Origin of the sequence: Enterobacter sp. 22452, assembly GCF_052045065.1 — a bacterium.
GTDB lineage: Bacteria > Pseudomonadota > Gammaproteobacteria > Enterobacterales > Enterobacteriaceae > Enterobacter > Enterobacter mori.
This window is the reverse complement of sequence record NZ_JBQEOB010000006.1, coordinates 68,547-181,505: the sequence shown is the minus strand read 5'-3', so window position 1 is coordinate 181,505 and position 112,959 is coordinate 68,547. Positions and strand designations below refer to the sequence as shown.

Here is a 112,959-nt window from a genome sequence, read left to right as displayed (position 1 = left end):
GAAGCCTTGATCTTCTTTGTTACCCTGTTTGCGTTGAGTACACCCTTTTCGCAAACCAGACAACGCTGATGATAATGCCCGCTACGCGGGCATTAATTTTTTTTGTACTGATAAAACTCCGCCAGCGTCATCCCTACGGTTTTATCTGACAACCACGTAAACAGCGCTTCCAGATCGCGATACAAGCCCTCAATCGCCGCATCATCCTTAAACGTGGGGCTCCCGCCGGGCATAAACTCAGATGAATGAAGCATAAACTCCACGTAATCATTCCCCTGCGATAAGCACTGTTGCGCGACCTGAATCATCTGCTCGGCGTTCCCACCAGACGGTCGTAGCCAGTTCACGGACGGTGAGCGATATTTACCGCGAAGACGATCGTAGCCCTGCTTAACGGTATTCAACCAGGCCGGGTGTTTATACTGAATACTCATCGGGACTTCGAGTAGCGGGCTATTACCCGCCCGGGAAATATCATCCGTGTCCATGAAGTAGGCATGGTCAGGGAAATGCTGATAATTCGTTCCGCCACTTCCCTGCGGAGCACCTTTCGCATTGCGCCAGTTCACGCGCGGCGTAACGGAACAATCAACCTGATAGCCCAGTTCAATAAGCAATTTGGCATAGCGGCTATCAAAGGCCCAGCGCCCGGCACGATGGCTCAGCATTTTGGTCTGGAAGGTCTCTTCCAGCAGGCGGGTCATGAAGAGCACTTTTTCGCGCATCATCTCGTCTGAAAACTCAATCAGATACGGCTGCCAGCGCCAGTCATCACCCGTGAGATCGTGCTCCGGCGGGCTATTCCAGGCATGCAGGTGCATACCCACTTCCCCCTGACCGCGAGCAATAACGTCCCTTGCGAATTCAATGAAAACGGGCTCGATTGCCATCTCATAGTTTGTCAGCCAGACGGGCTTAAAACCAAAACGTTCGCAAAGCGCCTGAAAGCGCGCCAGGTAGCGTGCGTTTTCCGTTTTAATCACCCGATGGTTTTGCCAGAGATTATCGCCTTCGGTATCGATCGTGATGATAAACGCTGGTTTTTTCATAATGAGTCCATGAGACAAAGTAGTTAGCGCTATGTTACGCACGCCTCAAAGCAGGAGTAAACCCTTCCAGGGAAATTCCTGACATTGTGGAGAAAGAGTGCAAGTCGCTACCAGGTCTATTAGAATTGCCAACAGTACAACGCCGATAAGATGATGATGAATAACTTACCTGACACGCCTGATTTGCGCATTTTACTGATCAAACTTCGCCATCATGGTGACATGTTACTCACCACCCCCGTCATCGATTCGTTACGCCAAAAATGGCCTGAGGCGCAAATCGACGTGCTTCTCTATGAAGAGACACGCGATATGCTCGCCGCGCATCCCGCGATCGGCACAATTTATGGTATCGATCGCAAATGGAAGCAGCTGGGCACGCTGAAGCATCTCCAGAAAGAGTGGCAGCTGCTTAGCACATTGAGAAGACAGCATTATCACCTGGTGATTAACCTTGCCGATCAGTGGCGCAGCGCCATCGTCACGCGCTTCACCGGTGCCCCAGTTCGCCTCGGGTTTGCCTTTAATAAGCGCAAGAGTGCATTCTGGCGTTTTTGTCATAGCAATTTGGTCTCTGTCGCGAATCACCCGTCCCTGCACACCGTTGAGCAAAATCTTTCCATCCTGTCAGCGCTGCCGGTTGACCCAAACCCCGCCGTCACCATGGCTTACCGCCCGGATGACTGGCAACACGCACACCACCTCTTGACGCAAAAAGGTGTCGGAGAGCGATACATCGTGATTCAACCCACGTCGCGCTGGTTCTTCAAATGCTGGGATGAAGGAAAAATGGCGCAAACCATCACCGCCCTGCAGCAGGAAGACCACACCATCGTTCTAACGGCTGGCCCGGATAAAAAAGAGATGGCAATGATCGATCGCATTCTCGCTGCCTCACCGAAAACGGGTGTCGTCTCGCTGGCAGGTCAATTGACGCTGCGTCAACTGGCATCCCTTATCGATCATGCGCGTCTGTTTATCGGCGTGGATTCCGTGCCGATGCATATGGCCGCGGCGCTTCAGACACCCTGCGTGGCGTTGTTTGGCCCCTCAAAGCTGACGTTCTGGTCTCCGTGGCAGGTCAACGGGGAGGTTATCTGGGCCGGTGACTACGGCCCGCTCCCCAATCCGGACGCCATTGATACCAACACCAAAGAACGCTATCTCGACGCCATTCCCGTGGATGCTGTCGTCTCCGCTGCAAAGAGATACCTGTAATGAAACACCATCGCCTGGCGATTGTTCGCCAAAAATATCGCCCTGATGGCGGAGCGGAACGTTTCGTCTCCCGCGCGCTGACCGCGTTAAGCAATCAAAATCTTGAGCTCAACGTTATCACCCGCGAATGGCAGGGAGAAAAGCAGGACGACTGGCATATCCACATTTGTGACCCGCGCAAGTGGGGACGCATCAGCCGCGAACGCGGTTTTGCGCATGCCGCCCGCGCACTGTGGCAGCAGCAGCAATTTGATATTGTACAAAGCCACGAGCGCATCCCGGGCTGCGACATTTACCGCGCAGGCGATGGCGTTCATCGCCGCTGGTTGCTGCAGCGTGCGCGGATTCTGCCCGCCTGGCGCGCACAAATGCTCATGCACGATCGCTACCACCGTTACGTGATGAATGCCGAACGTGAAATGTACCAGGCTCCTGAGTTAAAAGCCGTTATCTGTAATGCGGAGATGATCAAACGCGAAATCGTCGAAGACTTTGATATTGACGCAAAAAAGATACATGTGATTTATAATTCAATTGATTCCAGCCGCTTCGTTCCGGCCGAGGAAGCACAGCGTGCCGCGCTGCGTCAGCAGTTTGGTTTACCAACCCACGCCGTTGTGTTTTGCTTTGTAGGCTCAGGATTTGAACGAAAGGGGTTAGCCAGCGCCATACGCGCTATCGCGGGAACAGCGGCGTGGCTGATTGTGGTTGGGCAGGATAAAGCGGAAAATCGTTATCGTGAACTCGCCCGTTCACTCGGCTGTGAAGGGCAAATCCGTTTCCTGGGGATGCAAAAAGAGACGTTGCCGTTTTACCAGCTATCCGATGGTTTACTGCTGCCAACGCTGTATGATCCCTTTCCTAACGTTATTCTTGAAGCGATGGCCTGCGGTTTACCTGTCATTACTTCAGAGAGTTGCGGCGGAGCCGAATTTATTGAGCAAGGCAACAACGGATTTTACTGTGACGCACTTGATATCAACACATTGAAGGAGGCAGTAGCTGCCATTCCTTCTCTGGAAAAGAATAACAATATGGGGCTAGCGGCACGTGAACGTGTAAAAGAGGCCACCCCCAAAAAACTATCAAGTCAGCTTATTTCGCTTTATCAAAAATTACTGGATTAAAAATGCGCATCCTAATGATTATTGATGGTTTACCCGGTGGAGGAGCTGAAAAAACAGTTCTTACACTTTCCAGCGGATTGATCGAAATGGGACATCAGGTCTCCCTGTTCTCCCTGCGGAAAGTGTGCGACTACGCCATCCCGGAAGGCATCGATTTTCAGGTTATTCAGGATACGTGTAAAAAGCCGTGGCGGAAGCTGACGGAGATCCCGCGCCGCGCCCGGCTGCTGGATAATGCGATTAAGCAGGCTGAACGCAGTGGAAAATTTGATGTGGTGTTCTCCCACCTGCATAAAACTGACCGCATCGTGGCGCACTGCCGCGCACTGGAACGCGATAAAGTCTGGTTCTGCGTACATGGCATGTTCTCGTTCTCCTATCTGCGCCATCGCAGCGGTCTTTCGCGCTGGTTTAAACATTATAAGATTCGTCATACCTACGAAAACCGCAATGTTGTGGCCGTCTCAGCCGCCGTGTTGAAAGACCTCTCGGAAACGCTGGCAATCGATCTTCGTCGCCAGGCAGTTATCCATAACCCTTTCGATATTCCAGAAATCCAGCGTCTGGCGGACGAACCCTATGAGATGCAGGGACAGGATTACCTCATTCACGTCGGCCGCTTCCACGAGCACAAACGTCACGATCGTCTCTTACGCGCCTTTGCGCTGAGCCAGATAGAGACAACACTGGTTATGATGGGAAATGGCGCCGACGCTAAAATTCAAAAACTAAAACAGCTGGCTACCGAGCTGGGCATTGAAAACAAAATAGTTTTCCGTCCATTCCAGCCCAATCCTTATCCATGGATCAAAGGCGCACGCCTCTTAGTGTTAAGCTCTGACTGTGAAGGTTTTGGTAATGTATTGGTCGAATCCATTATCTGTCAGACACCGCCCGTCAGTACAAACTGTCCGGGTGGACCCGCTGAAATCCTCACAGGCGACTTAGCGCGCGGGCTGACAGCATTAAATGATGAGTCACTGGCAAAAACGCTGGCAGATATCTATGCCTCTCCGCCAGTCGTTGATCGCGCAACGATCGCATCGTTCGGTATCAATGCTATCTGCCAGCAATATATTGCTTTGGTCGACAATCCATAATAATCAGGTTTCTTATGCAAAATTCAGCGCCATTATTAAGCGTGGTGGTTGCCGTTTATAACGGTGAAGCGTTCCTGGATCAGTTCTTTACCTGCCTTGTCAATCAACGCATCGACAGTATGGAAGTCATCATCGTTAATGACGGCTCCACTGACCGCTCGATGGAGATCGTCGAAAACTGGCGAGAAAAGCTGCCGCAGCTGCAGGTCATTGAGCAGCAAAACCAGGGTGTGTCCATCGCGCGGAATAGCGGTCTGGCCATCGCGACGGGTCAATATCTTTCCTTCCCGGATATTGATGATGTCTTTAAACCTGGCATGTATCAGCATCTGCTGGATATGGCCGTTACGCAGGATCTGGACGTCGCCACCTGTAACGGGAACTACGTCTGGGAAAATAATAAAAAACCCTCGCGCCCGATTTTCCCTGAGGACAAACTGGCCTCGACAGGCGTGATGACTGGCGCGGCATGGTTAAAGATGGCGCTGGATTCTCGTAAGTTCCTCCACGTCACCTGGTTGAATATCTATCGCCACGACTTTATCCGTAAACACAGTTTCCATTTCGAACCCGGCCTGCGCCATCAGGATATCCCGTGGACGACTGAAGTGCTGCTCGCGGCAGAGCGGGTTCAGTACACCAGTGAACGTTATTATGACTACTACATTCACTCCGCATCGGTGTCCCATATGCCGGACAATGACGACACGCTCATTCGTTCGGCGCGCCACTACATGAAAATCCTGCAGATGCTTGATGCCATCAATCAGCGCTACCCGGATAAAGTGAAAGGTATCCCGGCCTGCCACTGGCAAATCGCCAAAGAGGGACTGGGGATTATTCACACCTTCGACAACATGAAGGATGAGAAGAAGAAATCCATGATTATTAAAGAATTCTTCGAAACGGGCATCTGGAAACTCATCTGGAAAAGTGCAAAAAGTCCGCGTTTGCGCTGGCGACTGGGGCGCCGTTACTTCCGCTTAAAGCGGTATCTGGCATAAGAGATAGCTTTACCTGGCTTAAATGCTTAGAATTTGCCCGCCGAAACTAAAAAAACGGATAATCGATTGGAATTGTTGTATACCGCCCTGCTCTATCTCATTCAGCCACTGGTGTGGCTGCGACTGTTGCTTCGTAGCCGTAAAGCACCCGCGTATCGAAAACGCTGGGCTGAACGCTATGGCTACTGCCGTAATAAAGTTGCCCCGGACGGTATTTTGCTCCATTCCGTTTCAGTTGGCGAAACGCTGGCGGCTATCCCGCTGGTTCGCGCCCTGCGTCACCGATACCCGTCACTGCCGATCACCGTCACGACCATGACGCCCACCGGCTCTGAGCGTGCGTTATCCGCTTTCGGAAAAGACGTGCATCACGTCTATCTGCCTTACGATCTGCCCTGTGCCATGAACCGTTTCCTGAATACCGTTCGCCCGAAACTGGTGATCGTGATGGAAACCGAGCTGTGGCCGAATATGATTTCTGCCCTCCATGCCCGTAAGATCCCGTTGGTTATCGCTAATGCCCGCCTGTCTGAGCGCTCGGCGAAAGGGTACGGCAAGCTGGGCAAATTTATGCGTCGCCTGCTGAGTAAAATCACCTTGATTGCGGCGCAGAATGAAGAAGATGCGGCGCGCTTCATCGCGCTAGGCCTGAAACGCAACCAGCTTGCGGTAACGGGCAGCCTTAAATTCGATATTTCCGTCACGCCTGAACTCGCCGCCCGTGCGATCACACTGCGTCGCCAGTGGGCCCCGCGACGTCAGGTCTGGATTGCGACCAGCACCCACGACGGCGAAGAAGAGATCATTCTCCAGGCGCACCGTAAGTTGCTGGAAACATTCCCTGATTTACTGCTTATCCTCGTGCCTCGCCATCCTGAGCGCTTTAAAGATGCCCGCGATATGGTGCAAAAAGGGGGTTTCAGCTACACCCTGCGCAGCAGCGGTGAGATCCCTTCCGGCAGCACTCAGGTAGTGATTGGCGATACGATGGGCGAGCTGATGCTTTTATACGGCATTGCTGACCTCGCCTTTGTCGGCGGCAGCCTGGTCGAGCGCGGCGGTCATAACCCACTGGAACCGGCAGCACACGCCATTCCGGTACTGATGGGACCGCACACGTTTAACTTCAAAGATATCTGCGCGAAATTGCAGCAGGCCGATGGTTTAATTACCGTGACCGACGCGGATTCGGTGGTCAAAGAGGTATCTACCCTTCTGACTGACGAAGATTATCGCCTGTGGTACGGGCGTCATGCCGTCGAAGTGCTGCACCAGAACCAGGGCGCACTGACCCGTCTGCTGCAGCTTCTGCAACCTTATCTGCCTCAGCGGAGCCACTAATGTCAACGCGTCTGTCGGTCGTGATGATCGCCAAAAACGCCGCCGACCTGCTTCCGGACTGCCTGGCCTCCGTCGCCTGGGCTGACGAAATCGTCATACTGGACTCCGGCAGCACGGACAACACGGTAGATGTCGCCCGCGCGGCGGGCGCGAAAATCTATACCAATACTGACTGGCAAGGTTATGGCATTCAGCGCCAGCGCGCGCAGGAATATGCCACCGGCGATTATGTGTTAATGCTCGACACTGACGAACGCATCACGCCAGAACTGCAGCAGGCTATTCAAACGGTGCTTTCCTCACCTCAGCCAGGTGCGGTATACAGCATTGCCCGCCGCAACTACTTTCTTGGCCGCTTTATGCGCCACAGCGGCTGGTATCCTGACCGCGTGATGCGCCTCTACGAGCGCGAGCGATATCAGTACAACGACAATCTGGTCCATGAATCCCTGAGCTGCGATAGCGCCCAGATCATCCCCCTGACGGGCGATTTGCTGCACCTGACCTGCCGTGATTTCGCAAGCTTCCAGCGTAAACAGCTCGACTATGCCACCGCATGGGCGCAGGAGCGTCACCAGCGCGGCAAGAAGGCCTCGCTGACGGGTATCTTCACCCACACGCTGGGCGCGTTTATGAAAACGTTGCTGCTGCGTGGTGGCGTACTGGACGGTAAACAGGGCTGGTTACTCGCGGTCGTGAATGCCCAGTATACTTTCAACAAATACACCGAGCTGTGGGCGCTCTGCCGCGGCTACTCTGAGAAAACGTGAGCCATGAGCACAAAAGCGATTTATCCGGGTACCTTCGATCCGATCACCAACGGTCATGTTGATATCATCACCCGTGCGGCGTGCATGTTCGACAAGGTGATCCTGGCGATTGCCGCCAGCCCCAGCAAGAAGCCGATGTTTGACCTGAACGAGCGCGTTACGCTCGCCACCGATGCCATTTCGCATCTGCCGAACGTCGAGGTGGTTGGATTTAGCGACCTGATGGCTAACTTCGCCCGCGCTCAGCAGGCAAACATCCTGATCCGGGGTTTACGCGCCGTAGCAGATTTTGAGTATGAGATGCAGCTGGCGCACATGAACCGCCATCTGATGCCGGAGCTGGAGAGCGTGTTCCTGATGCCCTCCAAAGAGTGGTCGTTTATCTCTTCCACGCTGGTAAAAGAGGTGGCGCGTCATCACGGCGATGTTACCCACTTCCTGCCGGTTAACGTCCACCAGGCCTTGATGGAAAAGTTAAAGTAACGCTATTTCTGGCACTGACGGCAATAGAACGTAGCGCGCTGGGCGTGCTTCGTGGCAATAATTGGCGTCCCGCAGGCTCTGCACGGTTCACCCTTACGGCCATATACCTGCAGTTCCTGGGCAAAATAGCCCGGCTTCCCGTCGCTTTGCAGGAAGTCCTTCAGCGTAGTCCCGCCCTGCTCAATAGAGCGCAGCAGCACCGCTTTAATCACTCTGACCAGCAGTTCGCACTCTTGCGCCGACAGCGAAGAGGCCAGCCGATCGGGATGGATCCCGGCCGCAAACAGCGATTCGCTGGCGTAAATATTCCCCACGCCGACCACCAGCTTGTTATCCATCAGCCAGGGCTTAATCGGGGTCTTTTTCTTTGCGCACTTCTCTTTCAGGTATTCCGCATTAAACGCATCTGACAGCGGTTCAGGCCCGAGATGCGCCAGCACGTTGTGCCCTTCCAGCTCCTTCGTCCACAGCCATGCGCCAAAACGCCGTGGGTCGGTGTAACGCAGCACTTTGCCGTTGCTCATCACCAGGTCAACGTGATCGTGCTTTTCCGCAGGCAGCTCTTCAGTAAGGATGCGCAGGCTCCCGGACATCCCAAGATGGATAATAATCCAGCCGTCAGGCAATTCCAGCAGCAGGTACTTGGCGCGACGCTGCACGCTAAGGACGGGTTTGTCACTTAACGCGTGGATCTCATCGGACACCGGCCAGCGCAGGCGCCCATTACGGACAACTGCGTGAAGAATGGTTGCGCCGACCAGATGGGGCTCAATGCCGCGACGGCTGGTCTCTACCTCAGGTAATTCAGGCATGGTTCCTCCGTTGAGATACAGAATGCAAAAAACCCCGCAGATGCGGGGTTTTTCAATACAAGGAGACTAAAATTATTTGATTTTAGCTTCTTTGTACAGTACGTGCTGGCGTACAACTGGATCGAATTTTTTCAGTTCCAGTTTTTCCGGCTTAGTACGTTTGTTCTTCGTGGTGGTGTAGAAGTGACCTGTACCAGCAGAAGAAACCAGCTTGATTTTCTCGCGAATACCTTTAGCCATGATTTATTTCCTCTTTAAGTACTTAGTACTTTTCGCCACGGGCACGCAGTTCGGACAGAACTGTATCGATGCCTTTCTTATCAATAACACGCATACCTTTAGCAGATACACGCAGGGTGACAAAACGCTTCTCGCTCTCAACCCAGAAACGGTGAGAGTGCAGGTTCGGCAGGAAACGGCGTTTAGTCGCGTTCAGTGCGTGGGAACGGTTGTTACCGGTCACCGGACGCTTGCCAGTAACTTGGCAGACTCGGGACATGTCTATTCTCCAAAAATCAAATTAGCTCGAGCTTCGTATGGGGTATCGGCGCCTCGTCAGGCTTTACAGCCCGGTCATCGCATAGTTCTAAGTGAACTCTCGATTGCCAGGCCCAAATGCCAAACCCGAGATTCTCAAAGGTGGCGTAGTATACGCTGACTCGGCGGTGTGCTCAAGTCCCGAACAGACAAAGATCCCGATGGATCGCGAGAAAGGGTCTAAATCCAACCACGTTCCGCAAAAGAAATGTACTCTCCGCGGCCAATTATCAGATGGTCCAGCACACGAATGTCCATGAATTGACAGCATTTGATAATGCGTTCGGTGATTTCTTTGTCCGCTCTGCTCGGTTCTGCACAGCCAGAGGGGTGATTATGCGCGAGGATCACGCCGGCTGCATTCACTTTTATCGCTTCCCGCACAATTTCTCGCGGATAAACCTCTACGTGGGTCAAGGTTCCAGAGAAAAGGTGAGTGTGTTTCAACACCCGGTTCTTATTGTCGAGAAAGATCACCATGAAGATCTCCCGCTCCATATCTGACAGCTGGCTTTGCAGGAATTCGCGGGTCATCGCCGGGGTAAGGATCGGATCTTCCTCCTCCATACGGACATTGTAAAAACGGCGGGCAAGTTCAGCAATCCCCCTCAGCTGGGCATATTTCGCCACGCCAATCCCCTCAACCTGCGCAAACGCTGCCAGATCGGCGGTCAGCAAACCATGCAGTGAACCGAAATGTTCTATCAGCTCTTTTGCCAGCGTAAATACCGTTTTCCCCTGCGTACCCGTACGCAAAAAGAGCGCCAGCAGCTCATCGTCTTTTAACAAGGTGACGCCATATCGCAGCAGTTTTTCGCGCGGTAACAGCAGTTCCGTCTCTTCCATGCCCAGCCTCCTTCTGTTTGCCATCATGCTGCCACAGGCCAATCCGGGGCTCGACGCTGACTTTTCGTTCTTGCGTAACGCCTCGCAAAGTGAACGAAGGACAAAATCACCCCGTTTTTGTGATTGTGATAAAATGCCCGCTCTCTGGTGAAACCCAACAGGAAAGAATCATGATGAGCCTGGCCGGTAAAAAAATCGTTCTTGGCGTGAGCGGCGGTATTGCAGCCTATAAAGCGCCGGACCTGGTGCGTCGTCTGCGCGAGCGCGGGGCGGATGTGCGGGTCGCGATAACCGAAGGTGGCAAAGCCTTTATCACGCCTATGAGCCTGCAGGCTGTCTCGGGGTACCCGGTATCCGACAGCCTGCTTGACCCTGCAGCAGAAGCGGCGATGGGCCACATTGAGCTTGGGAAATGGGCAGATCTGGTGATTCTTGCACCCGCCACAGCCGATTTGATTGCCCGCGTGGCGGCGGGCATGGCGAACGATCTGGTCTCGACCATTTGCCTCGCGACACCTGCGCCAGTCGCCGTCGTGCCCGCTATGAACCAGCAGATGTACCGTAATGCAGCCACCCAGCACAATCTGGAGACGCTGGCATCACGCGGCCTGCTTATCTGGGGCCCGGACAGCGGCAGCCAGGCGTGTGGCGATGTTGGCCCGGGTCGTATGCTGGACCCGCTGACGATTGTTGATATGGCTGCAGCCCATTTTTCGCCTGTCAACGATCTGCAACATCTCAACATCATGATTACCGCGGGCCCCACGCGCGAACCGCTGGACCCGGTGCGTTACATCACTAACCACAGCTCCGGCAAGATGGGCTTTGCCATTGCTGCTGCTGCTGCAAAACGCGGCGCGAACGTCACGCTGGTGAGCGGCCCGGTCTCATTGCCGACACCTCCGTTCGTTCAGCGCATTGACGTCACCACCGCGTTGGAAATGGAAGCCGCCGTGCAGGCCCATGCGCAAAACCAGCAGATTTTTATCGGCTGTGCGGCCGTCGCGGATTACCGTGCAGAGACCATTGCAGACGCCAAAATCAAAAAGCAAGGTGATGAATTAACGATAAAAATGGTGAAAAACCCGGATATCGTTGCTGGTGTCGCCGCACTGAAAAGCCATCGTCCTTACGTTGTTGGGTTTGCCGCAGAAACAAATAATGTGGAAGAATATGCCCGGCAAAAACGTACTCGCAAAAACCTCGATTTGATTTGCGCGAACGACGTATCGCTGGCCACGCAAGGATTTAACAGCGACAGCAATGCACTGCACCTTTTCTGGCAGGATGGAGATAAAGTCTTACCGCTTGAGCGCAAGGAACTCCTGGGCCAACAATTACTGGACGAGATCGTTACCCGTTATGATGAAAAAAATCGACGTTAAGATTCTGGACCCGCGTGTTGGCGAGCAATTTCCGCTGCCGACCTATGCCACCTCCGGCTCTGCCGGTCTTGACCTGCGCGCCTGTCTCGATGACGCCGTAGAACTGGCTCCAGGTGCAACCACCCTGATCCCGACAGGCCTGGCAATTCACATTGCTGACCCGTCTCTGGCGGCGGTGATCCTGCCGCGTTCTGGTCTGGGCCATAAGCATGGCGTCGTACTGGGTAACCTGGTCGGCCTGATCGACTCTGACTATCAGGGTCAGCTGATGGTGTCCGTCTGGAACCGTGGTCAGGACAGCTTCACCATTGAACCGGGCGAGCGTATTGCGCAGATGGTCTTTGTACCGGTTGTGCAGGCAGAATTTAACCTGGTGGCAGACTTCGATGCCACCGACCGTGGCGAAGGCGGCTTCGGCCATTCCGGGCGTAAATAACCGTCCGATAGATACGCATCTCACAGCGCCATAATGCAATAACAAACCGCAAACATCAGTTTGCGGTCGCTGTGTGGATGCCAGCCTGGCAAGTGCTTATTTTCAGGGGTATTTTGTAACATGGCAGAAAAACAAACCGCGAAAAGGAATCGTCGCGAAGAAATACTTCAGTCTCTGGCTCTGATGCTTGAATCCAGCGATGGCAGTCAACGCATCACTACCGCTAAACTGGCCGCCTCTGTAGGCGTGTCTGAGGCGGCGCTGTACCGTCATTTTCCGAGCAAGACCCGGATGTTCGACAGCCTGATCGAGTTTATCGAAGACAGCCTGATCACGCGCATCAACCTGATTCTGAAAGACGAAAAAGACACCACCGCGCGTCTGCGTCTGATTGTGCTGTTAATCCTGGGCTTTGGTGAACGCAATCCGGGCTTAACCCGTATCCTCACCGGCCACGCGCTGATGTTCGAGCAGGACAGGCTGCAGGGACGCATTAACCAGCTTTTCGAACGTATTGAAGCGCAGCTGCGTCAGGTACTGCGCGAAAAGAAAATGCGTGAAGGCGAAGGGTACACCATCGATGAGACGCTACTGGCGAGCCAGATCCTGGCGTTTTGCGAAGGGATGCTCTCCCGTTTTGTACGTAGCGAATTCAAATACCGACCAACGGACGATTTTGATGCCCGCTGGCCGTTAGTGGCTGCTCAATTGCAGTAACACCGTTGCCGGATGGCGGCTTCGCCTTATCCGGCCTACGAAATACGCAGGCCCGGTAAGCGTCGCGTCACCGGGCAATGCAATTACACGCCGAACTCTTCCCGGTACGCACGTACCGCCGCCAGATGATCCGCCATCTCCGGCTTCTCTTCCAGATAGGCAATCAGGTCTTTCAGGGTGATAATCGACGTCACTTTGCAGCTGTAATCGCGCTCCACTTCCTGAATAGCGGAAATTTCACCGCGACCACGCTCCTGACGATCCAGAGAAATCAGCACGCCAGCAAGCGTCGCACCGTTGGCCTGGATAATCTCCATCGATTCGCGGATTGCCGTGCCCGCGGTGATCACATCGTCCACCAGCATGACGCGGCCCTGCAGCACGCTGCCGACCAGATTCCCACCTTCACCGTGGGTTTTGGCCTCTTTACGGTTAAAGCAGTAAGGCACATCGCGATCATGATGTTCCGCCAGCGCCACCGCGGTGGTGGTCGCAATTGGAATACCTTTGTAGGCCGGACCAAACAGCAGGTCGAAATCAATCCCGGAATCCACCAGCGCTTCGGCATAGAAACGGCCTAACAGCGCCAGATCGCGCCCGGTATTAAACAGCCCGGCGTTGAAGAAATAGGGGCTCTTACGCCCGGATTTCAGCGTAAACTCGCCAAACTTAAGTACCTGCTTGTTAAGCGCAAACTCAATAAACTGGCGCTGATACGATTTCATGGATTCGCTCCTTTGGTTTTTCTGTCTTACAGGCAAAAAAAAGGCGACTCATTGGTCGCCTTTAAAATCAATTTTCTAACGCCGCTTTCTGCGTCGTTACAATGGATTCGATTCCCCCTCGGGCCAACGCCAGCAGAGAGAGAAGCTCTTCGTGGGTGAACGGCTCGCCTTCTGCCGTGCCCTGTACTTCAATGATGCGACCGTCTTCGGTCATCACCACGTTCATGTCGGTTTCGGCAGCGGAATCTTCAATGTATTCCAGATCGCAAAGCGCTTCACCGTTAACGATACCCACGGAAACCGCCGCGACCATGCCTTTCATTGGATTGGTTTTCAGCTTACCGGCCGCAACCAGCTTGTTCAGGGCATCCGCCAGCGCCACGCAGGCACCGGTAATGGACGCCGTACGCGTACCGCCGTCTGCCTGAATGACATCGCAGTCCAGCGTGATGGTAAATTCACCGAGGATTTTCAGGTCAACGGCGGCGCGCAGCGCACGCGCGATAAGACGTTGAATCTCCATGGTACGACCGCCCTGCTTGCCCTTCGCCGCTTCGCGGGCGTTACGGGTATGAGTCGCACGCGGCAGCATGCCGTACTCAGCGGTGATCCAGCCCTGGCCCTGACCTTTCAGGAAGCGCGGAACGCCTTCTTCGATAGAGGCGGTGCACAAAACTTTAGTGTCACCAAACTCAACCAGCACGGAGCCTTCAGCGTGTTTTGTATAGTTACGGGTCAGGGTGACGGGACGCACCTGGTTGGCGCTACGACCTGATGGACGCATGATGGATTCTCCGGCTTGAAACGAATGTGGCTGCGCATTATACGGATTAAACGCGCTTATTCCTATCCTGACAAAGCCCTGAAAGCTATAATCCCCCCATCTCTCCTTTAAAAACGGGAATGTCTATGATCCGCAGTATGACCGCCTACGCCCGGCGTGAAATCAAGGGTAGCTGGGGCAGCGCCACATGGGAAATGCGCTCGGTAAACCAGCGTTACCTGGAAACGTATTTCCGTATGCCGGAGCAGTTCCGCAGCCTTGAGCCTGTCGTACGCGAGCGTATCCGTACGCGTCTGACACGCGGCAAAGTGGAATGCAACCTGCGCTTTGAGCCTGATGCCAGCGCGCAAGGCGAGTTGATTCTTAACGAAAAACTGGCGAAACAGCTCGTGAATGCGGCGAACTGGGTCAAAATGCAGAGCGATGAAGGCGAAATCAACCCGGTTGATATTCTGCGCTGGCCTGGCGTCATGGCTGCCGGTGAGCAGGATCTGGATGCCATCGCCGCTGAAATCCTGGCAGCCCTCGACGGCACGCTGGACGACTTTATCGTTGCCCGTGAAACCGAAGGTCAGGCGCTGAAAGCGATGATTGAGCAGCGCCTTGAAGGCGTGAGCACCGAAGTAGCCAAAGTCCGCACCCATATGCCGGAAGTGCTGCAGTGGCAGCGCGAGCGCCTGGTCTCCAAACTGGAAGAAGCGGAAGTTCAGCTGGAAAACACCCGTCTGGAACAAGAGCTGGTGCTGATGGCGCAGCGTGTTGACGTCGCTGAAGAGCTGGACCGTCTGGAAGCGCACGTTAAAGAAACCTACAACATTTTGAAGAAAAAAGAAGCTGTAGGTCGCCGTCTGGACTTTATGATGCAGGAGTTCAACCGCGAGTCGAACACCCTGGCGTCTAAATCTATCAATGCAGACGTGACGAATTCAGCGATTGAGCTGAAAGTGCTGATTGAGCAGATGCGCGAGCAGATCCAGAATATCGAGTAATGCTTTTCGGGTGGTGTCGACTGCACCACCCATTACTATTTCTAATCCGTGCTGATGCTCAATTATCCCACCTTCCGCCCGTCATCAAGCCTATCCAGACAAATGTGATAAAAATTTATAGGGCAAACTAACTCACCTTAGAAAATCTCAATCGTGATCTTGCGCACAAATCGCTAACCTCCCCGCGTTCACACCGGAGGGTATATGCTGCTTCACGTTCTTTATCTGATTGGTATCACCGCAGAAGCTATGACCGGCGCGCTTGCTGCCGGGCGTCGCCGTATGGACACTTTCGGCGTGATTATTATTGCCACAGCGACCGCGCTGGGCGGCGGTTCCGTGCGCGATATCCTGCTTGGCCATTACCCGCTCGGCTGGGTTAAACACCCTGAGTACGTGATTATCGTGGCGACGGCTGCCGTGCTCACCACCATTGTGGCACCCGTTATGCCCCACCTGCGCCGTCTGTTCCTGGTGCTTGATGCGCTGGGGCTGATCGTCTTTTCAATCATCGGTGCGCAAATCGCGCTCGATATGGGTGAAGGGCCGGTTATCGCCACTATTGCCGCCGTGGTCACGGGCGTATTTGGCGGAGTATTGCGTGACATGTTCTGCAAACGTATTCCCCTGGTCTTTCAAAAGGAGCTCTATGCCGGGATCTCCTTTGCCGCAGCGGTGCTCTATATCGCCTTGCAGCATTACGTTTCGAACCATGATGTAGTGGTCATCTCGACGCTGCTGTTTGGCTTTACGGCCCGCATGCTGGCGCTGCGTCTGAAGCTCGGGCTGCCCGTTTTTCACTACAAGCACAGCGCGCACTGATGTCAAAATCCGTTGATGTGCTGTTCAGCGAGCCACTTCGCCAGCACGTCAACCTGAGGCGCGTGCATCCAGTTCATGATTTGCCGCGCTTTCTCCTCTCCAGTTCCCGGCAAGGTTTGCCAGTCAGCAGAGCTTCGCTGGCTCATTGCCTGCCACGCTCGCCCATCGATAGCGTTCAGTGTCGATTTGGATAGCGGAGCTCCCATCGCGCTAATCCAACGGATAAAAGGTTGTTCCCGCATCTGATTAAAACGATGCCAGAGCGCTAGCCCGCGCGCCGCAGAAAACCCCGGCGTGGCCTGAAGCTGCACCTGTGTTAACAACAGCCATGAAAAAATATGTTCGAAATGATGAGCCTGCCAGAGCGTGCGCCAGCCGGACTCCCCTAAACCTTCAATATCCAGCCCCTGTTTAGAGCTGAGCCATGTTAGCCGGGCAAAAAACTGCTCCATGCAGTCCGGCGAGGCATAAAAACAACTTAATGAATGGTACTGCGAGTCAGGAGGCTGCGGTTTTTGTCTGTCCGTCCCTCGCCATACCACCTTATCCAGGCGCGGAATACCCTGTCCGGCGAGACTGATCAGCACCTGATCGCCTTTGGCGAGATCCAGTCTCTGCCAACGCCCAACCGACCCCAGACTGACTCGTCGCACCTGTTTATCATCCAGTCGCACAGGCTCAAGCCCTGCAACGACGGACACTTTGCCCGTTCGTCCTACAGAAAACTGGATATTCTTTACCTCAGCAAGCTGCGAAACAGGAGAATATTTCCACGCGACGACCCAGTTTCCTTCACCAGGCAACCAGCTTTCGCCCGCAGGTTCATCCTCCGAACGCACCACAATGCCATCCGTGGCAAAGGGTAATCCGGTCTCGTGCCAGCCCGCGCGCTGTTTTTCGACGGCATCAACAGATTCGGCGGGAAGCGTATACCGCGTTGACAGCGAAAAACCGGCTTTAGACAGCTCAACCAGCAAAATCTTCATATCTTTCGGCCCATCCGGCCAGGCCCAGATGAATACGCCGATCTTGCTCAGGAGCGCGTTATCCTTTTGCCGCATCATTGCACCCGCCACCTTTGCGCGAGCGTTCATTCCGCCCATCTGGCTCTGAATGTGGTTGTCGCGTAACCAGAAAAGTTCGCCCTGCAATACGCTATTCGCCAGCGTTCCGGTAAGCTTTTGCGGCACAGACGGGATTAAACGCACCTTCTCGGTCCAGTCTTCCCCTTTTAGCCCATTTCCGCGACTGATAGCCTGGATTAACTTTCCGTCACGATAGACCAGCGTTACCGCCACACCGTCTACTTTAGGCTGCATCCAGAGGTTACGTCGGGCACGCATCCACTGTCTTAGTTCCTCTTTGCTGGTCACTTTATGCACGCCCGTATGGGCAACAGGATGTTTTACGCTCCCCGTCAGCGCGGGGAGTTTCTCTTCTGAAGGCTCGCGGCCAAAACACCGCTGCCACTGGGTTAACCGTGCGTTAAGCTGGTCGTACACGTCGTCATTAACATCGCTTACCCCCTGCTTCCAGTAGGCATCATCCCAGCGTTTGATCTGCGTGCTTAACGACACAATCTCTTTCTCTGCTTTTGCCTGCGACCACACCGGACACACCGCCGCGCCATAGCCACACCACAACACCAGTAATCCGCTTATCCATCGCCACATTGCTACTCCTCCTTTGCATTGCAGGAGGTATAACCTGACGATCGAAACAACGCTAACGGCAACCTTTCGCTTTGCGAGGCGCTATCCAGGGTTTCTTTTTATTTCTGCAAACCGCAGGTAAAACCGGAAAACGACACGCAAAAATCAATAATCCAGGGGAAAAAGTGTGACAAAGGCTACGTCACGGTGCGCCGACGTGTATAATAAGCCCGTATGTAGGACTTCTTCGTTAACACATACAAAAGACTCTCATGGCTCAAGGCACGCTTTATATTGTTTCTGCCCCTAGTGGCGCGGGTAAATCCAGCCTTATTCAGGCACTGTTAAAAACCCAACCGTTGTACGATACACAGGTTTCTGTTTCTCACACCACGCGAGCGCCGCGTCCGGGTGAAGTGCACGGTGAACACTATTTCTTTGTAGATCACGACGAATTCAGAGCGATGATCGGCAGAGACGCGTTTCTTGAACATGCTGAAGTGTTCGGTAACTACTACGGCACCTCGCGTGAAACCATTGAGCAGGTTCTGGCAACCGGCGTAAACGTGTTCCTGGACATCGACTGGCAGGGCGCGCAGCAAATTCGCAAGAAAATGCCTGACTCGCGCAGTATCTTTATTTTACCGCCATCGAAAGATGAGCTAGATCGCCGCCTGCGTGGCCGCGGTCAGGACAGCGAAGAAGTCATCGCAAAGCGTATGGAGCAGGCTGTTGCAGAAATGAGCCATTACGCGGAATATGATTACCTTATTGTGAATGATGATTTTGATGCCGCACTGAGCGATCTCAAAACCATTCTTCGTGCAGAACGTCTGCGTATGAGCCGCCAGAAGCAGCGACATGACGCATTAATCACCAAACTGTTGGCAGACTGAACCCACTTTCAGTATCATGCCCAGTCATTTCTTCACCTGTGGAGCATTTTAAGTATGGCACGCGTAACTGTTCAGGACGCTGTAGAGAAAATTGGTAACCGTTTTGACCTGGTGCTGGTCGCCGCGCGTCGCGCTCGTCAGATGCAGGTAGGCGGTAAAGATCCGCTGGTACCGGAAGAAAACGATAAAACCACCGTTATTGCACTTCGCGAAATCGAAGAAGGTCTGATCAACAACCAGATCCTCGACGTGCGTGAGCGCCAGGAGCAGCAAGAGCAGGAAGCCGCAGAACTGCAGGCCGTAACCGCTATTGCTGAAGGTCGTCGTTAATTAAACCTGCGGGTCGCCCTTGTATCTGTTTGAAAGCCTGAATCAACTGATTCAAACCTACCTGCCTGAAGACCAGATTAAGCGTCTTCAGCAGGCGTATCTCGTTGCACGTGACGCTCACGAGGGCCAGACACGTTCAAGCGGTGAACCCTATATCACGCACCCGGTAGCGGTGGCCTGTATTCTGGCCGAGATGAAACTCGACTACGAAACGCTGATGGCCGCTCTGCTGCACGACGTGATCGAAGATACCCCTGCCACTTATCAGGACATGGAACAGCTGTTTGGCAAAAGCGTTGCCGAACTGGTGGAAGGGGTCTCTAAGCTTGATAAGCTGAATTTCCGCGACAAGAAAGAGGCGCAAGCCGAAAACTTCCGCAAGATGATTATGGCGATGGTGCAGGATATCCGCGTCATTCTCATCAAACTCGCTGACCGTACCCACAACATGCGCACGCTGGGCTCACTTCGCCCGGATAAACGTCGCCGCATTGCCCGTGAAACCCTCGAAATCTACAGCCCGCTGGCGCACCGTTTAGGTATTCATCACATTAAAACCGAGCTGGAAGAGCTGGGTTTTGAAGCGTTGTACCCGAACCGCTATCGCGTGATTAAAGAGGTGGTGAAAGCCGCACGCGGTAACCGTAAAGAGATGATTCAAAAGATCCTCTCTGAAATCGAAGGGCGCTTACAGGAAGCGGGGATCCCGTGCCGCGTCAGCGGTCGCGAGAAACACCTGTACTCCATCTACTGCAAAATGGTGCTCAAAGAGCAGCGTTTTCACTCGATCATGGATATCTACGCCTTTCGCGTGATCGTCCACGACTCCGACACCTGTTATCGCGTGCTGGGGCAGATGCACAGCCTCTACAAACCGCGTCCGGGTCGCATGAAAGATTACATCGCCATTCCAAAAGCGAACGGCTATCAATCTTTGCACACCTCGATGATCGGGCCACACGGCGTGCCTGTTGAGGTGCAAATTCGCACCGAAGACATGGACCAGATGGCAGAGATGGGTGTTGCCGCACACTGGGCGTATAAAGAGCACGGTGGCGAAAGCAGCACAACCGCACAAATCCGCGCCCAGCGCTGGATGCAGAGCCTGCTGGAGCTTCAGCAGAGTGCGGGTAGCTCGTTTGAATTTATTGAGAGCGTTAAATCCGATCTCTTCCCGGATGAGATTTACGTTTTCACCCCAGAAGGTCGCATTGTCGAACTGCCTGCGGGCGCAACGCCGGTCGACTTCGCTTACGCCGTGCACACCGACATCGGGCATGCCTGCGTCGGCGCGCGTGTCGACAGACAACCTTATCCGCTGTCTCAGCCGCTCTCCAGCGGTCAGACGGTAGAAATTATTACCGCGCCGGGCGCACGTCCGAACGCAGCCTGGCTGAACTTTGTCGTGAGCTCCAAAGCGCGCGCTAAAATTCGCCAGTTGCTGAAAAACCTCAAGCGTGATGATTCCGTCAGCCTGGGGCGTCGTCTGCTCAACCACGCGTTGGGCGGCAGCCGTAAGCTGGCTGAAATTCCGCAGGAGAACGTCCAGCGTGAGCTGGAGCGCATGAAGCTCGCATCGCTTGACGATCTGCTGGCAGAGATTGGCCTCGGCAACGCCATGAGCGTGGTGGTGGCGAAGAACCTGCAGCAAGGCGACACAACAGCGGTGCCTGCAACGACGCAAAGCCACGGACACCTGCCGATTAAAGGCGCGGACGGGGTGCTGATCACCTTCGCAAAATGTTGCCGCCCAATTCCTGGCGACCCGATTATTGCGCACGTCAGCCCGGGTAAAGGGCTGGTTATCCACCACGAGTCCTGTCGAAACATTCGCGGCTACCAGAAAGAAGCCGAGAAGTTTATGGCGGTCGAGTGGGATAAAGAGACCGCGCAGGAATTTATCACCGAAATTAAGGTGGATATGTTCAACCACCAGGGTGCCCTGGCGAACCTGACGGCAGCGATAAACACGGCCTCTTCCAATATTCAGAGCCTGAATACGGAAGAAAAAGATGGTCGCGTGTACAGCGCCTTTATTCGTCTGACCGCCCGCGACCGCGTGCATCTGGCGAATATTATGCGCAAGATCCGCGTCATGCCGGACGTGATTAAAGTCACCCGAAACCGAAACTAGGTTTATGAATTCACAACGTTATGCACGTATCTGCGAAATGCTCGCCAGGCGTCAGCCTGACCTGACGGTCTGCATGGAGCAGGTGCATAAACCTCATAACGTCTCTGCTATCGTTCGTACCGCAGATGCCGTCGGTGTGCATGAAGTGCACGCCGTCTGGCCGGACGGCCGTATGCGAAATACGGTCTCGGCGGCGGCAGGTAGCAATAGCTGGGTGTCTGTCAAAAATCATCAAACCATTGGCGAAGCCGTATCGCACCTGAAAGGGCGCGGGATGCAGATCCTTGCCACTAACCTGTCCGCTAAAGCCGTAGATTTCCGCGAGATCGACTACACCCGCCCGACCTGCATTTTGATGGGTCAGGAGAAAACCGGGATCTCCCAGGAAGCGCTGGATCTGGCGGATCGGGACATCATCATTCCGATGATCGGCATGGTGCAGTCTTTGAACGTCTCCGTGGCGTCTGCGCTCATTCTGTATGAAGCGCAGCGCCAGCGTCAGAACGCCGGAATGTATGAGCGCAGCAACAGCATGCTGCCGGAAGAGGAACAGCAGCGCCTGCTGTTTGAAGGTGGTTATCCGGTTCTGGCTCGCGTTGCGAAGCAGAAAAAATTGCCTTACCCCCACGTCAACGCGCAGGGCGAAATTGAAGCCGATGCCGAGTGGTGGGCCACCATGCAGTACGCCGGGTAAGCGATGAAAGGCCGCCTGCTGGATGCCATCCCGCTAAACAGCCTGACGGGCGTGGGCGCGGCGCAAAGCAATAAGCTGGCAAAAATTGGCCTGCATACCGTGCAGGATCTCCTGCTTCACCTCCCCCTGCGTTACGAAGACCGCACTCAGCTTTATAAGATTGGCGATCTTCTTCCCGCCATTTACGCCACCGTTGAAGGCGAAGTCCTGAACTGCAACATCACCTTCGGCGGACGCCGGATGATGACCTGCCAGATAAGCGACGGCACCGGCATTCTCACCATGCGTTTTTTCAACTTCAACGCGGCGATGAAAAACAGCCTGGCGACGGGCCGCAGGGTGCTGGCCTATGGCGAGGCCAAACGCGGGAAGTACGGCGCAGAGATGATCCACCCGGAGTACCGCGTACAGGGCGATCTCAGCACGACGGAGCTGCAGGAGACGCTCACCCCGGTTTACCCGACGACGGAAGGCATCAAGCAGGCGACGCTGCGTAAACTCACCGATCAGGCGCTGGAGCTGCTGGATACCTGCGCTATCACCGAGCTGCTGCCGCCCGAGCTGGCGCAGGGCATGATGAGCCTGCCCGAGGCGCTGCGCACCCTGCACCGCCCGCCACCAACGCTACAGCTCAGCGATTTAGAAAGCGGCAAACACCCCGCCCAACGGCGTCTTATCCTTGAGGAATTACTGGCGCATAACCTGAGCATGCTGGCGCTTCGCGCTGGCGCACAGCGTTTCCATGCCCAAGCCTTAAGCCCACGCGATGAACTCAAAGATAAGCTGCTGGCCTCGCTGCCGTTTAAACCCACCGGCGCACAGGCGCGCGTCACCGCCGAGATTGAACGCGATATGGCGCTCGACGTGCCGATGATGCGCCTGGTGCAAGGCGACGTGGGATCCGGTAAAACGCTGGTTGCCGCCCTGGCGGCCCTGCGCGCGATTGCCCACGGCAAGCAGGTGGCGCTGATGGCGCCGACCGAACTGCTGGCTGAACAGCACGCCAACAATTTCCGCGCCTGGTTCGCACCGTTGGGAATTGAAGTGGGCTGGCTTGCCGGGAAGCAAAAAGGCAAAGCGCGCCTTGCGCAACAGGATGCCATTGCCAGCGGGCAGGTGCAGATGATTGTCGGCACGCACGCCATCTTCCAGGAGCAGGTGCAGTTTAACGGTCTTGCGCTGGTGATTATCGACGAGCAGCACCGCTTCGGCGTGCATCAGCGTCTGGCACTGTGGGAGAAAGGCCTGCAGCAGGGCTTCCACCCGCATCAGCTGATCATGACCGCTACGCCGATTCCGCGCACCCTGGCGATGACCGCCTACGCCGATCTGGATACCTCCACCATTGACGAACTGCCGCCGGGCCGTACCCCGGTCACAACGGTCGCCATTCCTGACACGCGCCGCAGCGATATCATCGACCGCGTGCGCAACGCCTGCACCCACGAAGGCCGTCAAGCCTACTGGGTCTGTACGCTGATTGAAGAGTCTGAACTGCTGGAAGCGCAGGCTGCCGAAGCCACGTGGGAAGAGCTAAAGCTGGCGCTGCCGGAGCTGAACGTCGGTCTGGTGCACGGACGCATGAAGCCCGCCGAAAAACAGGCGGTGATGCAGTCGTTCAAACAAGGTGATTTGCATCTGCTGATCGCCACCACGGTGATCGAAGTCGGCGTGGACGTCCCGAATTCCAGCCTGATGATCATCGAAAACCCGGAGCGTCTCGGCCTTGCCCAGCTCCACCAGCTGCGCGGACGCGTTGGCCGCGGCGCGGTAGCGTCCCACTGCGTACTGCTCTACAAAGCCCCGCTCTCAAAAACCGCCCAAATGCGTCTGCAGGTGCTGCGCGACAGCAACGACGGTTTTGTGATTGCGCAAAAAGACCTGGAGATCCGCGGCCCGGGCGAACTGCTGGGCACGCGTCAGACGGGGAACGCGGAATTCAAAGTCGCAGATTTGCTACGCGATCAGGCGATGATCCCCGAAGTTCAGCGCCTCGCCCGCCATATTCATGAACGCTACCCCGAACAGGCGGCAGCGTTAATTGAGCGCTGGATGCCGGAAACCGAACGCTACTCCAACGCCTGATTTCAGGCAAACATCGGCAGCATCAGGTACAGCTTAATCACCAGCGCGTTGACGATATCAATGAAAAATGCACCAACCATCGGGACCACCAGAAACGCCATGTGCGATGGCCCGAACCGTTCGGTGATCGCCTGCATGTTGGCGATAGCCGTTGGGGTAGCCCCCAGACCAAACCCGCAGTGACCCGCCGCCAGCACCGCCGCATCGTAGTTTTTACCCATCATGCGCCAGGTCACGAACATGGCGTACAGCGCCATAAACAGCGCCTGCACCGCCAGTATCGCCACCATCGGCAGCGCCAGCGAGGCCAGCTCCCACAGTTTGAGGCTCATCAGCGCCATCGCCAGGAACAGCGACAGGCAGACGTTGCCGAGCACCGATACCGCCCGTTCAAACACGCGGTAGAAGCCCATCAGCGCCAGACCGTTGCTCAGGATCACCCCGATAAACAGCACGCAAACAAACGTCGGCAGTTCAAACGCAGAGCCCGCCAGCCATTGCGCAACCACTTTGCCCACGGTCAGGCAGATGGCGATCATGGCGATAGTTTCAATCAGCACCAACGAGGTAATGCTGCGCCCGACGTCCGGTTTTTCGAACGCGGTCGGCACCAGCTCATCGTCAGGTCTGCCGTTCGGCGTGGTGGAGTGTTTAACCAGATAACGCGCCACCGGGCCGCCAATCAGGCCACCCAGCACCAGACCAAAGGTCGCACAGGCCATCGCCACCTCCGTCGCGTTTTCAAACCCGTAGCGCTCGATGAACAGCTTGCTCCACGCGGCACCGGTACCGTGGCCGCCAGAAAGGGTAATCGACCCCGCCAGCAGTCCCATCAGCGGATCCAGCCCCAGCAGCGTCGCCATCCCGATGCCGATGGCGTTTTGCATCAGCAGCAGCCCCACCACCACAATCAGAAATACGCCGAGCACTTTACCGCCCGCCCGCAGGCTCGCCAGGTTGGCGTTCAGGCCGATGGTGGCAAAGAAGGCCAGCATCAGCGGGTCTTTCAGGGACATATCAAAATCGATTTCCCAGCCCATGCTTTTTTTCAGTATCAGCAGGGCCAGCGCCACCAGCAGGCCACCGGCGACAGGTTCAGGAATGGTGTATTTCTTCAGAAGGGAAACGCTATGTACCAGCTTACGACCAAGCAGTAAGACCAGCGTTGCGGCAACAAGTGTCGACAACGTATCGAGATGAATCATAGAAGGCTCCTGTTTTGCGCGTGTTCCATACACACGCGGCGTTATCCTGGGCCGGTTTGCGCTCGTCATGAGCTCCCGGCGCAAAAAGTGTAATTTTTTTTCCCGATGGGGAGTAGAAAACCTGCGCGCAGCGGCAGATTTTCTTCCCTTTTTTTGCTGGCAATCGTTTGCTTTTACCAGGTGGTCAGATAAAATGCCCGCTTTTCCACCGTGGGATTGCCGCCGATGTCCGTTAACACCATAGAGTCGCCTGATGCGCAACCGATTGCGCAGAAGCAAAATAGCGAACTGATTTACCGCCTTGAAGACCGCCCGCCGCTGCCGCAAACGCTTTTCGCCGCCTGCCAGCATCTTCTGGCGATGTTTGTTGCGGTGATAACCCCGGCGCTGCTGATTTGCCAGGCGCTCGGTTTACCGGCGCAGGACACGCAGCACATTATCAGCATGTCTCTTTTTGCCTCCGGCGTCGCCTCTATTATTCAAATTAAAGCCTGGGGTCCGGTAGGGTCGGGATTATTGTCGATTCAGGGCACCAGTTTTAACTTCGTGGCACCGCTAATCATGGGCGGTACAGCGCTGAAAACCGGTGGGGCGGATGTTCCAACCATGATGGCGGCGCTGTTCGGCACGCTGATGCTGGCAAGCTGCACGGAGATGGTGATCTCCCGCGTTCTGCACCTGGCGCGTCGCGTCATCACCCCACTGGTTTCCGGCGTGGTCGTAATGATTATCGGCCTGTCGCTGATTCAGGTGGGCCTGACATCCATCGGCGGCGGTTATGCGGCAATGAGCGATAACACCTTCGGCGCACCGAAAAACCTGCTGCTGGCAGGCGTGGTGTTAGCAATCATCATTCTACTTAACCGTCAGCGTAACCCTTACCTGCGCGTGGCCTCGCTGGTTATCGCGATGGCGGCCGGTTACCTGATGGCCTGGGCGCTGGATATGCTGCCGCAAAATACCGCACCGACGAATGCCGCGCTGATCACTATCCCAACGCCGCTGTACTACGGACTGGGCATTGACTGGGGCCTGCTGCTGCCGCTGATGCTGGTCTTTATGATCACCTCTCTGGAGACCATCGGCGACATCACCGCTACCTCGGACGTCTCTGAGCAGCCGGTGTCCGGTCCGCTGTACATGAAGCGCCTGAAAGGCGGCGTGCTGGCGAACGGCCTGAACTCATTTGTCTCTGCCGTATTCAACACCTTCCCGAACTCCTGCTTCGGTCAGAACAACGGCGTGATCCAGTTGACCGGCGTGGCCAGCCGCTACGTCGGGTTTGTGGTGGCGCTAATGTTGATCGTCCTCGGCCTGTTCCCGGCGGTAAGCGGCTTTGTGCAGCACATCCCTGAGCCGGTACTGGGCGGCGCGACGCTGGTGATGTTCGGCACTATCGCGGCCTCCGGCGTGCGTATCGTCTCCCGCGAGCCGCTGAACCGCCGCGCGATCATGATTATCGCCCTGTCTCTGGCAGTCGGTCTGGGTGTTTCTCAGCAGCCTCTGATCCTGCAGTTTGCGCCTGACTGGGTGAAAAACCTGCTCTCTTCCGGCATTGCCGCGGGCGGTATCACTGCTATCGTTCTGAACCTCGTTTTCCCGCCTGAGAAAAATTGATTTCTCTCACGGCAGGCTGTCAAGGCCTGCCGTGACATCTCTTTACACCATTCCCGCCTTGAGCATTGCGCATAAATCGTGCATAACTCCTTTATGTGCGTTTTGCGGGATGGAAGACCATGAAATTTATTGGAAAGCTGATCATCTATCTTCTGTTAGCTCTGCTTGTGGTAGTGCTGGCATTCTATATTTTGCTCCAGACCCGCTGGGGCGCGTCGCAGGCCAGCAATTGGGTTACGGTAAATACCGATTACGAACTCAACTTTGACCTGATGGATCACCGCTTTTCATCCCCTTCTCACCTCATTCTGGAAAATGTCACCTTTGGTCGTGACGGCAAACCCGCCACCCTGGTGGCCAAAAAGGTCGATATCGGTTTAAGCAGCCGTCAGGTAACCGATCCGCTGCATATGGACACCATTACCCTGTTCGATGGCACGCTGAACCTCTCTCCGCAAACTGCGCCGCTGCCTTTCCAGGCGGACCGCTTGCAGCTAAACAACATGGCCTTTAACAGCCCGAATACCGAATGGGACCTGAGCGCGCAGAAAGTCACAGGCGGCGTCAGTCCGTGGCAGCCAGAGGCGGGCAACGTGCTAGGCAAAAATGCGCAGATCCAGATGAGCGCAGGCTCGCTCACCCTGAACGGCGTCCCGGCCAGCAACGTCCTGATTCAGGGACAGCTCAACGGTAAAGAGGTGGTGCTGAGCACCATTGGCGCGGATATGGCGCGCGGCTCGCTCACCGGCTCCGCCCTGCGTAACGCTGACGGCAGCTGGATTATCGACAGCATGCGTCTGAATGAGATCCGCCTGCAAAGCGATAAATCGCTGATGGATTTCTTTGCTCCCATCACCACGCTCCCTTCCCTGCAGATTGGTCGGCTGGAAGTGACCGACGCGCGCCTGCAGGGGCCGGACTGGGCGGTGACGGACCTTGATTTGAGCCTGCGCAACCTGACTCTCAGCAAAGGCGACTGGCAGAGCCAGGAAGGGCGTTTGTCTATGAACGCGAGCGAGTTTATCTACGGCTCGCTGCATCTGTTCGACCCGATCCTGAACGCTGAATTCTCCCCGCAGGGTATCGCGCTGCGCCAGTTCACCTCTCGCTGGGAAGGCGGGATGGTACGCACCTCCGGCAACTGGCTGCGCGACGGCAAAGCGCTGGTGCTGGATGATGCCGCCATCGCCGGGCTGGAATACACCCTGCCTGAAAACTGGAAAACGCTGTGGATGGATCCCCTGCCGGAATGGCTGAACAGCGTGACGCTAAAAAAATTCGGCCTGAGCCGCAATCTGGTGATCGACATCGATCCTGCTTTCCCGTGGCAGATCACCTCTCTGGACGGCTATGGTGCAAACCTGCAGCTGGCGAAAGACCGCCAGTGGGGCGTCTGGGGCGGCAGCGCAACATTGAACGGTGCGGCCGCGACCTTTAACCGCGTGGACGTGCGCCGTCCGTCACTCGCGCTGAATGCGAACGCCGCCACGGTGAACATTACCGACCTGAGCGCGTTTACCGAGAAAGGTATTCTGGAAGCTACGGCAACGGTTTCGCAGCTTCCGCAGCGGCAGACCACTGTGAGCCTGAACGGGCGCGGCGTGCCGCTCAACGTGCTGCAGCAGTGGGGGTGGCCTGCTTTGCCGATCACGGGCGACGGCAATATTCAGCTCACCGCCAGCGGCAGCGTGCAGGCGAATGCCCCGTTGAAGCCAACAGTGAACGGCAAGCTGAACGCGGTGAATATGGATAAACAGCAGGTGCAGCAGGCGATGACGGGCGGTGTGGTTTCAACGCCAGTGCAATAAACAAGCCGGGTGGCGCAAGGTAAATGCAAAACGGCAACCCTGTTGCCGTTTTTGATGTTTGTTCCCTCTCCCTGTGGGAGAGGGTCAGGGTGAGGGCATCAGACCGCATAATTATCGTAGGCCCGGTAAGCGAAGCGCCACCGGGCATTTTTGCGGCTCAGAAGTGAACCACTACCTCATTCCCCTCCGCTTTCACCACCACACCCCACTCGCTGCCTGCGTGTGAACCGCCTTTCACGCCGCTCACCTTCTGCACGTTGCGCAAGCACACCGACCACTTTTTCGCGTCTCCCGCGCCGGTAAAGGTCACGACGTCGCCCTGACGTGACGCCTTCAGCGTAAACGCCACAGAGCCGTCCGCCGCAGGCACTTCGCTCACCGCCGTTGCGCCGTCGTCCAGGTTAAACAGCTGGAAGGCCGTCCCCTCATTCCACGTGTAGTCCGGCTTCTGGTTATTGTTACCCAGCGCCAGCAGCGTGTTATCGCGCACGTAGACCGGCAGGCTCATGAAATCGTGCTGCTGCTTATGCCAGCGGCTGCCCTGAATTTCGTCGTTGTGCCACAGGTGCGTCCAGCGGCCTTCCGGCAGGTAGAACTGCACGTCCCCCACCTCGGAGAACACCGGCGCAACCATCACCGCATCCCCCAGCATGTACTGGCGGTCGAGGTAATCACACGCCGGATCGTCCGGGAACTCCAGCATCATCGCCCGCAGCATCGGCGTGCCGAACTCGCGCGCCAGCGCCGCCTGACGATACAGATACGGCATCAGCTGACATTTCAGCTGCGTAAAGTGGCGCACCACGTCGCAGGACTCGTCATCGTACGCCCACGGCACCCGGTAGGATTTGCTGCCGTGCAGGCGGCTGTGGCTGGAGAAGAGACCAAACGCGCACCAGCGCTTGTAGACGTGCGCCGGGGCGGTGTTTTCAAACCCGCCAATATCGTGGCTCCAGAACCCGAAGCCGGACAGGCCAATCGACAGCCCCCCGCGCAGGCTTTCGGCCATCGATTCGTAGTTGGCGTAGCAGTCGCCGCCCCAGTGTACCGGGAACTGCTGCGCCCCGACGGAGGCAGAACGGGCAAACAGCACCGCCTCTTCTTCTCCCACCGTCTCTTTCAGCACGTTCCACACCAGCTCGTTATAGATGTAGGCGTAGTGGTTGTGCATTTTCTGCGGATCGGACCCGTCGAACCACTGCACGTCGGTCGGGATACGCTCGCCGAAGTCGGTCTTAAAGCAGTCGACGCCGATCTCCACCAGGCCTTTCAGCTTGTCGGCATACCACTGACACGCTTCCGGGTTGGTGAAGTCGTAAATCGCCAGCCCCGGCTGCCATTTGTCCCACTGCCACAGGGAGCCGTCCGGGCGCTTGAGCAGGTAACCCTTCTCTTTCAGCTCCCGGAAGATCGGGGATTTCTGTCCGATGTACGGGTTGATCCACACGCAGACCTTCAGCCCTTTCTCTTTCAGGCGGCGGATCATCCCTTCCGGGTCCGGGAAGGTCACCGGGTCCCACTCGAAGTCGCACCACTGGAAGGCCTTCATCCAGAAGCAGTCGAAGTGGAACACGTGCAGCGGCAGGTCGCGCTCGGCCATGCCGTCGATAAAGCTGTTGACCGTCGCTTCGTCGTAGTTGGTAGTGAACGAGGTGGTCAGCCACAGGCCGAACGACCACGCAGGCGGCAGCGCCGGACGCCCTGTAAACTGCGTATAGCGGTTCAGCACCTCTTTCGGCGTCGGGCCGTCGATCACGAAGTACTCCAGATACTCGCCTTCGACGCTGAACTGCACTTTGGAGACTTTCTCCGAGCCAATTTCGAAGGAGACGTTTTCCGGATGATTGACCAGCACGCCGTAGCCGCGGTTGGTCAGGTAGAACGGAATATTTTTGTAGGACTGTTCGGTGCTGGTACCGCCGTCGCAGTTCCAGGTATCGACCCGCTGACCGTTGCGCACCAGGGCGGTAAAGCGCTCGCCGAGACCGTAGACCGTTTCCCCCACGCCCAGATCCAGGCGTTCAAACAGGTAATTGCGGTCGGTAGTGGCATCCTGCACGTAGCCGTTGTTTTTCAGCTGGCTGCCTGTAATGCGCTGGCCGTTACGCAGGAAATCCAGCGCCCAAAACTCGCCTTTGGTGACGCGCACGCTGACGCTTCCGCTTTTCAGCTCGGCAAAATCGGCGTTGTTTTCAATCTCTACCTTCACGTCTTTCAATACGTTGAGCGGATAGTGCGGGCCGTTATTCAGCGCGCCCTGGAAGTGCTCGATGCGCACCCCGACAATCCCTTCCTGCGGGGCAAACAGGCGCACCGTGAACATCAACGTGTCGAGCTGCCAGGTGCGCTCGCGCACGTCGCGCGGCGCCACGTACACCACCAGGTCATTGCCCTGCTGCTCCACGTCGAACACCTGCACCGGATATGTCACGTTCAGGCCCGGTTGAATAAGCCAGTTTCCATCACTGATTTTCATACTCTCGTCCTCTTAGTTCTGTAATTCTTTGCTGACCGGCAGGTTTTCAAACTCCTGCTGATTGCGGCGCGCGCCCTGCGCCAGCTCGCCCATGATTTTTGTCAGGAAAGGAGTTTTCAGCGTGTAGTAGCGTTTGGCGATGATGGCGCTCAGCACGTAGCAGACCGCCGGGGCCAGGGTAAACAGGCCGATAATGATGCTGATGGTCGCGCTGTTCTGGGTCTTGGCTGCCGCGTCGTAGCCGCCGCCGGCCAACATCCAGCCGATCATCGCCCCGCCCAGCGCCAGGCCGAGCTTCAGCACGAATAGCGTGCCCGCAAAGCTGATGCCGGTCAGGCGCTTGCCGTTGGTCCATTCGCCGTAGTCGACGGTATCGGACATCATCACCCACTGGATCGGCGTCACCAGCTGGTGCAGCACGCCGATGACGAAGATAAAGGCGAACATCAGCACGGTGGCGTGCATCGGCACGAAGAACATCGCCACGCTGACCACCGCTAGCGCGGCGTTGGTCCACCAGAAGATGCTGACCTTGCACTTCCAGTCGGTGAGGGGTTTCGCCAGCGCGGAGCCGATCAGGTTGCCGACGCAGTAGGTGGTGAGGAAGGCGACGAACACCTCCGGCGAGCCCATGATCCAGGTGCAGTAGTACATCATCGCGCCGCCGCGCACGCAGACGGCGAGGATGTTGAGGATGGTGAGCACGCCGACGATGCGCCACTGGTCGTTGTGCCAGATGTCGCGCAGGTCTTCCCGCATGGAGGTGGTGCTCGGCGGCACCTGGATGCGCTCTTTGGTGGTGAAGAAGCAGAACGCCAGCATCAGGAACGCGACCACCGACAGCACGGCGATCCCGCCCTGGAAGCCGAACGCCTTATCGTCGCCGCCAATCAGGTTCACCAGCGGCATCATCAGCACCGTGGAGAGCATGCCGCCCGCCGTCGCCAGCACAAAGCGCCAGGACTGAAGGGAGATACGCTGCGTCGGGTCGTTGGTGATCACGCCACCCAGCGCGCAGTACGGGATGTTGACCACGGTATAGAGCAGGGTCAGCAGCGTGTACGTAATGGCGGCGTAAACCATTTTACCGTTGAGGCTGAGGTCCGGCGTGGTGTAGGCCAGCACGCAGACGATGCCGAACGGGATGGCACCAAACAAAATCCACGGACGGAACTTGCCCCAGCGGCTGCGGGTGCGGTCGGCAATCAGCCCCATGCACGGGTCGGAGATGGCATCCAGCGCGCGCGCCAGCAGGAACATGGTGCCGACAAACCCGGCGGGAATGCCGAAAATATCGGTGTAGAAAAACATCATGTACAACATGACGTTATCAAAAATAATGTGGCTGGCGGCATCTCCCATGCCGTAGCCAATCTTCTCTTTTACTGACAATACTTCGCTCATCTTTTTGTATCCTTCACGCTGTAGGGGCGCTGAGACCGGTTACAGAGTTTTAAACCATTGTTTCAGGAGCGGGTATTGCGTTTTCTGGTTAGCAGATTACGTTTCTTGTTTTTTGTGATCGCGGTAAATGTTGAGAGCACGAGGGGCTAACATGAGGATTTTCTTAGGAATTAACTTAAACAGGGGTGTAAAGGTCAAAAGAGAGGTGAAAAAAGTGGTGTGGGGTATGTGGTAAATGTCTGAAAGTAGCTATAATGCGCCCCGCCTCCATGTAGCAATCGAGGCGCGGAAGATCGTCATCTCCGGTGAGGTGGCTGGACTTCAAATCCAGTTGGGGACGCCAGCGTTCCCGGGCAGGTTCGACTCCTGTGATCTTCCGCCAAAATTTTTATTGTGATGAACTAGTAATTAGCTGTTCGAAATACAATCTGGCGTCTCGCTCAAATTTATTAGACTTTATGTATTTTTCGAATTTAAAAATGGAAACCATTTCTCCTGTAAGTCTATCTTTGTATGTATAATTGAACTTATTATTATTATTTACCTTCATAACCTCTAAGAATTTACCCCACTCTCTTTCTAAATATAGGATATTTTCTGATATATTCTCAGGCTTCCCTTTAAACAAATAAACATATAAATAAATCTTAAGGGATAATAGTTTATCATATTTATTAAGATGTACTAATCTTTTGTTTTTAGAGGTTTGTACCACTAAATAATTGAAAGCTATGAAACCATAATAGAAGTTATCTAAACTATCATCATCCAATTTAATTTTCGATGTGTCATTTTTTTGAAATAATTTCTTTTGTGCCCCAACTTCTATCATTCCGTTTGCTGAATAATATATTCTTAAAAATAAATTTCGTTCAATCAATTGCTCTGAAGTTATGTAGTTATTGTTTAAGCCATCAGCAAACTCCCCTCGTTTCCTTTCATAAAGTAAACCGAATCTTTGGAAAACTCTCTCTTGTAATTTTTGGTGAAACGTTTCATTTGCAAACTTATCAGCATTTATAACAGGGGTTTGCTTATTAGTTGCATTAGATATCTCATCAATTAATTTTAATTTATTGTCAACACTATCATTATCAATAAGAGTTATAATTTTTAATAAAACTTCTTTTTCATGAAACACTTTACCTACCAAATCTTCCTTTGTCTCTTCATATATACGACTTAATATATAAGAGGTCTGCCCCCCATTAATTATCTGTGGGTTTTTTATACTAAGTTGAGCTTTATTTTTCTGTCCGATTCTTTCATTAATGTACGTTTCATCAGACAATATTGTTATCCCATTATTATATAATGCAAACTCATTTGTTTCATTATCACATATTGTCTTTCTGATTGCAGAATTAACTGCCTGACCTTCAAATTCAAGATAGCTTCGTGGATTATATTTTAAAATTGAGTTTTTATATTTACTCATCACCTTTGCAATTTCTAGCGTAGGAACAAAAAGCACTGTTATTTCACAATCACTCGCTTTCGTTTTCACGGTATAACTTATTTTACTCCCAGCGCTCTTATTTGAAAGATCAATAGGGATGCAGATATCATTCGCGGTAAAATATGTTCCAGATATAACAGGAAATACTAAATCGGAGTATGTTTTTTTATAATCGAACACCAAAGGTGAAATACCACATGTCAATCTCCTGAGTTGACTTACCGTAACATTATTTAAGTTTGCAAGAATGATAACTTTGTATGCATATCTTGCTATATCACTAATTTCCTTTACTTCTCTTTGAAGTTGTTTTATTTTCCCATTATATAAATTACCTTTTTCGTCTGTTTCCGCTCCATCAGTGAGAATATTATCAATATCCATAACTAAAATTTCTTCAAGCTCAATATTTTTACTTTCGAAATTTCTCTCTGTAGTTCTAAATTTTGACTGTATTAAATAAATAATTTTTAAATCATGATCAATATAATACCCATCAATACCACCATCGTAAGAACCATCGGTTATATACCATTCCCGCTCTTCAAATCTTATTAAACCAAAACTTACCTTCAAGAACAGATGAATAAAAGCCCTAGATCTTGCTGCATTTATTTTATCCTCATCTTCTTCCTGTAGAGCATACTTCTTTTTAAAATTATCGGAAGCTTCGCTTCTTAACTTATCTAAAATACTTATTAATATATTGTATTTCATAGATTTCCCTACAATTAATGACCGTTTTCGAGTTTTTTTATACAAGCATCTTTAACCCACTTACTAAAGTTCCCTTTCCCCGCAGCTTTCTCAATCTTTTCTAAAAGCTCATCCTCAAAACGAATGTTCTTCATCGTACTCTTGGTCCGGTCAAAATTTGGTTTCTTTTTCTCTTGCATGGTAGGTACCACTTCGGTTAGTTTATCTGCACGTGGTACCTACCACATGCATTCTGAATTCTGACAACGCCCAGCAGTGTTGGAGCACTAAAGGGCGTCTAACCTCACCAACTATCAAGGAGTTGATTATGGCTGATTCGCATTCTACCCCAGACACCGACCAATCCGGAACCGAGCGTTCGTTAATTGTGGGATACCGCCCGAATGTTTTCGACAAATCCACGCCGAAAATCATCCTTTCCGGCAAGTGGCTGCGCGCGGCGGGTTTTGATACTGGGCAGCAGGTCACGGTAAAGGTCATGAAAGGATGCATCGTTTTGGTGGCGTATAACGAGCAGGAGCAGAGGTTGCAGGATGATTATAAACGGACGAAGGCGAAGCTTATTGAGATAGAGAACGCGCTTGCAGCGATCCAAATTCCGCATGCTGGAAAGCGCCTCGCAAAATCAAATACAAACCACCTGGCTTAGCGGCTGTTTCTGGCTTACTACGAACTTAAAGGCATCACCTTATGACGCGGAGGCAGCATGACATATGAAAAATTAATAAATTCACCAGTCGGTGAGTTCGTCATGTTTGCCAGCAAAGATGGAAAAGTTCGCATTGAATGCCGCTTCGAAAGCGATACGTTGTGGCTCTCACAGGCTACGATTTGTGAGTTATACGGCAAAGCCAAAGCAACGATCAGTGGGCATATCAAGAATATTTTCGATGAGGGTGAACTGGTCGAAAATTCAGTTGTTCGGTTTTACCGAACAACTGCCAGCGATGGTAAAGTATATAACGTTCAATATTTTAGCCTGCCCGTCATTCTCGCCATCGGCTATCTCGTCCGCTCCGCGCGAGGTACCCAGTTCCGCCAGTGGGCCACCCAAACGCTACAAGAATACCTGGTTAAAGGCTTCGTTATGGACGACGAGCGGCTGAAGAATCCGCCTGTCGGATCATCCGCCGTACCTGACTATTTCGATGAAATGCTGGAACGCATTCGCGATATACGGGCCAGCAAACGCCGGTTTATCTCCGCGTGAAGGAGATTTTAGCGTTAGCCGCTGATTATCAACCTTCGCTCAAAGAAACCACGCAATTCTTCCAGACCATCCAGAATAAAGTGCATTTTGCCTGCACTGGACACACCGCTGCTGAGTTGATTCACCAGCGCGCGGACGTCACTCAATCCCATATGGGGCTGACCAGCTATAAAGGCGAAGAAGTCCGTAAAAGCGATGTCACCACAGCAAAAATTATCTGTCTCAGGATGAAGTCAGCGAACTAAATCGTGTCGTTAATATGTGGCTCGACTTTGCTGAAGATCAGGCCAAACGCCGCAAGCAGGTATTTTTACGAGACTGGCAAACCAAACTCGATCAGTTCCTGCAATTTAACGACCGGGACGTATTAGAAGGGGCAGGCAGTATCAGCAAGAAAGCGACTGATGAAAAGGCGTGCTCAGAATACATGGAGTTTGAAAAAAAGCAGCGCCTGCTGAAAAAAGCCGAGGGTGAGAAAGATATCGTCGGCTTATTAAAATGGGATAAGCAGGCTAAGCGCTAATCCCGATTCAACCGCATATGCAACAGCGGAAACGGATTCCCCTGCCCGTCCAGTTCCGAGCGCCCGACCTGCTCAAACCCCATATGGCGATAAAACGCGACGCCCTGCGGATTTTGCTCATTCACGTCCACCTCGTTCGCGCCGAACGCTGTGATGGCGTGGTTCAGCAGCAATTTCCCGACGCCCTTCCCGCGACTCGCATCGTCAACAAACAGCATTTCAATGCGGTTTTCATCCACGCCTAAAAAGCCGTGAATAACGCCTGCATCATCGCGGGCCATCACGACCTTAAGGTTAGGCAGATAGGCGTTGAGCAATAACGGGCGCAGCGCCGCAATATCGCTTTCCTGTAGAAAGTGATGGGTGGCGCGAACGGAGGATTCCCAGATCGCGGCCAGACGTTCGAAGTGTGAGGGGAGTGCGGTTTCTATTTTCATGAGGGGATCATGATTGGAAAACCGAACTATTTCAAGCCACGCTTTGCGGTCTGCCCCCCTCACCCTCTCCCTCAAGGGAGAGGGAACCGACCGAGCTACGCTTTAATCTCCATCACCGCGTACACCCCGTCCTTCGGCACCACCACGGTAACGTTTTCCACCGGCACGCCCGCCGCGAGGTGGATATCCTGCAGCTGCTGTAACGACCTCGGGTAAATATCCTCCCAGCCGATCCCCCGCAGCACAAAGTCAATTTGCGGGCTGCTGGTTAGCATGTTCGACACAATCACCGCGCCGCCGGGCTTTACCAGCCGCAGCGCGCGCTGGAGAAAAATCACCGCATCGGCATCGTTGAAGTATTCGAAGATCCCCAGCGCGTCGACCAGTTCGGCCTGATGCTCGCCCAGCTCCAGCAGTAAGTCCTTGTTACGCACCAGGGTATGAAACAGGTTGCGCCTGAGGAGGGTTAGCTGTTCGCCCACCACAATCCCTTCCTGCGCCGCCATGGTTTCGGCCCAGCTGAGCGCCACGGGGTCTTTGTCCACCAGCGTGAGATACACCTGCTGGCCGTCGAGCTTTGCCTCGCGCAGCGCCTCCAGTACAGGAATGGCGGCCCCGCTCGCCAGGCTTACCCAGTTGTTCTCGCTCTCATTATGAATGTACTTATCCACCAGCGCGGCCAGCACCCGGGCGCGGGAGCGCACGCCTACCGCATCGTTAGCGTGGATAAACCACTGGCGACTGTCGCTGTCCATTTTCGTCCCTTCGGGAAGACGCTCTTCCAGCGGGTTTTGCACCACAAACAGCGCCAGCGCGGAGGGCACCAGCCGGGTTCGCCACGCGGTAAGCGCCGGACGGTTGCGAAAGGCCTGCTCGGAATAGCGGTTCTGCGGGACAAGCACGGCCTGTCCCCCCTCGTCGTATTCAACGCGCGGAGGCCGGAGCGCAGGCTCGGCCTTCAGCGCCCGGTCGAGGGCGGCGATCTCACGGGCAGCATCGTCTTTCATCGGCCATTGGTCGCTGACGTCGGGAAATGACGCACTGAAAATCGTCATATTTGCCGGTGCATCGCCGCGAAAAGGCTGCCAGTTCATGTCGTCTTCCCTCCGTTGGGCTTTTAACGGAAGTCTATCCAGGCGAGCCAGTAATACCCTACGAAGAAAGCACGAAATCGGGGCATTAGCTCTGCGACGTGCGCCATACCCCGGGCGTGCAGCCGTACTCGGTCTGGAAGTGACGGATAAAGTGCGCACAGTCGCTAAAGCCCATCCGCCGCGCAATGTCCGTGACGCTTTGCTGCGAGTTCTTCAGCAGCCAGCAGGCGTAGCGCAGCCTGGCGCTGCGAATGAATTCCCGCGCCGTTTTGCCAAACTCGGCGTGAAACAGGCGGTTAAGCTGACGCTCGCTGAGCGCCACTTCGCTGGCCAGCCCGGCGGTGCTGAGCGGGCGTGTCAGATACTGCTCAATCATCATGACCGCACGGCGCAGGCGTGAGTCCGGGATCAAGGCAATGTTGGCAGGCCGGGGCGTGGCCGTCTCATGCGGCGTCAGGGAAAGGCGCTGGCAGGCGCTATGGGCGATCTCACTGCCGGCGTGGGCGCGAATAAGCTCTGTCGCAAGGGTAATGGTTGAGATCCCACCGGGGCAGGTCAGAACATCCCCCTCGTCAATAAAATCATAGCCTTGTTCGGCGTATACCTGCGGGAATGCGTGGCGGAATCGCTCAAGGTGGAAAGGGTGAACCGATGCGCGTCGTTCGTTCAACAACCCCTCCTGCGCCAGCACAAAGCTGCCGGTGCCGATGCCAATCAGCGGGACCTTCATATGGTGGGCATGGGCGAGGTAGTCTCTGTCCCCCGGATAACCCTGCGAGAGGTACTCCAGCTCGCCGCCGATGATCGCAATATAGTTAAACGTCTCCGGCGGCGCGTGCGGGGCATCGGGCCTGATGCTCACCCCAGAGCTGCTGGTAACAGGGTTATCAGGCTGCTCGCTGAGTAAACTGATTTTGAATGCTTTTTTCTTCTGGGCTTTGGTTGCGTATCGCAACGCTTCCAGCAGGCCGGACAAGGCTAGCAGTGAATACCGGGGCCACAGCAGTAACCCAATATGCAGCTGCGTTTCCGACGCAGATATACCTCCACCGGAAGAGTCAAAGAGAGTTTTCATTTTCTTGCCAAATTTGAATAAGAACAACATTATTGCAACACGTGGCTGCTATTTATATTCCTAAGATAATCCTTAAGCTCTAAATCAAGCATAAATGAAAACGGCGGCTTTGATAACTTTTTACTAAATACGCTCATCCATTTTTTGAACTGCGGCATACATATGTCGGTAATGTTCCTAACGTGAAAATATAGTTATCATTTTGTTGTTCATTGATCCGAATATAAATACTTTTTCCGGGGTATACGAAGAACTGCGGCTCATATTTTTCAAGCCAGCTATCGGTAACATTATCGTCCGGGAATTTCATATGCCGTAAGGAAGTCAGTAAAAAGACATTATCCTTGCGCTCAACCTGAAAAAATATTTTCCGGTCAATATTTTTTGTCGGATCGCTATCAACGCTGCCATTCATACTGAGCGTCCCGCTGTTGCCGTCAAAGATGTAATTCAGCCACAGGGTGAGTTTCTCTTCGGGATGATGCTGTACCAGGTTCGCCTGACACGAAAAAGGCTGCACGTAATACCGGTGCCACAGGTAATAACCCGACAGCATTACCCCCACCAGCAGACATGCGGTGAACAGATACAGTAGCTGACGAAAACGAGCCATGCTAGCGCTCCTCAATAAAATAGTCAGAGATGCAGTGATTCGGCTCCTTCATCGATCTGTCACACCGAATCACGGACGCGCGCGGCAGCAGGGAGTACCAGCTGATGTACACCCACGGATAGCTCGTGCAGGCGTCCTTAAACGGCGTCACGTATGCCAGGGCTTTCGACCGCTCGTCCTGGGTCTGAATATCCTGAGCCAGGTAGACGTGACACGCCCCGACCAAAGCAGTAAACCGATAGTCATCGATAAAACGGTTTTCACGCGCGCTGCTGTGAGTTGCGATGCCTGCTCCAACCAGCACCAGCAGTGCGATCAGCATGCCAGGAAGCCACCGGGAGCGATGCCCGGACGCGCCGGTTACGACGGCTACCGGCTCCGCCGACAGCGGTGGCAGCACGGCAGGCGAGATCGTGTCGCATAGCTCAGGCGCATCTTTCTCGGGTAGCTCTGCGGGACGAGGATGGGGGTCTTTAATCACGATTTGCGTATCGCTCGCCAGCGTTAACCCGATGCGCGGAATGGTGACGATGGGGTCAACCTCAAAACCAATCTTTTTCAGCCCCTTTCGCAGAATAGAGATGTTTTGATAATAAGTATTGGGCGAGACCAGCATACCGCGGCGCTGCCAGACAATATCCAGAAACTCCTGTTGCGTGACAATAGTTCCGGCTCTTTCTATTAATAACAACAGACATCGGCCTGCCGGAGAATTTAAAACCACAACCCGATCGGGGCTGGCGATATCCCTCAGCGTGCTGGTCGCGGGATGAAACTCAACCATATTATTGATGATGTAATGCTTATGCATAGCGTTGGTGAGTGTTCTCCGTTCAATTGCGCCGTTTTTCACGACGGCCTGTCAGTACACCGGCGAATGTAGAATACGTTCGCCACGTAACATAAGGATTAATGTGGCTGATAAAGATTATGCTGTATATATCAGCCATTGGCGAAAAATCTTATTTTCCTCTCTTCTCTCTGTCGCTTCACTGACGCGTGAGACGCATTAAACGCCGCTCCGGCGCGCTCTGGCTGGCCGAATATCCTCTCTCTTAACTTTTCTGAAGTAGTGAAGGAACACGGTAGCTGACAAGGAGTAACCCGCCACGCTTGACATTGACAAAAACAGACAAAAACCCTAATTGAACAGCGTGGACATGGACGTCTGAAATATACAGAACTGTTAACGCTTAAGTTTTCTTAACTTCCTTTAATATCAATAAATAATGCTATTTTTGCCGATATTCACCCTGCGGTATCATCAGTATAAATCGATGATAACACTCGGAAATTGTTATCCTCCGTCAGCACTTCAGCCCCCGCACTGACGCTAACAGACACTTCCCTTACACAACATTTAACAAAGACAAAGATTAATAAAAAAAAGCGGTTATGCTTATTTACAGGCAATAAAGAGGAGAAACATCAACAGAGGAACCGATCGACAGCGGTATCAAAATCGACAATTAATACAAATTAAGATTAATTCAGATTACCTCTTTTATGGCCAGCGTATAGTAGGCCTACTCCATGCATAGCGTGATGACTTCGAGAACTTAGACCAACCTTAATCGTATCGGTTTGTCTTATTATTATTATAAATCGAGGTACTAACATGGCGAATAAGAACGAAACACAACAACATTTACGTATCGCGTTAATGGGTGGCGACCATTATGCACGAAAGGGCATCATCACATTATTAAGGAGCATTACGCCGGAATCTCAGATTGAAATGACAGCCGGGAATTTCCAGCAGCTTGATAACGTATTATCGACTACACCAATTGATATTCTCCTGTTATCAGGTTCTGACAAGTATCACACCGGATATGATTATCTTAATGGGTTGAAAAGAATCAAAGCGAAATATCCCGGCGTGATTGTTTGTATGTATTCCGCCCCTGCGCATTCATCGCAATGGATCAGAGGCGATATCGATGCCTATATCTCGCTGCATGAGTCGGTTTATTGCTGGCGGACGAAATTATTAAAAATGGTCGATAGCCGCTATCGCCCACAAAAGAAACCAACGGCGTTATCGCTAACGCCAGGAGAGTGGAGGGTTTTGAAGGAACTCAGGAACGGACTGGATATGAGTTACATCGCAGAAACAGAGAAGCTTTCATATCGCCGGGTAAGCGCTTTAAAAAACTCCGCGATACGAAAACTCGGGCTCAGGAATAAGACAGATTTGCTGGTCTTTTTAACCAGTTAGACCTGGCGCTTTCAGAGCAAATCTCATCAATAAAAACAAAGGAATTAAGAAAATGAAAGCACGCGTAAAACACAGCACATTTCTGGCATTAAGCATTGCCGCTCTGCTGCCTGCCGGTTCCGCCATGGCGGCAACCGCGAGCGGCGGCACGGTGAACTTCAGCGGCAAAGTCGTGACCTCCGCCTGCGCCATCAGCGCAGGCAGCGCCAACATTGACGTTGATATGGGCGAAGTGCGTACCGCGACGCTGGCGGCCGCAGGCAGTGAAGCCAGCACGGCAAAAGCGTTTGCCATCACCCTGGAAGATTGCGAAATCGCCGATACCTCGGCCTCAACGGAAGACAACCCGATTGCCGCAACAACCGTATCCGTCACCTTCACCGGTACGCCGGACTCCACCGATGCCAATAGCCTGGCCGCCGGAGCAAACGGCAGCACCACCTCCGCGCAGCATGTGGCGATTCGTCTTTATGACGAACAGGGCAACGTGGTGAATCTGGGTGAACCCGCAGCGGCCATCCCGCTGCGTAAGGGTGCCAACACCCTGAACTTCAGCGCGAAATATTACTCGCCGCAGGGCGGTGCCACCGCGGGTGATGCCAGCGCTGTCGCGACCTACACCGTTACCTATTCGTAATTTTCAGGCCCGGTCTGCTGGCCGGGCCTGACTCAGCTTTAAGGAGCGTCACTATGCGCGTAAACACATGGATTTGCCTGGCTGCCACAGTATGTTCAACCGCCGCGCATGCCGGCGGCGTGGGGTTAGGCGCAACGCGAATGGTCTACTCCAGCGCCACCAACCAGTCCATGCTGCAGGTCAGGAACACGCATCCCGACGCCACGTTCCTGATCCAGTCATGGATGGAAAACGAGAAAGGGCAAAAAACCAACGATTTCGTGATTACGCCACCGCTGTACGTCATGAAACCCGCCAGCGAAAGCGCGGTAAAAATCATGTTTAACGGCAAAACCCTGCCAGAAGATCGCGAAACGCTCTACTGGATGACGGTCAAAGCCATTCCGCAGCAGTCCAAAAGCGGCTCCGGCAATTCGCTGCAGTTTGCGTCGGCAAACCGCATCAAGGTCTTTTACCGCCCGCAGAGCCTCGGACAAGGCGCAGGCGAGGCATGGAAAAGCCTTTCTGGCGCCTATCGCGCCGGGAAAGTCACGCTCACGAACCCAACGCCGTACTACCTCACCACTATCAACGTGAAAATTGATGGTATGCCGGTACAGCCGGTGATGGTACCGCCGAAATCCAGCCTGACGCTGGCCGAAACCTTCAGCCATGCAAGCAGCATGAGCTATCAGACCATTAACGATTACGGGGCATGGACCCCCGCCACGCGCGCGTCGTTATCCCAATAATAAAAAAAAACAGTAAGGCGTGACCACGTGAAAAGAAAAATCCTGTGCGCCACGGTGATCTCCCTGGTGATTCGGCAAGCCGTGGCTGCCGAAAGCGAACTGCAATTTAACCCCGCGTTTCTCAACGGCGAGAGCGCAAACAGCGCCGATCTCGCCTGGGTTAACGCCGGGAGCGCGCTGCCGCCGGGAGATTACAACCTCAACGTGTATATCAATAACAACTACGCGTTCACAGGCAACGTCACGTTCCGCATTGCTGAAAATACGGCAGGGGAAGCCCTGCCGTGCCTTACGCCTGAACAAATCGCCGCGCTGGGCATCGACAGCCAGCAGGCAAAAGGCGGCGCGCTGCCGCTGGCGCAGCGCTGCATCTTCCTGACACAGGCTTTTGCCGATAGCCGGTTTGATTTTGACCAGCAGACGCTCACCCTGAACTTCACCGTACCGCAAAGTGCGATGCGCAATTTGCCGCGCGGGTACGTCAGCCCGGAAAGCTGGGAGGCAGGGATCCCTGCCGCGTGGCTAAATTATGTGGTGAACGGTTCGAACAATGAATATCAGGGCGAGACGCGCACGCGCGATCGGCAGCTGTTTGCAAGCCTGAACAGCGCCATCAACCTCGGCGCGTGGCGGCTGCGTGATTTCACCACGTGGACCAAAGACAACAACGAGCTCACTCACGTGCAAACCTGGCTGCAGAGGGATATCCCCGACCTGAATGCCCAGGCGTATGCCGGTGAAACCTATACCTCGTCACAGGTCTTCGACTCCGTGGGCCTGCGCGGTGTTGCCCTGAAAACCGATGACAACATGCTGCCTGCCAGCCTGAGTGGCTACGCGCCGGAAGTCCGCGGCATCGCGCGCAGCAACGCCACCGTAACGGTTCGCCAGAACGGCAACATCATCTATCAAACCTCCGTTCCGCCGGGGGCGTTTGTGCTGAAAGATCTCTACCCGACGTCGTCAGGTGGCGATCTCGCGGTCACCATTCAGGAGAACGACGGCAGCCAGACGCAATACACGATTCCCTTTGCCAGCGTGCCGAACCTGGTGCGTAACGGACAGGTGAAATATGCCTTCGGTGCCGGCACCTACCGCCCGATGGGCGATCAGGCGTCGCCCTCTTTCGCACAGGGCGAGCTGTTCTACGGCTGGCGCTACGGCCTAACGTTTTACGGCGGGGCGCAGTTTGCCGATCGCTATAACGGTCTGGCGTTCGGGGTTGGGCAAAACCTCGGCCGCTTTGGTGCCTACTCTATTGACCTGACCCACGCCCGCAGCCAGCTGGCGGACGATCGGCACTACACCGGCGATTCCGTGCGCCTGCGCTACAGCAAGCTGCTGAACGACACCGGCACGCGGATAAACTTCTTCTCGCTGCGCTACTCCACGGAGGGGTTTTATACCCTCAGCGATACCACGTACAAAGGGATGGCGGGCGGGTCGCCAAAGCAGATTGTGGAAGACAATGGCACCGTCACCACCCATTACGACACCGTGTACAACCTGCGGATGTCGCGTAAAGCCAAGAACCAGCTGCTGCTGTCGCAGCCGATGGGGCAATACGGCTCGCTGTCACTGTCGTGGGATCAGCAAACCTACTGGAACACGTCAAACACCACGCAAAGCCTGCAGTTCGCGTGGAACGCCACGTTTCGTAACCTGTCGCTTGGCGTCAGCGTTCAGCGCAGCGCCAGCCTGTATGACAACAAGAAAGAGAACCTTCTGGCGCTCTCCCTGTCGGTGCCGTTTGGTAACCCGCAGCTCGCCACGCGCGCGCGGTTTACAACCACCCATGCGGACTCTACCGGCACCACCGCCAGCACCGGCGTGAGCGGTTATCTGCCGGGCCAGGAGAATCTGTTTTATAGCGTTAACCAGCGCTACAGCAAGCAGCAACAGTACGGCGGTGATGTCGCCCTGCAGTACGAAGGTGCGCGCGGAGACTATAACCTCGGCTACAGCTACACCCGCGATTCCCAAAACCTCAGCTACGGGATGAGCGGCGGCGCGGTGCTGCATGAAGATGGCCTGACGCTAAGCCAGCCGCTCGGCAATACCAATATTCTGGTTAAAGCTCCCGGGGCCAGCAACGTTTCCGTGCTTAATCACAAGGGCATTAAAACCGACAGTCGGGGATACGCGGTGATCCCCTACGCCACGCCGTATCGCGTCAATCAGGTTGCGCTGGACGTCACCACGGCGGGCAACGACGTGGAGCTCGAGAATGCCATCGTCAACAAAACGCCCACCGACGGCGCCCTGGTTCGTGCCACCATCGTCACGCGTCAGGGGGCAAAAGCGATGTTTATCGTGCGTCACGGCAACGACGTGCTTCCCTTCGGCACGCTGGTCTCACTCAGTGATGACAAAACCAGCGGCATCGTTGGCGACGGCGGCAGTCTGTATCTGTCCGGCTTACCCGTTAAGGGCATGTTGAGCGCAGTGTGGGGCCGCAACAGCGACCAGCGCTGCACCATTAACTATGCGTTAAATAAGCAAAATTATAATGCCCGCACCGGCCTTTATTCCCAGGAGGTGGTATGTCAGTAACGCTCCGGATGACCAGCATCGTCCTGCTGCTGTTTTTTACTCTCCCCGTTCGCGGCTATGACGTGCTGGTTTCCGTCACCGGGAATTTGATCGGCAACACCTGTGTTGTCGCCGCGGACTCCAAAGAGCAAGAGGTACCGCTGGGGACCATTGGGATGAAACAGTTCGCCCGCGCAGGGGCGGTAAGCAATATCAAAACGCCCTTCACGATCAGGCTTGAAGCCTGCGGGCCGACCTTTGCCGGGGTAAAAATCCGCTTCAGCGGCACGCCGGACAATGACGACCCGCAGCTGGTTAAAATTGCCGACGGCGGCGCAACCGGCGTGGCGGTGCAGATCCTCGATAAAGACAGCGCGCTGATTCCACTGAACACGCAAACCACCGCCTGGGGCACGCCGGGCGATGACAGCGTAGAGGTAACCTTCTATGCCCGACTGGCCGCCACGGGCGCGCCCGTCAATGCCGGAGACGTCTCTGCTTTCGCGACCTGGACTACGGAGTATCAATGATGCGTTTAGTGTTTTTTATCACCGGATTACTGCTCTGCGCCAGCGTACAGGCGATGGAGTGGAAATCGGATATTACCCTTTCCCCTCAGCCGATGACCTACAGCGGACCCGCGGATTCGGTGGTGCCGGGCAACATAATCGGATCGACCTGGAGCGCCACCGCCAGCGTGCAGCAGGTGTTCTGGTGCGGGCTTGTTTTTACCTGCTCCAAAGGCACGCTGGAGCCGAGCAGCAGCGCCATCTCGAGCGGGATGACGGTCACCGTCGACGGGGTTAACTACACCATTTTTGAAACTGGAGTCCCAGGCGTGGGTTATATCATCGGGCTGAAGGATTTTAACGGCTCCGCCTGGATACCGCTGCAGAGCGGTATTACGCAAAGCTACCCGGCGGACGGGACCAATGGCTACGCCACCGATCTGGGCTGGTCCGCCAAGGTGACCTTTATTAAGACCGGCACGGCGCTGAAATCAGGGGTTTACCAGATCCCCACCATCAACGCTGCGGTCCTGACCGCATATAACAACGAGGTCAAAACGGCAAAAGTCATCATTAACCCTACCGCCATTACCGTGACGGCGAGCGGCTGTACGGTGGGAACAAAAAGCGCGAATGTCGATCTGGGCACGATTGATATCCGCACGTTGACCACCGTGGGCAGCACGTCACCTTCCGGGTCGTTTAACGTCAGCCTGACCTGCGACGCGAACGTGGCGGTTAACGCGGTGATGACCGACCAGACCACACCGTCGAATACCTCGTCGGTGGTGACGCTGACCGGTGACTCCACGGCGTCCGGCGTTGGGGTGCAGTTTTTCTACAACGGCACCGGACCGCTGATGATGGGGCCAGACAGCTCGGCGGCGGGCACAACGAACCAGTTCTTTATGCAGAGCACCACCGCGGCACAAACCCTGTCGCTGCCGTTCCAGGCGCAGTACATCCGAACCGGCGAACTGGTCCCCGGTTCGGCCAATGCCCTGGCAAGCATTACGTTTTCCTACCAGTAGGGGTTAGTGCTTCACCCACACCAGCTGGTCAACCTGGAAGCCCAGACCGCGCGCGGTGTTCAGGTAATCCTGTTTCACCGCATCCGGGATGGTTGGCGTGCGCGACAGGATCCACAGGTAGTCGCGGTTCGGGCCGCTGACCAGCGCGTACTGGTACTTATCGTCCAGTTTGATCACGTTATACCCGCCGTAGAACGGGCCGAAGAAGGACACCTTCAGCGCGGCCGTGGTCGGTTCGCCGGTAAAGTAGGCTTTACCCTCGCTCTCATTCCACTTGTTCTTCACCGGGTCGTAGCCGCGGTTAAGCACGCTGATGCCGTCGTCGCTGCGCTTGCCGTAGGTAGCGGTAACCTGCTCCAGACCGCGTTCAAAGCGGTTTTCCAGGCGAGCGACTTCGTACCATTTGCCAAGATAGCGGCTGGCGTCAAAACCGGAAATGGGCTGCACGCCCTTCGGTGGGGTGGGGGATTTACAGGCTACCAGCGTCAGGGCAATGGCAACACCGGTCACAACAGGCCATAGCTTCATGAGAATTCCTTTCATTTGCACGGTTGGAAATTAAGTGTAGTGCACCGCGGCGGCGCTTCATCCCGCCCGCGAAAATTCGTAGTATATTGAGAGTATTCCTCAACTCTGGACACGGACATGGCTTACTCCATCGGCGAATTCGCCAGACTCAGCGGGATCACCGCCACCACGCTGCGGGCCTGGCAGCGGCGCTACGGCTTACTCAAGCCTCAGCGCACGGAGGGCGGCCACCGCCAGTACAGCGATGAGGACGTCCAGCAGGCGCTAAAAATCCTCGACTGGGTAAAAAAAGGCGTCCCGATTGGCCAGGTCAAACCGCTGCTGGAGCGCCCTACGTCACGCCTGACAAACAACTGGATCACGCTGCAGCAAACCATGTTACAGCGCCTGCAGGACGGCAAAATCGAGTCCCTGCGCCAGATGATTTACGACGCAGGACGCGAGTACCCAAGACCAGAACTGGTCGCGAACGTGCTGCGTCCGCTGCGCAGTCAGGTTTCGGCAAACGTCGCCGCCGCCATGACCCTGCGCGAGATCCTCGACGGCATCATCATCGCCTATACCTCGTTTTGCCTGGAAGGCGATAAAAAAGCGCCGGGCGACAACATCCTGCTCAGCGGCTGGTACCTGAACGATCCGTGTGAAGTCTGGCTCGAAGCCTTAACCCGCACCGGACAAGGTCACCGTATCGATATTTTGCCCACGCCTCCTGCCACGCTGGCCCCAGAGATTTTCCCGGACCGCCACTGGCTTCTGGTCACGCGCGGCAAACTCACCGCCGCGCGCAAAAAGCAGATCGAGCAGTGGCAACAGCAGGTATCGCTTGAAGTGATTATCCTCTAATCATTTTCTCCTGTGGGAATCTTCACGAAAAGTTGAATATTTTCCCGCGCCACAAATGCTAACGTTTTCCTGTGACCGACAACCCCACAGGAAAACACAATGAAAAAAACTGCCTCTCTGCTGATGCTGACCACCCTGGCCTTTGCCCCTGCCGCCTTTAGCGCTCCTGCCGGCACGCTGAGCGTACACATTCTTGACCAGCAAACCGGGATGCCGCCATCGGACGTTACCGTCACGCTGGAAAAACAGCAGCAGGACAAATGGACCCCAATTGCCAGCGGCAAAACTGACCATGACGGCCGCATCAAATCGCTTTATCCGCAGGATCAGGATATGCAGCCCGGCGTCTATAAAGTGACCTTTAAAACCGCAGATTACTTCCACGGGAAGAAGCTGGATTCCTTCTTCCCGGAGATCCCGGTGCTGTTCACCGTAACCCGCACCAACGAAAAGCTGCACATCCCTCTCCTGCTGAGCCAGTACGGTTATTCAACTTACAAGGGCAGTTAAGAACCGTTGATTTTAAAGGGAAATAAAAAATAATTCCGCTAATACTTGGACAAATTAGTCATGTTGTGTAAGTTTTAAAGAGAAGAACGGGAGGACCACACCATGACAACAAAACCTGTGCTCGGTATTAGCGGATGTTTGACCGGGTCTGCCGTTCGCTTCGACGGCGGACACAAGCGTATGGGCTTTGTCATGGATGAACTGGCCCAGTGGGTGAGTTTCAGGCCCGTCTGTCCGGAAATGGCGATTGGCCTGCCAACGCCTCGCCCGGCCATACGCCTGACGCTGACGGACAGCGGCGAAACGCAGCTCCGCTTCAGCAAACCACCCCATGATGATATTACGCAGAAAATGGCCGACTTTACGGCGGACTATCTGCCAAAAATCGGCGATCTGTCGGGATTTATCGTCTGCGCGAAATCGCCAAGCTGCGGCATGGAACGCGTGCGGCTGTATGATGAAAACGGCAACCGGGGCCGCAAGGAGGGTGTCGGGCTGTTCACCGCCGCCCTGCTTGAAACCTACCCGTGGCTGCCCGTGGAAGAAGACGGTCGGCTGCACGACCCGGTGCTGCGGGAAAACTTTATCGAGCGGGTATTTGCCCTGCACGAGCTGAACACGCTGCGCGCTAAAGGCCTGACGCGCCGTGGGCTGCTGGATTTCCACAGCCGCTACAAATTGCAACTGCTGGCGCACCATCAGGCGGGCTACCGCGAGATCGGCCCGTTCGTTGCGTCGCTGCATGAATGGGAAGATCTGGACGCCTTCTTCGTGGCGTACCGCGAAAAGCTGATGACGATCCTGAAAAAGCCCGCTTCGCGGAAAAACCATACCAACGTGCTAATGCATATTCAGGGCTATTTCCGTAACCAGCTGAACAGCCGCCAGCGCGTCGAACTGCGCGATGTAATCCTGCACTATCGCGACGGGCTGCTGCCCATCCTCGCGCCGCTGACGCTGTTGAAACACTATATGGCCGAATATCCTGACCGATATCTGATGACGCAAAACTACTTTGATCCCTATCCTGATGATTTGGGTCTGCGTCTGGCAGTAACCTGACGATAAGAATGCGAAGGCCCGTTTGACCCATAGAGGCCCAAAGCAGTACCCCGTTTAGACGACACCCTCACTGTCGTCTCTTTTTTGCATTCCACGCAAAATACTGTGATTATATACAGCCCCGTAACGCAAAAAAGGGACTGCCTGTGATCACCACTCTGCACATTCAAAACTACCGCTCGATTCGCGAAATGTCGCTGGAGCTGGAACAGCTCAACATCGTCTTCGGGCCGAACGGCACCGGGAAATCGAATATCTACAAGGCGATACACCTGATGCACAGCGCCGCCCAGGGGCAGTTTTCCCAGGCGCTGGCAAACGAGGGCGGCATTCTGAAGGTGTTCTGGGCAGGCAAAACCCGCAGCGACCAGCTGCGACGGATGAACCTGGCGGTAGAAACAGAGACCTACGAATACGAGCTGCAGGTAGGGTTTGTCGAGAAGCTGCCTTACCCTTCGCAGTTTCAGCTCGACCCGGTGATCAAAGAAGAGTCCATCTGGCTGAGCGGCCAGCACCGACGCCCGTCGTCCCAGCTGATGAAGCGCAGGAATCAGGCGGTGTTTCTGAATAACGTGCATCACGAGAAAGTGACCCACAGCGGTACGCTTTACGAAAACGAATCGGTGTTCGGCCAGCTCGGCGAGCCGCATCTCTACCCGGAAGTGTCGCAGATGCGCGAGTCCCTGCGGAACTGGCGATTTTATCATGAGTTTTCCGTCTCATCCGGCTCGGCGATGCGTGCGCCGCAGGTCGGTTTCCGCTCTCCGGTGCTGGCCAGCGACGGCGCCAACCTGGCGGCGGCGTTTCAGACCATCGTGGAAATTGGCGACGAGCTGCTGCTGATGCGCATCCTCGACCAGGCTTTCCCCGGCTGCGTGTTTTACAGCGACAACACCGGCGGACGTTTTCGCATGATGATGCAGCGCGAAGGGCTGAGCAGACCGCTGGAGCCGGCGGAGTTCTCCGACGGCACCCTGCGTTTTCTGTGCCTGGCGGTGGCGCTATTAAGCCCGCGTCCACCAGCCTTTATCGCCCTCAACGAACCGGAAAACAGCCTGCACCCGCAGATGCTGCCCGCCCTTGCGAGCTTAATCGCCGAGGCCAGCCGCTACTCGCAGATCTGGCTCACCAGCCACTCGCCGGAGCTGGCGACGTTGATTGAGAAACAGAGATCGTTTTCGCTGTATCAGCTGTCGATGGTGGAGGGGGAGACGAGGGTGGAGAGGCTGGGGTAAACGCCGGGTGGCGCTGCGCTGACCCGGCCTACGAGTGAGTCCGAAAGGTCTTTCGCCACTCCGCCGGGCTGACCCCAAAACGCACCTTAAACTGCTGTCGCCAGGTGACAGCGGAATTAAACCCCACCAGCTCAGCCACGCTTTCAACGGGCATATTTCCGGCTTCAAGCAAGATCTGGCTGCGCCGCAGGCGTTCGGCGGTAAGCCAGTCGGCGACGCTCATCCCCGTGGCTTTAACAAAGTGACGGGTCAGCGTGCGGCGGCTCATTGAGACCACCTCCGCCAGCGAGTCCAGGCTATGCGGTTCGGTGATGTGCTGCTGAAGATAGTCGATCAGGCAGTTAATCCGCCCGTCGCGGGTATCTTTCGGCACCGGCTGGGCAATGAATTGCGCCTGCCCGCCCTCGCGGTGGGGAGGAACAATCATCCGGCGGGCAATCTGGTTAGCGACCACGCTGCCAAAGCGCTGGCGAATGATATACAGGCAGCAGTCCAGCGCGGCGGCAGTGCCTGCGGAAGTGATGATATTGCCATCATCCACGTAGAGGGCATTGATATCCAGCCGGACGTTCGGGAAGAGCGACTGAAACTGGCGTTCGAACTCCCAGTGGGTGGCCGCACGCTTGCCGTCGAGGATCCCCGCATAGGCCAGCACAAACGACCCGAGACACAGCCCGACGATTTCCGCGCCGTTATCTCTTGCCCGTGCCAGGCTGTCGAGCAGCGTTTGAGGCGGGCGTTCAAGGACGTGCTGCCAGTAGGGAACGACGACAATATCGGCCTGCCCAATGGCGGAGTAGTCCTCTGTAGCGTTGAGGGCAAATCCGTCTTTTGACGTGAGGAAACCGGGCGTTTCGGCGCAGATCGTGACGTTAAAACGCTTTTCGCCGGAAACCGAATCGCCAAACAGAATGCAGGGAACGGAGTAGTGAAACGGGCTGAACCCGTCCACCGCGACAATTGCGACGTTGATTAGCGACATCTGTCCCTCCCTTCCCTTTAACGCACTCAGAATATAACGGTTTCCCCGTCCTGGGGAATGCTCACCGCGTCACTCACCTGGTTGGCTTCAACGTACTCACGCAGCGCGCTGCGGGTCAACAGGCAGTGGTTGATGGCCTCCATATGGCTCGCCACGATTTTAGCCTGCGGCAGCAGGAAATGGACGTTGAGCACGTCTTCCTGACCCATAATGATTGGCCCAAAGCCAATGACGTGGGCATAGCCAGCGTTAAGCACCACTACATCCGGCTGATGTTTTTGCAGATCCGCTGCCACCTCTTCGCGCCAGACGGTATCCCCTGCCAGATAGAGCGTCTTCTCAGCAGGATGACGCAGCACCACGCCGCAGGCCTCGCCCAGCCGCTCCGCCAGCTCCGGTACGGCGTAAGCGCGGTCGGTACCGTGCTGGCCGCCGTGGGTTTTCACAATCTGAATATCGCCGAAGGTGGTCGCGTCGGTCATGACCGTCAGGTTGCTAAACCCCTGGCTGCGCAGCAGCGCGGCGTCGCTGTCGTTTTGCACGTAGATCGGCTTGTCTTTGGCGATCAGATCAATAGCGGTTTGATCCCAGTGATCGTCGTGGGTATGGGTAACGATCACCGCGTCAGCGTCCAGCAGCGTGTTGACGTCAACGGGAAGCTCGACCGTCGGGTTACGAATATCCGCATGTGCCGTGCCGGCAAAGCCCGGATAAGCGCCCTTCGGGGCCAGCATCGGGTCGATTAAAAGACGCTTGCCGGCGTAGGTGATCAGCTGGGTGGCGTTGCGAATATGGGTGATGTTCATGGGCTATCCTCCGGTTGGTGTGATAAGGAGGATAGCCCGTTGCACCGCTTAACAATGTGGGTTAAAGGGCGATAACCGATGAAATCGGGTCAATCGATAAACCGCTTGCGCACCCGCTCCAGCGGCGCGATAAGCAGGTTGATGAGCGGTTTACGATCGATAACGATATCGGCGTTAACCGTCATACCGCCCATCAATAGACGCTTTTTCTTGTCCGGGTCGGTAAACCAGGAAGGCACCCGCACTTTAGCAAGGTAGTAGTTCTGCCCCTCCTGCAGCGGGATGAGCGCCGAATGGGCATCGATGTTCACCTCATAGAAATCAGACAGGGTTGCCTCTACCGAGCCATATTTATCCACCGGCCAGGAGTCAAAGCGCAGCTTCACCTTATCCCCTTTTGCCACCCGGCCCACGCCCGTGGCGGGCACATAGAGATACCCCTCCATCGACGCGGCGGTATTTTTACGGATCACCACCACCACTTCGCTGTTTTGCGTAATGGCCCGACCCGGCGGAAAGTTGATCGCCACCACGTAGCCGTCGGCAGGAGCCAGCATCGCCATGGTTGAGCTGCCCCGGCTGGAGAGGTTGCGGTCGATTTCGCTGATCCGGTTCTTCACGTACAGCTGCTCCTCGCTCAGGGAGTCGATTTGCGACTGGGTGCTGTCGGTGAGGCTGGTTTTGCGCGCCTCGAGGTCAAGGATGGTGCTCTCTTCCAGGGTCAGGTTGAGCTGGGCGTTAAGCACGTCGTTGTGGCTTTTATCGAGATCCACCTTTGAGACATAGCCTTTGCCCGATACCGATTTCCACGCCTCGTACGTGTCGGTGTTGTTTTTAAGCAGCGCGCGCAGCTTTTTCACCTTATCGCGGGAAACCGCTATCTGCCGGTCGGTAAGATCCAGCTGCTGCGCCAGGTTTTTACGGTATGACGCAATAGAATCATCAATGGCCTGAATGCGCTGCTCGCTGCGCTTTTTCTCCGCTTCCATCTGCTGGCGGTCAAACTGCACCACCGACCCCTGCTTGCCGCCGTAGTCCTGCGAAACGGTAAAAAGCGGATCATTCTCTTTCACGTACTGGCCCGGACGCACCGCGAAATCAACGATGGTGCCGGACTCTCTGGCGCGGACCTCCACATCGCCCTGGGCCGGGATCAGCACGCCGCGCGCCAGCGTGGTCTCCGAAAAATTAAAAACGATGGAAAAGACCAGCAGGCAGAGGAAAAAGGAGATAAACAGCGTCAGCACGCCTTTCAGGCGCGGGGCGTTGATCTCATAGCTCTTTGAAAAATGGTGCGGGATTAGCGCCCGACGTTGTCGGCTTCGGTTTTTTAATTTCACGACATGTCATCCATGATAAATCACTGAAAGATCGTCCCATGCACTCCAGAGCGTGGGGGTTTTACGCAGCGCATTCAGCGTGGCGGTGGCGGCCTGGCGGTAGTCCGCTGGTGCGTATATCTGGCTTTCTAACCCAAACTCCGCCGCATGCAGCGAACAGGTGGGCACCAGCGTGCGAACCGCGTATCCGTAGCGCGTTAAAAAACGCGTCGAGACATCCGTTAACCACGCCTTCTGGTCGCCCGCCTGGGTCATGAACAGCGGTGCATCCGGGAGGCGTTCATCCATCAGCAGCACGGTCACCAGCCGATGCGGCGCGAAAAACGCCCCCGCACGCCGCCCTTCGTGAGCGGCCATCAGCTTGTGCAGCACAGGCTGGCGGGTGACAAACTGAAAGCGTACGTCTTCTGGCGCGGTGGCGAGCAGCGCATCCGCGATCAGGCCAAACCCGGCCCAGCGCATGCCCAGCAGCAGGGTGCGAGGCCGGGAATAGAAATCCTGCTTGCGGGTGAATTCCGCCACGCGGGCATGGAGATCGAAGCGCACGTTGCGCCGCCACAGCGCGGGCGGGAAGATCTGTTCCACGAAGTTAAAGCCGCTCATCTCCCGGGCGTTCTGTCGCAGAAAATCGGCCGGGACGTCGGCCTCCGGGCAGCGCATAAACTGGCTGTAGTTTTGCGTTATCCGGCCTGCCAGCAGGGTGCGTCCAGCCTGCCGGGCGCAAAGTCGGGCGTAGAGACGGGGGAGAAACATCATTGCTCACTCTCCCGCAGCGTGCCGTTTTCCATGGTGTAGAGCCGTCCGTGGCAGCCGACCACCTCCGGCGAGTGGGTGACGAACACCAGGCCAATTCCCAGACCACGCAGGTTCGCCAGCACCTTCTGCGCGGTGGTTTTATCGAGGTTTGCCGTGACTTCATCGCACAGCAGCAGCTTCGGCTGGCTGTACAGGGCGCGCGCCAGCACCAGACGCTGCATCTCACCGGCGGAGAAAAAGGTGTTCCCCGGCAGCAGCTCCGTTTCATAGCCGTGCGGCAGACGCGCCACCACGTGGTCGATCTCCGCCAGACGGCAGGCGGCAATCACCCGCTCTTTGTCCGGGGCGCTATCAAAACAGGAGAGGTTATCCAGGATTGAGCCGGTAAAGAGAATATCGTCCGCGTGCACGATGCGAATATGCTGGCGCAGCGAGGAGAGATCGCATTCGGTAATGGGGATCGCGTTGATCCGCAAGCTGCCCGAAGTGGAGAGCAACATCCCGGAGATCAGGCGCAGCAGCGTGGTCTTCCCGGAACCACTCTGGCCGACAATCACCGCCTCTTCTCCCTGCTTCAGCGTCATGTTGATGTGCTGAAGCGTCGCCTCGCGCCCCGGATAGGCAAAAGAGACATCCTCAAATTCCAGACTGACGGGCGAGGTCACAATCTTCCGGCCGAACTGGCTGGCTTCGGAGGGGGCAAACAGCAGGTCACCAACGCGATCCAGCGGCCCCTTCAGCGCATTTTTATCCAGCAGCTTTTGCGCCACCTGCACCATCGCATCGGAGAAATAGCGTTTGTAGCTTATGTAGGCGTAGAGCATCCCGATGCTCATCTGCCCTTCCAGAATAAGCCAGGCGCCGAAGCAGACCACCAGCAGCTGCTCGGCGTTGATCACCAGCAGCGAGGCGACGTCAAAGCGGGCCAGCAGGCGCTCTTTGCGCATCAGCCCGGCAATGTGTTCGTGCTGAGATTTGTCCATCACCGCGTCCCGGGCCTGCTCCATGTTGTTGGCCTTCAGGGTGATGATCCCCTTCTGCGTCTCCACCAGCAGCGATTCGTACTTCGCGGTGCGCTCGATGGAGTCATCCACCGCGCGCTGGTAAGGGCCAATCAGCGAAAAGCGGATCAGGAAGAAAACCCCCATCAGCAGCATCGTCAGCACGGCGATTTTCACGTTATACAGCAGCATAAACAGCAGGCTGGTAAAGGCGATCAGGCTGGAAAAGAGGATCTGCACATAGCCGTTGCTGATGAACTCCGCGCAGGCGTGGAGTGATTTTTCTATCGCCAGCACGATGCCCGGCGGGCGGCTGCGGAACCAGCCGGTCTGGGTGCGCAGCATATAGCGGCGTACCGACTGGCTGAGGTCGTCATAGGCAATGTTGCGCATCAGGATCTCAAGTATCTGCTTGAGGAACTTACCTATGACTTCAAAAATAAAGACGATGGCGAAGATCGCGGTGAGTAAAATCACCAGATCGTTGTCGTTTCGCGAGATGGCCTCGTCCATGATCAGCTGCACGTAGGTGGGGCTGGCCAGCATGGTGATGAGGGTAAAAATCGAGAGTACAAACAGCAGCACCTGCCGCTGGAACAGGCTTGGGGATTTGTTGGCCAGCCGGCCCAGCGTGAGCGTATCGTCGGGCGATTTTTTGTCGAAGCGCGGCGTTGGCTTGAGCTCCAGCACGTAGCCGGAAAAGAGTTTTTGCGCCTCCTTGAGGCTGTAGCGACGCACGCCGCTGGCCGGGTCGTGGACCGTCACGCTGCGGCCGTCGACCTTCACGATAACCACGAAGTGATTGCCGCGCCAGAAGGCGATGAGCGGCAGTTCGGCACTTTCAATTTCAGTGATTTCGCCCTTTAGCACCCGGCCCGTCATATTTTTATCGCTGGCGAGGGTCATTAATTCCGCCATCGAGGTTCCCGCGTCGGCAGAGACCGAAATCTCCCTGCGCAGCTGGCTGACGGAGACATGGTGTTCATAGTGCCCCAGCACCATCGCCAGGCAGGCCAGCCCACATTCGGTAAATTCATGCTGGCGAATAACGGGTGTCTTACCCTTTTTTTTATACTGAAAAAGCGAAAACATAATTATCCGTGGCTGAAATAAAAAAATGGCCCGGCAATGCGGGCCATAGGTGCATAGGTCAATAACTTATGCGCTGAAGAAGCCGCCGATGAAGCCGCCCACCAGGCCAAACACGCCGCCGATGGTGCCGCCCAGCGCGCCTAACATCTGGCTGCCCGCGTTATAGCCCGCGCTCGCACCCTGAATGGCAGCAGCAAACGGATCCCAACCACCGATGATGGCCTGTGCTTTTTTGAAATCGATAACTTGCATGATTGTCTTCCTGTTAATCTGAATTAGTTGTAGCTGCCAACCAGCGCACCCAGGAAGCCCATCGCGCCACCCAGAATTCCGCCAACTACACCGCCTACCATGCCCATGATGCTTGCACCGGTGTCGTAACCCAGCTGTGCGCCCTTAACGAGGCCAGCAAACGGGTTTAATGCACCACCGATAATGTCTTTCGCTTCTACGAATGAAATCGCTTTCATTTTATTCTCCTGTAGTTGTAAATCTTCAGCTTGCGCCAAAGGTTAATTTCCTTTTATGAAGGAAAGCGGTTGTTACGGGCAGCTCGAAAGCGGAATGATTTTATTTCCATAAATAATCATCCGCCTTGCTGGCTGCGCGTAATTATCTATTTCCAGCCGTTGACCCGGCGGAACATATTTTGAATCGTTATATTGTGAGCTACACCTCTGTGAGGAGACATATTTAAACCAGGTATTACCGGTATTACTCACCACCCCGTTGCTAAACGCATAATCAAAATGTCTTGTCCATGGGCGGACAATTAAAATAGCCTCAAGCGAAACCACCACATCCGACTGGATGCGTTGGCCTTTGCTCATCACAACCCGCGCCTGGAGCGGCGTCTCGGTGAATTTAACGCGATAATAGCGCTCTTTGCTGTCGTGCGGGCCGGTGTAATAAAACTTAAAACCGGCCTGCTCGCCGCTCTCCAGCGTTAACTGTTTAGGCGAGAACATCACCTCGCCATCTTTTATTTCAGTCTCTTTTCCGTGCTCTTTAGGAACATCGACCTGAATAAGCGAAACAGTATAATTCTGTCGAACGCTGGTATCGTTTTTTATTGGCTGAAAAACAACTTCTTTTTCGGGTAGAAAATCAATATTTAGACTTTCAATAATTAAAGCATTTGCGCTTGCAGAAATGAAGTAATTTATTGCGAAAATAGCCAGGAATTTTCCAGTCATCATCATTTAATTCCAGGAAGCGCTGACATCAATTCGACCCTGGGCCGTCACTTCGCCAAACCAGTTATTACCGTCATAGGTGGTTTTCGATACCGGGTTATTCATCACAAACTGCAACACGAGCGGCGTTTTCCACAGCCACATGTCCGTCACACCGGAGCTTATCTTGTCCCACTCTTCCGCATGGGTGGCGGGCGCGGGAATGGACAGCGCTTCGCCCTTGCAGTTATGCGCCTTCAGCGTTTGGCTTTTGCCCACCAGCACGTTGCCGGGGATCGGCACGGTGAAGCCGTTGCCGCTAAAGGCGCAGTAGTCCACGCCGTTCAGGCTCTGCGTCGGCCCGGTGACCTTCACCGTTACCGCAATCGCCGCGTCTTTCTGCGCGCCGCTGTAGGTAATGGTGTAGGGGATCTCAATCGACGCCTCGCCAATTGTTCCTTTTCCGGAGCCGCCAAGGCCGTTAGGGTCGAGGGTGTAGTCCGGGCTATCCGGCACAATCGCCAGTCCTGGCTGGATAGGGTTAATGACCAGCCCTCCGCCCGGCTGGAAGCAGAAATCCGCCGCCAGCGAACTGTTGCCCGGCGTCAGGCACAGGCTGACGATATTGCCAATGTTGCTGCCATCCCCCGCCTGCGCCACGCTCAAAATCAGCGCCTTCGGTAAAAAGATTTTAAGGTTGGCCTTGCCGCCGTTTTTTTGCGGCGCGGCGAGGAAGGTATTCGCCAGCACGCGGGTATCGCTCAAAATACCGCCGGAGATGCTGTACCAGTTGCTCTCGTCGAAGGTGATTTCCGCCGCCAGACCCGTTCCGCCGCTCATGTGCGACTGCAGCACGCCGTTTACGCGGGATGACGTCAGCGCCAGGCCCGGGTTATAGCCGGTGATATCTTCGCCAACGAAAGTATATTCCAGCAGCGAACAGAGCACGCCCGACACCGTATTGCGGGTGTATTTGGTGCAGGTCGCCCCGGTGGAACCATCCACAATCGTGACCTCGCCGCTGATCGGGTCTATCCCCAGATCCAGCGCCCGCGAGTTGGTCATGGTCAACGTCCCCACCTTGTGCAGCGTGTTGGTGGTGGTCACCTTATTGATAGAGGTGATCTGCGGCGTGGAGGTAATGGTCACCTCGTTGCCAGGAGCCGCATTGAGCAGATAGTTAAAGAACGGATCCCCCAGCACCCAGCGGCCATAGGAGGTGCCGGGTTCGACGATCGGCGGTTTTACCACCATAGCGGTGTCGGTATAGCTTGTCGCCGCGGAATAGCCCGTGGTGCCGCAGCTTGAAGAGCACGCGGTGCCCTTAAAGAACGGCGAGGCGCTGGAGCCGGTAACGCTGAAGTTGATGGTCAGCGCGCTGCCCGCAGGGCCGGTAAAGCTGTTGTCCGGAATGTAGCTGGCAATCCCGTTGTTGGTTTTGGCGCTCAGGGTCGGCCACTCGCGCGATCCGTGTAAAAACGCGGTTGAGGTGCTGTTCAGGCTAAACAGCGCCGCCGTGTTGCCCGTCCCGTTGTTGTCCGGGTTGTTGATCGCAAAATAGGGCATCTGCTGCGCCTGAGCAGCCGCGCTAATCAGCAGCAGATTAAGAGCGAATATCTTTTTCATCTTCACGTTCCCGCGTTCCTTTTGCTTCCTGCCAGACGAAATCGCCCTTATCGCAGGAGATGTCCCCAAGCCACAGCGCGCCGCGGTTGGACTCGATATCCAGACGCACCTCGCAGACGCTGTCGTCCGGCGTGGCAATGCTGAGCACCGGATTATTCTTGTCCACGTCAATCACGAAGCGACCGTCGTTTTCCGTGCGGGTCAGCCCGACGTGGTTTTTGATTTGCGTGGCGCTCACCGGGTTGCCGCTGGCATCGACAAGGCGACCAAACAGGGTGACGATTTTTTTCACCTGCGGCTTCATCACCACCGTGTTACCCGGGTAGACCGTGATATGCCGACGGGCATTCGCGCCGATGTCATAGCTTTCGGTCCCGGTTTCGCTGTTCATCACCTCCAGGTCATAGGCCTGATAGGCCGGCAACGACAGCCAGGTTTTATCGCCCTTAATGCGCTCCGTGCGGCCGTTCAGCTTCAGCGTGAGCGACTCGTCGGACTTCAGTCCGGTGCTGACAATCACCCCTGCGCTGTCGGTCCCTTTACCTGCCGCTATCGCTTCTTTTGACCAGCCGACGCTGCCGTCGCTGGTCAGCGTGGAGTTCCAGCCCTTGCTGGTGCCGCTCTGCACGCTGAGGATGTTGCTGTTCCACGGCGTGTCGAAGCTGACGCTGCCGCCGCCGCTCACCGTGCGATCCTGGTTGCTGCTGAAGGCTCTTGAGACGTTGGCGGTGACCGACTTCAGGTAATCCCCTTCGAACTGGCGGCTGGCGCTGACGTTGAGCGCCGTGCCGGTATCGCGGTTATGCGACACGCCCACGGAGACGGTGTTACCCAGCGGGATGGCGAAGTCGAGCATCACGTAGCGGTCTTTCTCTTCGTAGTACCCTTCGTACTTATTGCGCGACATGCCCACCCGCAGGCGCGCCGTGCCGTAACGACCGGCGTACAGCCCCTGGGAGTAGTCAATCTGATAGCGTTTATAGCGGTATACGTCGTCTTCCTGCCGCATCAGGCTCAGGTTACCGGCGGAAGGCAGGCCAAACGACGGCAGGCTGAACGATGCGCCCCACGTGTTGCCTTTGTTTTCATAGATATCGAGGAACTTGCCGCTGGAGAGCTGCTCGTGGGAGTACCAGACCGAACCGATATTCCACGGCAGGCTGACGTTAGCCCCGTAGTTGGCGCGGTACGTGCCGTCCGAGGCGGCCATCGTCTGGGTGTTCACCGAGAAATACCCGGTCAGGTTCAGGGAGGCCCACAGTTCGCTGACCACGTGTTCGCGCATCATGTAGCCGGACGCGTTCCAGTCGATCATCCCGCTGCGCTTGCTGAAGGAGGTGCCGACCAGCGACATGGTGTCTTTGTGCTTAGTGTCGTAATCGTAGTAGTAGCTGTTGTCCTGCTCGTTTTTCCGTTTGGCATACTTCTTGTAGTTGACGACGGATTTGTCGCGGCTATAAATACCGCCCCACGTCTGCCAGCGCAGCGACTCCGACACGTTATTGCTGAAGGGTTTGTTCACCGTGTACATGCTGCGCGACACGGTGCGGCTGCCGCTGACCACTTCCACTTCCACGCTGTAGATACCGTAGGGCAGCGCGCTGGTGTCGATTTCGTGGTTACCCACGTCAAAGCGCTGAATGCCAATAAGCTGGCCGTCGCGGCGAATACGGGCTTCCCCGGCCGTCGGGAAATAGACCACCACCGGCGTCAGGGAGAGGGTATTGTCCCGCTTGCGCGAGTTAGCCTGGTTGCCCACCGACACGCCGTACACTTCGCCACCGGAAATACCGCTGACGCTGGCCAGCGACTGCATCGCCCAGCCGTTCAGCATCCCGGCGGCGTAGCGCATGCCCTGATAGTCACGTTCCCACATCACCGCGTTCATCTGGGTGTCGCTGCTGCTTTCGTTAACGTAGCCAGAGCCATCGACCAGCAGATGATCGACCCCCATCGAGATCCAGCTTTTGGCGTTGAGATAGCCGGACGACCAGCTGTCGCCGTAGCCGCTCTCGGTATGATACGCGCCAAGGTTATAGGAGAGCGTACCGCTCAGATCGTCTGATTCAGGGGCATCGATATCCACTTCACGGGGACGAATGTTGACCCCGTAATCGCGCTGGGAGAGGTTCAGCAGCAGACGCATCTTTTTCTGGTCCAGCTCAAACGCCGACCCGGCGCTCACCGGAATACGCATTTGCTCGTCGAACTGTTTGCCGCTGATGCTTTGCAGCAACGTCCGCATCTCTTTCGACAGACGAATACCGTTATCAGACTCCTGGACCTGCACGTCGCGCAGCCCGAGCTGCCGATCTTTCGCGTAAATCGTCACGTCGCCAATACGGACATATTCGCTCACGTCACGCGCGCCGCTCGCCTTTTGCGCGGCATTCGGGCGGGTATTGACCAAATAAACAGGGATTTTGATCCCCTGCTCCAGCAGAGCATAGAGCGAGTCGGGAAAACGGTAATTAGCGATAACCACGGAGCTGGAGGCAGCATGCGCATACGCGGGCAGGAGGCCGGATGTGCACGCCATCATCACCGGCAACACTAATTTATTTTTCACCATGCATCCTTACTTAACAGGAATGAACTGTTTCAGGTCCCAAATTCCGAGATGAAAATGGCTGTCCGTAACGTTGATATCGTCGATCGCGCGTGAGGTACCCGGCATCAGGTAGAAGTTTTTAACGCACGGTGTGGTCGGTGATTCCGGGTTGGGTTTCAGGCATGTCCCGCTCGCATTCACGCGAAACGCGGTATTGCCTTTATTGGTTATTTTTCCGGCCACGTAGACGTAATCGACGTTCTTCTTCCGGGGCTGTACCACCAGAATGGTGCTCACCACGGCGCGGGTCATCCCTTTGCCATTCTTTTGCGAGCCGTTATCGAGATCTTCGCTGACCCCTTCATCAATGAAGGTCACGCGGTAGTAGCGCTCCCGGTCATCGGCCTTGCCGTGGTAGTAAAATTTGACGATATTGCTGGTGCCGGCGGGCATAACCATGCGCGTGGGCGTCAGCAGCAGTTCGTCGATTTTCTCCGGGTTAATGACAATGCCTTCATCCATCGGGCTGCTGATACGCTGGGCGCTGATGGAAATAATGCGCACGCTGTCCGCTTCGTTTTTTAATTCCTTGGCGGTGGAGTCGGCATCGGCAGGAATAATGGTGGTGACTTTGCCCACATTAATTGCCAGCGCGGAGGAAGAGACAAAGAGTAAAAAGAAGAAGATGGATTTGAGGCTAAACATGATATTTCCCTAAACAGGGGCTTACGCCCCTGTAACTGTCAGCTCTTAGCCCCAGGTTGCGCGGAACGCAACGGACACAGTACCTTCCCACAGGCTGTTGGTCAGGTCTTTGAACTCTTTCGCCGCACCGGTGCTGTCCTGTGCAGAATCGACGTAGAACACAAATTTGTCCTGGCCGGTCACTTCGGTATTCGCCGCCGCACCTGCGCTGGTGGTCAGGTTCCACAGGCCAGAAGAGACGCCGGTGTTGTTTGAAGAGTCAACCAGGGTCGTCCATGCCGTTGATTTCGCACCCACTGTGCCACCGATTGAGCCCAGATCGGTCCCGCCAAAGCGCGCGCCCACTTTCAGCTTGGTTGATTCGCCGCCAACGCTGAACAGGGTGTTGTCAGAGTCGTCAACAATCGCTTCCAGTTTGAAGCTGGTCGCTGAAGAGTGGTCACCACGAATAGCCACATCAAACAGACCGGTGTCGGTGTTAAAGGCTTTCGAGCTTGCGCTATAAACGAAGTTAAGGGCACGCGTCGGCGTGACAACCAGATCGGAATCGCTGTCTTTCGTTGCAGAAGCCTGCCAGGTTGCAGAAGCGGTAGTTTCCGCTGCATTAACAGCGCTCAGGGCAGAAAGTGACAGCAGTGAGCCCAGAACGATAGCGTTCAGTTTGTTCATTTATTTAGTCCTTCAAAAAAGAATCCAGATGTTTAAAAAAGGGGAGCCCCTTTTTCGAGGCGGAGTATAGTCACCCCAAAAATAACGAGGCAATACAGAAAATTTCATCCTGCCTACGGGAAAGGATGAAAAAAAACAGAATGCATTTGCATCTTGTTGTTACATAATGAATAAACTTGAGACTTTTTGATTAATAGACAAACATCTATTCTTATTACTTTGCCGTAATATCAGGATGTCGGTACGGCCATACACATCATTACAGGCAACACCAGCCCTTTAATTAGCCAGGCATGACTTTTAACCCGGGTAACATAAAAGAAGTCGATATTGTCCAGTAGCAGCTCATTGACTATTCCATCCGGTGCAGCATCATCATCAGATTTGTGCAGTTTTTTTCCTTTAATATAGTAAATATCACTGCCAGCCACTTTCTCAACATTCAGCACATAGTTGCGGTCAATCAAAAAGTGCTTCTCTCCGCGGATGAATACGCCTTTATGGATCACCGTGATACGATCGCTGCTATTAAAGAGAAGCAACGTCGTTAGCGACAGACCCGTTGACTCTCCTGACGAATAGCTTTTCCTGGAAATTGTATCTGACTGGCAGCCAAATCCCTCCTCCTGGTTTTTTTCAGGGTAAAACAGGACAATGGCGATAACAGAAAGCAGCAGTACTACACCCAATAATACGCTCAGGTATCTCTTTGACATGTTCTTAACTCCCTGTCAGGCTTCTGTAAGAGGTACAATTTTTATAGCCATCGCCGCTGTCCTGCTGATAACAGACAGCCAGGAAATCATTTTCCAGCTGTGACTTTTTAAAATTTGAATAATACGCATCAGCAGCCTGATGTTCGCAGTCTATTTGTTGACGGATAATGGCCTCTTTGGCCCGGCTAAAGTAAGCCTGTTGCGGCTGATACATGTCCTTATCGATAAGATAAACCGTACAGCGATCGATTTTGCCCAGCAGATGGATATCAGACTCTTTCGGGCGCTCTGCCACGCGCATGTTTTGATAGAAAAAAAGCGCAGCAATGCCGGCAATGACGACCAGCGCCATTACGCACAGCGTGGTAAAGCCGCTGTCCCGACGACGCAGGCGCGCAGGCGGGTCTCGCTGTTGAGTCACCACGTCGGGCGCCTCCGCCACGATTTTCTCCGGAGCAGAAACGGGTGGCCTTACCGTGTGATGTTCTATATGTGCGGCCAGGCTAAACCCTTTACCACGAATTGTTTTAATCAGCAGAGGATCGCGCCCTAAACTGCGAAAGGCTTTTCTAATTTCACTTATGGCGACATTAAGGCTGACCGAGGAGCCGGAAAAGCCGCGGTCTTCCCATACTTTCTTAATCAGGTCGTCCCTGTCGAGGGTTTTGCCATTATTAATGATAAGTTCATATAACAACCGTGCCGCCTGGTTGGATAACTTAATCGAAGATTCCTCTTCTCCATTAATCATGATCACACCGGAGTCCACTTCATAAAGCATTGCGAGATCAATAAGATACTTCATATGATTATTACACCACTGTTATAAACGACTGTATTTGTCCCGCAATAATAGGTCTAAAGAGTGTGTGGTCAAGTCATCAAATATTATTTGAGCAAGCGGCATAGAAAACTTCATAAATTAACAATTATTAATTCATTAATCAGGAACTCCGAATGAAGGTGTTTAGGTTATGATCTTAAAAAAAACATTATAGCAAGATTATAATCTTATAATATGCACATAATCGGAATAATGTTTTGTTATGTATCTTTTTGATGCAACATAATATCGTCAAGGCTCGTACTCAGGTCGCTATGCCCGCTAGCCGGTAACAGTGTGTTGCGTAGCCAGGAAACATTCTTTTTTATATAAAACAAAATATTATGGAGTTTATCATGCTCAAAACGATCATGACCGTATCTGTGCTTGCCGCAGCCATTGCTTCTACTCAGGCGATTGCCGCTGATAACTCAGCAGGTGGCGTAATTAACTTTACCGGTGCTATTACCGATACCACCTGTACGATTAATGGCGGAAAAAGCGCGGATATGACCGTCGCCCTCTCCCCAATTTCGGTTAAGGATGCCGGAACCACGGTCGGCCTGATTACGAAAAATAAAAAATCCATTTCGTTAACCTTCTCGGGCTGTACGCCTGCTGCGGGCACGACCGGCACGCCGCTGAAAGTGTACTTCTCCAGCGCCGATAATATTTCTACCGACGGTAAATACCTGCTGAATAACAGCGTAAATGAAAGTGACGCAAGCGTGGCCCGTAACGTAGGTTTCGCATTAGTGGAGCCGGGTAAATCAACGCCTGTTACGCTCAATCAGGCTTACACCACCAGCATTATGGGTACTGCAGCGGCGCCAGATTCTGAAACGCTGACGCTGGACGTTTATTACTATAAAACCAATGCCGCTGCCGCAACGGTCGGTGCATTGAGCTCTAACGTGACGTACACCATTTCCTACCTGTAATTTCAGTTAATCAGGCTTCGTTTCTGCGGAGCCTGTTTTTAAGGTTACCATTATGCGTAAGGTTATTTTGCTGGCATTCCTGCTGCTCGGCACGGGCTACTCATGGGCCAATATTGTTATTAATGGCACGCGTGTTCTTTATCCTGAGAATAACAAAGAGGTTATTGTTCAGTTAATCAATACGGGAGATGCCCCTGCGCTGGTGCAGTCATGGATCGATGACGGTGATATTAATTCGACGCCGGAAACGGCAAAAGTACCTTTTCTTTTATCCCCGCCGGTGGTGAAGGTCAACGAACATAATGGTCAGCAACTGCGCATTAAAAAGCTGCCTGCCAATTTGCCTGCCGATCGCGAGTCGGTCTTTTTCCTGAACGTGCTTGATATTCCACCGAAGCCGGAAAATGTGCAAAACCAGAATACCGTTCAGCTGGCGATTAAATCTCGCATCAAAATGTTTTACCGCCCGGCCGCGTTAACCGGCACGCTGGACGACGCGACGGGAAAACTGACGCTGATTGCCAGCGGCAAACAGTTCCGCATCGTAAATGAGAGCCCTTTCCATATTACCGTTGCCAATATTTCTCAGGGTAAAAGCAAATTATTGCAGGAATCACCGATGGTATCGCCATTTGGTCAGCTCACCGTGGCAACCAAAAGCGCGGTGACGCGCGACCAAACCTACCAGCTGATGTATGTAGACGATTTGGGTGCTTACAAAACCCGCACGCTTATCAGCCAGTGACCGGAAAGACTCGCCATGAAATTGAAACAAAACAGGCTCTGCATGTTGGCTGTCTGCTCGCTTCTGCTTTCGCATAAATCGGGTGCGGTATCGTTTGATACTTCCCTGCTTGCTGGCGCATCCGGCGAGTCCGATCTGTCACGTTTTTACGAAAACAACGCCATGCCTGCCGGCCCGCAGGAGATGGATATTTACGTCAACGGGGACTGGAAGGGACGCTACACGGTGACCTATGGCGAACAGCGTGATGAAGTTCGCCTTGCATGGAAAGATGCCCTGATGCTGGGGATCAACACCAAAGCGATTCCGGCGCCCGCAATTGCTCAGGGACAGGTGCAACTGCACGATCTCGTTCAGGGTGGCGAGGTGAAAACGGATACCGGCACCCTGAGCCTGGCGCTCACCGTGCCACAGGCGGCCGTGCTGCACACGGAAGAGGGCTACGTTGCGCCTCAGTTCTGGGATGAAGGGATCCCGGCGCTCATGCTCTCCTGGAACACCACCTGGTACAACACGCGGACGAAAGGCTCAGCGAAAGAGACCAACGATGATTTTTACGCCGGGCTGGATTCCGGTGCCAACCTGCTGGGCTGGCAGTTTCGCGACAGCAGCACCTGGCGCAAATCCGCAAGCGGCGACAGCAGCTGGCAAAACAATACCCGCTACCTGCGTCGCCCGCTGGCGGCGCTGAAATCTAACCTGACGCTGGGTGACTTTTATATTCCGGGCGATCTGTTTGATTCCCTGCGCGTGCGCGGCGTCTCGCTGGCGTCAGATATCAAAATGCGTCCCAACTCGCAGCAAGGCTTTTCGCCGGTAGTGCACGGGGTGGCGCGCACCAACGCCCTGGTAAAAGTGATCCAGAACGGCAACGTCATCTATCAGGAAAACGTTCCGCCGGGCCAGTTTACCCTCGACAGCATTCAGCCGACCGGGTCGGCCGGCGACCTGCTGGTGGTCGTGCGCGAAGCTGACGGTTCACAGCAATCCTTCACGGTGCCCTTCTCTGCCGTGCCCGGCATGCTCAAAGAGGGCGTGAGCGAGTACAGCATGATCGCGGGTAAAGTCCATCAGAACACCGTCGAGGCGGAACCGGCCTTCCTGCAGGCCACGCTGCGCTATGGCTTTAATAACCTGATAACCGGGTATACCGGTACGATCGTGAGCGACAATTATCAGGCCGGGCTTATCGGCACCGGCTGGAATTTGCCGTTCGGCGCGGTCTCCGTGGACGTCACCCATGCCAAGACGACGCTGCAGGACAGAACCGACAGCGGCCAAAGCTTTCGCGTGTCGTACAGTAAGTTTATCGATACGACAGCCACCAACTTCACGCTGGCGGCCTACCGCTATTCCACAAAAGGCTATTACAGCTTTAGCGACGCGCTCTACTCCCGTGAAGGGTATCAGCGCCTGAAAGCGCAGTATGACGACTATAAGGATCGCTTCGGGGTCGCCCCGGAGATGACGATGAGCACCTGGGATGCCCTGCGCGCCGCGCAGCCTAAAAATACCTTCACCCTAAACCTGAACCAGCGTCTGCTCAATAACTGGGGCACGGTATTTATCTCCGGCACGCAGCGCGACTACTGGAACGCCACGCAAACCTCGCGCGAATACCAGGCAGGTTATTCCAACGCCATCGGCCGGGCCAGCTACACCGTCTCCGCCAGCCGGGTGCGCAACAGCGAGCGTGAAGAGGAGACGCGTTTTTACCTCTCCCTCAGCCTGCCGTTCTCAGCGTTTGATAACAACGCGTGGATCACCTCCAGCCTGACGGCCAGCGACTCGCATTATGAGCAGAGCAATATCAGCATAAGCGGCAACGCGCTGGAGTCGAACCGCCTGAGCTATACGCTCTCCGGCAGCAATGCCCGGGGCGGGAACAACACGGCCAGCGTGAATACTGCATACCGTTCGAACTTCGCCACGCTGGGGGGTTCATACAGCGAGTCCTCCGACTACCGCCAGACCGGACTGAACGGGCGCGGCAGCCTGGTCGCCGTGCCGTGGCATCTGCTTGCCTCGAACGAAACCGGCACCACCATGACGATTGTCGATGCCCCTAAGGCGGAAGGACTGATGGTCAACGGAGATGAAAGTATCGTGACCAACCGTGACGGCGTGGCGCTGGTCCCTTACGCCACGCCGTACCGTAAAAACGCCATTACCCTGTCCGAAACGGCAAACAGCCGTGGGGCAGAAGTGCGCGGCAACATCGCTAACGTCGCCCCGTACGATGGCGCGGTGAATTACATCCGCTTCGACACCGACCAGCGCCAGTCCTGGATGCTTCGCGCCACCCGTCCAGACGGGGCGCCGCTGCCGTTTGGTACCGAAGTGCTGAACGAGCGCGGCGAGTCGGTGGGGTATGTCGGCCAGGCCAGCGTGCTCTACATCCGCGCGGAAGAGCCGCCACGCGCGCTTAACGTCCACCTGCGTGGCGGAAACTGCAATATCGCCGCACCGGCGTGGGGGCTGGAAAGCCCGCCTTCTGTTTGCCATAACTAACGGAACATCAACATGATACGGTTACTGACCTTTCTGTTTCTCGCCTGCGTCAGCGGGGCAAGCTATGCCACCTGCTCCGGAGGCAGCATTTCCTATGGCCCGCCAATCAGCGTCGACCTGTCGGATAAGCTCACGCCGGCCACGCCAACCTGGACCGGAAGCTTCACCACCCAGTACAGCGGATCGTTCAACTGCTCAACCGGCAACAGCGAGTTTTCCTACACGCCGATCCTCTCGACCGACAGTAACTACGCCACCATTCTGGGCTTCAGTAACAATAAATATATGGTGCGGGCGGAGATCACCAGCACGCATCCCAACAAGACGCTGGCCGCCAGCGGTAACCATACGGCTTCAGAGCTGAATACCCCTTTCACCGTGCGCTTTACGCTGGTAAACCAGAGCGGCACCACCCTTACGGGCGACACGGCGACCATGAGCGACGTGCTGTTCGTCAGCGATATGAGCGGCATGTCGCTGTGGGAGATCATTACCTGGCCGATAAACCAGCTGGTGAAAATTGTGCAGTGGCTATTTAACGGCTTTAAGTGGCCATACGATAACCGCGACATGTTTGGTCAGCCGATGACCATTAAATATGCGCCGAAGCTGACGACCTGCTCGTTTGACAACGCGGGGCTGACGGTGACTCTGCCTACGCTCGGCATTCCCCAGCTTAGCGCCTCTTCTCAGCCTGGGCTGACCCCCTTCACGCTTAACATGAGCTGCCAGAACCTGAGCGCGAACGGCAGTTCTGACCGGGCCATCGAGATGTTCCTCTCCAGCAATCAGCTGCTCTCTACCGACAGCTCGGTACTGGTTGATACCAGCAGCAGCGCCGCGCAGGGCGTTGGCCTGCGGCTGATTCAGCGGAACAACCCGCAGCTGCCGGTTGTTTTCTCAACCTCCACCACCAGCCGTGGAAACGCCACGCTGCTGTTTAGCGTGGCGGCAGGCGGGGCACTAAACAAGACCTTCACCCTGCCGATGGCGGCGTCGTATTATGTCTGGGCGCCGGGGAAAGTCACCCAGGGCAAGCTGAATACCTCGGCCACGCTGAATATTATCTATCCGTAATACGCAGTCCGGAACATCATCGCTTAGTTCCCGATTTTCCCCGCCATCTGCAGGTACCTGATCAGTTCACTGTGGTTGGCGAGGTTGAGCTTCTTCATCGCATTGTGCTTTTGGGTGGCGATGGTACTGGCAGAGCGGCTTCGCAGCTGGGCAATTTCCGTCACCGTGTAGCCTTCCACAATAAGATGAAGAACCTCCCATTCCCGGGCGGAAAGCACCGAGCGCGAGCGCGCGCCGGCGCGCATCATCCCCTTCAGAAAGGATGAGATCCGCGGCTTAACGTCCTCTGTCGTCAGCAGCGCCCGTAATTCCGTTTTCAGCTCCCCGGGCTCGTCCTGCAGAGAAAGCGTCAGCTCGTACTTCATCTCCAGCACTTTTTTTAATAGCCCGTACTGTAGTTCCGGAACAAAAAGCACGCGCTTTACGTTATGCGTATGACACAACATATTAAGCCTGTTACTGGTTTGCACTCCCCAGGCGTTATGATTAAACAGATAGCTGAACTCCGTTATCACTATATCGACCTGGCGATCGATAATCGCATCAAAGAGCTGCTCTGTTGATTCAACTATCGATATGTGCAGGGAATATTCAGGCAGTAATTTCTGCAGCGCATCGCTTATCATCTCCTGCAGAATATTGACCCGATAAAACACAATAACCCTGACGGTTAATTCAGAATAAATCATATTATTTCATTGTTAACGCGAATAAAGGAGAGAGATAGTAATTTAATAAAACCACGCTCACAACTTATTCCCGCCAGGATTTTAACGCCTGGGCCGATAAAAATCCGCAACGGGGGAAAACAATAGCCTGAGGTAAGGATTTCCGGGACCGAAAGAGGCATAACCCACGCAAAAACCGGCCTGCACGGCCATCCCGAACCAGACCAAATCTTAACTTTCGTTATTTTTCAGCATAAAAACCTGTTTGCAATATTATAAGAAGATTAAACATATTGGTTCTGACATTAAAATATTTTTTGAATTTTATTTCCCTCTAATAAAAAACATCCTCTTTACTCGATATGTTCCTCTGGCATACCTTTTACGCATCATCCCACCACCAATTAACGGGTGACCACTCCATTCGAATGACCGTTTTGCTTACAGGGACCTGGTGCTTAGCTAAAGGAGAATGACCATGAAAGAAAAAATATATGTGGCCGTTGTTGATAGTTGCGAGTTCACAATGATTGGCCTGCAATATCTTGGTAACCGCGAACCTGACGAGCATCGGGATGTTATTTTCCATGGGTTTAGAAATATTGAAGATTTTCTTCTCAGCGAACGGACGTGGGATATCGTGATTTACGATCCGCTGAATACCGGAAGCTTTGTGATTACGCCAAATGAAGACATCCTGCGCATGAAAGAAATACAGCCTGATGCGAGGATCTATATCTACTCGTTATCTGCCGGTTTCCTGAAGTTTAAGCATGTTGATGGCGTCATCAATAAGCGCGTTTCGCTGGGGGACATCAAGGCGATGTGGCAAATCCTGATGAGCCAGACGCCAAAGGCGTTAAACCATTACAACGTAAGCATTACGACGCGACAGCGCCCTGCAAGGCTCTCTAATGAGGAAGCCAGCGTGCTTCGGGGCTACTCATGTAACCTGAAAACCAAGCAAATTGCCCGCCAGCTGGGCTGTAACGTCAGGCTGGTCTATTTCTACAAAAACAACGCCATGAATAAGCTCAAGGCCGTCCGGGGCCCCTCGTTCTATCAGAGCATTCGCTGGATCTTGAATTAACTTCCCGACCGTGTGTCGTTTGCCTTTGTTCCCGTGTCCGCGGGAACCTTTTTTTCTCAGGGTCTCGTCATGTACACCGTTCTACCCTCTCCCATGCTGCATACCATTACGGGGCTGCGGTTTCAGCCTTTAGTGGATTTTCATTCCGGCCAGGCCGTGGCGCATGAGGTTCTTGTGGAGATCCACAACGTCAATCTGGAGGTGTTCTTCGCTTCGCTGCCCGCCCGCTGTGCGCTGCAAATCTTTTTCTGGCAGGCCAACACGCTGTTACGGAGGCCGGACAAAGGCCAGTACTGGCTAAATTTTCCGGCCGCTCGGCTGCTTGACCCCAAAGCCATCGAGCTGTTGCTGGCCCTACGCCACCAGCAGCGCTTAACGATTGAGATTCAGGACCCGCTAACCCTGACCCGCATGAGTACCGCGGAGCAACACGGCATCCACAAAAACCTGCACCGGCTTAAGGCGGCGGGCTGGAAAATCTGGCTGGACGACCTGACGTACGAGCTGGCAGACGACTATGCGCGACTTGCCCTGCCGGTTGACGGCATCAAGCTTGACCGCTCAGAGCTCAACGCCGCTTCCCGGTTTGACGCATTCGTTCACTTCGTCAGAGATAACATTGCCAGAGCTGTCGTGGTTGAAGGGATTGAAACCGCGCAGGATCTGCAGCGAGCCCGCGCGTCGGGAGCCCGGTTTGGCCAGGGTTTTCTCTGGCCGGAAAGCCGGGTAGACGCCAGCGTGACGGCGTAAAAGCCGGTGGCTTTACCAGCCTGGCACCGCGCCGCCGTTGAAGATCGTTTCGGCCGCTTTTGCCACCTCAGGCGACTGATACGACTGTATGAATTCCTTCACGTTTTCCGTATCTTTCTTGTCCTCACGCGTCACGACAATGTTCACATACGGCGAGTTTTTATCTTCTATGAAGACGCTATCGTGAACCGGCGACAGGCCGGTTTGCTGGAGGTAGGTGGTACTAATAATGGCGATATCCACCTTCGGATCGTCCAGCACGCGCGGCAGCTGCGCGCCTTCCAGCTCCATAATCTTCAGATTTTTAGGGTTTGCGGTGATATCCAGCGCCGTCGGCAGCAGGCCAACGTCCGGCTTCAGGGCAATCAGCTTCTCTTTTTGCAGCAGCAGCAGCGCGCGACCGAGGTTGGTTGGGTCGTTAGGAATGGCAATCGTTGCGCCGTCTTTCAGTTCATTCACCGATTTAATCTTGCGGGAATAGCCAGCCATCGGGAAGACGAAGGTGTTTGCAACGGCAACCAGTTTGTAGCCGTGCGCCTTGTTATCTTCTGCGAGAAACGGGCGGTGCTGGAAGACGTTGGCATCCAGCTCTCCCTGGTTAGTGGCATCGTTGGGCAGCAGCGATCCGCTAAAGCCCACCAGCTCGACGTCCAGACCGTATTTCTCTTTTGCCACCTTTTTAGCGACTTCCGCCACGTCCTGCTCGGCACCGTTAATCACGCCGACCTTAATGTGTTTGGCATCATTGCTGCTTTGGTCACAGCCCGCGAGCAGCAGGCCAGTCAGGAGAAGCGCACCCAGTCGAAGTTTCACGAGACAGTTCCTTTTGTTAGACGTTTTGAAGACTATATCGACAACGCGACGGCGCGCTAAAAAACGAAAAGGAATCAATAAGAAGGATAAGTTATATGCGGTCTATTGCCGGGTGGCGCTGCGCTTACCCGGCCTACGCGCGGAGGTGTTGTAGGCCCGGTAAGCAAAGCGCCACCGGGCGATGGGCATCACGCCTGCCGACGCAGCGGCGCTTCCCGTAAAAACCACGACAGCGCAAACGCCAGCACCATAATCCCTGCCGCCAGCAGGAACACCGCGTGAATGGCCGAGCCGAACGCATCAAGGTAGTCCAGCCTCAGGGCGTCTGGCAGATGATGGATGGCGGTCGGGTTCAGCTCGCGCGGCAGTTCCGCGCCTTCCGGAAGGCTGTCCATCTGCCCCGATTGCAGAATATTCGTGAATACCGCGCCAAACAGCGCGACGCCAATGGCCCCGCCAATGGAACGGAAGAGCGTGACGCCAGAGGTGGCTACGCCGTATTGATCCGCCGACACGCTGTTTTGCACCGCCAGCACCAGCACCTGCATCACCAGTCCCAGCCCCATGCCCAGCACGCTGGTGAACAGATAAAGCTGCCAGGTTGGCGACGTGATTGAAATGCGCGTCAGTAAAAACATCCCCACCACGCCAAGCAGCGTGCCGAGGATCGGGAACAGGCGATATTTCCCGGTACGGCTGATGATCCGCCCGCTGATAATCGAGGTCAGCAGCAGCCCGCCCATCAGCGGAGTGAGCTGCAAACCGGCCTGCGTTGGCGTGGCGTCTTTCACCACCTGCTGGTACAGCGGCAGGAAGGTCACTGAGCCAAACAGCGACATACCGATGATAAAGCCAATCAGGCTGCAGAGCAGGAAGCTGCGGTCGCGGAACAGCGACAGCGGAATAATCGGCTCCCACGCCAGCCGCTCCTCATAGATAAACCCGGCAATGCCCGTCAGGCCAAAGGCCAGAATGCACCACAGCTGTGGGTCGCTCCACGGGCGAACGGTGCCGCCTTCGGTGGTAAACAGGATGATGCACAGCAGCGCCATGCTGAGGTAAATCGCCCCCAGATAGTCAATCTCGTGCTTGCTGCGCCGCGCGCTGCCGTGAAATACCGCACCTATTACCAGCAGCGCAAACAGCCCCAGCGGCAGGTTGATGTAGAAAATCCAGCGCCAGGATGCGTGCTGGACAATAAACCCGCCGATCAGCGGCCCGATGACCGTCGCCAGGCCAAACACGCCGCCAAACAGCCCCTGATAGCGCCCGCGATCGGCTGGCGGGATCACGTCTGCCACGGCGGCCATGCTGATCACCATCAGGCCGCCGCCGCCCAGCCCCTGCAGGGCACGCATCAGCACCAGCTGGGTCATGTTTTGCGCCAGCCCGCACAGCGCGGAGCCCACGAGGAACAGCACAATGGCGATTTGCAGGACAATTTTGCGGCCAAACAGATCGCCGAATTTACCGTACAGCGGCACCACGATGGTGGAGCTGAGGATATAGGCCGTCACTACCCAGGAGAGCTTATCCAGGCCGCCCAGCTCACCGACAATGGTAGGCAGCGCGGTAGAGACGATGGTTTGATCAAGCGCAGAAAGCAGCATCACCAGCAGCAGCGCGCTGAACAGCAGCTTAATCGACGGCGCTTTTTGCGCGGGTGGGTTCATGACGTCGGATTCCATAAGAGATCGCTTGAAATTAATTAATCGCATAATTAATATTTGTGGAAGTGATGAATAAGATCAAGAGGCACCGTGGTCATGCCAGCATTAAAAGACAATTCTGAACCGCGCCGCCCCGGCCGCCCTCGCGGGGGTAAACGTGTCACCGCCAGCCGCGAACAGCTGCTGGATATCGCCCTGAACCTCTTTTCCCGTCAGGGGATCGCCAATACCTCCCTCAATGCTATTGCCAAAGAGGCGGGCGTCACGCCCGCGATGCTGCACTATTACTTCAACTCCCGAGAGCAACTGCTGGATGCGATGATTGAGGAGCGTTTCCTGCCGTTACGCGAGCGGATCGGGACGATTTTCGCCGATAACCGGGATTCGCCGGTGAACGCCCTGACGGAAATGGTTAAAGTGCTGGCCGAACTGGCGGAACAGTATCACTGGTTTGCACCGCTGTGGATGCAGGAGGTGATTGGCGAAATGCCGGTACTGCGCACCCATCTTCAGGCGCGGTTTGGTGACGAGAAGTATCAGGCGACGCTTACCACCATCAAAGGCTGGCAGCAGGAAGGGAAGCTGAATCAGGCGCTGGCACCGGAGCTGCTGTTTACCACCTTGCTGAGCCTGGTGCTGGTGCCGTTCTCACGCATGCGCAATGACGAGAGGCTAAAATCCCTCTCGCCGGAAATCATTGTCCGTCATGCGCTTGCCGTAATCGGCACCGGGATCGGCGGTTAAAGCGCCTTTGCCAGATAGTGGCGCTGCATGCCCGCATAGGGGTAATCCTGCAGCGACATCTGCAGCCGGTAGCCCTGTTTTTCATAGAACGGGCGCGCCTGGAAACTGGCAGTATCGACCAGCGCGTGCTTGCAGCCCTGGCGTCGGGCTTCATCTTCTGCCGTTTTGATGAGCTGGCTGCCCACGCCGGTTCCCCGCACGGTGTCGCTCACCCAGAGATAGTCAATATTCAGCCAGTCACCTTTGCGCACGCCGATTAATCCGCCCAGCATTGCGCCATTATCGTCTCGCATGTAAACGCCAACATCACCACTAAAGTTCGTCATATCTAAAAACTGGGCGTTGTAAGCTCTTAATCCCACAAATAACTCTTCTTTCTCTTCGGGTGTGACTTTTTTAGTGATGCTCAACTGCATATTGTTCTCCTTATTTTCAGCGCAATCTGAATATCTCACAGCTTAACCTTCATAAAAACTCCTTATTTCCTCCATTGTTTAATCCAGGAAATATTCATTCAATATGTAAATAAAAAAAGCCTTTCCAATACACACCTAAAACGTATAATGAGAACGATCATTCTCACTTTTACACGGTAGCCGACGATGAGCACAAAGCTGGAAGAACGACAAAAATTGCGCCAGGACGAGATCATCACCGCCGCGCGCCGCTGCTTTCGCGCCAGCGGGTTTCACGCCGCCAGCATGTCGCAGATTGCCAGCGAGGCGAAGCTCAGCGTCGGACAAATTTACCGTTATTTCAGCAACAAAGACGCGATTATTGAAGAGATGATCCGCCGTATCATCGACTCGCGCATCGAGGAGATGCAGGGCAAAACGCTGGTAGAAGGGATGCCGCAGGCCCTCGCCTGGCGGCAAACGCTCAACGAGGATGACGATGCGCTGATGCTGGAAATGTCCGCCGAGGCCACGCGTAATCCTCAGGTTGCCGCCATGCTGATCGAAGCCGAATCGCGCATGTTTACCAACGCCTGCGAGCACCTGAAAAAGCAGTTCCCCCACCTGAGCGATGAGCATATTCGCTGCTGCGTGGAGATTACCGCCGTGATGATCGAAGGAACGATTTACCGTCGACTCGCGCCGTTAAAAGTACCGTCAGAACAATTAGAACCTCTTTATCAGGATATTTTAAATATGCTTTTCTCTGCGAAGTAATCGCATATGAATAATTAGCGGGAATAAGTAATTCCCCTTTTTTACATTTCTGGCTCAGCCAGAGATGCGGTATCGCTGTGCCTTTAAATAGCCCTCCTCCCTGTTAAGCGATTAACAGGGCAGGCATCGTTCACCCTGGAAAAAGATTATGAAAACCATAACAACCTCCATCGCGGCATTACTCCTCCTGACAGGGTGCGATAATGCGCAAACATCTGCTCCCCAGCGTCCTCTTCCGGATGTCGGGATTGTCACGCTCATGAGCCAGCCTGTTTCCGTCGTCAGCGAGCTGACGGGCCGCACCACCGCCGCCATGAGCGCCGAAGTGCGCCCGCAGGTAGGCGGCATTATCCAGAAGCGGCTTTTCACCGAAGGCGATACGGTCAAGGCCGGACAGGCGCTGTATCAAATTGACCCTTCCAGCTACCGCGCCGCCTACGATGAAGCCGCCGCCGCGCTGAAGCAGGCGCAGGCGCTGGTGCAGGCCGACTGCCAGAAAGCTAAGCGCTATGCGCAGCTGGTAAAAGATGACGGCGTGTCGCGTCAGGACGCAGAGGACGCGCAGTCCACCTGCGCACAGGACAAGGCCAGCGTCGAGTCAAAGAAGGCCGCGCAGGAAAGCGCGCGCATTAACCTCAACTGGACCACCGTGACCGCACCGATTGCCGGACGTATCGGCATCTCCTCCGTCACCCCCGGCGCGCTGGTGACCGCGCAGCAGGATACCGCGCTCGCCACCATTCGCGGGCTCGACAGCATGTACGTCGATCTCACGCGTTCCAGCGCCGATCTGCTGCGTTTACGCAAGCAAACCCTTGCCACCAATAGCGATACGCTAAGCGTGTCGTTAATCCTCGAAGACGGCAGCACCTACGGTGAAAAAGGCCGCCTGGCGTTAACCGAAGTGGCGGTGGATGAATCAACCGGCTCCGTCACGCTGCGCGCCGTCTTCCCGAACCCGCAGCATCAGCTCCTGCCGGGGATGTTTGTCCGCGCCAGAGTGGATGAAGGCATCATGAACGACGCGATCCTGGCACCGCAGCAGGGCATCACCCGCGACGCCAAAGGCACCGCTACCGCGCTGGTGGTGAATGCCAGCAACAAGGTCGAGCAGCGTCAGCTGGAAACGGGCGACACCTACGGCGACCAATGGCTGGTGCTGAGCGGCCTGAAGGCGGGCGATAAGCTGATTGTGGAGGGTACTGACAAAGTGACCGCCGGGCAGGAAGTGAAAGCCGAAGAGATGAAAGCCAGCGGAGGAAACGCCTGATGTTTTCACGTTTCTTCGTGCGTCGCCCGGTCTTTGCCTGGGTTATAGCCATTCTTATCATGCTCGCCGGGATGCTGGCGATCCGCTCGCTGCCGGTCGCGCAGTACCCGGACGTCGCCCCGCCGTCGATCAAGATCTCCGCCACCTACACCGGTGCCTCCGCGCAGACGCTGGAAAACAGCGTGACGCAGGTGATCGAGCAGCAGCTCACCGGGCTGGATAACCTGCTCTACTTCACCTCCACCAGCAGCTCGGACGGGTCGGTAAGCATCAACGTCACCTTCGAGCAGGGAACCGACCCTGACACCGCGCAGGTGCAGGTGCAGAACAAGGTTCAGCAGGCGGAATCTCGTCTGCCGACCGAGGTGCAGCAGTCCGGCATTACCGTCGAGAAATCGCAGAGCAACTTCCTGCTGATCATGGGCGTGTACGACAAAACCGACACCGCCAGCAGCTCGGATATTGCCGACTGGCTGGTGAGCAATATGCAGGACCCGCTGGCGCGCGTGGAGGGCGTCGGGAGCCTGCAGGTGTTCGGGGCGGAATACGCCATGCGCATCTGGCTCGACCCGGCGAAGCTGGCGTCCTACTCGCTGATGCCGTCCGACGTGCAGAGCGCGATTGAAGCCCAGAACGTGCAGGTTTCCGCCGGTAAAATCGGCGCGCTGCCCTCGTCGAACGCCCAGCAGCTGACCGCCACCGTCCGCGCCCAGTCGCGCCTGCAAACGGTCGATCAGTTTAAAAACATCATTGTGAAGAGCCAGTCCAACGGCGCGGTCGTGCGCATCAGCGACGTCGCCCGCGTGGAGATGGGCAGCGAAGATTACACCGCCACCGCGAAGCTCAACGGCCACCCGGCGGCAGGTATGGCGGTCATGCTTTCACCGGGTGCGAACGCGCTCAACACTGCGACGGCGGTAAAAGACAAGATTGCTGAGTTCAAAAAGTCGATGCCGGAAGGCTACGACGTGGCCTACCCTAAAGACAGCACAGAGTTCATCAAGATCTCCGTTGAGGACGTGATTCAGACCCTGTTCGAAGCCATTATCCTCGTGGTGGTGGTGATGTACCTGTTCCTGCAAAACATCCGCGCGACGCTGATCCCGGCGCTGGCGGTGCCTGTCGTTCTGCTGGGCACCTTCGGCGTGCTGGCGCTGTTCGGCTACTCCATCAACACCCTGACGCTGTTTGCGATGGTGCTGGCGATAGGGCTTTTAGTGGATGACGCCATCGTGGTGGTGGAAAACGTCGAGCGTATTATGCGCGACGAAGGCCTGCCCGCGCGGGAAGCCACCGAGAAATCGATGGGCGAAATCTCCGGTGCGCTGATCGCCATTGCGCTGGTGCTCTCTGCGGTATTCCTGCCGATGGCCTTCTTCGGCGGCTCCACCGGAGTGATTTACCGTCAGTTCTCGGTCACCATCATTTCGGCGATGTTCCTCTCCGTGGTGGTGGCGTTGACCCTGACGCCCGCGCTCTGCGGCTCAATTCTGAGCCACACGGCTCCGCACAAGAAAGGTTTCTTCGGCGCGTTTAACCGCTTCTATAGCAGGACCGAGCATGGCTATCAGAACAAGGTGCTGCGGGCCCTGCGCCGCTCCGGCGGCATGCTGGTCATCTACGCCCTGCTCTGTGGCGCGATGGGCTTCGCCATGCTTAAGCTGCCGGGCAGCTTCCTGCCAACGGAAGACCAGGGCGAAATCATGGTGCAGTACACCCTGCCAGCCGGCGCGACGACGGTGCGTACCGCCGAAGTCAGCCGCCAGGTGCGCGAGTGGTTCCTCACCAAAGAGAAAGCCAACACCAATGTGATCTTCACCATTGAAGGCTTCAGCTTCAGCGGCAGCGGCCAGAACGCCGGGATGGCGTTTGTCTCCCTAAAAAACTGGTCAGAGCGTAAAGGCGATGAGAATACCGCTCAGGCCATCGCCCTGCGCGCCACGCAGGAGCTGAGCACCATCCGCGATGCGACCATCTTTGCCATGACGCCGCCTGCGGTGGACGGTCTGGGCCAGAGCAACGGCTTTACCTTTGAGCTGATGGCCAGCGGCGGCACCGACCGCGACGCGCTGTTGAAACTGCGTAACCAGCTGATTGGTCAAGCCAACCAGGACAGCTCGCTGCACGCCGTGCGCGCCAACGATCTGCCGCAGATGCCGCAGCTTCAGGTCGATATCGACAACAACAAGGCCGTGTCGCTGGGGCTGTCCCTGAGCGACGTCACCGACACCCTCTCCAGCGCCTGGGGCGGGACCTACGTGAACGACTTTATCGATCGCGGCCGCGTGAAAAAGGTCTACATCCAGGGCGACAGCGACTATCGCGCCGTGCCGTCGGATCTCAACAAATGGTATGTGCGCGGCAGCGACAGCACCATGACCCCGTTCTCCGCCTTCGCCACAACCCGCTGGGAATACGGCCCGGAAAGCCTGGTGCGCTACAACGGCTCGGCGGCGTATGAAATTCAGGGCGAAAACGCCAGCGGCGCCAGTTCCGGCACGGCGATGAGTAAAATGGAGCAGCTGGCAAACAGCCTGCCGTCCGGCAGCACCTGGGCGTGGAGCGGTTTGTCGTTGCAGGAAAAACTGGCGAGCGGTCAGGCGATGAGCCTTTATGCCCTTTCCATTCTCGTGGTGTTCCTGTGCCTGGCAGCGCTGTATGAGAGCTGGTCAGTACCGATTTCGGTCATCATGGTGATCCCGCTTGGCGTGTTGGGCGCGGCCGTCGCCGCCTCCCTGCGCGGCCTGAACAACGATGTCTACTTCCAGGTGGCGCTGCTGACCACCATCGGCCTGTCGTCGAAGAACGCCATCCTGATTGTGGAATTTGCCGAAGCCAAAGTCGCTGAAGGGTACTCCCTGACGCGCGCCGCGCTGCGTGCCGCTCAGACGCGTCTGCGTCCGATCATCATGACCTCGCTGGCGTTTATCGCAGGGGTGACGCCACTGGCCGTGGCAACCGGGGCAGGTGCCAACAGCCGCGTGGCGATCGGTACCGGCATTATCGGTGGGACGCTGGCTGCGACGCTGCTGGCGATTTTCTTCGTCCCTTTATTCTTTGTACTGGTGAAACGTCTGTTCTCCGGTAAGCACGCAAACCGGAGGTCATAATGTTTCGTGTATCAATTTTAGCGTTAGCCCTGCTGAGCGCAGGCTGTGTGTCGTTAGACCCAACGTATCAACGCCCGGACGCCCCCGTCCCGGCAACCTTACCCGGCGCGCACGGCGAAGCCACCGCCGTGGTGAGCCAGTGGCAGCAGGTGATGAACGACGCACGGCTGAAAAGCGTGGTGACGATGGCGCTTAACAGCAACCGCGACGTGCAAAAAGCGATTGCGGATATCGACGCCGCCCGCGCCCAGTACGGTGAAACGCGCTCGTCCCTGTTCCCGACGGTGGACGCCGAGCTGAGCCACACCCGCAGCCGCACGCTGGCAAGCGGCGTGACCACCAGCGACGAAGCCAACGGCGCGGTCTCCAGCTTCGAGCTGGATCTGTTTGGCCGCAACCAGAGCCTCTCCCGCGCCGCGCGTGAAACCTGGCTTGCCAGCGAATTCACCGCGCAGAATACGCGCCTGACGATGGTTAGCGAGCTGACCACGGCCTGGGTGACGCTGGCGGCGGATAACAGCAACCTGGCGCTGGCGAAAGCCACGATGGAGAGCGCGGCGAACTCGCTCAAGATTGTGAAGCGCCAGCAGGACGTCGGCGTGGCGGCGGCGACGGACGTCAGTGAAGCGATGGCGGTTTACCAGCAGGCGCGCGCCAGCGTGGCGAGCTACCAGACGCTGGTGATGCAGGACAAAAACGCCCTCAATCTGCTGGCGGGTGATACGGTGCCGGAGAACCTGCTGCCCGGCACGCTGGAGAGCCTGAGCGATAATGCCATCACGCTGATCCCGGCGGGCGTCAGCTCCAGCGCGCTGCTGCGTCGCCCGGATATTCAGGAGGCCGAGCATAACCTGCTGAGCGCCAACGCCAACATCGGCGCGGCGCGTGCCAACTTCTTCCCGACCATCTCGCTCACCGCCAGCGCGGGCGTCGGCAGCGATTCGCTCTCCTCCCTGTTCAGCCACGGGATGAAGGTCTGGTCGTTTGCACCGTCCATCACCCTGCCGCTGTTTAGCGGCGGGAACAACCTGGCACAGCTGCGCTACGCGGAAGCGGAGAAGAAGGGACTGATTGCCACCTACGAGAAAGCCATCCAGAGCGCGTTCAAGGACGTGGCCGACGCGCTGGCACGCCGTGAAACCCTGAGCGAGCAGCTGGATGCCCAGCGCGAATACGTCGCGGCGGAGCAAAAAACGCTGGATGTGGCAACACGTAGCTATAAGGCGGGCGCGGGGGATTATCTGACGGTGCTTACCGCGCAGCGGTCGCTGTGGTCGGCGCAGGAATCACTGATTGCGCTGCAGCAAACCGACCTGGAAAACCGCATCACGCTGTGGCAGTCGCTGGGCGGCGGGATCCAGTAACCTCATCGGTGGGCGATTCTCATGCGCAGAAAAGAGAAAATCATACTTTCGGCTGGAATCGCTACACTGAATGTAACGATATATTTCATGGGAAGCATGTGACGTTAACTGGAGGTTTCGATGAAAGCTGCGCACCTGGTCTGCCTGCTCGTTTGCCTGTTATTCGCCGCGTTTGTCCACGCTCAGGAGAAGGACGATCCGGCGAAAGACGCCCAGATAAAACAGCAGGTTCTGAAAGATGTGAAGAAAACCTGCACGCCACAGAAAAAGCAGAGCGATAAGGCCTGGCAGGCAATGATTTTGTCGTCGGAGGCCAACCAGCTGCTGATCAAAAACGCCATCACCGCCGTAAAGCGCGACAATCTGGACGCCTACTGGGATGCCGTCAGTCAGGTGGATTGTATGGAAGACTATTGAATGCTGCTTGCCGGGTGGCGCAGCGCTTACCCGGCCTACATCACACGTTTAACGCTTCCGCATATCCGGAATAATTAAATCCCCGCGCAGCACGTACGACCCCAGCATCTGCGTTTTCTCCGTCAGCCAGCTCACAATCCGCGCCGCCATGGCATCCATGGAATATTCAATTGCCGGGATCACCGGAATACCCGGCAGATGCAGCGATCCCCCCAGGCTGAAGACCATGATGTCGTCCGGCACCGATTTATTAAACGCCTGCAGCTGTGGGATCACCCGCTGGGCTTCCTGCTCATCGGCCACCAGCAGCGCGTTGAAATTCAGGGTGCTGGCGTTGTTCAGCAGCTCCTGCAGCGCAACGGATGAGGAGGTGGCGTCCATAAAGACCAGGTTGCGATTAAAGGGCAGGAAATTTTTCTCCAGCGCGTGCTTGTAGCCGAGCAGCACCTGGTCGGCAAAACCGCTGCCGTGCGGGTGGATCAGCGCAATCTGGCGACGCCCCTGGCTGGTGAGGTAGTTACAGGCGGTTTCGGCGGCAAACGCGTGATCGAACTGGATGCTGTTGGCGTTATCAGACTCCATACAGTCGACCAGAATGACGTTTTCCATATCCACGTCCAGCGGAAAACGGGCGCCAATCACCAGGATATCATCGCAGAGCCCGCAGGAGAGTTCTTCAAGGGCGTGCATCACTTCCGCTTTGCTATGCGCGAAGCGCAGCAGCAGATGTTTTTGGTGCTGGCTGAGCTGTTTTTCCAGCGCGTACAGATAACCGGTGGTCTGGTTAATGTTTTCCTGCGCGCAAATCACGCCAATACAGCCCGTCGACTGGCTTAGCAGCGACTGTGCAATCACGTTAGGACGATAGTTCAGCTCATCCACCGCTTTCAGAACGGCCTGACGGCTGGCTTCCTTTACGCCGCGTGACCCGCTCAACACCCGTGATACCGTGGCTTTGGACACCCCGGCCAGACGTGATACATCGTTGATTGTAGACATCTCTCTCCCCTGGCAGGCCAACTTCACGCCTGCAAATTCCATTACCGCTACGGCTCACATTATAGCCAGTACGGAGTATATCCGTTTCCGTTTTTCATGGAAACCGATTTTCCATTCCCACTCAAAATGACGTCATAACTGCCAAATTCCGTGATGCAGATCGTGGTAATAAGCCCCATAAGCACAGCTTCTTGATGGTTGTCACACTTCTGTCTTTTATGAATGGAAACCGGTTTCCGTATGATGTCCAATCATCCTCGCAATAACTTTTTACATTTAGAGGATGGTTGTCGATGTTCAAGATTATGCTGTGCTGCTCTGCCGGGATGTCCACCAGCCTGTTGGTCAGCAAAATGGTCGATGTCGCGAAAGAACGTGGTTTGCCGGTGAAGATTGATGCGTACGGTGTTTCCGAATTTGATACGCAGTTTCCGCAATACCAGGTTGTCCTTCTCGGACCGCAAGTGAAATACATGTTAAAGACACTCTCAGACAAGGCGGCGACGCAAGGCATTCCGGTACAGCCCATCGACATGATGGACTACGGCATGCAGCGTGGCGATAAAGTACTGGACTATGCTCTGTCGCTCATCGAAGCGGCACACTAAAAGGTGTTCACATGAGTTCGTTATATCAATCCATGGTCGCGGTGATTGAGCAGTCAATTACCCCGCTGGCCGCGAAGCTGGGTCAGCAAAAGTATGTGATTGCAATCCGCGACGGATTTACCGCCGCGCTGCCGTTTATGATCATCGGCTCGTTTATGCTGGTGTTCATCTTCCCGCCGTTCTCGGCGGATACCACCAACAGCTTTGCCCGCGGCTGGCTGGATTTCTCCCAGACCTATCGCGAGCAGCTGATGCTGCCGTTTAACCTCAGCATGGGCGTCATGACCTTCTTCATCTCGGTGGGGATTGGGGCAAGCCTGGGGCGTCAGTTCAACCTCGACCCGGTGATGTCCGGCCTGCTGGCCTTTATGGCCTTCCTGCTGGTCGCCGCACCCTATGCCGACGGTAAGATCTCCACACAGTACCTCTCCGGCCAGGGCATCTTCACCGCGCTGATCACCGCAATTTACGCCACCCGCGTTTACGCGTGGCTGAAGCAGAACAACGTGACCATTCGCCTGCCGAAAGAAGTCCCGACCGGCGTGGCGCGTTCGTTTGAGATCCTGATCCCGGTGATGGTGGTGATCGGCACGCTGCACCCGCTGAACCTGTTCATTGAAGCGCAGACCGGAATGATCATTCCGCAGGCGATCATGCACCTGCTGGAACCGCTGGTGTCCGCCTCTGACTCCCTGCCCGCCATTCTGCTCTCCGTGCTGCTGTGCCAGATCTTCTGGTTTGCGGGTATCCACGGCTCGCTGATTGTCACCGGCATCATGAACCCGTTCTGGATGGCTAACCTCTCCGCAAACCAGGCGGCGCTGGCGGCTGGCGCGGCGCTGCCGCACGTTTACCTGCAGGGATTCTGGGATCACTACCTGCTGATTGGCGGCGTAGGCTCCACGCTACCGCTGGCGTTCCTGCTGCTGCGCAGCCGCGTGACCCATCTGCGCACCATCGGCAAAATGGGCGTGGTGCCAAGCTTCTTTAACATCAACGAACCGATTCTGTTCGGCGCGCCGATCATCATGAACCCGATGCTGTTTATCCCGTTCGTGTTTGTTCCGCTGGTGAACGCCTGCCTGGCATACGGCGCAACGAAGCTCGGCTGGCTGGCACAGGTTGTGTCGTTAACGCCGTGGACCACCCCCGCGCCGATTGGTGCCTCGTGGGCCGCCAACTGGGCGCTCAGCCCGGTGGTGATGTGCCTGGTCTGTATGGTGATGTCCGCGCTGATGTACCTGCCGTTCCTGCGTGCCTATGAGCGTACGCTCATCAAAAACGAAGAGCAGAAAGCTCAGGCGACCGTCGGTAACGCTGAAGCCGCCAGCAATTAAGTCAAAGAGGAAGAGTCATGAAATACGCATTTCCCGATAACTTCTGGTGGGGCAGCGCAAGCTCCGCTCTCCAGACCGAAGGGGCAAGAGAGGGCGAAACCACATGGGATTACTGGTTTGCCCGCGAGCCGAACCGTTTTCACAACGGCGTGGGGCCGCAGCAGACCTCCACGTTTTATCAGCACTGGAAAACGGACATTCAGCTGTTAAAGCAGCTGAACCACAACAGCTTTCGCACCTCGATTAGCTGGGCGCGCCTGATCCCCGACGGTATCGGTGAAGTGAACCCGGAAGCGGTCGATTTTTACAATCAGGTCATTGATGAGTTGAATGAGCAGGGCATCACGCCGTTTATCACCCTGTTTCACTTCGACATGCCGATGGCGATGCAGGAGATCGGCGGCTGGGAAAACCGCGACGTGGTGGACGCATACGCCCGCTATGCCCAGATTTGCTTCGAGCTGTTTGGCGATCGCGTGCTGCACTGGTTTACCTTCAACGAGCCAATTGTCCCAGTTGAGGGCGGTTATCTCTACGACTTCCACTACCCGAACGTGGTGGATTTCCGTCGGGCGGCTACCGTGGCGTATCACACCGTGTTAGCCCATTCGCTGGCGGTGCGCGCATACCGAGCCGGGCATTACGCGGGGGAAATCGGCATCGTGTTGAACCTGACGCCGTCCTACCCGCGCTCGCAAAACCCGGCCGACGTCAAAGCGGCGCACGTGGCGGACCTGATGTTTAACCGCAGCTTCCTCGACCCGGTACTGCGCGGTGAATACCCGGCAGACCTGGTGGCGTTACTGAAATCCTACGATCAGTTGCCCGCCTGTAAACCGGAAGACGGTTTCCTGATTGCGGAAGGGAAAATCGACCTGCTCGGCATTAACTACTATCAGCCGCGTCGCGTGAAGTGTCGCGACAGCGCGGTGAACCCGCAGGCGCCGTTTATGCCGGAGTGGTTCTTTGATATCTACGAGATGCCGGGCCGCAAGATGAACCCGTACCGCGGCTGGGAAATCTACGAGCCGGGTATTTACGATATTCTGGTTAACCTGCGCGACAATTACGGCAACCCACGCTGCTTTATTTCTGAAAACGGCATGGGCGTCGAAAATGAGCAGCGCTTTATTGAAAATGGCCAGATTAACGATCAATACCGCATCGAGTTTATTTCCGAACATTTAGCCTGGCTGCATAAGGGTATTAGCGAAGGGTGCAATTGTCTTGGCTACCATATGTGGACGTTTATTGATAACTGGTCGTGGTGTAACGCGTATAAAAATCGCTACGGGTTTATCCAGCTCGATTTAGCCACGCAGAAACGCACTATTAAAAAGAGCGGAGAGTGGTTTGCCGCCACCGCGTTGAATAACAGTTTTGACAGAGAGTAATCGTGATGATCGTATTAGAAGAAGCCGTAATGGAAATTATCGTCAATGCCGGTCAGTCCCGCAGCCTGTGCTTTGAAGCGCTGCACGCGGCGCGTCAGGGCAACATCGACGAAGCGAAAAGCCTGCTGCGCGAAGCCGATGGCTACGCGCGCCAGGCGCACAAGATGCAGACCAAACTGATCGAGCAGGATGCGGGCGAAGCCCGCCAGCCGATGACCTTAATTATGGTGCATGCGCAGGATCATTTAATGAATTCCTTATTAGCGCGTGAATTATCCGAAGAAATTATTCATCTATATCAGAGATAATCTATGGCGAAATAAAATTACTGTAATACCTCTGTACCTTAAATAGAATTCCACTTGTTCTGATGATAGCGACATACTCTGTCAGATCGGAGCGGGATGGTTATTGTCTGAATAAGATTAAACTATATTGAGATAACCATGAATACGATTAAAAAACTTCCATTAACCATGGCGGTTATCGCCGCGCTTTGCCCAATTTCCGTGCTCGCACAAGAATTCACGCAGGAGCAAATCGACGCCATTGTGGCGAAAGCGGTTGATAAAGCCCTGGCCGAACGTCAGGCCAAAATGGATGCGGCGGTCGCGAAAAAAGCGGACGTGGTGACCGAGCCACAAAGCGCGGCGCAGTCCCCGGATATGGCGATTCCGTTCGGCATTAAATTTACCGGCTACGCCCGCTACGGCGCGCACTTCCAGGCCGCCGATCAGAAATACGTGGCGGTGGACGGCTCCTACAACGGCGCGTCCGCCATTGGTCGTCTGGGTAACGAAGGCAACGGCGGTGAATTCCAGCTCTCCAAGGCCTTCAAGGGTGAAAACGGCGCCATCTGGGACATCAACGTGATGATCGACCATTGGGGCGACGAAGTTAACCTGAAAAAAGCCTACGCGGGCGTGACCAATATTATGGCCTCCAACCCGAACGCCTATTTCTGGGCCGGTCGTGATTTCCACCAGCGTCCGCAGCAGGGCATCAACGATTACTTCTGGATGAACCACGACGGCCAGGGCGCCGGGGTGAAGAACTTCGACATCGGCGGCGTGCAGTTCGACGTGGCCGCCGTGGCGGCGGTGGAATCCTGTAGCCCGGAAGTGATGGAAGACGAAGCGAACCCGTCGCGCATCACCTGTACCGGCGGTTCCGGCACGGGCGACAAAGGTAACTACGCCGCGACCTCAAAAATCCACGGCATGAAGCTCGGCCCGATCGACATGGAGCTGTACGCCAACTACGGCTTTGACTCCAAGGCGGTGGAGAGCGATGAACGTCTGAACGCCTGGCAGGGCGGCGTGGTGCTGAGCCACACCAACGACAGCGGCGTGAACAAGGTGATCGCTCGCTACTCCGATAACGCGGACAACAGCGTGTTCAACAAAACCGAGGATCTGACCACGGTTTACGCCAGCTTTGAAGGGCTGTACAAATTCACCCAGGCGACGCAGGTGGAGTACATCCTCGCCTTCCACGACTACGACAACAGCCGCGATAAGACCGACAACCGTAAGAACTACAATGCCATCGTGCGCCCAATGCACTGGTGGAACGACGTTCACTCCACCTGGCTGGAAGCGGGCTGGCAGCACGTTGACTACGACAACGGCGGCGACAACAAGGGCTGGAAGCTGACCCTGTCGCAGAACATGTCTATCGCCATGGGGCCGGAGTTCCGTCCGATGCTGCGCTTCTACGTGACCGGCGGCAAAGTGGATAACGAACGCACCGCGCGCGTGAACAACACCAAAGACGAAACGCTGGACGACTTCAACGTCGGCGCGATGTGGGAGGCGTGGTTCTAAGGTAAAAGCAAAACGGCAACGCAACGTTGCCGTTTTTCGTGTTTTCTCCCTCTCCCCGTGGGAGAGGGCCGGGGTGAGGGCATCAGGCCGCACACAACCATGCTATGCTGTTGACCGAATTAACGACAACATCGCAGGGGAGAACATGGGTTCCACACGTAAAGGGATGCTAAACGTCCTGATCGCCGCCGTTTTATGGGGCAGCTCGGGGGTTTGCGCGCAGTACATCATGGAGAAAAGCCACATTTCTTCGCCTTACCTGACCATGGTTCGCCTGCTGTTTACCGGCGTGATCCTGCTGACGCTCTCCTTCGTTCACGGCGACAAGATTTTCTCGGTCATCAAGCATCGCAAAGACGCCCTCAGCCTGCTGATTTTCTCGCTCGTCGGCGCGCTCACCGTGCAGCTCACCTTCCTGCTGACGATTGAAAAATCCAACGCCGCGACCGCTACCGTGCTGCAGTTTCTGTCCCCGACCATCATCGTGGCGTGGTTTGCCCTGGCGCGGAAAAAGCGCCCCGGCGTGTTTGTCCTGTCCGCCATCATGACATCGCTAGTCGGTACCTTTCTGCTGGTCACCCACGGCGACCCGACCTCGCTCTCCATCTCGCCTGCCGCGCTGTTCTTCGGTATCGCCTCGGCGTTTGCCGCCGCGTTTTATACGACGTACCCGTCGACGCTTATCGCCCGCTACGGCACGCTGCCGATTGTCGGCTGGAGTATGTTGATTGCCGGGTTAATGCTGACGCCGTTCTACGCCGGGCGTGGGACCACGTTCGTGATTGATGGCAGCCTGCTGCTGGCGTTTTTCTATCTGGTGGTGATTGGCACCGCGCTGACGTTCAGCCTGTATCTGAAAGGCGCACAGATGATCGGCGGGCCGAAGGCGAGCATTCTGAGCTGCGCCGAGCCGCTGAGCAGCGCGCTGCTGTCGGTGATTTTGCTGGGCGTGGCGTTCACCCTGCCGGACTGGCTGGGGACGCTGCTGATAGTGTCGTCGGTGGTGCTGATTTCGATGGATTCGAGAAGACGGGTTAAGGCATCGGCGTAGCCTGATGTCCCCTCACCCCGGCCCTCTCCCCAAAGGGGCGAGGGTGAAAAGACAGCACCGAGCAGTCCCCTCTCCCCTGCGGGGAGAGGGTTAGGGTGAGGAGGGAATTTACTACTTCGCCTTCACCTTCCCTGCCACCAGCAGCGCCGTCAGCAGCATCAGCGTTCCGGAGATCACCAGCGGTGACGTCAGCCCCAGATGGTCAAGCGCAACGCCGCCCACTGCCGCGCCGCAGGTATTCGCCAGCTGGATCACCGCCACCTGAATCGACCCGGCCTTTTCCGCCTGATCGGCCAGCGTGCGGGTGATCCACGTCGACCAGCCGACCGGCACCAGCGCAAAGGCAAAGCCCCAGATAATCGCAATCGCAGACGCCACCCACTTATCGCTGCCCCACAGCACCAGCACCGCCGCGCTCAGCGCCAGCACCAGCGGCGCACCCGCCAGCGCCACTTTCAGGGAGCGTTTCAGGAACTGCGACGACAGCGAGGTGCCGACAAAGCTGGCGATACCGAAGCTCAGCAACACCAGCGTCAGGCCGTCCACGTCAAAGCCCGCCATGGTCATAAACACCGGGCGGATGTAGGTGAAGAAGGCAAACTGCCCGGCAAAGGCCATAAAGATGGCGGTCATCCCCGCCATCACGCCGGGGCGTTTCAGCAGCGCGAACATGTTCTGCTTGTGGTGCGCCGCTTCTCCCGGCAGCGACGGCAGCGCTTTCCATACCCAGATAATGCACAGCACACCCATCACCGCCGCCGCATTAAAAACGTTACGCCAGCCAATAATCCCGCCGAGGAAGCTGCCGAGCGGCGCGGCGATCACCAGCGCGATGGAGACCGCGCCAAAGATAACGGACAGGGCTTTCGGCACCGTGCGCGCGGGCACCAGGCGCATGGTGAGCGAGGCCGACATCGCCCAGAAGCCGCCGAGCCCCAGACCAAGACAGGCGCGACCGAGCAGCAGCAGGGTGAAGCTTTCAGCAAAGGAGACCAGCAGGCAGGAGAGCGTCAGCAGCACGCTGAAAAGAATGACCACTTTGCGGCGGTCAATTGCGCCAATCACCTGCGTAATAAACAGGCTGGCGAACATCGCCACGAAGGCGGTGACGGTAACGGACTGCCCCGCCACGCCTTCGGAAATGCCCAGATCCTGCGCCATCGGCGTCAGCAGGCTCACCGGCAGAAACTCAACGGTAATCAGGCAGGCGACGCAGAACGCCACGGAGAAAACCGCCGACCAGTTGGGGCGAGAAACCTCTTTGGTCTGCGGTCTGGTCGTGGGCTGGATATGTTCTGTCATGGCGTCACCTGAAGATAAAAACGTGCGGAAAAGTCGCGCAGTTTATCATCAAAAGTGTGACGGATTTAACGATTTGACAACTTTTCTTGCATCGCCGCATTCGCCAGCCCGACGATCCACTCCTGGTGCCCGTTAATCATCGGATTCGGCACGGTACGAGCAAGTTCCTGCGCAGGGATGCCTTTCTGCGACTCCTGGGTAAGAATACGGACGCGGTTTCCCGGCAAGTCTTCAAACAGCCAGGCGTGGATCACATCCAGACGCGAGCTGGCATCGCCCTCCACCCAGCCGTGCCACGCGATACGCGCGGCTTCTCCGTCAGCGGGCGGAACATACTCCGTGACCTGCGCCTCAACCGGAAAGCCAAAGGTCGTGAAGCGGAAGCGGGCGTTGGCACTCAGTTCCGGACCGCTGCCGTCATGGAAACGGATGTCCTCAGCGTTGCTGTAGTAGTTCGGCCACAGGGTAATGTCGTTAAGCTGCGCCCAAATCTCTTTTGCGCTCAGCCCGGCGACGATAATTTCGTTGGATGCAAAGTTATCGGTGGTGCCTGGCAGGTAGTCGTTCGGCCAGATAATGGCGGATTGTTTCATGGTTCACCTCATCGTGTTAGTGGATGAGGAGAGGGTGCGCCTGCGAGAGGTATAAATCTAATGACGATACTTTATACTCTTCATCACGTTTCGTGATATCAGTGCAGATAAAACACGCCCTCTTCCGGAAGGAAAAGCTGGTTATAGCGCAGCTGGAAGGCGTTAAGCTCCTGCGGATCGGGCTCTATCTCGCGCATGAAGCCGAGCGCGAGGCGGATTTGCGCATCGGTGATCGGCGCAGCCAGGCGGGCTTTACGCAGCAGGCGGTGCCAGGTATGCAGATTCTCTTCGCTTCCGTCGACGATGCAAACCTGCCAGATCAGCAGCACCTGGGCGGCATTTTGCAGATGCGCCTCGTCGGGGCGCTCAAGGTAGCGGATAAATTCATTCCCGGAGAATTTACCAAACTGGTCGATCATCGACTCGACCGGCATCGGGGTGACTCCCAGGCGCTCGCTTAAACGTTTGATGGCGCGGCGAGAGTCCGAGGTCAGAACGCGAAATCCAACCACAAACACCACGGCAAGCGTTGCCAGCATTATCCAGACCATGCGTTCTCCTTAGACTAGCCGCTCATCATAGCGGGAAACGCAGCGCGTCGACAGCGGGCAGCGCCATAATAGTGATCGGAAAAGAGGTGGAAAATCGTCATGAAAGCAGATCTGCGCACGCTGGATCTTAACCTGCTGAAAACGCTGGATGCTCTGCTGGACGAGCGCAGCGTTACCCGCGCGGCGGCGCGTCTTGCGCTGACCCAGCCCGCCGTGAGCGGCATGCTCAACCGCCTGCGGGATAACTTCGACGACCCGCTCTTTATCCGCGCACCGCACGGAATAGTGCCAACAACGCGCGCGGAAGCACTCGCGGCGCCGGTAAAACGTATTCTGGCGGATATCGACGTGCTGCTGCAGCCCGTCGCTTTTGATCCACTCACCGCCAGTCTCACCTTCACCCTTGCCGCGACCGACTACGCTCTGCGTGCGGTGGTGGTGCCGTTTATCGCCGCCCTTAAGACACAGGCGCCTGGCATACGCGTGCGCGTGGTGCCCGTTACCCCCGGTAGCCTTGTCAGCCAGCTTGAGCAGGGCGCTATTGACGTAGCGCTTATCACTCCCCACACCACGCCAGATGAGCTTCACAGCCGTGCGCTTTATGATGAACGGTACGTCTGCATGATGCGCGCCGATCATCCAAACGCCGGAGAGCCAATGACGATAGACCGATTTTGCGCCCTGGAGCATGTGCTGGTCTCTTACGAGGGAGATGGTTTTCGCGGCGTAACGGATGGCGCGCTGGAGAAGATTGGTCGAATGCGGCACGTGGGACTCTCGGTGAGCCACTTTTTGGTCCTGCCAGACGTGCTGGCTCTCAGCGATATGATTGCCGTCGTGCCTTCACGTATAGCGGAAAACCAGACGGGGATGTTTGTCTGCGAGACACCGGTTCCCGTGCCCGGCTTTACCAAAAGCATGGCCTGGCACGGCAGAACGCACCGCAACCCCGCGCAGGCGTGGCTGCGCGGGTTGCTGCTGGAGACGAGTCAGCGCGCCTGAAGCCCTTTCAGCAGCGCCTCGTGGAAGCGTGCAGGATCCTGCATCTGCGGCGCGTGGCCCATGTCGCTAAATTCCACCAGCGTCGCGTGTGGAATACGTTTTGCCGTCTCTTTCCCCAATACCGCATAGTTACCCAGCGTCTTGCGGATTTCCGGCGGGGCGAGGTCTTTCCCGATGGCAGTGTTGTCCTTCGTACCGATCATCAATAATACCGGCATCTTTAACTCACTAAATTCATAGATAACCGGCTGGGTGTAAATCATGTCGTAGAGCAGCGCCGAGTTCCAGGCCACGCGCGTCTTACCCGGCCCGTTGTTAAGCCCGGCGAGCATAGTCACCCAACGCTCGTATTCCGGCTTCCACTCCCCGGCGTAGTAGGTGTTTTTCTCGTACTGACGAATGCCATCCGCGCTGACTTTTAGCTCGCGCTGGTACCACTGGTCAACCGTAATATGCGGCACGCCGCGCGCTTTCCAGTCTTCCAGGCCTATCGGATTGACCATCACCAGCTGCTCCACCTGCTGCGGCCACATCAGCGCGTAGCGGGTCGCCAGCATGCCGCCGGTCGAGTGGCCGATAACCGTCACGCGATCGACGCCGAGCGATTTGAGCAGCGCGTGGGTGTTATCCGCCAGCTGCTGGAAGGTGTACTGATACCGCTCCGGCTTGGTGGATTTGCAGAAGCCAATCTGGTCAGGGGCTATCACCCGATATCCGCTCGCCGAAAGCGCGCGGATCGTGGCGTCCCACGTCCCGGCGCAGAAGTTTTTGCCGTGCATCAGCACCGCGGTGCGGCCGTTGGGGTTTTCCGGCTTAACGTCCAGGTAGGCCATATCCAGAGACTGATTTTGCGAGGTAAAGGTAAAGTGCTTTACCGGCCAGCCATAGTCGAAACCTTCCAGCTTCTCGCCGTAGCCAGGGGCATTAGCGGCCATCGCGGGGGACGCCAGCGCCATCAGCAGCGCCAGGCAGGATAATCGTCGGGTCAACATGCAAGCTCTCCGTTAGCAAAAAGGGCTAAGGCTGCACAAAAGGCGGCAGCAAAAAACACTGTAGAGCATACGGGGGAGCGGGTGTGTAAAGCGGGGTAAAAGTAAGCGTGAGGGGAAATAAAAAAGCCCGGCGGTCAGCCGGGCAAAGAAGTCACCTGCACACTCAGGCTGTTTTCAATTTCTGCTTCTGCGCGCGATTCTCACGACGAATTTTACGTTCTTCCAGCACCGCGACCATCGCCATCAGGACGATACAGCCGATCGCTGCCGCATCCAGCGCCGCGAAGGTGCCCGCCCAGCCGGTGAGGCCGAAAATCGGCGTACCGTCGGCGATCATCCCCAGACCCAGCTTGGCGAAGCTGTCGCCGATCAGGTAGGCGAAGGTGCCCTTAATCCCATCGGCGGCGCCGATCGCTTTTTTCGGCACGAAGCCCACTGCCGCCACGCCGATCAGTAATTGCGGACCAAACACCAGGAAACCGAGCGCGAACAGGGACGCCAGATAAACGTACTGGTTGCTGGCATGCTGGTACACGCCGAGGGTGGCGATAATCAGCGCCAGCGCGACGCAGGCCACCAGCGCGCGACGACCGTTGGCGAGGTCAGAGAGCCAGCCCCACAGCAGCGTGCCGACCAGTGCCCCCACTTCGAACAGGGTGAAGCCCTGAATCGCCACTTCTTTCGAAAGCTTCAGCTCCTGGAAGGCATACACGGTCGACCACTGGTCGATACCGATACGCACCACGTAGAGGAAAATGTTTGAGAAGCACAGCAGCCAGATCACTTTGTTTTTCAGCACGTACTCAACAAAGATCTGCCATTTGGTCATCTCGTTTTCTTCGGTCTCTTTGTCCTCTTCGCTGATCTCCTCACCGAACAGCTCTTCAGCTTTGCCGAGGCCGTAAGATTCCGGGGAGTCGCTGCCGAAGCGCAGACCGATAAAGCCGACAATCAGGGCGATAATTGACGGGAAGATAAACATGCCGATCACGTGGCCGTCGAACAGGTAGTTCGCGCCAAAGAGCGCCACGCCAGCCGCACCGGCACCGCCGAGGTTGTGGGAAATGTTCCACATGCCGAGGTACGAACCACGCTTGCGGCGCGGGGTCCATTTGGTGATGGTGGAGTAGCTGCATGACCCGCCGGTGCTCTGGAAGAAACCGCTCAGGGCGTAGAAGGCGATCATCATGAACAGGCTGACGGAACCCGCGCCCATGCTGGCGCTGAAGCCGAGCATACAGATGGCGGAGAGGATCAGCATAAACGGCAGGAACTGCTTGGTGTTTTTGCCGTCCGCATAGTAGGAAACCAGCGTTTTCCCCACGCCGTAGGTGATGGAGAAGCCCAGGCCAATCATCCCCAGCTGCGTCATGCTCAGCCCGTAGGTTGAGATCATGTCGTTCTGCGCGATGTTAAAGTTTTTGCGGATCAGGTACATGGTCAGGTAGCCGATGAAGACCACCAGATAGGACTGCATGAACGGTTTGAACCACATCTTGCGCCGCACGTCGAGCGGCAGATCCAGGGTCGGCTTGCGCACCTGATTTAAGAAGGCCAGCATAACTGAGTTACTCCTGAGCTGATTTTTGCAGCATTGTAAAAATCAGCCGGGAGAGATGCCTGAGACAGCGTCCAGGTAAAACCGGGAAAATTTCTTAGTTTTGCGCCACTCGGGGCGAAAAGGTGAGGCGCGTCACGCTTCGCGCGGTGACTGGGCGTGCAAAAACGGCAGCAGCAGCAGGGCGGAAATCCCCGCTGCGATGGCGATCACCGCAAAGAAACCGCTCCAGTGCCAGATGTCGATCACCCGCGCCAGCGGCCAGCCGGAGAGCGATGCGCCAAGGTAGGCAAACAGCCCGACAAAGCCCGTTGCCGCGCCAGCCGCCTCTTTGTGGGAACACTCCGCCGCCGCCATGCCGATCAGCATCTGCGGCCCGAAGACGAAGAAGCCGATGGTGAAGAAGCACGCCGCCTGCATCACGTAGCTGGCAAACGGCATCAGCCACAGCGAGCCGACGGAGAGCAAAATCCCGGCGGCGAAAATCAGGTTCATCGGCCCGCGGTTACCGTTGAACAGCTTGTCCGATCCCCAGCCCGCCACCAGCGCGCCGATAAACCCGCCCAGCTCGAACATCGTCACCGCCGAGTTGGCGGTCACCAGGTCCACGCCCAGCGTCTCGGACATGTACAGGTTGCCCCAGTCGTTGATCGCCGCGCGCACCACGTAGACCAGCACGTAGCAGAGCGAGAGCAGCCAGATGTAGGGATTTTTCAGCACGTACTTAGTGAGGATCTCCCTGCGGGTCAGCCCCGCGCCCTCCTGCTGCTGGGCAATCTCCATCTCGTCGTGCCGCCAGTCGCCCACCGCCGGCAGGCCGACGGTTTGCGGCCTGTCGCGCAGGCGCCAGCATAGGAACAGCCCGGCGACAATCGCGAGGCCACCGGCAATCATCATGCCCGCGCGCCAGCCGTAGTGCAGCGCTGCGGCTCCCACGACCATCGGGATCAGCGCCCCGCCGACGTTATGCGCGGTGTTCCAGACGGCCCACCAGCCGCCGCGCTCGTTGCGCGAGTACCACGCCGTGAGCAGGCGGGCGCAGACCGGCGCGCCCCAGCCCTGGAAAAAGGCGTTCAGCGCCCACAGCAGAGCAAAGGCCCAGAGCGACGTGGAAAAACCAAACAGGATATTCACCACGCCGGTGGCGATCAGCCCGACGCCCATGAAGTAGCGGGCGTTGGAGCGGTCGCTGACGATGCCGGAGAAGAACTTCGACAGGCCGTAGGTGATGTAAAACAGCGTCGCCAGCAGGCCAATATCGGTGCGCGTCATCACGCCGCTGGCGAGGATTTCCGGTGCGGCGGCGTTGAAGCTTTTACGGGTGAAGTAGAACAGCGCATAGCCGAGCCAGATGGTAATCAGGATATGGCGACGCCAGTAGCGGTAGCGGGCGTCGATTTCCGCTTTGTCGCCAATCGGCGCGGCGCTGGCAGGGGTTTTAAACATGGTGGCTCCGTAACGGCAGGCTGACGCTAACGCGCGTCCCGTGGGTGCAGGAGATATTCAGCGTGCCGCCGAGCGCCTTCACGCGCTCGCGCATGCCCGCAAGGCCAAAGCCCTGTTGGCCGGAGCCCGGCGGCAGGCCGCAGCCGTCGTCTTCAATCACCAGCATCAGGCGTTCGTCCTGCTGCCAGCCCTGGATCGTGACCGCGCTGGCACTGGCGTGTTTGACGATATTGTTCAGCCCCTCCTGACAGACGCGGAACAGCGTCACGCGCTGACCTTCGCTCAGGGTAGCTTCATTGATGCGCCAGTCGAGATGGCTGACGATCCCGCGGCTTTCCAGCTCCATCTCGCGCATCAGGGAACGCACCGCCTGCTCCAGGGAAAGATCGTCAAGCTGGCGCGGGCGCAGCCGTCCTAACAGGCGACGAACGGAGTCATAGACGCCAAGCGAGAGCTGTTCGATATGCGCCCCACCCTGCTTCACGCCCGCGTTTTCTGCCGCCAGGCGCTGGACAATACCCGCCTGGGTGCGAATGGCGGTGATGGTCTGGCCGATATCGTCGTGCAGCTCGCGGGCGACCTCCTGCCGCACACTCTCTTCCGTCTCCAGCAGACGCTCCGCCAGACGACGGTTGCGCGCCAGTTCGGTCTGCAGAGACTGGTTCAGCTCGCGCAGGCGCTGTATGCCCGCGCCGAGCAGCAGCCCGGTCAGGCTCTGGGCCAGCAGGGAAAGCAGCAGGTCTACCGGATGGTCGTGCCAGGTCTGGCTGGCAATCAGCGCGATGGCGTTCATCAGCGTGGCGATCAGCGCCCCCTGCCAGCCGTAGTGCCAGGCCAGTGCGATGATCGGCAGCGCCAGGCAAAATGGGGTAAAGCGCGAAAGTTCAGCGGGCAGGCCAAGCTGTAGCCAGAGGCTCACCACAAACAGCAGCAGATACCAGATGAGGTGCCGGGCGCGCCAGTTCACCGGTTGAGTAACCAGCGCCGGGCCGAGCGGCTGCCAGACGGTGCTGGTGAGGTAGTGCCAGAAAACCAGGCAGGTCGGTGCCAGCGTCAGGCCGCCGGTCAGGGCCAGCAGCAGGGCGTTGAGCATCTCCTTCTCGCCGACCCACGGAAGCGACTGCAGCAGCGCGGCGGCAATCAGCGCCGCACCCTGACGCAGCAGCGTGCGCCAGTCACGCTGGTGACGGTAGCGGGAAATCAGCGCAACCGGGAGAAGCGTAAGCAGGCTTCCGGTCATCAATAAGGGCAGATGCGCGAGGGCGACTTCCTGCGCCAGCCAGACCAGCATCAGCCATTCAGCACCCAGCAAAACGGGCCAGTAGCCGCGCGGGCACTGGAGCATTAAGCCCAGACGCAGGCCGAAGGGAAACAGCAGCACAGCCAGCTCCGGGCGTTCCACCAGGTGCAGACTGATGCTCCACAGGCAGAACCAGGCGGCGGAGAAGATAAAAAAGCTGGCGACGACGGCGATCAGCCGTGAAAAAGCGGGACTCATTGCCAGCTGTCGAACATGCGGCGCGCCAGCTCGACGTCGTTGCTGACGTTAAGTTTTTCCATCAGGTTGGCGCGGTGAACGTGCACGGTTTTCGGGGACAGATCCAGCTCGGCGGCAATCTCTTTTACCGACATTCCCTGCGCGAGTTTTTCCGCAACCTGACGCTCGCGTCTGGTGAGCGGATCCTGACGTCCGGCCGCCAGCTTGATGGCGATATCCGGCGTTAAATAGCAGCCGCCGGTGGAGACCGTACGCACCGCGGCGATCAGTTCGTCGGGGCTACAGCGTTTAGAGAGGAAGCCGCGCGCGCCCGCGTTGAGCGCCTGCTCGACCAGCGCCGGGCTGTCGTGGACTGACAGCATAATCGTCGACATTCCTTTCGGCAGCTGGCTTAGCAGCTCCAGCCCGGAAAGATCCGGCATCGAGATGTCGCAGATACAGACCTGCACCCCGCGCCCCGGCAGGCCCGCCAGCGCCTCGCGACCGGAGCCAAACTCGGCCACGACCTGAAAATCCGGTTCGAGGTTCAGAAGCTGGGCAAAGCCGGAGCGGACGATAAGGTGGTCGTCGATAAGAGCGATGGTGGTCATGTGTGTTCCTGCGGTCTGAAAATGCCGGATAGCGCTGCGCTTATCCGGCCTACAAGAGCGAAAGGCGCTTACCTTAAGCGATTTACTCGAAAAACACCGCAATTTTGTTAAACATGGTGGGATCGGACTGATTGCGTGCCACTTTGGTGACATCTTCCAGCTTGTCGATCTGCGCCATCATCTGCTCCAGACGCTGATCGTCATTGACCAGTAGCCAGATGCGGCTGTGCTCGCTGCCCTGAATCGGCAGACAAAGAATGCCTTCCACGTTAAACGCACGGCGGGCAAACAGCCCACAAACGTGCGTCATGACGCCAGGGTGGTTGCGGACGGTGAGTTCCAGAATGACGTTATCATGTTGTTTCTGCATGGTTTATTCTCCCACCATCTCAGTATTTGCCGCTCCCGGCGGCACCATCGGATACACTTTTTGTTCAGGGTCGATACGCACGTGGATCAGCGCCGGGCCGGGGCGAGAAATCGCCGCCTGCAGCGCCGCGTGGGCATCCTCTTCGGCGTTCAGATCGCAGGTATGCAGGCCAAAGCCGGCGGCAATCTGCATAAAGTTAATCATCCCCGGATAGGTCGCCGCAAACACGCCCTGCTTGTAGAACAGGCTCTGCTGCTGGTGCACCAGCCCCAGCGCCTCGTTGTTCATCAGGATAATTTTCACGTCTAACTGGTTTTCGGCCGCGGTCGCCATTTCCTGAATGTTCATCATCAGGCTGCCGTCGCCGGAGAAGCAGATGACCTTGCGGTCCGGATTGGCGAGCGCCGCACCGACTGCCGCAGGCAGGCCAAAGCCCATAGTGCCCAGACCGCCGGAGGTGAGCCACTGGCGCGGACGGTTCAGCGGGTAGGCCTGAGCGGTCCACATCTGGTGCTGGCCCACGTCGGTGGTGATAATCGCGCTGTCGTCCACGCAGGCGGCCACGGCGTTGATCAGCCCGTAGTGGCTCAGCGGGTCGCCTTCGGTTGGAATGGCGCCCGGGAACTCGCGCTGCAGATCGGCCACCAGCTTACGCCAGTCGGCGCGGTCGGCTGCGTCCGTCTGCGGGATCAGCTGCGCCAGCACTTCCGCCACGTCCCCCTGAATCGCCACGTGCGGCTGCTTAATTTTACCCAGCTCGGCGCGGTCGATATCCACGTGAATGATTTTGGCATTCGGGCAGAACTGCTCGGTTTTGCCGATCGCCCGGTCATCAAAACGTGCGCCCATAACGATCAGCAAATCCGCTTCTTGCAGGATGTAGTTGGTGCTACGCGCGCCGTGCATGCCCAGCATGCCGAGAGAGAGCGGGTGCGCTTTTGGCAGCATGCCCAGCGCCATCAGGGTCATGGTGGTCGGCAGGTTGGCTTTTTCAGCGAACTGACGGATTTCATCCGCGGCGTTAATCGCTCCGCCGCCCAGATAGAGCACCGGGCGTTTGGCGGCGTTAATCATGGCGGCGGCATCGCGCACGCTCTCAGCGCTGAATTCCGGCGCGGGGGCACGCTCGCCCGGCTCGGGCAGTACGTCGATCTCGATCTCTGAGGTCTGGACATCCTTAGGAATGTCTATCCACACCGGGCCCGGACGGCCAGACTGCGCAATGCGGAACGCATCGCTGATAACCTGAGGCAGCTCGCTGATATCGCGAACTAAATAGTTATGTTTGGTGATGGGGATAGAGATGCCGTAGGTATCCACTTCCTGGAACGCATCGGTCCCGATCATCGAGGACGGTACCTGGCCGGTAATGCAGATCAGCGGAATGGAGTCGAGGCGCGCGTCGGCGATGGCGGTCACCAGGTTGGTTGCGCCCGGGCCGCTGCAGGCCATGCAGACCGCCGGTTTGCCCTGCGTACGCGCCATGCCCTGAGCGATAAAGCCGGCCCCCTGCTCGTGACGCGCCAGCACGTGGCGGATCTGCGTGCTTTGGCTCAACGCATCGTACAGCGGCAGCACCGTGCCGCCCGGGATACCCGCAACGGTAGTGATGCCCTGTCGTTCCAGCAAATGAACGATCAGCTGCGCGCCGGTGAAACGCGTCTTCGTGGATGTTGTGCCCGAAATTGCCATGCTCCAGTCCTTTTCTTCTGGGCCGACTTTCCGGGGAGGCTCTTAAACGAAAAACCCCGCCCGGTTTGCGCCGGCGGGGTTTTGGATTCGTGTGTTGATCCAGTCCCTACGGCGCATTGCCGACGACCACCACCACACGCACAACGACCACTGCGGCTGGTTGCGCAGTTTTTAGTAGGGTCGAAGTGAAGATGGATGAAGTCATTGGGGACCTGTGTTTGGAATCATTGATTGAATTTATACAAACACAGGTTTTCGGGCATGACAATGGAAATATTTTCATCTGCGCAAAAATGCGTCAGGGATCACGTTTCAGTACGTTGCTCGCTCATTCCAGGAGTCACTATAGATGACATTCCCATCGCAATGCTTCCAGGTGATTTTCTCGTAGCGTATGAGAACCGTTTCAAGGTGTGTTCCGGTGTTTGCGCCGGGATACAGGTCTGGTGTGATTGAGGTTATTTTCACATTCTCCAGGAGGATATTAAAATATTCCTGTTCTAAACCCGCCTCATTAATCTGATACATCTTAATGGTGGCTGACTGGAGCGTTCTTCCCGTACTCAGTGCGCGAAAAAAAAGTGGGGTTACACGATCAAATTCTTTCTGGAACATGATGGGCATGTGTATACGCGTGCCCGTTAATTTCCCGGTATTCCCGTCGACTGGGATGTTGACATTATGAGTAAACGATTTGAGTTCAACTGCACCTTCACGCCCTGACACAAGGCAAGGACCAACCATAGGAGAACCATTTTCATCGGTCAGAAACAAATAAGCTGGGTTTGACATAAGAAATCCTTTTTATACTATTTAATCGTACTTATCAAATCGGCCAAAAATTATCGGATGAAGAATAATAAACACAATGATAGAAATGAATGTTAGTAATACCCAGTGGTCAGGCACCAACCACAGGAACAAAGAGGCGCACGCAAAAATATAAAAGGGGAATAAAACATCCGAGAATAGAATTGAAAGCAAGCTCTTAAACATGCTCTTTACCCTTTAAGTCGTTATAAATTGCATCGAAATCCTTATAGAACCCCATTTGCACCTTCTTAATGAGTTCAGACAGGAAAGGCTCCAAAAAGTAGTAAAGCATCTCCAGTTGTGCGGCATAGAGGGTGGCGTAATACTTAGGGTCCAATGTTTTCAGGCGACGAGCAGCAAGAGCGCACTTCTGTTCCGTTCCAATCAGTTGAAGCGCCATGACAACGTTAGGTACGCGGCGTGCAAGCCGTTCGACCACGATTTCAGAGAGTATGCCAGATTCGGAAAGGAATTTGGCCAGCCCCCATGCTATCGCCAAACGCGCGGCCTTACTTGTCGGTATGTTGTTAACAAGCCCCGTTACTTTTGAATCCATCTTACGAACGCGATTTTGTTCATTTCCATTTTCAGAATCGGTAATAACACTCTCAAAATAAAGGAATAGCATGTGTGCTATTACATCGCGATAACGATAAAGAGAGAGAATTGAGAGGTACATTCTCTTTTCTTCTGAGAGAAGCTCATCACACACATCGTGATAGTTGGGGATTAAGCATGAAGAGTACCAACTTACTCGCTCCATTCCTGAGTAAATATCAGAACCGATCCCCTTTAATGCTTTCCATGTCCCTGCAACGCCTTGCTGTCCATAAAGAGCTAACTGCCTGTCACTCTGGAACTTCATCTTTAAATATTCAGATGCTTGCATAATGTATCCATACGATATTTTTGGCCACAAAAATATACATTGAAAAAACCTGGATTTCAAACAAGCAAGATTAACTCACATAAATATTTACGTGAGAAATAAGTTAGCTAGCTTATATTTATATCGATTATATGCGAGACAATTTAACTTCCGACAGGACATTAGCGATCATATTAATCCACACAATTAGTGTGTGTTAACTTATAATTATCATCAATACATATATAATATATGATCTGGATTTATAAAATATATATTTACAGTAAATCGCATGTCAGTCGCGACCATTGCCAATAAGTCAACAGGCATTTTTGATGAGTCGCCCAAAAAACAAAAAACCCCGCCGGAGCGAGGTTTTTATCAGGGTTTTGCGGTTGGTCGCCGCAGAACACACTGTGTTACGTCAACGCAAAAAGTATACGCGATCGAAGACGAACGCGCAATTCCGGCACGGATTTTGACGTTTTTGAGTATGGATCGCCTTCCAAATTTTGTCCATAAAATACTGTTCATGCATACAGTATTTATCTATACTGAGGGTGTTCGCAGTGAGCGAGGGGGCCGCAGTTCTACCGGCGCAACGAAGTCCTGGCTGAAACGGGTGGTGCCGTCAGTGCCTTAACCCCCTGAAGTGAGCACACTGTGTTACGTCAATCCAGGTGCTGGCAACAGGCGGCGGAAAGGTACGCCAGCATCGTGCTCCTTTTAACCAAAAGGAGACGCGTATGAGCGTAGTGGATATGGTGATACTTATCCTCAAACTCATTGTTGCAGTACTGCAACTGCTTGATGCTGTCCTGAAATTCCTTCGGTAATTCAGGTTCAAGTCGCACCTGAGAGGGGCGGGCAACCGCCCCTCTTTAATAACGAGGGAATGCTATGTCGCGTCTGTTAATTGAGCCTGTCACGCCAGAAGAGCCGGGGTACATCGCCCTGAAGGCTGAAAGTATCGCATTGAATTTCAACATGCTGCGCAGACTAGAAGAGAACTGGCAGCGCGGTGAGAACCGCTTTAACGCGCCGGGTGAAAAACTGCTGGGTGCGTTTCTTAACGGCAAGCTGGTCGGCGTGTGCGGTCTTAACCGCGATCCGTTCAGCCAGCAGCCGCGCGCCGGACGTATTCGCCATCTCTACGTCAGCGAGAAGTGCCGCGGGTTGGGCATTGGCAAACAACTTTTGACCGTGGTGATGGCCGATGCCAGTATCTGGTTTGATTTCCTCAATACCCATGCGCCGGACGCCGCGTACGGTTTCTATCGTCAGGCGGGTTTTACGCTGGTGTCTGACGAACCGCGGGTGACGCACCGTCTGTTTTGCGCAATTTGAGCGGTTGGCGGCATCGGATTGCGAATGTTACAGTTAAGTGACAACTCACCACCCGACACGCCATGACCATCACCGTTTTCTGCATTTTACTCTTCGCCGCGCTGCTGCATGCCAGCTGGAACGCCATCGTTAAGGCCGGGACGGACAAGCTCTATTCCGCAATAAGCGTCAGCGGCTCCGCCACGGTTATCGCTCTGGTCTTACTGCCGTTTTCCCCACAGCCGTCTGCCGCAAGCTGGCCGTTTTTGATTGTCTCCTGTGCCTTACAGGTGGTGTACACGGTGCTGGTGGCGAAGACCTATCAGGTCTCCGATATGAGCCAGACCTATCCGCTGATGCGCGGCACCGCGCCGCTGCTGGTGGCCCTGATCAGCGTGCTGGCGCTCGGCGATCGTCTCTCCTGGCTCGCCTGGTCCGGCATTGGCGTGATCTGCCTGTCGATTCTCATTATGGCGATGCATGGCCGCATGCAGTCACGCAAAGGGATCTGGCTGGCACTGCTGAACGCCTGTTTTATTGCAGGCTACACGCTGGTGGACGGCACGGGCGTGCGGTTATCGGACACCGCGCTGGGCTATACGCTGTGGACCTTCTTTATGAACGGCTTCTGCCTGCTGAGCTGGGCAATGGTGGCGCGTCGGCGTGAGGCGTCCGGCTACCTGCGCCTGCACTGGAAAAAGGGGTTGCTCGGCGGCGTTGGTACCATGGGTTCATACGGGCTGGCGCTCTGGGCGATGACCCAGGCCCCGCTGGCAGTGGTTGCGGCGCTGCGTGAAACCTCCATTCTCTTTGGGGCACTGATCGCGTTTGTCCTTTTAAAAGAGAAGGTTGCCGGTCTGCGCATCGCCGCAGCGCTGGGAATTGCAGGCGGCGCCATTCTGCTGCGCCTGGCGTAAATCACTGGCAACATTAGTTGCCGTTCTTGTTTACAAATCCTGCCTATCCCGGTTTTTTCATTCACCACGACAATGCTTAAATTGTCATCTCACTGTGGTAGATTCCTCGCGCATTTATGGTAATGCGTAGTCACTTATTCTTCATTTTTCTCTTTTGGCAAAAGTATTCAGCGACATGAAAAAACAAAGGAACGTTAACTTATTGTTGATGCTGGTGTTACTGGTGGCCGTCGGTCAGATGGCGCAAACCATCTACATTCCGGCGATTGCCGACATGGCAAAGGAACTTAACGTCCGCGAGGGCGCAGTGCAGAGCGTGATGGCAGCGTACCTGCTGACCTATGGCGTTTCGCAACTCTTCTACGGCCCGCTGTCCGACCGCGTCGGGCGTCGTCCGGTGATCCTGGTGGGCATGAGCATTTTCATGGTGGCGACGGTAATTGCCATAAGCACCCACAGCCTGACCGTATTAATTGCCGCCAGCGCCCTGCAGGGTGTCGGAACCGGCGTCGGCGGGGTGATGGCGCGAACCTTACCGCGCGATATGTATCAGGGCACCCAGCTCCGTCATGCCAACAGCCTGTTGAACATGGGCATTCTGGTGAGCCCGCTGCTGGCCCCGCTGATTGGCGGCCTGCTGGACACGATGTGGTCCTGGCGCGCCTGCTACGCCTTCCTGCTGGTGCTCTGCGTGATTGTCACCTTCAGCATGGCGCGCTGGATGCCGGAAACGCGCCCGCAGGACGCGCCGCGCACGAAGCTCATCACCAGCTACAAAACGCTGTTCGGTAACGGGTCGTTCACCTGCTACCTGCTGATGCTGATCGGCGGCCTGGCGGGTATCGCGGTGTTTGAAGCCTGCTCAGGCGTGCTGCTGGGCGCGGGGCTGGGCCTGAGCAGCATGGTCGTGAGTATTCTGTTTATTCTGCCGATCCCGGCGGCGTTCTTCGGCGCGTGGTTTGCCGGACGCCCGAACAAACGCTTCTCAACCCTGATGTGGCAGTCGGTGATCAGCTGCCTGCTGGCAGGTCTGATGATGTGGATCCCGGGGCTGTTTGGCGTGATGACGGTCTGGACACTGCTCATCCCGGCGGCGCTGTTCTTCTTCGGCGCGGGCATGCTGTTCCCGCTCGCCACCAGCGGCGCGATGGAGCCGTTCCCGTTCCTTGCAGGTACGGCGGGCGCGCTGGTGGGCGGTTTGCAGAACATCGGTTCCGGCGCGCTGGCCTGGCTTTCCGCGATGATGCCGCAGACCGGGCAGGCTAGTTTAGGCCTGCTGATGACGCTGATGGGGCTGCTGATTTTACTGTGCTGGCTGCCGCTGGCGTCGCGTGTCCCGCATCACGAACAGCCGGTTTAACCGCATGATGGCCCGGCTTCTCGCCGGGCTTTTCACAGACGGGCGCAATCATCGCCTGTAGTAACGGCTCTGGCGCAGGCCGCCAGGCGCCCTCTTCCCCGTCATAAAACTGGAAGTCCGCGTTCAACGCATACGGAATTTTCGCCTTTTGCAGCTCGCAGGCCATAAAGGTGGCGAAGGCCAGCTGCGAAGCGGTTGGCGTGAGGTGGTTTGACTCCCCCACGCCCCAGCCCCCGACCCAGCTGACGTGCCCGGTTTTTTGCTGCCAGCGCAGCGCGGTATTGATGCGATTATGGATAGCCGCTTTCTCCGCCGCCGTGCCGGACGTCCACGGGTATTTACCGCTATTTTTCAGCGGCCCCCACGGGAAAATATGCCACTCCGCCAGCAGGTAGTTTTGACTGTGCGCAGGCAGCTTCAGGCTGGATAAATCCTCCGGCGCGGCGCGCAGGCGTGGCGCAATAAAGATCATGCGCTGCGGGTCAATGTCGTGGATCGCTTTAATGGTTTTTTCATACACGCGGTTTAGCGACGCGAGGTTGTGGTTAAGCTTGTCGGCGGGCTCATAAATGAGATCAAAACCCAGCAGCGGGTAGCTCTGACCGAAATAGTGCGCCACGGCAATCCACCAGTTGATCGTCTCTTGCTCGTTATCGGCTTTTGGGTCGTTTTTATATTCATCAGCCTGATAAGCGACGATCGGGATCACGCCATACTGCTCGCAGGCTTCTACCAGCTTGCGCAGGTGGATCAGCCGCGCTTCCGTCGGCTCATCGGCCACGCGGATGCGCACGTGGGTAATGCCTTTTGCACGAAAATCCCGTACCACCAGCGGGTCGAATTCGCGTATGCCGCGCTCGGTGCGTGCCCAATCCACATCCATCCCGACGCCCAGCTGCTGCGCATAATGGGCAGCCGTCAGCGGCGGCTCAGCGGCAATCGCCCAGCAGGAAGAGATCAGCAACGCAGTGGCAATAAGAGGCTTTAACACGGTTTACCCTGGATAAATCGAAAGCATTACCTGTATTTAGCACGCTTTTTCACATTTGGTGTAGCGCGAAAGCGTAATAATTCGTCAACCTGCCAGCTCTCTCAGCCAGCCGATAAAGGCATCTATTTTCGGCCACTGACGGCCAGAAAGCGTCGAGATATAGTAGTGTTGATGACACTTGAGGGTCTTTTCGCCAAACGGGGCGATAAGCTCGCCCCGTTCGAGCCGTTTCTGCACCAGCCGCTTTCTGCCCATCGCGACGCCTACGTGGTTGATGGCCGCAATAATCGCCAAGTCGGAACGATCGAAACCAATACCCGACGATGGCGGCATATTCACCGCAAAGTGCTGCGCCCAGCTCAGCCACTCATCCGTACCGGAATCATTGCTCCAGGCCTGACGGTCGTGCAGCAGCGTGCAGTGGCTGAGGTTATCAGGGTTTTTCAGCAGTTCATGCTCGCGGGCATACTGCGGCGAGCAGACGGGCAAAATCTCCTCGTCCATCAGGAAGTGATGAGAGAGGTGGTTTGGTGGCGAATCATCGAAATAGAGCGCCAGATCGACGCCCGTTCGCTGCATATTAACGTAATCATTGCCGGTCAGGATGGTGAGTGAAATCGACGGGTAGCGGCGGGTGAAATCCCCCAGCATGGGCACCAGCCAGCACTGAGCAATCGATGGCCGGGAGTACACCGTCAGCGTACCGGAGAGCGCCTGGTTTTTAATATCCAGGATCTCCTGATTCAGGGTGTCGAGGGACGATTTTAGCGTCCAGTAAACGCGCTTGCCTTCCTGCGTCAGCTCGACTTTCCGGTGCGAGCGGACAAACAGCTGAATGCCCAGCTCCTCTTCCAGCAGGTTGATGCGGTGGCTCACCGCGCTGGGGCTGAGCGACAGCTCCTCCGCCGCCAGGGCGAAGGACTCATGCCGGGCGGCCACTTCAAAGGTGTACATTTTCGACAGCTGCCAGCCGTTTAACAGCCGGTTTCTGGCTTCATTTGCATCGGTCATCACAATTCTCGCGCGTGGTTTCTGCGCTCAGCATACCGCTCAAGGGTGAATTAATGTGAACCAACAACAAAATAAGTGCACTTTTTAGAGCGCAGTCACTCAGTTGATCCAATCTGGCTCACCTGAACGCCAATTTATATCGTTTGTCAGCCTACGCCGTTTTTTCGTCCAATACCCCCAGATGACATAAGGGTGAGGTGAGATATGGGATCTCAGATCTGGGTTGTGGCAACGCTGCTGGTCAGCATCGTGTTGATTGTTTTAACCATCGTAAAACTGAAGTTTCACCCGTTCCTCGCGCTGCTGCTGGCGAGCTTTTTCGTCGGCGCGATGATGGGGATGAGCCCGCTGGATATGGTGAATGCCATCGAGAGCGGAATTGGCGGCACGCTGGGCTTCCTGGCGGCGGTGATTGGTCTGGGCACCATTCTCGGCAAAATGATGGAAGTTTCCGGCGCGGCCGAGCGCATCGGGATCGCACTGCAGCGCTGCCGCTGGCTGTCAGCAGACGTGATTATGGTACTGGTGGGCCTTATCTGCGGTATCACCCTGTTCGTGGAAGTGGGCGTAGTACTGCTGATCCCGCTGGCGTTTTCCATCGCCAAAAAGACCCACACGTCGCTGCTCAAGCTGGCCATTCCGCTCTGTACCGCGCTGATGGCGGTGCACTGCGTGGTGCCGCCGCATCCGGCGGCGCTGTTTGTGACCAATAAATTAGGTGCGGACGTGGGAACGGTCATTGTCTACGGTCTGATGGTAGGCCTGATGGCCTCGCTGGTCGGCGGCCCGCTGTTCCTGAAACTGCTCGGCAACCGTCTGCCGTTTAAACCGGTTCCGGCGGAATTTTCAGACCTGAAGGTGCGTGAAGAGCACACTCTGCCGTCGCTGGGCGCGACGCTGTTCACGGTGCTGCTGCCGATTGCCCTGATGCTGGTGAAAACCATCGCCGAGCTGAACATGGCAAAAGAAGGCACGCTGTATACGCTGCTGGAGTTTATCGGCAACCCGATCACCGCCATGTTTATCGCCGTGTTTGTCGCCTACTACCTGCTGGGGATCCGCCAGCATATGGGCATGGGCACGATGCTGACGCACACCGAGCACGGCTTCGGCTCTATCGCCAACATTTTGCTGATTATCGGCGCGGGCGGCGCGTTCAACGCCATCCTGAAAACCAGCGGACTGGCGGACTCGCTGGCGCATATTCTCTCGAACCTGCACATGCATCCTATCCTGCTCGCCTGGCTGGTGGCGCTGGTGCTGCATGCCGCCGTCGGCTCCGCGACGGTGGCGATGATGGGGGCGACGGCGATCGTCGCGCCGATGCTGCCGCTCTATCCGAACGTCAGCCCGGAGATCATCACCATTGCCATCGGTTCCGGCGCCATTGGCTGCACGATCGTCACCGATTCCCTCTTCTGGCTGGTGAAGCAATACTGCGGCGCGACCCTGAATGAGACCTTCAAATACTATACGACGGCGACCTTTATCGCCTCGGTGCTTGCACTTGGCGGCACATTCCTGCTTTCCTTCATTATCTGAGCGCGAAGAGACGTATTATGGAAAACGCAACTATCACCACGTTAACCGCACAGTTTCCTCTGGTTGAGGATCTGATTGCCCTGAAAGAAACCTCCTGGCTCAACCCGCGCACCACGACGCTGGCGGAAGGGTTGCCGTACGTCGGGCTGACCAAAGACGACGTGGACGACGCGCACGCGCGGCTCAACCGCTTCGCGCCGTATCTGGCGAAAGCCTTCCCGGAAACGGCGGCAACGGACGGAATTATCGAATCCGACCTGGTCGCCATTCCGGCGATGCAAAAGCGGCTGGAGCAGGAATTGTCTACACGCATTCCCGGCACCCTGCTGCTGAAAAAAGACAGCCATCTGCCAATCTCCGGCTCTATTAAAGCGCGCGGCGGCATCTATGAGGTGCTGACCCACGCGGAGAAACTGGCGCTGGAAGCCGGATTGCTGAGTACCGAAGACGACTACAGCATTCTGCTGGAACCGCGCTTTAAGGACTTCTTCAGCCAGTACAGCATCGCGGTGGGCTCAACCGGCAACCTGGGGATGTCCATCGGCATTATGAGCGCACGCATCGGCTTTAAGGTGACGGTACATATGTCCGCCGACGCCCGCGAGTGGAAGAAAGCCAAACTGCGCAGCCACGGCGTCATCGTCGTGGAATATGAGCAGGATTACGGCGTGGCGGTAGAGCAGGGACGCAAAGCGGCGGAAAGCGATCCGAACTGCTTCTTTATCGACGATGAAAACTCGCGCACCCTGTTCCTGGGCTACGCGGTGGCAGGAGAGCGGCTGAAGGCGCAGTTTGCCGAGCAGGGCCGGGTGGTGGATGCGGAGCATCCGCTGTATGTCTATCTGCCATGCGGCGTCGGCGGCGGCCCGGGCGGCGTGGCGTTTGGCCTGAAGCTGGCCTTTGGGGATAACGTGCACTGCTTCTTTGCGGAGCCTACGCACTCTCCGTGCATGCTGCTGGGCGTCTACACCGGCCTGCACGATGAGATTGCCGTGCAGGATCTGGGCATTGATAACGTCACGGCAGCGGATGGGCTGGCAGTAGGACGCGCGTCGGGCTTCGTGGGCCGTGCGATGGAGCGCCTGCTTGACGGGTTCTACACCCTCTCCGATCAGAGCATGTACGACATGCTGGGCTGGCTTGCGCAGGAGGAAGGGATTCGCCTGGAGCCGTCCGCGCTGGCAGGCATGGCCGGCCCGCTGCGCGTGCATTCGGATGCCAGCGTCACTCACCTGGTGTGGGCGACCGGCGGCGGCATGGTGCCGGAAGACGAGATGGCGAAGTATCTGGCGAAAGGGAAGTAATTATGCCGGGTGGCGGCTGCG

General features: G+C 56.0%; 110 protein-coding genes, 1 tRNA gene and 1 pseudogene (1 of these 112 cut by a window edge). 59 read left to right on the top strand and 53 right to left on the bottom strand.

The features are described 5' to 3' along the window. Positions 1 to 69, top strand: the 3' portion of a protein-coding gene (locus ACTJJA_RS18105) for an O-antigen ligase family protein (protein WP_440668865.1). The gene continues 1,143 nt to the left of window position 1, outside the view; only the last 69 of its 1,212 coding nucleotides appear in the window; its start codon lies off the left edge, out of view; the stop codon is at positions 67 to 69. Positions 70 to 92: 23 nt separating this feature from the next. Here the strand turns inward: ACTJJA_RS18105 and ACTJJA_RS18100 are convergent, their stop codons facing one another. Continuing rightward, positions 93 to 1,049: a polysaccharide deacetylase family protein gene (locus ACTJJA_RS18100; RefSeq protein WP_440668864.1), complete on the bottom strand. Its 957-nt coding sequence runs from the start codon at positions 1,047 to 1,049 to the stop codon at positions 93 to 95. A 150-nt stretch (positions 1,050 to 1,199) separates the two neighbouring features. Between ACTJJA_RS18100 and rfaQ the strand changes: the two genes are divergently transcribed. The 7 genes from rfaQ to coaD all read left to right on the top strand — a co-directional run bounded on the left by rfaQ (position 1,200) and on the right by coaD (position 8,092). Continuing rightward, on the top strand, positions 1,200 to 2,267 hold the full coding sequence (gene rfaQ, locus ACTJJA_RS18095) for a putative lipopolysaccharide heptosyltransferase III (RefSeq protein ID WP_440668863.1): 1,068 nt from the start codon (positions 1,200 to 1,202) through the stop codon (positions 2,265 to 2,267). After that, on the top strand, positions 2,267 to 3,394 hold the full coding sequence (locus ACTJJA_RS18090; RefSeq protein ID WP_440668862.1) for a glycosyltransferase family 4 protein: 1,128 nt from the start codon (positions 2,267 to 2,269) through the stop codon (positions 3,392 to 3,394). Before rfaQ ends, ACTJJA_RS18090 begins: the two co-directional genes overlap by 1 nt. Positions 3,395 to 3,396: 2 nt before the next feature. Further along, positions 3,397 to 4,494 carry a glycosyltransferase gene (locus ACTJJA_RS18085; protein WP_029484913.1) on the top strand — a complete coding sequence of 366 codons (1,098 nt, stop codon included), beginning with the start codon at positions 3,397 to 3,399 and terminating at the stop codon, positions 4,492 to 4,494. Positions 4,495 to 4,508: 14 nt separating this feature from the next. Beyond that, complete coding sequence (locus tag ACTJJA_RS18080) at positions 4,509 to 5,498, top strand: glycosyltransferase (protein ID WP_108417291.1); 990 nt, start codon at positions 4,509 to 4,511, stop codon at positions 5,496 to 5,498. 66 nt (positions 5,499 to 5,564) lie between these two features. Continuing rightward, positions 5,565 to 6,839 carry a lipid IV(A) 3-deoxy-D-manno-octulosonic acid transferase gene (gene waaA, locus ACTJJA_RS18075; protein ID WP_010426410.1) on the top strand — a complete coding sequence of 425 codons (1,275 nt, stop codon included), beginning with the start codon at positions 5,565 to 5,567 and terminating at the stop codon, positions 6,837 to 6,839. Then, complete coding sequence (locus ACTJJA_RS18070) at positions 6,839 to 7,609, top strand: glycosyltransferase family 2 protein (RefSeq protein WP_440668861.1); 771 nt, start codon at positions 6,839 to 6,841, stop codon at positions 7,607 to 7,609. Before waaA ends, ACTJJA_RS18070 begins: the two co-directional genes overlap by 1 nt. A 3-nt stretch (positions 7,610 to 7,612) precedes the next feature. Continuing rightward, positions 7,613 to 8,092 (top strand): pantetheine-phosphate adenylyltransferase, encoded by a 480-nt coding sequence (gene coaD / locus ACTJJA_RS18065; RefSeq protein ID WP_042717767.1) that lies wholly within the window; start codon positions 7,613 to 7,615, stop codon positions 8,090 to 8,092. A gap of 2 nt (positions 8,093 to 8,094) precedes the next feature. Here the strand turns inward: coaD and mutM are convergent, their stop codons facing one another. The 4 genes from mutM to radC form a co-directional block, all read right to left on the bottom strand. Beyond that, complete coding sequence (mutM, locus tag ACTJJA_RS18060; RefSeq protein WP_100167467.1) at positions 8,095 to 8,904, bottom strand: bifunctional DNA-formamidopyrimidine glycosylase/DNA-(apurinic or apyrimidinic site) lyase; 810 nt, start codon at positions 8,902 to 8,904, stop codon at positions 8,095 to 8,097. A gap of 72 nt (positions 8,905 to 8,976) precedes the next feature. Next, on the bottom strand, positions 8,977 to 9,144 hold the full coding sequence (rpmG, locus tag ACTJJA_RS18055; RefSeq protein WP_003024094.1) for a 50S ribosomal protein L33: 168 nt from the start codon (positions 9,142 to 9,144) through the stop codon (positions 8,977 to 8,979). A gap of 22 nt (positions 9,145 to 9,166) precedes the next feature. Continuing rightward, entirely contained in the window at positions 9,167 to 9,403 is a 237-nt protein-coding gene (gene rpmB, locus ACTJJA_RS18050; RefSeq protein ID WP_002436699.1) for a 50S ribosomal protein L28, read from the bottom strand. A gap of 218 nt (positions 9,404 to 9,621) precedes the next feature. Then, positions 9,622 to 10,287, bottom strand: coding sequence for a RadC family protein (gene radC / locus ACTJJA_RS18045; protein WP_010426422.1), 666 nt, complete (start codon positions 10,285 to 10,287; stop codon positions 9,622 to 9,624). Between the two features lie 173 nt (positions 10,288 to 10,460). Here radC and coaBC point away from each other — a divergent pair, with 173 nt between their 5' ends. From coaBC to slmA, 3 genes are all read left to right on the top strand, one after another. Then, a complete protein-coding gene (gene coaBC / locus ACTJJA_RS18040; RefSeq protein WP_440668896.1) occupies positions 10,461 to 11,672 on the top strand; it encodes a bifunctional phosphopantothenoylcysteine decarboxylase/phosphopantothenate--cysteine ligase CoaBC in 1,212 nt (403 codons plus the stop codon). Beyond that, positions 11,650 to 12,108 carry a dUTP diphosphatase gene (gene dut, locus ACTJJA_RS18035; protein WP_015570042.1) on the top strand — a complete coding sequence of 153 codons (459 nt, stop codon included), beginning with the start codon at positions 11,650 to 11,652 and terminating at the stop codon, positions 12,106 to 12,108. The genes coaBC and dut overlap by 23 nt, the downstream gene beginning before the upstream one ends. Before the next feature lie 120 nt (positions 12,109 to 12,228). Continuing rightward, the gene (slmA, locus tag ACTJJA_RS18030; protein WP_010426428.1) at positions 12,229 to 12,825 is read left to right on the top strand and encodes a nucleoid occlusion factor SlmA; all 597 of its coding nucleotides are present in this window, start codon (positions 12,229 to 12,231) and stop codon (positions 12,823 to 12,825) included. An 83-nt stretch (positions 12,826 to 12,908) separates the two neighbouring features. Here the strand turns inward: slmA and pyrE are convergent, their stop codons facing one another. Further along, positions 12,909 to 13,550 carry an orotate phosphoribosyltransferase gene (gene pyrE, locus ACTJJA_RS18025; protein WP_440668860.1) on the bottom strand — a complete coding sequence of 214 codons (642 nt, stop codon included), beginning with the start codon at positions 13,548 to 13,550 and terminating at the stop codon, positions 12,909 to 12,911. Between the two features lie 67 nt (positions 13,551 to 13,617). After that, the gene (gene rph, locus ACTJJA_RS18020) at positions 13,618 to 14,334 is read right to left on the bottom strand and encodes a ribonuclease PH (RefSeq protein ID WP_369604721.1); all 717 of its coding nucleotides are present in this window, start codon (positions 14,332 to 14,334) and stop codon (positions 13,618 to 13,620) included. A gap of 125 nt (positions 14,335 to 14,459) precedes the next feature. On the opposite strand from rph, the gene ACTJJA_RS18015 reads away from it, so the two are divergent. Together ACTJJA_RS18015 and ACTJJA_RS18010 are read left to right on the top strand one after the other, a co-directional pair. Then, a complete protein-coding gene (locus ACTJJA_RS18015; protein ID WP_010426433.1) occupies positions 14,460 to 15,323 on the top strand; it encodes a YicC/YloC family endoribonuclease in 864 nt (287 codons plus the stop codon). A 204-nt stretch (positions 15,324 to 15,527) separates the two neighbouring features. Then, positions 15,528 to 16,145: a trimeric intracellular cation channel family protein gene (locus tag ACTJJA_RS18010; protein ID WP_010426435.1), complete on the top strand. Its 618-nt coding sequence runs from the start codon at positions 15,528 to 15,530 to the stop codon at positions 16,143 to 16,145. A 2-nt stretch (positions 16,146 to 16,147) separates the two neighbouring features. Here ACTJJA_RS18010 and ligB read toward each other — a convergent pair whose 3' ends face one another. Continuing rightward, on the bottom strand, positions 16,148 to 17,818 hold the full coding sequence (gene ligB, locus ACTJJA_RS18005; protein ID WP_440668859.1) for an NAD-dependent DNA ligase LigB: 1,671 nt from the start codon (positions 17,816 to 17,818) through the stop codon (positions 16,148 to 16,150). A 251-nt stretch (positions 17,819 to 18,069) separates the two neighbouring features. Here ligB and gmk point away from each other — a divergent pair, with 251 nt between their 5' ends. Genes gmk through recG form a run of 5 tightly spaced genes read left to right on the top strand, consistent with a single transcriptional unit; the run spans position 18,070 to position 23,936 of the window. Next, on the top strand, positions 18,070 to 18,693 hold the full coding sequence (gene gmk / locus ACTJJA_RS18000) for a guanylate kinase (protein ID WP_010426438.1): 624 nt from the start codon (positions 18,070 to 18,072) through the stop codon (positions 18,691 to 18,693). Positions 18,694 to 18,747: 54 nt separating this feature from the next. Beyond that, complete coding sequence (gene rpoZ / locus ACTJJA_RS17995) at positions 18,748 to 19,023, top strand: DNA-directed RNA polymerase subunit omega (protein WP_000135058.1); 276 nt, start codon at positions 18,748 to 18,750, stop codon at positions 19,021 to 19,023. Positions 19,024 to 19,042: 19 nt separating this feature from the next. After that, positions 19,043 to 21,157, top strand: coding sequence for a bifunctional GTP diphosphokinase/guanosine-3',5'-bis pyrophosphate 3'-pyrophosphohydrolase (gene spoT / locus ACTJJA_RS17990; protein WP_023309883.1), 2,115 nt, complete (start codon positions 19,043 to 19,045; stop codon positions 21,155 to 21,157). Positions 21,158 to 21,161: 4 nt separating this feature from the next. After that, positions 21,162 to 21,851 (top strand): tRNA (guanosine(18)-2'-O)-methyltransferase TrmH, encoded by a 690-nt coding sequence (trmH, locus tag ACTJJA_RS17985; RefSeq protein WP_421511329.1) that lies wholly within the window; start codon positions 21,162 to 21,164, stop codon positions 21,849 to 21,851. A 3-nt stretch (positions 21,852 to 21,854) separates the two neighbouring features. Beyond that, positions 21,855 to 23,936, top strand: coding sequence for an ATP-dependent DNA helicase RecG (gene recG / locus ACTJJA_RS17980; protein WP_440668858.1), 2,082 nt, complete (start codon positions 21,855 to 21,857; stop codon positions 23,934 to 23,936). Positions 23,937 to 23,938: 2 nt separating this feature from the next. On the opposite strand, the gene gltS is transcribed toward recG, so the two are convergent. Continuing rightward, positions 23,939 to 25,141 carry a sodium/glutamate symporter gene (gltS, locus tag ACTJJA_RS17975; protein WP_089598284.1) on the bottom strand — a complete coding sequence of 401 codons (1,203 nt, stop codon included), beginning with the start codon at positions 25,139 to 25,141 and terminating at the stop codon, positions 23,939 to 23,941. A 225-nt stretch (positions 25,142 to 25,366) separates the two neighbouring features. Here gltS and ACTJJA_RS17970 point away from each other — a divergent pair, with 225 nt between their 5' ends. Both ACTJJA_RS17970 and ACTJJA_RS17965 read left to right on the top strand, forming a co-directional pair. Continuing rightward, the gene (locus ACTJJA_RS17970; protein ID WP_440668857.1) at positions 25,367 to 26,758 is read left to right on the top strand and encodes a nucleobase:cation symporter-2 family protein; all 1,392 of its coding nucleotides are present in this window, start codon (positions 25,367 to 25,369) and stop codon (positions 26,756 to 26,758) included. A gap of 119 nt (positions 26,759 to 26,877) precedes the next feature. After that, on the top strand, positions 26,878 to 28,566 hold the full coding sequence (locus ACTJJA_RS17965; protein ID WP_440668856.1) for an AsmA family protein: 1,689 nt from the start codon (positions 26,878 to 26,880) through the stop codon (positions 28,564 to 28,566). Positions 28,567 to 28,723: 157 nt separating this feature from the next. On the opposite strand, the gene yicI is transcribed toward ACTJJA_RS17965, so the two are convergent. Then, a complete protein-coding gene (gene yicI / locus ACTJJA_RS17960; RefSeq protein ID WP_440668855.1) occupies positions 28,724 to 31,042 on the bottom strand; it encodes an alpha-xylosidase in 2,319 nt (772 codons plus the stop codon). Positions 31,043 to 31,054: 12 nt separating this feature from the next. Continuing rightward, positions 31,055 to 32,446: a glycoside-pentoside-hexuronide family transporter gene (locus tag ACTJJA_RS17955; RefSeq protein WP_089598287.1), complete on the bottom strand. Its 1,392-nt coding sequence runs from the start codon at positions 32,444 to 32,446 to the stop codon at positions 31,055 to 31,057. A gap of 287 nt (positions 32,447 to 32,733) precedes the next feature. On the opposite strand from ACTJJA_RS17955, the gene ACTJJA_RS17950 reads away from it, so the two are divergent. After that, positions 32,734 to 32,828: transfer RNA gene (locus ACTJJA_RS17950), tRNA-Sec, on the top strand. Positions 32,829 to 32,834: 6 nt separating this feature from the next. Here the strand turns inward: ACTJJA_RS17950 and ACTJJA_RS17945 are convergent. Beyond that, positions 32,835 to 34,622, bottom strand: a complete 1,788-nt coding sequence (locus ACTJJA_RS17945; RefSeq protein WP_440668854.1) for an AIPR family protein — start codon at positions 34,620 to 34,622, stop codon at positions 32,835 to 32,837. 14 nt (positions 34,623 to 34,636) lie between these two features. Beyond that, positions 34,637 to 34,801, bottom strand: coding sequence for a YlcI/YnfO family protein (locus ACTJJA_RS17940; protein WP_248235551.1), 165 nt, complete (start codon positions 34,799 to 34,801; stop codon positions 34,637 to 34,639). Between the two features lie 128 nt (positions 34,802 to 34,929). On the opposite strand from ACTJJA_RS17940, the gene ACTJJA_RS17935 reads away from it, so the two are divergent. Together ACTJJA_RS17935 and ACTJJA_RS17930 are read left to right on the top strand one after the other, a co-directional pair. Beyond that, entirely contained in the window at positions 34,930 to 35,271 is a 342-nt protein-coding gene (locus ACTJJA_RS17935; protein ID WP_159515229.1) for a SymE family type I addiction module toxin, read from the top strand. 57 nt (positions 35,272 to 35,328) lie between these two features. Further along, positions 35,329 to 36,355, top strand: a pseudogene (locus ACTJJA_RS17930) (virulence RhuM family protein). Here ACTJJA_RS17930 and ACTJJA_RS17925 read toward each other — a convergent pair. From ACTJJA_RS17925 to ACTJJA_RS17905, 5 genes are all read right to left on the bottom strand, one after another. Then, positions 36,352 to 36,792, bottom strand: a complete 441-nt coding sequence (locus ACTJJA_RS17925; protein WP_440668853.1) for an acetyltransferase — start codon at positions 36,790 to 36,792, stop codon at positions 36,352 to 36,354. The pseudogene ACTJJA_RS17930 and the gene ACTJJA_RS17925 overlap by 4 nt on opposite strands. Positions 36,793 to 36,887: 95 nt before the next feature. After that, positions 36,888 to 37,886, bottom strand: coding sequence for a class I SAM-dependent methyltransferase (locus tag ACTJJA_RS17920; RefSeq protein ID WP_440668852.1), 999 nt, complete (start codon positions 37,884 to 37,886; stop codon positions 36,888 to 36,890). Between the two features lie 85 nt (positions 37,887 to 37,971). Continuing rightward, positions 37,972 to 38,853 carry a GlxA family transcriptional regulator gene (locus ACTJJA_RS17915; protein ID WP_440668895.1) on the bottom strand — a complete coding sequence of 294 codons (882 nt, stop codon included), beginning with the start codon at positions 38,851 to 38,853 and terminating at the stop codon, positions 37,972 to 37,974. Positions 38,854 to 39,094: 241 nt separating this feature from the next. Further along, a complete protein-coding gene (locus tag ACTJJA_RS17910) occupies positions 39,095 to 39,574 on the bottom strand; it encodes a hypothetical protein (protein ID WP_440668851.1) in 480 nt (159 codons plus the stop codon). 1 nt (position 39,575) lies between these two features. Continuing rightward, the gene (locus ACTJJA_RS17905) at positions 39,576 to 40,385 is read right to left on the bottom strand and encodes a winged helix-turn-helix domain-containing protein (protein ID WP_440668850.1); all 810 of its coding nucleotides are present in this window, start codon (positions 40,383 to 40,385) and stop codon (positions 39,576 to 39,578) included. Positions 40,386 to 41,192: 807 nt separating this feature from the next. On the opposite strand from ACTJJA_RS17905, the gene ACTJJA_RS17900 reads away from it, so the two are divergent. From ACTJJA_RS17900 to ACTJJA_RS17875, 6 genes are read left to right on the top strand one after another with little or no spacing between them, the layout of a single operon-like run. After that, complete coding sequence (locus tag ACTJJA_RS17900) at positions 41,193 to 41,795, top strand: DNA-binding response regulator (protein ID WP_047347501.1); 603 nt, start codon at positions 41,193 to 41,195, stop codon at positions 41,793 to 41,795. Between the two features lie 52 nt (positions 41,796 to 41,847). Continuing rightward, positions 41,848 to 42,432, top strand: a complete 585-nt coding sequence (locus ACTJJA_RS17895; RefSeq protein WP_421511315.1) for a fimbrial protein — start codon at positions 41,848 to 41,850, stop codon at positions 42,430 to 42,432. Positions 42,433 to 42,485: 53 nt separating this feature from the next. Beyond that, entirely contained in the window at positions 42,486 to 43,163 is a 678-nt protein-coding gene (locus ACTJJA_RS17890) for a fimbrial biogenesis chaperone (RefSeq protein WP_440668849.1), read from the top strand. 27 nt (positions 43,164 to 43,190) lie between these two features. Then, the gene (locus tag ACTJJA_RS17885) at positions 43,191 to 45,716 is read left to right on the top strand and encodes a fimbria/pilus outer membrane usher protein (RefSeq protein ID WP_440668848.1); all 2,526 of its coding nucleotides are present in this window, start codon (positions 43,191 to 43,193) and stop codon (positions 45,714 to 45,716) included. After that, positions 45,707 to 46,225: a fimbrial protein gene (locus tag ACTJJA_RS17880; RefSeq protein WP_440668847.1), complete on the top strand. Its 519-nt coding sequence runs from the start codon at positions 45,707 to 45,709 to the stop codon at positions 46,223 to 46,225. Before ACTJJA_RS17885 ends, ACTJJA_RS17880 begins: the two co-directional genes overlap by 10 nt. Continuing rightward, positions 46,222 to 47,235 carry a fimbrial protein gene (locus tag ACTJJA_RS17875; protein WP_440668846.1) on the top strand — a complete coding sequence of 338 codons (1,014 nt, stop codon included), beginning with the start codon at positions 46,222 to 46,224 and terminating at the stop codon, positions 47,233 to 47,235. The genes ACTJJA_RS17880 and ACTJJA_RS17875 overlap by 4 nt, the downstream gene beginning before the upstream one ends. Positions 47,236 to 47,238: 3 nt before the next feature. Here ACTJJA_RS17875 and ACTJJA_RS17870 read toward each other — a convergent pair whose 3' ends face one another. Beyond that, complete coding sequence (locus tag ACTJJA_RS17870; protein ID WP_440668845.1) at positions 47,239 to 47,763, bottom strand: lipocalin family protein; 525 nt, start codon at positions 47,761 to 47,763, stop codon at positions 47,239 to 47,241. A 117-nt stretch (positions 47,764 to 47,880) separates the two neighbouring features. On the opposite strand from ACTJJA_RS17870, the gene ACTJJA_RS17865 reads away from it, so the two are divergent. From ACTJJA_RS17865 to ACTJJA_RS17850, 4 genes are all read left to right on the top strand, one after another. Then, positions 47,881 to 48,606, top strand: coding sequence for a MerR family transcriptional regulator (locus ACTJJA_RS17865; protein ID WP_440668844.1), 726 nt, complete (start codon positions 47,881 to 47,883; stop codon positions 48,604 to 48,606). Between the two features lie 99 nt (positions 48,607 to 48,705). Then, positions 48,706 to 49,116, top strand: a complete 411-nt coding sequence (uraH, locus tag ACTJJA_RS17860) for a hydroxyisourate hydrolase (RefSeq protein WP_042714413.1) — start codon at positions 48,706 to 48,708, stop codon at positions 49,114 to 49,116. A gap of 102 nt (positions 49,117 to 49,218) precedes the next feature. Beyond that, positions 49,219 to 50,178: a YbgA family protein gene (locus ACTJJA_RS17855; RefSeq protein WP_421511308.1), complete on the top strand. Its 960-nt coding sequence runs from the start codon at positions 49,219 to 49,221 to the stop codon at positions 50,176 to 50,178. A 146-nt stretch (positions 50,179 to 50,324) separates the two neighbouring features. Then, positions 50,325 to 51,413: an AAA family ATPase gene (locus ACTJJA_RS17850; RefSeq protein WP_440668843.1), complete on the top strand. Its 1,089-nt coding sequence runs from the start codon at positions 50,325 to 50,327 to the stop codon at positions 51,411 to 51,413. Positions 51,414 to 51,441: 28 nt separating this feature from the next. On the opposite strand, the gene ACTJJA_RS17845 is transcribed toward ACTJJA_RS17850, so the two are convergent. From ACTJJA_RS17845 to ACTJJA_RS17780, 14 genes are all read right to left on the bottom strand, one after another. Then, the gene (locus tag ACTJJA_RS17845) at positions 51,442 to 52,395 is read right to left on the bottom strand and encodes a GlxA family transcriptional regulator (protein ID WP_440668842.1); all 954 of its coding nucleotides are present in this window, start codon (positions 52,393 to 52,395) and stop codon (positions 51,442 to 51,444) included. Between the two features lie 26 nt (positions 52,396 to 52,421). After that, positions 52,422 to 53,201, bottom strand: a complete 780-nt coding sequence (locus ACTJJA_RS17840) for an MBL fold metallo-hydrolase (RefSeq protein WP_440668841.1) — start codon at positions 53,199 to 53,201, stop codon at positions 52,422 to 52,424. Positions 53,202 to 53,290: 89 nt separating this feature from the next. Then, positions 53,291 to 54,541 carry an HlyD family secretion protein gene (locus tag ACTJJA_RS17835; RefSeq protein WP_059310297.1) on the bottom strand — a complete coding sequence of 417 codons (1,251 nt, stop codon included), beginning with the start codon at positions 54,539 to 54,541 and terminating at the stop codon, positions 53,291 to 53,293. Positions 54,542 to 54,547: 6 nt separating this feature from the next. After that, the gene (locus ACTJJA_RS17830; RefSeq protein ID WP_440668840.1) at positions 54,548 to 55,297 is read right to left on the bottom strand and encodes a hypothetical protein; all 750 of its coding nucleotides are present in this window, start codon (positions 55,295 to 55,297) and stop codon (positions 54,548 to 54,550) included. Beyond that, positions 55,294 to 57,390: a peptidase domain-containing ABC transporter gene (locus ACTJJA_RS17825; protein WP_440668839.1), complete on the bottom strand. Its 2,097-nt coding sequence runs from the start codon at positions 57,388 to 57,390 to the stop codon at positions 55,294 to 55,296. The genes ACTJJA_RS17830 and ACTJJA_RS17825 overlap by 4 nt, the downstream gene beginning before the upstream one ends. A 66-nt stretch (positions 57,391 to 57,456) precedes the next feature. Beyond that, positions 57,457 to 57,642, bottom strand: a complete 186-nt coding sequence (locus ACTJJA_RS17820; RefSeq protein ID WP_001196016.1) for a hypothetical protein — start codon at positions 57,640 to 57,642, stop codon at positions 57,457 to 57,459. Between the two features lie 23 nt (positions 57,643 to 57,665). Beyond that, complete coding sequence (locus ACTJJA_RS17815) at positions 57,666 to 57,860, bottom strand: hypothetical protein (protein ID WP_013094846.1); 195 nt, start codon at positions 57,858 to 57,860, stop codon at positions 57,666 to 57,668. Positions 57,861 to 57,932: 72 nt separating this feature from the next. Then, positions 57,933 to 58,592, bottom strand: a complete 660-nt coding sequence (locus ACTJJA_RS17810; RefSeq protein ID WP_440668838.1) for a hypothetical protein — start codon at positions 58,590 to 58,592, stop codon at positions 57,933 to 57,935. Continuing rightward, positions 58,593 to 60,191: a receptor gene (locus ACTJJA_RS17805; RefSeq protein WP_440668837.1), complete on the bottom strand. Its 1,599-nt coding sequence runs from the start codon at positions 60,189 to 60,191 to the stop codon at positions 58,593 to 58,595. Further along, entirely contained in the window at positions 60,169 to 62,763 is a 2,595-nt protein-coding gene (locus ACTJJA_RS17800) for a CS1-pili formation C-terminal domain-containing protein (RefSeq protein ID WP_440668836.1), read from the bottom strand. Before ACTJJA_RS17800 ends, ACTJJA_RS17805 begins: the two co-directional genes overlap by 23 nt. A gap of 6 nt (positions 62,764 to 62,769) precedes the next feature. After that, complete coding sequence (locus ACTJJA_RS17795; protein ID WP_440668835.1) at positions 62,770 to 63,447, bottom strand: pilus assembly protein; 678 nt, start codon at positions 63,445 to 63,447, stop codon at positions 62,770 to 62,772. A 45-nt stretch (positions 63,448 to 63,492) separates the two neighbouring features. Continuing rightward, entirely contained in the window at positions 63,493 to 64,116 is a 624-nt protein-coding gene (locus tag ACTJJA_RS17790; RefSeq protein WP_059310291.1) for a common pilus major fimbrillin subunit EcpA, read from the bottom strand. 230 nt (positions 64,117 to 64,346) lie between these two features. Next, a complete protein-coding gene (locus tag ACTJJA_RS17785) occupies positions 64,347 to 64,832 on the bottom strand; it encodes a hypothetical protein (RefSeq protein WP_440668834.1) in 486 nt (161 codons plus the stop codon). Positions 64,833 to 64,836: 4 nt separating this feature from the next. After that, positions 64,837 to 65,637, bottom strand: a complete 801-nt coding sequence (locus ACTJJA_RS17780) for a transcriptional regulator (RefSeq protein WP_063957955.1) — start codon at positions 65,635 to 65,637, stop codon at positions 64,837 to 64,839. Between the two features lie 374 nt (positions 65,638 to 66,011). Between ACTJJA_RS17780 and ACTJJA_RS17775 the strand changes: the two genes are divergently transcribed. Genes ACTJJA_RS17775 through ACTJJA_RS17760 form a run of 4 tightly spaced genes read left to right on the top strand, consistent with a single transcriptional unit; the run spans position 66,012 to position 70,929 of the window. After that, positions 66,012 to 66,596 carry a fimbrial protein gene (locus tag ACTJJA_RS17775; RefSeq protein ID WP_440668833.1) on the top strand — a complete coding sequence of 195 codons (585 nt, stop codon included), beginning with the start codon at positions 66,012 to 66,014 and terminating at the stop codon, positions 66,594 to 66,596. 52 nt (positions 66,597 to 66,648) lie between these two features. Continuing rightward, a complete protein-coding gene (locus ACTJJA_RS17770; RefSeq protein ID WP_440668832.1) occupies positions 66,649 to 67,341 on the top strand; it encodes a fimbrial biogenesis chaperone in 693 nt (230 codons plus the stop codon). Positions 67,342 to 67,356: 15 nt separating this feature from the next. After that, positions 67,357 to 69,852 carry a fimbria/pilus outer membrane usher protein gene (locus ACTJJA_RS17765; protein WP_440668831.1) on the top strand — a complete coding sequence of 832 codons (2,496 nt, stop codon included), beginning with the start codon at positions 67,357 to 67,359 and terminating at the stop codon, positions 69,850 to 69,852. A gap of 12 nt (positions 69,853 to 69,864) precedes the next feature. Continuing rightward, positions 69,865 to 70,929 carry a fimbrial protein gene (locus ACTJJA_RS17760; protein WP_047347476.1) on the top strand — a complete coding sequence of 355 codons (1,065 nt, stop codon included), beginning with the start codon at positions 69,865 to 69,867 and terminating at the stop codon, positions 70,927 to 70,929. A gap of 23 nt (positions 70,930 to 70,952) precedes the next feature. On the opposite strand, the gene ACTJJA_RS17755 is transcribed toward ACTJJA_RS17760, so the two are convergent. Then, positions 70,953 to 71,618, bottom strand: a complete 666-nt coding sequence (locus tag ACTJJA_RS17755) for a response regulator transcription factor (RefSeq protein ID WP_440668830.1) — start codon at positions 71,616 to 71,618, stop codon at positions 70,953 to 70,955. 457 nt (positions 71,619 to 72,075) lie between these two features. On the opposite strand from ACTJJA_RS17755, the gene ACTJJA_RS17750 reads away from it, so the two are divergent. Continuing rightward, complete coding sequence (locus tag ACTJJA_RS17750; RefSeq protein WP_440668829.1) at positions 72,076 to 72,687, top strand: helix-turn-helix transcriptional regulator; 612 nt, start codon at positions 72,076 to 72,078, stop codon at positions 72,685 to 72,687. 69 nt (positions 72,688 to 72,756) lie between these two features. Beyond that, positions 72,757 to 73,437, top strand: coding sequence for an EAL domain-containing protein (locus ACTJJA_RS17745; protein ID WP_440668828.1), 681 nt, complete (start codon positions 72,757 to 72,759; stop codon positions 73,435 to 73,437). A gap of 12 nt (positions 73,438 to 73,449) precedes the next feature. On the opposite strand, the gene nlpA is transcribed toward ACTJJA_RS17745, so the two are convergent. Together nlpA and ACTJJA_RS17735 are read right to left on the bottom strand one after the other, a co-directional pair. Further along, on the bottom strand, positions 73,450 to 74,250 hold the full coding sequence (gene nlpA / locus ACTJJA_RS17740) for a lipoprotein NlpA (protein ID WP_440668827.1): 801 nt from the start codon (positions 74,248 to 74,250) through the stop codon (positions 73,450 to 73,452). Positions 74,251 to 74,438: 188 nt separating this feature from the next. Further along, entirely contained in the window at positions 74,439 to 75,923 is a 1,485-nt protein-coding gene (locus ACTJJA_RS17735) for an MDR family MFS transporter (RefSeq protein WP_440668826.1), read from the bottom strand. Positions 75,924 to 76,016: 93 nt separating this feature from the next. Here ACTJJA_RS17735 and ACTJJA_RS17730 point away from each other — a divergent pair, with 93 nt between their 5' ends. After that, positions 76,017 to 76,664, top strand: a complete 648-nt coding sequence (locus ACTJJA_RS17730; protein WP_440668825.1) for a TetR/AcrR family transcriptional regulator — start codon at positions 76,017 to 76,019, stop codon at positions 76,662 to 76,664. Here ACTJJA_RS17730 and ACTJJA_RS17725 read toward each other — a convergent pair. Next, positions 76,661 to 77,080: a GNAT family N-acetyltransferase gene (locus ACTJJA_RS17725; RefSeq protein WP_440668824.1), complete on the bottom strand. Its 420-nt coding sequence runs from the start codon at positions 77,078 to 77,080 to the stop codon at positions 76,661 to 76,663. The genes ACTJJA_RS17730 and ACTJJA_RS17725 overlap by 4 nt on opposite strands. A gap of 186 nt (positions 77,081 to 77,266) precedes the next feature. Here ACTJJA_RS17725 and ACTJJA_RS17720 point away from each other — a divergent pair, with 186 nt between their 5' ends. From ACTJJA_RS17720 to ACTJJA_RS17700, 5 genes are all read left to right on the top strand, one after another. Next, positions 77,267 to 77,836, top strand: coding sequence for a TetR/AcrR family transcriptional regulator (locus ACTJJA_RS17720; RefSeq protein WP_216358209.1), 570 nt, complete (start codon positions 77,267 to 77,269; stop codon positions 77,834 to 77,836). 148 nt (positions 77,837 to 77,984) lie between these two features. After that, positions 77,985 to 79,106 carry an efflux RND transporter periplasmic adaptor subunit gene (locus ACTJJA_RS17715; RefSeq protein WP_440668823.1) on the top strand — a complete coding sequence of 374 codons (1,122 nt, stop codon included), beginning with the start codon at positions 77,985 to 77,987 and terminating at the stop codon, positions 79,104 to 79,106. After that, positions 79,106 to 82,216 carry an efflux RND transporter permease subunit gene (locus ACTJJA_RS17710; RefSeq protein WP_325828456.1) on the top strand — a complete coding sequence of 1,037 codons (3,111 nt, stop codon included), beginning with the start codon at positions 79,106 to 79,108 and terminating at the stop codon, positions 82,214 to 82,216. The genes ACTJJA_RS17715 and ACTJJA_RS17710 overlap by 1 nt, the downstream gene beginning before the upstream one ends. Next, complete coding sequence (locus ACTJJA_RS17705) at positions 82,216 to 83,580, top strand: efflux transporter outer membrane subunit (RefSeq protein WP_440668822.1); 1,365 nt, start codon at positions 82,216 to 82,218, stop codon at positions 83,578 to 83,580. The genes ACTJJA_RS17710 and ACTJJA_RS17705 overlap by 1 nt, the downstream gene beginning before the upstream one ends. A gap of 120 nt (positions 83,581 to 83,700) precedes the next feature. After that, positions 83,701 to 83,997: a YicS family protein gene (locus tag ACTJJA_RS17700; protein ID WP_010426504.1), complete on the top strand. Its 297-nt coding sequence runs from the start codon at positions 83,701 to 83,703 to the stop codon at positions 83,995 to 83,997. 48 nt (positions 83,998 to 84,045) lie between these two features. On the opposite strand, the gene ACTJJA_RS17695 is transcribed toward ACTJJA_RS17700, so the two are convergent. Beyond that, entirely contained in the window at positions 84,046 to 84,996 is a 951-nt protein-coding gene (locus tag ACTJJA_RS17695) for a LacI family DNA-binding transcriptional regulator (protein WP_042714383.1), read from the bottom strand. A 293-nt stretch (positions 84,997 to 85,289) separates the two neighbouring features. Between ACTJJA_RS17695 and ACTJJA_RS17690 the strand changes: the two genes are divergently transcribed. The 6 genes from ACTJJA_RS17690 to ACTJJA_RS17665 all read left to right on the top strand — a co-directional run bounded on the left by ACTJJA_RS17690 (position 85,290) and on the right by ACTJJA_RS17665 (position 91,212). After that, positions 85,290 to 85,604 carry a PTS sugar transporter subunit IIB gene (locus tag ACTJJA_RS17690; protein ID WP_010426508.1) on the top strand — a complete coding sequence of 105 codons (315 nt, stop codon included), beginning with the start codon at positions 85,290 to 85,292 and terminating at the stop codon, positions 85,602 to 85,604. Positions 85,605 to 85,615: 11 nt separating this feature from the next. Beyond that, positions 85,616 to 86,941, top strand: a complete 1,326-nt coding sequence (locus ACTJJA_RS17685; RefSeq protein ID WP_010426512.1) for a PTS cellobiose transporter subunit IIC — start codon at positions 85,616 to 85,618, stop codon at positions 86,939 to 86,941. 17 nt (positions 86,942 to 86,958) lie between these two features. After that, complete coding sequence (locus tag ACTJJA_RS17680; protein ID WP_440668821.1) at positions 86,959 to 88,335, top strand: glycoside hydrolase family 1 protein; 1,377 nt, start codon at positions 86,959 to 86,961, stop codon at positions 88,333 to 88,335. Between the two features lie 5 nt (positions 88,336 to 88,340). Then, entirely contained in the window at positions 88,341 to 88,643 is a 303-nt protein-coding gene (locus ACTJJA_RS17675; RefSeq protein ID WP_028015653.1) for a PTS lactose/cellobiose transporter subunit IIA, read from the top strand. A gap of 138 nt (positions 88,644 to 88,781) precedes the next feature. Beyond that, a complete protein-coding gene (locus tag ACTJJA_RS17670; RefSeq protein ID WP_023309838.1) occupies positions 88,782 to 90,161 on the top strand; it encodes a carbohydrate porin in 1,380 nt (459 codons plus the stop codon). A gap of 145 nt (positions 90,162 to 90,306) precedes the next feature. Beyond that, positions 90,307 to 91,212 carry a DMT family transporter gene (locus ACTJJA_RS17665; RefSeq protein ID WP_023333969.1) on the top strand — a complete coding sequence of 302 codons (906 nt, stop codon included), beginning with the start codon at positions 90,307 to 90,309 and terminating at the stop codon, positions 91,210 to 91,212. Between the two features lie 111 nt (positions 91,213 to 91,323). On the opposite strand, the gene nepI is transcribed toward ACTJJA_RS17665, so the two are convergent. The 3 genes from nepI to ACTJJA_RS17650 all read right to left on the bottom strand — a co-directional run bounded on the left by nepI (position 91,324) and on the right by ACTJJA_RS17650 (position 93,658). Next, positions 91,324 to 92,514, bottom strand: coding sequence for a purine ribonucleoside efflux pump NepI (gene nepI / locus ACTJJA_RS17660; RefSeq protein WP_440668820.1), 1,191 nt, complete (start codon positions 92,512 to 92,514; stop codon positions 91,324 to 91,326). 65 nt (positions 92,515 to 92,579) lie between these two features. Continuing rightward, the gene (locus tag ACTJJA_RS17655; protein WP_440668819.1) at positions 92,580 to 93,107 is read right to left on the bottom strand and encodes an SRPBCC domain-containing protein; all 528 of its coding nucleotides are present in this window, start codon (positions 93,105 to 93,107) and stop codon (positions 92,580 to 92,582) included. A gap of 98 nt (positions 93,108 to 93,205) precedes the next feature. Further along, positions 93,206 to 93,658, bottom strand: coding sequence for a DUF1198 domain-containing protein (locus tag ACTJJA_RS17650; protein WP_440668818.1), 453 nt, complete (start codon positions 93,656 to 93,658; stop codon positions 93,206 to 93,208). Positions 93,659 to 93,757: 99 nt separating this feature from the next. Between ACTJJA_RS17650 and ACTJJA_RS17645 the strand changes: the two genes are divergently transcribed. Further along, complete coding sequence (locus ACTJJA_RS17645) at positions 93,758 to 94,660, top strand: LysR family transcriptional regulator (protein WP_440668817.1); 903 nt, start codon at positions 93,758 to 93,760, stop codon at positions 94,658 to 94,660. On the opposite strand, the gene ACTJJA_RS17640 is transcribed toward ACTJJA_RS17645, so the two are convergent. The 10 genes from ACTJJA_RS17640 to ACTJJA_RS17595 all read right to left on the bottom strand — a co-directional run bounded on the left by ACTJJA_RS17640 (position 94,648) and on the right by ACTJJA_RS17595 (position 104,508). Further along, positions 94,648 to 95,652, bottom strand: coding sequence for an alpha/beta fold hydrolase (locus ACTJJA_RS17640; protein WP_440668816.1), 1,005 nt, complete (start codon positions 95,650 to 95,652; stop codon positions 94,648 to 94,650). The genes ACTJJA_RS17645 and ACTJJA_RS17640 overlap by 13 nt on opposite strands. A 163-nt stretch (positions 95,653 to 95,815) precedes the next feature. Next, positions 95,816 to 97,213 carry a hexose-6-phosphate:phosphate antiporter gene (uhpT, locus tag ACTJJA_RS17635; RefSeq protein WP_440668815.1) on the bottom strand — a complete coding sequence of 466 codons (1,398 nt, stop codon included), beginning with the start codon at positions 97,211 to 97,213 and terminating at the stop codon, positions 95,816 to 95,818. A gap of 132 nt (positions 97,214 to 97,345) precedes the next feature. Further along, positions 97,346 to 98,656 carry an MFS transporter gene (locus ACTJJA_RS17630; protein WP_440668814.1) on the bottom strand — a complete coding sequence of 437 codons (1,311 nt, stop codon included), beginning with the start codon at positions 98,654 to 98,656 and terminating at the stop codon, positions 97,346 to 97,348. Then, positions 98,649 to 100,154, bottom strand: coding sequence for a signal transduction histidine-protein kinase/phosphatase UhpB (uhpB, locus tag ACTJJA_RS17625; RefSeq protein WP_440668813.1), 1,506 nt, complete (start codon positions 100,152 to 100,154; stop codon positions 98,649 to 98,651). The genes ACTJJA_RS17630 and uhpB overlap by 8 nt, the downstream gene beginning before the upstream one ends. Then, positions 100,151 to 100,744 carry a transcriptional regulator UhpA gene (uhpA, locus tag ACTJJA_RS17620; protein ID WP_119936437.1) on the bottom strand — a complete coding sequence of 198 codons (594 nt, stop codon included), beginning with the start codon at positions 100,742 to 100,744 and terminating at the stop codon, positions 100,151 to 100,153. Before uhpA ends, uhpB begins: the two co-directional genes overlap by 4 nt. Before the next feature lie 82 nt (positions 100,745 to 100,826). Further along, entirely contained in the window at positions 100,827 to 101,114 is a 288-nt protein-coding gene (gene ilvN, locus ACTJJA_RS17615; RefSeq protein WP_010426528.1) for an acetolactate synthase small subunit, read from the bottom strand. A gap of 3 nt (positions 101,115 to 101,117) precedes the next feature. Continuing rightward, on the bottom strand, positions 101,118 to 102,806 hold the full coding sequence (gene ilvB / locus ACTJJA_RS17610; RefSeq protein WP_440668812.1) for an acetolactate synthase large subunit: 1,689 nt from the start codon (positions 102,804 to 102,806) through the stop codon (positions 101,118 to 101,120). 106 nt (positions 102,807 to 102,912) lie between these two features. Further along, positions 102,913 to 103,011, bottom strand: a complete 99-nt coding sequence (ivbL, locus tag ACTJJA_RS17605) for an ilvB operon leader peptide IvbL (protein WP_057979964.1) — start codon at positions 103,009 to 103,011, stop codon at positions 102,913 to 102,915. A gap of 107 nt (positions 103,012 to 103,118) precedes the next feature. Beyond that, on the bottom strand, positions 103,119 to 103,598 hold the full coding sequence (locus ACTJJA_RS17600) for an Hcp family type VI secretion system effector (RefSeq protein ID WP_440668811.1): 480 nt from the start codon (positions 103,596 to 103,598) through the stop codon (positions 103,119 to 103,121). 196 nt (positions 103,599 to 103,794) lie between these two features. Continuing rightward, positions 103,795 to 104,508, bottom strand: a complete 714-nt coding sequence (locus tag ACTJJA_RS17595; protein ID WP_440668810.1) for a hypothetical protein — start codon at positions 104,506 to 104,508, stop codon at positions 103,795 to 103,797. A 271-nt stretch (positions 104,509 to 104,779) separates the two neighbouring features. Between ACTJJA_RS17595 and ACTJJA_RS17590 the strand changes: the two genes are divergently transcribed. The 5 genes from ACTJJA_RS17590 (at position 104,780) to emrD (ending at position 108,090) form a co-directional block, all read left to right on the top strand. Beyond that, a complete protein-coding gene (locus tag ACTJJA_RS17590; RefSeq protein ID WP_440668809.1) occupies positions 104,780 to 105,130 on the top strand; it encodes a hypothetical protein in 351 nt (116 codons plus the stop codon). A gap of 103 nt (positions 105,131 to 105,233) precedes the next feature. Next, positions 105,234 to 105,323 (top strand): type I toxin-antitoxin system toxin TisB, encoded by a 90-nt coding sequence (gene tisB, locus ACTJJA_RS17585; RefSeq protein ID WP_023309830.1) that lies wholly within the window; start codon positions 105,234 to 105,236, stop codon positions 105,321 to 105,323. A 64-nt stretch (positions 105,324 to 105,387) separates the two neighbouring features. Beyond that, complete coding sequence (locus ACTJJA_RS17580) at positions 105,388 to 105,834, top strand: GNAT family N-acetyltransferase (protein WP_134348268.1); 447 nt, start codon at positions 105,388 to 105,390, stop codon at positions 105,832 to 105,834. A 62-nt stretch (positions 105,835 to 105,896) separates the two neighbouring features. Next, complete coding sequence (locus tag ACTJJA_RS17575; protein WP_440668808.1) at positions 105,897 to 106,730, top strand: EamA family transporter; 834 nt, start codon at positions 105,897 to 105,899, stop codon at positions 106,728 to 106,730. A 175-nt stretch (positions 106,731 to 106,905) separates the two neighbouring features. Continuing rightward, positions 106,906 to 108,090, top strand: a complete 1,185-nt coding sequence (gene emrD, locus ACTJJA_RS17570) for a multidrug efflux MFS transporter EmrD (RefSeq protein ID WP_440668807.1) — start codon at positions 106,906 to 106,908, stop codon at positions 108,088 to 108,090. Here emrD and ACTJJA_RS17565 read toward each other — a convergent pair. Then, complete coding sequence (locus ACTJJA_RS17565) at positions 107,993 to 109,081, bottom strand: glycoside hydrolase family 5 protein (protein ID WP_440668806.1); 1,089 nt, start codon at positions 109,079 to 109,081, stop codon at positions 107,993 to 107,995. The genes emrD and ACTJJA_RS17565 overlap by 98 nt on opposite strands. Before the next feature lie 84 nt (positions 109,082 to 109,165). Beyond that, entirely contained in the window at positions 109,166 to 110,092 is a 927-nt protein-coding gene (gene dsdC, locus ACTJJA_RS17560; protein ID WP_421511284.1) for a DNA-binding transcriptional regulator DsdC, read from the bottom strand. A 204-nt stretch (positions 110,093 to 110,296) separates the two neighbouring features. On the opposite strand from dsdC, the gene dsdX reads away from it, so the two are divergent. Further along, entirely contained in the window at positions 110,297 to 111,634 is a 1,338-nt protein-coding gene (dsdX, locus tag ACTJJA_RS17555) for a D-serine transporter DsdX (RefSeq protein WP_440668805.1), read from the top strand. 17 nt (positions 111,635 to 111,651) lie between these two features. Continuing rightward, entirely contained in the window at positions 111,652 to 112,938 is a 1,287-nt protein-coding gene (dsdA, locus tag ACTJJA_RS17550) for a D-serine ammonia-lyase (protein WP_440668804.1), read from the top strand. The last annotated feature ends 21 nt before the right edge of the window (positions 112,939 to 112,959 follow it).

Excerpts from the sequence above, each read along its gene's own strand:
- ACTJJA_RS17965 (WP_440668856.1), top strand. The coding sequence starts at position 26,878 with ATGAAATTTATTGGAAAGCTGATCATCTATCTTCTGTTAGCTCTGCTT.
- dsdX (WP_440668805.1), top strand. The coding sequence starts at position 110,297 with ATGGGATCTCAGATCTGGGTTGTGGCAACGCTGCTGGTCAGCATCGTG.
- ACTJJA_RS17755 (WP_440668830.1), bottom strand. The coding sequence starts at position 71,618 with ATGATTTATTCTGAATTAACCGTCAGGGTTATTGTGTTTTATCGGGTC.
- ACTJJA_RS17640 (WP_440668816.1), bottom strand. The coding sequence starts at position 95,652 with ATGTTGACCCGACGATTATCCTGCCTGGCGCTGCTGATGGCGCTGGCG.
- tisB (WP_023309830.1), top strand. The coding sequence starts at position 105,234 with ATGAGCGTAGTGGATATGGTGATACTTATCCTCAAACTCATTGTTGCA.
- ACTJJA_RS17955 (WP_089598287.1), bottom strand. The coding sequence starts at position 32,446 with ATGAGCGAAGTATTGTCAGTAAAAGAGAAGATTGGCTACGGCATGGGA.
- uhpB (WP_440668813.1), bottom strand. The coding sequence starts at position 100,154 with ATGAGTCCCGCTTTTTCACGGCTGATCGCCGTCGTCGCCAGCTTTTTT.
- ACTJJA_RS17750 (WP_440668829.1), top strand. The coding sequence starts at position 72,076 with ATGAAAGAAAAAATATATGTGGCCGTTGTTGATAGTTGCGAGTTCACA.
- ACTJJA_RS17825 (WP_440668839.1), bottom strand. The coding sequence starts at position 57,390 with ATGTTTTCGCTTTTTCAGTATAAAAAAAAGGGTAAGACACCCGTTATT.
- ACTJJA_RS18070 (WP_440668861.1), top strand. The coding sequence starts at position 6,839 with ATGTCAACGCGTCTGTCGGTCGTGATGATCGCCAAAAACGCCGCCGAC.
- ilvB (WP_440668812.1), bottom strand. The coding sequence starts at position 102,806 with ATGGCAATTTCGGGCACAACATCCACGAAGACGCGTTTCACCGGCGCG.
- ACTJJA_RS17685 (WP_010426512.1), top strand. The coding sequence starts at position 85,616 with ATGAGTTCGTTATATCAATCCATGGTCGCGGTGATTGAGCAGTCAATT.
- ACTJJA_RS17880 (WP_440668847.1), top strand. The coding sequence starts at position 45,707 with ATGTCAGTAACGCTCCGGATGACCAGCATCGTCCTGCTGCTGTTTTTT.
- ACTJJA_RS17710 (WP_325828456.1), top strand. The coding sequence starts at position 79,106 with ATGTTTTCACGTTTCTTCGTGCGTCGCCCGGTCTTTGCCTGGGTTATA.
- ACTJJA_RS17655 (WP_440668819.1), bottom strand. The coding sequence starts at position 93,107 with ATGAAACAATCCGCCATTATCTGGCCGAACGACTACCTGCCAGGCACC.
- ACTJJA_RS17810 (WP_440668838.1), bottom strand. The coding sequence starts at position 58,592 with ATGATGATGACTGGAAAATTCCTGGCTATTTTCGCAATAAATTACTTC.
- ACTJJA_RS18080 (WP_108417291.1), top strand. The coding sequence starts at position 4,509 with ATGCAAAATTCAGCGCCATTATTAAGCGTGGTGGTTGCCGTTTATAAC.
- ACTJJA_RS17805 (WP_440668837.1), bottom strand. The coding sequence starts at position 60,191 with ATGAAAAAGATATTCGCTCTTAATCTGCTGCTGATTAGCGCGGCTGCT.
- ACTJJA_RS18015 (WP_010426433.1), top strand. The coding sequence starts at position 14,460 with ATGATCCGCAGTATGACCGCCTACGCCCGGCGTGAAATCAAGGGTAGC.
- trmH (WP_421511329.1), top strand. The coding sequence starts at position 21,162 with ATGAATTCACAACGTTATGCACGTATCTGCGAAATGCTCGCCAGGCGT.
- uraH (WP_042714413.1), top strand. The coding sequence starts at position 48,706 with ATGAAAAAAACTGCCTCTCTGCTGATGCTGACCACCCTGGCCTTTGCC.
- ACTJJA_RS17790 (WP_059310291.1), bottom strand. The coding sequence starts at position 64,116 with ATGAACAAACTGAACGCTATCGTTCTGGGCTCACTGCTGTCACTTTCT.
- ACTJJA_RS17770 (WP_440668832.1), top strand. The coding sequence starts at position 66,649 with ATGCGTAAGGTTATTTTGCTGGCATTCCTGCTGCTCGGCACGGGCTAC.
- ACTJJA_RS17580 (WP_134348268.1), top strand. The coding sequence starts at position 105,388 with ATGTCGCGTCTGTTAATTGAGCCTGTCACGCCAGAAGAGCCGGGGTAC.
- ACTJJA_RS18010 (WP_010426435.1), top strand. The coding sequence starts at position 15,528 with ATGCTGCTTCACGTTCTTTATCTGATTGGTATCACCGCAGAAGCTATG.
- ACTJJA_RS17925 (WP_440668853.1), bottom strand. The coding sequence starts at position 36,792 with ATGAAAATAGAAACCGCACTCCCCTCACACTTCGAACGTCTGGCCGCG.
- ACTJJA_RS17765 (WP_440668831.1), top strand. The coding sequence starts at position 67,357 with ATGAAATTGAAACAAAACAGGCTCTGCATGTTGGCTGTCTGCTCGCTT.
- ACTJJA_RS17905 (WP_440668850.1), bottom strand. The coding sequence starts at position 40,385 with ATGCATAAGCATTACATCATCAATAATATGGTTGAGTTTCATCCCGCG.
- radC (WP_010426422.1), bottom strand. The coding sequence starts at position 10,287 with ATGGAAGAGACGGAACTGCTGTTACCGCGCGAAAAACTGCTGCGATAT.
- ACTJJA_RS17970 (WP_440668857.1), top strand. The coding sequence starts at position 25,367 with ATGTCCGTTAACACCATAGAGTCGCCTGATGCGCAACCGATTGCGCAG.
- ACTJJA_RS17910 (WP_440668851.1), bottom strand. The coding sequence starts at position 39,574 with ATGGCTCGTTTTCGTCAGCTACTGTATCTGTTCACCGCATGTCTGCTG.
- ACTJJA_RS17695 (WP_042714383.1), bottom strand. The coding sequence starts at position 84,996 with ATGTCTACAATCAACGATGTATCACGTCTGGCCGGGGTGTCCAAAGCC.
- uhpA (WP_119936437.1), bottom strand. The coding sequence starts at position 100,744 with ATGACCACCATCGCTCTTATCGACGACCACCTTATCGTCCGCTCCGGC.
- ACTJJA_RS17865 (WP_440668844.1), top strand. The coding sequence starts at position 47,881 with ATGGCTTACTCCATCGGCGAATTCGCCAGACTCAGCGGGATCACCGCC.
- rfaQ (WP_440668863.1), top strand. The coding sequence starts at position 1,200 with ATGATGATGAATAACTTACCTGACACGCCTGATTTGCGCATTTTACTG.
- ACTJJA_RS17730 (WP_440668825.1), top strand. The coding sequence starts at position 76,017 with ATGCCAGCATTAAAAGACAATTCTGAACCGCGCCGCCCCGGCCGCCCT.
- rpoZ (WP_000135058.1), top strand. The coding sequence starts at position 18,748 with ATGGCACGCGTAACTGTTCAGGACGCTGTAGAGAAAATTGGTAACCGT.
- ACTJJA_RS17935 (WP_159515229.1), top strand. The coding sequence starts at position 34,930 with ATGGCTGATTCGCATTCTACCCCAGACACCGACCAATCCGGAACCGAG.
- ACTJJA_RS17595 (WP_440668810.1), bottom strand. The coding sequence starts at position 104,508 with ATGCAAGCATCTGAATATTTAAAGATGAAGTTCCAGAGTGACAGGCAG.
- gmk (WP_010426438.1), top strand. The coding sequence starts at position 18,070 with ATGGCTCAAGGCACGCTTTATATTGTTTCTGCCCCTAGTGGCGCGGGT.
- ACTJJA_RS17820 (WP_001196016.1), bottom strand. The coding sequence starts at position 57,642 with ATGCAAGTTATCGATTTCAAAAAAGCACAGGCCATCATCGGTGGTTGG.
- ACTJJA_RS17665 (WP_023333969.1), top strand. The coding sequence starts at position 90,307 with ATGGGTTCCACACGTAAAGGGATGCTAAACGTCCTGATCGCCGCCGTT.
- gltS (WP_089598284.1), bottom strand. The coding sequence starts at position 25,141 with ATGATTCATCTCGATACGTTGTCGACACTTGTTGCCGCAACGCTGGTC.
- ACTJJA_RS17815 (WP_013094846.1), bottom strand. The coding sequence starts at position 57,860 with ATGAAAGCGATTTCATTCGTAGAAGCGAAAGACATTATCGGTGGTGCA.
- ACTJJA_RS17945 (WP_440668854.1), bottom strand. The coding sequence starts at position 34,622 with ATGAAATACAATATATTAATAAGTATTTTAGATAAGTTAAGAAGCGAA.
- pyrE (WP_440668860.1), bottom strand. The coding sequence starts at position 13,550 with ATGAAATCGTATCAGCGCCAGTTTATTGAGTTTGCGCTTAACAAGCAG.
- ACTJJA_RS17800 (WP_440668836.1), bottom strand. The coding sequence starts at position 62,763 with ATGGTGAAAAATAAATTAGTGTTGCCGGTGATGATGGCGTGCACATCC.
- rph (WP_369604721.1), bottom strand. The coding sequence starts at position 14,334 with ATGCGTCCATCAGGTCGTAGCGCCAACCAGGTGCGTCCCGTCACCCTG.
- ACTJJA_RS17670 (WP_023309838.1), top strand. The coding sequence starts at position 88,782 with ATGAATACGATTAAAAAACTTCCATTAACCATGGCGGTTATCGCCGCG.
- ACTJJA_RS17920 (WP_440668852.1), bottom strand. The coding sequence starts at position 37,886 with ATGAACTGGCAGCCTTTTCGCGGCGATGCACCGGCAAATATGACGATT.
- ACTJJA_RS18090 (WP_440668862.1), top strand. The coding sequence starts at position 2,267 with ATGAAACACCATCGCCTGGCGATTGTTCGCCAAAAATATCGCCCTGAT.
- ACTJJA_RS17830 (WP_440668840.1), bottom strand. The coding sequence starts at position 55,297 with ATGATGTTTCTCCCCCGTCTCTACGCCCGACTTTGCGCCCGGCAGGCT.
- ilvN (WP_010426528.1), bottom strand. The coding sequence starts at position 101,114 with ATGCAGAAACAACATGATAACGTCATTCTGGAACTCACCGTCCGCAAC.
- ACTJJA_RS17630 (WP_440668814.1), bottom strand. The coding sequence starts at position 98,656 with ATGTTTAAAACCCCTGCCAGCGCCGCGCCGATTGGCGACAAAGCGGAA.
- ACTJJA_RS17745 (WP_440668828.1), top strand. The coding sequence starts at position 72,757 with ATGTACACCGTTCTACCCTCTCCCATGCTGCATACCATTACGGGGCTG.
- ACTJJA_RS17705 (WP_440668822.1), top strand. The coding sequence starts at position 82,216 with ATGTTTCGTGTATCAATTTTAGCGTTAGCCCTGCTGAGCGCAGGCTGT.
- ivbL (WP_057979964.1), bottom strand. The coding sequence starts at position 103,011 with ATGACTTCATCCATCTTCACTTCGACCCTACTAAAAACTGCGCAACCA.
- ACTJJA_RS17645 (WP_440668817.1), top strand. The coding sequence starts at position 93,758 with ATGAAAGCAGATCTGCGCACGCTGGATCTTAACCTGCTGAAAACGCTG.
- dsdC (WP_421511284.1), bottom strand. The coding sequence starts at position 110,092 with ATGACCGATGCAAATGAAGCCAGAAACCGGCTGTTAAACGGCTGGCAG.
- emrD (WP_440668807.1), top strand. The coding sequence starts at position 106,906 with ATGAAAAAACAAAGGAACGTTAACTTATTGTTGATGCTGGTGTTACTG.
- ACTJJA_RS17575 (WP_440668808.1), top strand. The coding sequence starts at position 105,897 with ATGACCATCACCGTTTTCTGCATTTTACTCTTCGCCGCGCTGCTGCAT.
- ACTJJA_RS17720 (WP_216358209.1), top strand. The coding sequence starts at position 77,267 with ATGAGCACAAAGCTGGAAGAACGACAAAAATTGCGCCAGGACGAGATC.
- mutM (WP_100167467.1), bottom strand. The coding sequence starts at position 8,904 with ATGCCTGAATTACCTGAGGTAGAGACCAGCCGTCGCGGCATTGAGCCC.
- ACTJJA_RS17700 (WP_010426504.1), top strand. The coding sequence starts at position 83,701 with ATGAAAGCTGCGCACCTGGTCTGCCTGCTCGTTTGCCTGTTATTCGCC.
- ACTJJA_RS17890 (WP_440668849.1), top strand. The coding sequence starts at position 42,486 with ATGCGCGTAAACACATGGATTTGCCTGGCTGCCACAGTATGTTCAACC.
- ACTJJA_RS18085 (WP_029484913.1), top strand. The coding sequence starts at position 3,397 with ATGCGCATCCTAATGATTATTGATGGTTTACCCGGTGGAGGAGCTGAA.
- coaD (WP_042717767.1), top strand. The coding sequence starts at position 7,613 with ATGAGCACAAAAGCGATTTATCCGGGTACCTTCGATCCGATCACCAAC.
- recG (WP_440668858.1), top strand. The coding sequence starts at position 21,855 with ATGAAAGGCCGCCTGCTGGATGCCATCCCGCTAAACAGCCTGACGGGC.
- ACTJJA_RS17715 (WP_440668823.1), top strand. The coding sequence starts at position 77,985 with ATGAAAACCATAACAACCTCCATCGCGGCATTACTCCTCCTGACAGGG.
- ACTJJA_RS17650 (WP_440668818.1), bottom strand. The coding sequence starts at position 93,658 with ATGGTCTGGATAATGCTGGCAACGCTTGCCGTGGTGTTTGTGGTTGGA.
- ACTJJA_RS17870 (WP_440668845.1), bottom strand. The coding sequence starts at position 47,763 with ATGAAGCTATGGCCTGTTGTGACCGGTGTTGCCATTGCCCTGACGCTG.
- ACTJJA_RS17785 (WP_440668834.1), bottom strand. The coding sequence starts at position 64,832 with ATGTCAAAGAGATACCTGAGCGTATTATTGGGTGTAGTACTGCTGCTT.
- ACTJJA_RS17690 (WP_010426508.1), top strand. The coding sequence starts at position 85,290 with ATGTTCAAGATTATGCTGTGCTGCTCTGCCGGGATGTCCACCAGCCTG.
- ACTJJA_RS17855 (WP_421511308.1), top strand. The coding sequence starts at position 49,219 with ATGACAACAAAACCTGTGCTCGGTATTAGCGGATGTTTGACCGGGTCT.
- ACTJJA_RS17780 (WP_063957955.1), bottom strand. The coding sequence starts at position 65,637 with ATGAAGTATCTTATTGATCTCGCAATGCTTTATGAAGTGGACTCCGGT.
- ACTJJA_RS17775 (WP_440668833.1), top strand. The coding sequence starts at position 66,012 with ATGCTCAAAACGATCATGACCGTATCTGTGCTTGCCGCAGCCATTGCT.
- ACTJJA_RS17840 (WP_440668841.1), bottom strand. The coding sequence starts at position 53,201 with ATGAACATCACCCATATTCGCAACGCCACCCAGCTGATCACCTACGCC.
- ACTJJA_RS17725 (WP_440668824.1), bottom strand. The coding sequence starts at position 77,080 with ATGCAGTTGAGCATCACTAAAAAAGTCACACCCGAAGAGAAAGAAGAG.
- ACTJJA_RS17940 (WP_248235551.1), bottom strand. The coding sequence starts at position 34,801 with ATGCAAGAGAAAAAGAAACCAAATTTTGACCGGACCAAGAGTACGATG.
- ACTJJA_RS17875 (WP_440668846.1), top strand. The coding sequence starts at position 46,222 with ATGATGCGTTTAGTGTTTTTTATCACCGGATTACTGCTCTGCGCCAGC.
- dut (WP_015570042.1), top strand. The coding sequence starts at position 11,650 with ATGATGAAAAAAATCGACGTTAAGATTCTGGACCCGCGTGTTGGCGAG.
- ACTJJA_RS18100 (WP_440668864.1), bottom strand. The coding sequence starts at position 1,049 with ATGAAAAAACCAGCGTTTATCATCACGATCGATACCGAAGGCGATAAT.
- ligB (WP_440668859.1), bottom strand. The coding sequence starts at position 17,818 with ATGTGGCGATGGATAAGCGGATTACTGGTGTTGTGGTGTGGCTATGGC.
- ACTJJA_RS17845 (WP_440668842.1), bottom strand. The coding sequence starts at position 52,395 with ATGTCGCTAATCAACGTCGCAATTGTCGCGGTGGACGGGTTCAGCCCG.
- yicI (WP_440668855.1), bottom strand. The coding sequence starts at position 31,042 with ATGAAAATCAGTGATGGAAACTGGCTTATTCAACCGGGCCTGAACGTG.
- ACTJJA_RS17900 (WP_047347501.1), top strand. The coding sequence starts at position 41,193 with ATGGCGAATAAGAACGAAACACAACAACATTTACGTATCGCGTTAATG.
- rpmB (WP_002436699.1), bottom strand. The coding sequence starts at position 9,403 with ATGTCCCGAGTCTGCCAAGTTACTGGCAAGCGTCCGGTGACCGGTAAC.
- ACTJJA_RS17735 (WP_440668826.1), bottom strand. The coding sequence starts at position 75,923 with ATGAACCCACCCGCGCAAAAAGCGCCGTCGATTAAGCTGCTGTTCAGC.
- uhpT (WP_440668815.1), bottom strand. The coding sequence starts at position 97,213 with ATGCTGGCCTTCTTAAATCAGGTGCGCAAGCCGACCCTGGATCTGCCG.
- coaBC (WP_440668896.1), top strand. The coding sequence starts at position 10,461 with ATGAGCCTGGCCGGTAAAAAAATCGTTCTTGGCGTGAGCGGCGGTATT.
- dsdA (WP_440668804.1), top strand. The coding sequence starts at position 111,652 with ATGGAAAACGCAACTATCACCACGTTAACCGCACAGTTTCCTCTGGTT.
- ACTJJA_RS17675 (WP_028015653.1), top strand. The coding sequence starts at position 88,341 with ATGATCGTATTAGAAGAAGCCGTAATGGAAATTATCGTCAATGCCGGT.
- ACTJJA_RS17760 (WP_047347476.1), top strand. The coding sequence starts at position 69,865 with ATGATACGGTTACTGACCTTTCTGTTTCTCGCCTGCGTCAGCGGGGCA.
- ACTJJA_RS17680 (WP_440668821.1), top strand. The coding sequence starts at position 86,959 with ATGAAATACGCATTTCCCGATAACTTCTGGTGGGGCAGCGCAAGCTCC.
- rpmG (WP_003024094.1), bottom strand. The coding sequence starts at position 9,144 with ATGGCTAAAGGTATTCGCGAGAAAATCAAGCTGGTTTCTTCTGCTGGT.
- nepI (WP_440668820.1), bottom strand. The coding sequence starts at position 92,514 with ATGACAGAACATATCCAGCCCACGACCAGACCGCAGACCAAAGAGGTT.
- slmA (WP_010426428.1), top strand. The coding sequence starts at position 12,229 with ATGGCAGAAAAACAAACCGCGAAAAGGAATCGTCGCGAAGAAATACTT.
- ACTJJA_RS17795 (WP_440668835.1), bottom strand. The coding sequence starts at position 63,447 with ATGTTTAGCCTCAAATCCATCTTCTTCTTTTTACTCTTTGTCTCTTCC.
- ACTJJA_RS17895 (WP_421511315.1), top strand. The coding sequence starts at position 41,848 with ATGAAAGCACGCGTAAAACACAGCACATTTCTGGCATTAAGCATTGCC.
- ACTJJA_RS17600 (WP_440668811.1), bottom strand. The coding sequence starts at position 103,598 with ATGTCAAACCCAGCTTATTTGTTTCTGACCGATGAAAATGGTTCTCCT.
- ACTJJA_RS17590 (WP_440668809.1), top strand. The coding sequence starts at position 104,780 with ATGTCAGTCGCGACCATTGCCAATAAGTCAACAGGCATTTTTGATGAG.